The 115,343-nt window shown below is 69.4% G+C and carries 95 protein-coding genes, 3 tRNA genes and 2 pseudogenes (1 of these 100 cut by a window edge); 47 read left to right on the top strand and 53 right to left on the bottom strand.

The window, feature by feature from the left end; translation table 11 throughout:
• The 4 genes from H490_RS28620 to H490_RS28605 form a co-directional block, all read left to right on the top strand.
• Positions 1–504, top strand: partial view of a gluconokinase gene (locus tag H490_RS28620; RefSeq protein WP_017884952.1) — the 3' portion only. 54 nt of this gene lie to the left of the window's left edge; 504 of the gene's 558 nt are visible here — the last part of the coding sequence; the start codon falls outside the window, past its left edge; it ends in the stop codon at positions 502–504.
• A gap of 72 nt (positions 505–576) precedes the next feature.
• Positions 577–1,611 (top strand): phosphogluconate dehydrogenase (NAD(+)-dependent, decarboxylating), encoded by a 1,035-nt coding sequence (gnd, locus tag H490_RS28615; RefSeq protein ID WP_017884951.1) that lies wholly within the window; start codon positions 577–579, stop codon positions 1,609–1,611.
• A gap of 97 nt (positions 1,612–1,708) precedes the next feature.
• A tRNA-Arg gene (locus H490_RS28610) sits at positions 1,709–1,781 on the top strand.
• 119 nt (positions 1,782–1,900) lie between these two features.
• The gene (locus H490_RS28605) at positions 1,901–2,755 is read left to right on the top strand and encodes an SDR family NAD(P)-dependent oxidoreductase (protein ID WP_031290221.1); all 855 of its coding nucleotides are present in this window, start codon (positions 1,901–1,903) and stop codon (positions 2,753–2,755) included.
• Positions 2,756–2,989: 234 nt separating this feature from the next.
• Here the strand turns inward: H490_RS28605 and H490_RS28600 are convergent, their stop codons facing one another.
• From H490_RS28600 to H490_RS28585, 4 genes are read right to left on the bottom strand one after another with little or no spacing between them, the layout of a single operon-like run.
• Entirely contained in the window at positions 2,990–3,751 is a 762-nt protein-coding gene (locus H490_RS28600; protein WP_017884948.1) for an ABC transporter permease, read from the bottom strand.
• Entirely contained in the window at positions 3,748–4,548 is an 801-nt protein-coding gene (locus H490_RS28595) for an ABC transporter ATP-binding protein (protein WP_017884947.1), read from the bottom strand. The genes H490_RS28600 and H490_RS28595 overlap by 4 nt, the downstream gene beginning before the upstream one ends.
• Positions 4,545–4,928 carry a DUF1048 domain-containing protein gene (locus tag H490_RS28590; RefSeq protein ID WP_017884946.1) on the bottom strand — a complete coding sequence of 128 codons (384 nt, stop codon included), beginning with the start codon at positions 4,926–4,928 and terminating at the stop codon, positions 4,545–4,547. The genes H490_RS28595 and H490_RS28590 overlap by 4 nt, the downstream gene beginning before the upstream one ends.
• Positions 4,925–5,257: a PadR family transcriptional regulator gene (locus H490_RS28585; protein ID WP_017884945.1), complete on the bottom strand. Its 333-nt coding sequence runs from the start codon at positions 5,255–5,257 to the stop codon at positions 4,925–4,927. Before H490_RS28585 ends, H490_RS28590 begins: the two co-directional genes overlap by 4 nt.
• A 235-nt stretch (positions 5,258–5,492) precedes the next feature.
• Between H490_RS28585 and H490_RS28580 the strand changes: the two genes are divergently transcribed.
• The gene (locus tag H490_RS28580) at positions 5,493–6,713 is read left to right on the top strand and encodes an MFS transporter (protein WP_017884944.1); all 1,221 of its coding nucleotides are present in this window, start codon (positions 5,493–5,495) and stop codon (positions 6,711–6,713) included.
• 161 nt (positions 6,714–6,874) lie between these two features.
• Here H490_RS28580 and def read toward each other — a convergent pair whose 3' ends face one another.
• Entirely contained in the window at positions 6,875–7,438 is a 564-nt protein-coding gene (def, locus tag H490_RS28575) for a peptide deformylase (protein ID WP_031290220.1), read from the bottom strand.
• A 126-nt stretch (positions 7,439–7,564) separates the two neighbouring features.
• On the opposite strand from def, the gene orn reads away from it, so the two are divergent.
• Both orn and H490_RS28565 read left to right on the top strand, forming a co-directional pair.
• Positions 7,565–8,203 (top strand): oligoribonuclease, encoded by a 639-nt coding sequence (orn, locus tag H490_RS28570; protein WP_017884942.1) that lies wholly within the window; start codon positions 7,565–7,567, stop codon positions 8,201–8,203.
• Positions 8,204–8,620: 417 nt separating this feature from the next.
• Entirely contained in the window at positions 8,621–10,954 is a 2,334-nt protein-coding gene (locus H490_RS28565; RefSeq protein ID WP_152424314.1) for a putative bifunctional diguanylate cyclase/phosphodiesterase, read from the top strand.
• A gap of 68 nt (positions 10,955–11,022) precedes the next feature.
• On the opposite strand, the gene H490_RS28560 is transcribed toward H490_RS28565, so the two are convergent.
• Complete coding sequence (locus H490_RS28560; RefSeq protein WP_017884941.1) at positions 11,023–11,877, bottom strand: hypothetical protein; 855 nt, start codon at positions 11,875–11,877, stop codon at positions 11,023–11,025.
• A 229-nt stretch (positions 11,878–12,106) separates the two neighbouring features.
• On the opposite strand from H490_RS28560, the gene H490_RS28555 reads away from it, so the two are divergent.
• Positions 12,107–12,853: a GNAT family N-acyltransferase gene (locus H490_RS28555; RefSeq protein WP_017884940.1), complete on the top strand. Its 747-nt coding sequence runs from the start codon at positions 12,107–12,109 to the stop codon at positions 12,851–12,853.
• The gene (locus H490_RS28550) at positions 12,853–13,785 is read left to right on the top strand and encodes a ThiF family adenylyltransferase (protein ID WP_017884939.1); all 933 of its coding nucleotides are present in this window, start codon (positions 12,853–12,855) and stop codon (positions 13,783–13,785) included. The genes H490_RS28555 and H490_RS28550 overlap by 1 nt, the downstream gene beginning before the upstream one ends.
• 653 nt (positions 13,786–14,438) lie before the next feature.
• On the opposite strand, the gene H490_RS31805 is transcribed toward H490_RS28550, so the two are convergent.
• Positions 14,439–17,060 carry a sigma-70 family RNA polymerase sigma factor gene (locus H490_RS31805; RefSeq protein WP_193743416.1) on the bottom strand — a complete coding sequence of 874 codons (2,622 nt, stop codon included), beginning with the start codon at positions 17,058–17,060 and terminating at the stop codon, positions 14,439–14,441.
• Between the two features lie 234 nt (positions 17,061–17,294).
• Between H490_RS31805 and H490_RS28535 the strand changes: the two genes are divergently transcribed.
• Positions 17,295–17,660: a hypothetical protein gene (locus tag H490_RS28535; protein WP_031290217.1), complete on the top strand. Its 366-nt coding sequence runs from the start codon at positions 17,295–17,297 to the stop codon at positions 17,658–17,660.
• A 33-nt stretch (positions 17,661–17,693) separates the two neighbouring features.
• Here the strand turns inward: H490_RS28535 and H490_RS28530 are convergent, their stop codons facing one another.
• The 5 genes from H490_RS28530 to H490_RS28510 form a co-directional block, all read right to left on the bottom strand.
• Positions 17,694–18,746: a DUF4113 domain-containing protein gene (locus tag H490_RS28530; RefSeq protein ID WP_256378817.1), complete on the bottom strand. Its 1,053-nt coding sequence runs from the start codon at positions 18,744–18,746 to the stop codon at positions 17,694–17,696.
• An 84-nt stretch (positions 18,747–18,830) separates the two neighbouring features.
• Positions 18,831–19,013 (bottom strand): hypothetical protein, encoded by a 183-nt coding sequence (locus H490_RS28525; protein WP_017884933.1) that lies wholly within the window; start codon positions 19,011–19,013, stop codon positions 18,831–18,833.
• Between the two features lie 293 nt (positions 19,014–19,306).
• The gene (locus H490_RS28520) at positions 19,307–20,146 is read right to left on the bottom strand and encodes a F510_1955 family glycosylhydrolase (RefSeq protein ID WP_017884932.1); all 840 of its coding nucleotides are present in this window, start codon (positions 20,144–20,146) and stop codon (positions 19,307–19,309) included.
• A gap of 153 nt (positions 20,147–20,299) precedes the next feature.
• The gene (locus tag H490_RS28515) at positions 20,300–20,905 is read right to left on the bottom strand and encodes a DUF305 domain-containing protein (protein WP_017884931.1); all 606 of its coding nucleotides are present in this window, start codon (positions 20,903–20,905) and stop codon (positions 20,300–20,302) included.
• Between the two features lie 97 nt (positions 20,906–21,002).
• Positions 21,003–21,491 carry a DUF6153 family protein gene (locus H490_RS28510; RefSeq protein WP_152424311.1) on the bottom strand — a complete coding sequence of 163 codons (489 nt, stop codon included), beginning with the start codon at positions 21,489–21,491 and terminating at the stop codon, positions 21,003–21,005.
• A 188-nt stretch (positions 21,492–21,679) separates the two neighbouring features.
• Between H490_RS28510 and H490_RS28505 the strand changes: the two genes are divergently transcribed.
• From H490_RS28505 to H490_RS28480, 6 genes are all read left to right on the top strand, one after another.
• Positions 21,680–21,940 (top strand): YHS domain-containing protein, encoded by a 261-nt coding sequence (locus H490_RS28505; protein WP_031290215.1) that lies wholly within the window; start codon positions 21,680–21,682, stop codon positions 21,938–21,940.
• A 73-nt stretch (positions 21,941–22,013) separates the two neighbouring features.
• Positions 22,014–24,236, top strand: a complete 2,223-nt coding sequence (locus tag H490_RS28500; protein ID WP_017884928.1) for a heavy metal translocating P-type ATPase — start codon at positions 22,014–22,016, stop codon at positions 24,234–24,236.
• 2 nt (positions 24,237–24,238) lie between these two features.
• Complete coding sequence (locus H490_RS28495; protein ID WP_370567039.1) at positions 24,239–24,580, top strand: metal-sensitive transcriptional regulator; 342 nt, start codon at positions 24,239–24,241, stop codon at positions 24,578–24,580.
• 430 nt (positions 24,581–25,010) lie between these two features.
• Positions 25,011–25,370, top strand: coding sequence for a Cd(II)/Pb(II)-sensing metalloregulatory transcriptional regulator CmtR (gene cmtR, locus H490_RS28490; RefSeq protein WP_017884926.1), 360 nt, complete (start codon positions 25,011–25,013; stop codon positions 25,368–25,370).
• Positions 25,328–27,325: a heavy metal translocating P-type ATPase gene (locus H490_RS28485; RefSeq protein WP_238560352.1), complete on the top strand. Its 1,998-nt coding sequence runs from the start codon at positions 25,328–25,330 to the stop codon at positions 27,323–27,325. Before cmtR ends, H490_RS28485 begins: the two co-directional genes overlap by 43 nt.
• 12 nt (positions 27,326–27,337) lie before the next feature.
• Entirely contained in the window at positions 27,338–27,655 is a 318-nt protein-coding gene (locus tag H490_RS28480; RefSeq protein WP_017884924.1) for a hypothetical protein, read from the top strand.
• Here the strand turns inward: H490_RS28480 and H490_RS28475 are convergent, their stop codons facing one another.
• Positions 27,656–28,945, bottom strand: a complete 1,290-nt coding sequence (locus tag H490_RS28475; RefSeq protein WP_017884923.1) for a hypothetical protein — start codon at positions 28,943–28,945, stop codon at positions 27,656–27,658. It abuts the gene before it with no gap.
• On the opposite strand from H490_RS28475, the gene H490_RS33080 reads away from it, so the two are divergent.
• From H490_RS33080 to H490_RS31800, 5 genes are all read left to right on the top strand, one after another.
• Positions 28,835–29,614 carry a primase alpha helix C-terminal domain-containing protein gene (locus H490_RS33080; RefSeq protein ID WP_416371715.1) on the top strand — a complete coding sequence of 260 codons (780 nt, stop codon included), beginning with the start codon at positions 28,835–28,837 and terminating at the stop codon, positions 29,612–29,614. The two genes, H490_RS28475 and H490_RS33080, sit on opposite strands and share 111 nt — an antisense overlap.
• Positions 29,611–30,264 carry a DUF2637 domain-containing protein gene (locus H490_RS28470; protein ID WP_031290211.1) on the top strand — a complete coding sequence of 218 codons (654 nt, stop codon included), beginning with the start codon at positions 29,611–29,613 and terminating at the stop codon, positions 30,262–30,264. Before H490_RS33080 ends, H490_RS28470 begins: the two co-directional genes overlap by 4 nt.
• A 1,099-nt stretch (positions 30,265–31,363) precedes the next feature.
• Positions 31,364–31,570, top strand: a complete 207-nt coding sequence (locus H490_RS32905; protein ID WP_306408814.1) for a hypothetical protein — start codon at positions 31,364–31,366, stop codon at positions 31,568–31,570.
• Positions 31,567–32,565 carry a ParB N-terminal domain-containing protein gene (locus H490_RS28460; RefSeq protein ID WP_031290210.1) on the top strand — a complete coding sequence of 333 codons (999 nt, stop codon included), beginning with the start codon at positions 31,567–31,569 and terminating at the stop codon, positions 32,563–32,565. The genes H490_RS32905 and H490_RS28460 overlap by 4 nt, the downstream gene beginning before the upstream one ends.
• Positions 32,566–32,595: 30 nt before the next feature.
• Positions 32,596–33,780 (top strand): PD-(D/E)XK nuclease family protein, encoded by a 1,185-nt coding sequence (locus tag H490_RS31800; protein ID WP_081611680.1) that lies wholly within the window; start codon positions 32,596–32,598, stop codon positions 33,778–33,780.
• Here the strand turns inward: H490_RS31800 and H490_RS31795 are convergent.
• Positions 33,771–34,700 carry a class I SAM-dependent methyltransferase gene (locus tag H490_RS31795; protein WP_152424309.1) on the bottom strand — a complete coding sequence of 310 codons (930 nt, stop codon included), beginning with the start codon at positions 34,698–34,700 and terminating at the stop codon, positions 33,771–33,773. The genes H490_RS31800 and H490_RS31795 overlap by 10 nt on opposite strands.
• Before the next feature lie 449 nt (positions 34,701–35,149).
• Between H490_RS31795 and H490_RS32900 the strand changes: the two genes are divergently transcribed.
• The 4 genes and pseudogenes from H490_RS32900 to H490_RS32740 form a co-directional block, all read left to right on the top strand.
• Positions 35,150–35,542 carry a hypothetical protein gene (locus H490_RS32900; protein ID WP_306408813.1) on the top strand — a complete coding sequence of 131 codons (393 nt, stop codon included), beginning with the start codon at positions 35,150–35,152 and terminating at the stop codon, positions 35,540–35,542.
• Positions 35,543–35,551: 9 nt separating this feature from the next.
• Positions 35,552–36,730: pseudogene (locus tag H490_RS31790) on the top strand (M23 family metallopeptidase); the annotation flags it as partial.
• 130 nt (positions 36,731–36,860) lie between these two features.
• Positions 36,861–38,083 (top strand): IS3 family transposase gene (locus H490_RS28440; protein ID WP_152424308.1). Its coding sequence is split into 2 segments (ribosomal slippage): positions 36,861–37,146 and positions 37,146–38,083, totalling 1,224 coding nucleotides; the frame shifts between segments, so codons are not numbered across the junction.
• Positions 38,084–38,122: 39 nt separating this feature from the next.
• Positions 38,123–39,403: pseudogene (locus tag H490_RS32740) on the top strand (recombinase family protein); the annotation flags it as partial.
• Between the two features lie 30 nt (positions 39,404–39,433).
• Here H490_RS32740 and H490_RS32735 read toward each other — a convergent pair.
• Both H490_RS32735 and H490_RS28425 read right to left on the bottom strand, forming a co-directional pair.
• The gene (locus H490_RS32735; RefSeq protein WP_031290207.1) at positions 39,434–39,673 is read right to left on the bottom strand and encodes a hypothetical protein; all 240 of its coding nucleotides are present in this window, start codon (positions 39,671–39,673) and stop codon (positions 39,434–39,436) included.
• Positions 39,674–39,980: 307 nt separating this feature from the next.
• A tRNA-His gene (locus H490_RS28425) sits at positions 39,981–40,053 on the bottom strand.
• A gap of 350 nt (positions 40,054–40,403) precedes the next feature.
• On the opposite strand from H490_RS28425, the gene H490_RS28420 reads away from it, so the two are divergent.
• From H490_RS28420 to H490_RS28410, 3 genes are read left to right on the top strand one after another with little or no spacing between them, the layout of a single operon-like run.
• Positions 40,404–40,751 carry a metallopeptidase family protein gene (locus H490_RS28420; protein WP_017884915.1) on the top strand — a complete coding sequence of 116 codons (348 nt, stop codon included), beginning with the start codon at positions 40,404–40,406 and terminating at the stop codon, positions 40,749–40,751.
• A 14-nt stretch (positions 40,752–40,765) separates the two neighbouring features.
• Entirely contained in the window at positions 40,766–41,059 is a 294-nt protein-coding gene (clpS, locus tag H490_RS28415) for an ATP-dependent Clp protease adapter ClpS (protein ID WP_031290206.1), read from the top strand.
• The gene (locus tag H490_RS28410; protein ID WP_017884913.1) at positions 41,056–41,655 is read left to right on the top strand and encodes a DUF2017 family protein; all 600 of its coding nucleotides are present in this window, start codon (positions 41,056–41,058) and stop codon (positions 41,653–41,655) included. Before clpS ends, H490_RS28410 begins: the two co-directional genes overlap by 4 nt.
• Positions 41,656–41,692: 37 nt before the next feature.
• Here H490_RS28410 and dinB read toward each other — a convergent pair whose 3' ends face one another.
• Complete coding sequence (gene dinB / locus H490_RS28405; protein WP_017884912.1) at positions 41,693–42,943, bottom strand: DNA polymerase IV; 1,251 nt, start codon at positions 42,941–42,943, stop codon at positions 41,693–41,695.
• Positions 42,944–42,956: 13 nt separating this feature from the next.
• Positions 42,957–43,934 carry a sugar-binding transcriptional regulator gene (locus H490_RS28400; protein WP_017884911.1) on the bottom strand — a complete coding sequence of 326 codons (978 nt, stop codon included), beginning with the start codon at positions 43,932–43,934 and terminating at the stop codon, positions 42,957–42,959.
• A 108-nt stretch (positions 43,935–44,042) separates the two neighbouring features.
• Here H490_RS28400 and H490_RS28395 point away from each other — a divergent pair, with 108 nt between their 5' ends.
• The 3 genes from H490_RS28395 to glpK all read left to right on the top strand — a co-directional run bounded on the left by H490_RS28395 (position 44,043) and on the right by glpK (position 48,287).
• A complete protein-coding gene (locus H490_RS28395; RefSeq protein ID WP_017884910.1) occupies positions 44,043–45,764 on the top strand; it encodes a glycerol-3-phosphate dehydrogenase/oxidase in 1,722 nt (573 codons plus the stop codon).
• Positions 45,765–45,887: 123 nt separating this feature from the next.
• Positions 45,888–46,634, top strand: coding sequence for an MIP/aquaporin family protein (locus H490_RS28390; protein ID WP_017884909.1), 747 nt, complete (start codon positions 45,888–45,890; stop codon positions 46,632–46,634).
• 138 nt (positions 46,635–46,772) lie between these two features.
• Positions 46,773–48,287 (top strand): glycerol kinase GlpK, encoded by a 1,515-nt coding sequence (glpK, locus tag H490_RS28385; RefSeq protein WP_017884908.1) that lies wholly within the window; start codon positions 46,773–46,775, stop codon positions 48,285–48,287.
• Positions 48,288–48,482: 195 nt separating this feature from the next.
• Here the strand turns inward: glpK and H490_RS28380 are convergent, their stop codons facing one another.
• From H490_RS28380 to H490_RS28330, 11 genes are all read right to left on the bottom strand, one after another.
• Positions 48,483–49,631 carry a glutathione S-transferase family protein gene (locus H490_RS28380; protein ID WP_017884907.1) on the bottom strand — a complete coding sequence of 383 codons (1,149 nt, stop codon included), beginning with the start codon at positions 49,629–49,631 and terminating at the stop codon, positions 48,483–48,485.
• A 182-nt stretch (positions 49,632–49,813) separates the two neighbouring features.
• Complete coding sequence (locus tag H490_RS28375; RefSeq protein ID WP_017884906.1) at positions 49,814–50,146, bottom strand: putative quinol monooxygenase; 333 nt, start codon at positions 50,144–50,146, stop codon at positions 49,814–49,816.
• 138 nt (positions 50,147–50,284) lie between these two features.
• Positions 50,285–51,796 (bottom strand): Asp-tRNA(Asn)/Glu-tRNA(Gln) amidotransferase subunit GatB, encoded by a 1,512-nt coding sequence (gene gatB, locus H490_RS28370; protein ID WP_017884905.1) that lies wholly within the window; start codon positions 51,794–51,796, stop codon positions 50,285–50,287.
• Positions 51,796–53,331 carry an Asp-tRNA(Asn)/Glu-tRNA(Gln) amidotransferase subunit GatA gene (gatA, locus tag H490_RS28365; protein ID WP_017884904.1) on the bottom strand — a complete coding sequence of 512 codons (1,536 nt, stop codon included), beginning with the start codon at positions 53,329–53,331 and terminating at the stop codon, positions 51,796–51,798. The genes gatB and gatA overlap by 1 nt, the downstream gene beginning before the upstream one ends.
• 14 nt (positions 53,332–53,345) lie before the next feature.
• Entirely contained in the window at positions 53,346–53,681 is a 336-nt protein-coding gene (gatC, locus tag H490_RS28360) for an Asp-tRNA(Asn)/Glu-tRNA(Gln) amidotransferase subunit GatC (protein WP_017884903.1), read from the bottom strand.
• Between the two features lie 48 nt (positions 53,682–53,729).
• The gene (locus H490_RS28355; protein WP_017884902.1) at positions 53,730–54,356 is read right to left on the bottom strand and encodes a DNA-3-methyladenine glycosylase I; all 627 of its coding nucleotides are present in this window, start codon (positions 54,354–54,356) and stop codon (positions 53,730–53,732) included.
• A gap of 226 nt (positions 54,357–54,582) precedes the next feature.
• Positions 54,583–57,018: an NAD-dependent DNA ligase LigA gene (gene ligA, locus H490_RS28350; RefSeq protein WP_017884901.1), complete on the bottom strand. Its 2,436-nt coding sequence runs from the start codon at positions 57,016–57,018 to the stop codon at positions 54,583–54,585.
• A 112-nt stretch (positions 57,019–57,130) separates the two neighbouring features.
• A complete protein-coding gene (gene mnmA, locus H490_RS28345; RefSeq protein ID WP_017884900.1) occupies positions 57,131–58,300 on the bottom strand; it encodes a tRNA 2-thiouridine(34) synthase MnmA in 1,170 nt (389 codons plus the stop codon).
• Positions 58,301–58,395: 95 nt separating this feature from the next.
• Positions 58,396–59,643 (bottom strand): cysteine desulfurase family protein, encoded by a 1,248-nt coding sequence (locus H490_RS28340; RefSeq protein ID WP_041205805.1) that lies wholly within the window; start codon positions 59,641–59,643, stop codon positions 58,396–58,398.
• A gap of 26 nt (positions 59,644–59,669) precedes the next feature.
• Complete coding sequence (locus tag H490_RS28335; protein WP_017884898.1) at positions 59,670–60,653, bottom strand: tetratricopeptide repeat protein; 984 nt, start codon at positions 60,651–60,653, stop codon at positions 59,670–59,672.
• Positions 60,654–60,655: 2 nt separating this feature from the next.
• Positions 60,656–62,596: a hypothetical protein gene (locus H490_RS28330; protein WP_017884897.1), complete on the bottom strand. Its 1,941-nt coding sequence runs from the start codon at positions 62,594–62,596 to the stop codon at positions 60,656–60,658.
• A gap of 498 nt (positions 62,597–63,094) precedes the next feature.
• On the opposite strand from H490_RS28330, the gene H490_RS28325 reads away from it, so the two are divergent.
• Together H490_RS28325 and H490_RS28320 are read left to right on the top strand one after the other, a co-directional pair.
• Positions 63,095–66,043, top strand: coding sequence for a hypothetical protein (locus H490_RS28325; RefSeq protein ID WP_152424306.1), 2,949 nt, complete (start codon positions 63,095–63,097; stop codon positions 66,041–66,043).
• Positions 66,040–66,567 (top strand): ribonuclease H family protein, encoded by a 528-nt coding sequence (locus tag H490_RS28320; RefSeq protein WP_017884895.1) that lies wholly within the window; start codon positions 66,040–66,042, stop codon positions 66,565–66,567. The genes H490_RS28325 and H490_RS28320 overlap by 4 nt, the downstream gene beginning before the upstream one ends.
• 132 nt (positions 66,568–66,699) lie before the next feature.
• Here H490_RS28320 and H490_RS28315 read toward each other — a convergent pair whose 3' ends face one another.
• From H490_RS28315 to rpsB, 8 genes are all read right to left on the bottom strand, one after another.
• Positions 66,700–66,996 (bottom strand): hypothetical protein, encoded by a 297-nt coding sequence (locus H490_RS28315; RefSeq protein ID WP_031290204.1) that lies wholly within the window; start codon positions 66,994–66,996, stop codon positions 66,700–66,702.
• A gap of 38 nt (positions 66,997–67,034) precedes the next feature.
• Complete coding sequence (locus H490_RS28310; protein ID WP_017884893.1) at positions 67,035–67,637, bottom strand: transglycosylase SLT domain-containing protein; 603 nt, start codon at positions 67,635–67,637, stop codon at positions 67,035–67,037.
• Between the two features lie 87 nt (positions 67,638–67,724).
• A complete protein-coding gene (locus H490_RS28305; RefSeq protein ID WP_017884892.1) occupies positions 67,725–68,324 on the bottom strand; it encodes a DivIVA domain-containing protein in 600 nt (199 codons plus the stop codon).
• On the bottom strand, positions 68,324–69,241 hold the full coding sequence (locus H490_RS28300) for a phosphatidate cytidylyltransferase (protein WP_017884891.1): 918 nt from the start codon (positions 69,239–69,241) through the stop codon (positions 68,324–68,326). The genes H490_RS28305 and H490_RS28300 overlap by 1 nt, the downstream gene beginning before the upstream one ends.
• Positions 69,242–69,246: 5 nt before the next feature.
• Positions 69,247–69,801 carry a ribosome recycling factor gene (gene frr / locus H490_RS28295; protein ID WP_017884890.1) on the bottom strand — a complete coding sequence of 185 codons (555 nt, stop codon included), beginning with the start codon at positions 69,799–69,801 and terminating at the stop codon, positions 69,247–69,249.
• 44 nt (positions 69,802–69,845) lie between these two features.
• A complete protein-coding gene (gene pyrH / locus H490_RS28290; RefSeq protein WP_017884889.1) occupies positions 69,846–70,562 on the bottom strand; it encodes a UMP kinase in 717 nt (238 codons plus the stop codon).
• Positions 70,563–70,669: 107 nt separating this feature from the next.
• Positions 70,670–71,500 (bottom strand): translation elongation factor Ts, encoded by an 831-nt coding sequence (tsf, locus tag H490_RS28285; protein WP_017884888.1) that lies wholly within the window; start codon positions 71,498–71,500, stop codon positions 70,670–70,672.
• A 75-nt stretch (positions 71,501–71,575) separates the two neighbouring features.
• Positions 71,576–72,451, bottom strand: a complete 876-nt coding sequence (gene rpsB / locus H490_RS28280) for a 30S ribosomal protein S2 (protein WP_017884887.1) — start codon at positions 72,449–72,451, stop codon at positions 71,576–71,578.
• A gap of 422 nt (positions 72,452–72,873) precedes the next feature.
• Here rpsB and H490_RS28275 point away from each other — a divergent pair, with 422 nt between their 5' ends.
• The 4 genes from H490_RS28275 to H490_RS28260 are packed head-to-tail and all read left to right on the top strand — an operon-like array spanning position 72,874 to position 77,213.
• The gene (locus H490_RS28275; protein WP_017884886.1) at positions 72,874–73,239 is read left to right on the top strand and encodes a YraN family protein; all 366 of its coding nucleotides are present in this window, start codon (positions 72,874–72,876) and stop codon (positions 73,237–73,239) included.
• Positions 73,236–74,873 (top strand): YifB family Mg chelatase-like AAA ATPase, encoded by a 1,638-nt coding sequence (locus tag H490_RS28270; protein WP_017884885.1) that lies wholly within the window; start codon positions 73,236–73,238, stop codon positions 74,871–74,873. The genes H490_RS28275 and H490_RS28270 overlap by 4 nt, the downstream gene beginning before the upstream one ends.
• The gene (dprA, locus tag H490_RS28265) at positions 74,870–76,294 is read left to right on the top strand and encodes a DNA-processing protein DprA (protein ID WP_238560351.1); all 1,425 of its coding nucleotides are present in this window, start codon (positions 74,870–74,872) and stop codon (positions 76,292–76,294) included. Before H490_RS28270 ends, dprA begins: the two co-directional genes overlap by 4 nt.
• A 4-nt stretch (positions 76,295–76,298) precedes the next feature.
• Positions 76,299–77,213 carry a tyrosine recombinase gene (locus H490_RS28260; protein WP_017884883.1) on the top strand — a complete coding sequence of 305 codons (915 nt, stop codon included), beginning with the start codon at positions 76,299–76,301 and terminating at the stop codon, positions 77,211–77,213.
• 216 nt (positions 77,214–77,429) lie between these two features.
• Here the strand turns inward: H490_RS28260 and H490_RS0116345 are convergent, their stop codons facing one another.
• The 3 genes from H490_RS0116345 to H490_RS28250 all read right to left on the bottom strand — a co-directional run bounded on the left by H490_RS0116345 (position 77,430) and on the right by H490_RS28250 (position 79,127).
• A complete protein-coding gene (locus H490_RS0116345; RefSeq protein ID WP_017884882.1) occupies positions 77,430–78,134 on the bottom strand; it encodes a murein hydrolase activator EnvC family protein in 705 nt (234 codons plus the stop codon).
• Positions 78,135–78,282: 148 nt separating this feature from the next.
• Positions 78,283–78,606: a DUF2469 domain-containing protein gene (locus H490_RS28255; protein WP_017884881.1), complete on the bottom strand. Its 324-nt coding sequence runs from the start codon at positions 78,604–78,606 to the stop codon at positions 78,283–78,285.
• 290 nt (positions 78,607–78,896) lie between these two features.
• Positions 78,897–79,127 (bottom strand): hypothetical protein, encoded by a 231-nt coding sequence (locus H490_RS28250; protein WP_017884880.1) that lies wholly within the window; start codon positions 79,125–79,127, stop codon positions 78,897–78,899.
• Positions 79,128–79,368: 241 nt separating this feature from the next.
• Here H490_RS28250 and H490_RS28245 point away from each other — a divergent pair, with 241 nt between their 5' ends.
• From H490_RS28245 to H490_RS28235, 3 genes are read left to right on the top strand one after another with little or no spacing between them, the layout of a single operon-like run.
• Entirely contained in the window at positions 79,369–81,015 is a 1,647-nt protein-coding gene (locus tag H490_RS28245; RefSeq protein ID WP_017884879.1) for a DNA polymerase Y family protein, read from the top strand.
• Positions 81,015–84,500, top strand: a complete 3,486-nt coding sequence (locus H490_RS28240; protein WP_017884878.1) for an error-prone DNA polymerase — start codon at positions 81,015–81,017, stop codon at positions 84,498–84,500. Before H490_RS28245 ends, H490_RS28240 begins: the two co-directional genes overlap by 1 nt.
• A 32-nt stretch (positions 84,501–84,532) precedes the next feature.
• Positions 84,533–85,855 (top strand): nicotinate phosphoribosyltransferase, encoded by a 1,323-nt coding sequence (locus tag H490_RS28235; RefSeq protein ID WP_017884877.1) that lies wholly within the window; start codon positions 84,533–84,535, stop codon positions 85,853–85,855.
• Between the two features lie 139 nt (positions 85,856–85,994).
• Here the strand turns inward: H490_RS28235 and H490_RS28230 are convergent, their stop codons facing one another.
• Genes H490_RS28230 through H490_RS28220 form a run of 3 tightly spaced genes read right to left on the bottom strand, consistent with a single transcriptional unit; the run spans position 85,995 to position 88,854 of the window.
• Entirely contained in the window at positions 85,995–86,270 is a 276-nt protein-coding gene (locus H490_RS28230; RefSeq protein ID WP_017884876.1) for a DUF3039 domain-containing protein, read from the bottom strand.
• 32 nt (positions 86,271–86,302) lie between these two features.
• Positions 86,303–87,874 carry a hypothetical protein gene (locus H490_RS28225; protein WP_017884875.1) on the bottom strand — a complete coding sequence of 524 codons (1,572 nt, stop codon included), beginning with the start codon at positions 87,872–87,874 and terminating at the stop codon, positions 86,303–86,305.
• Complete coding sequence (locus tag H490_RS28220) at positions 87,844–88,854, bottom strand: ABC transporter ATP-binding protein (protein ID WP_017884874.1); 1,011 nt, start codon at positions 88,852–88,854, stop codon at positions 87,844–87,846. Before H490_RS28220 ends, H490_RS28225 begins: the two co-directional genes overlap by 31 nt.
• Before the next feature lie 297 nt (positions 88,855–89,151).
• Here H490_RS28220 and H490_RS28215 point away from each other — a divergent pair, with 297 nt between their 5' ends.
• Together H490_RS28215 and H490_RS28210 are read left to right on the top strand one after the other, a co-directional pair.
• The gene (locus H490_RS28215; protein WP_017884873.1) at positions 89,152–89,958 is read left to right on the top strand and encodes an ABC transporter permease; all 807 of its coding nucleotides are present in this window, start codon (positions 89,152–89,154) and stop codon (positions 89,956–89,958) included.
• A gap of 4 nt (positions 89,959–89,962) precedes the next feature.
• Positions 89,963–90,748, top strand: a complete 786-nt coding sequence (locus H490_RS28210) for an ABC transporter ATP-binding protein (RefSeq protein WP_017884872.1) — start codon at positions 89,963–89,965, stop codon at positions 90,746–90,748.
• A gap of 27 nt (positions 90,749–90,775) precedes the next feature.
• Here the strand turns inward: H490_RS28210 and H490_RS28205 are convergent, their stop codons facing one another.
• Positions 90,776–92,008, bottom strand: coding sequence for a hypothetical protein (locus H490_RS28205; RefSeq protein ID WP_017884871.1), 1,233 nt, complete (start codon positions 92,006–92,008; stop codon positions 90,776–90,778).
• A gap of 63 nt (positions 92,009–92,071) precedes the next feature.
• Here H490_RS28205 and H490_RS28200 point away from each other — a divergent pair, with 63 nt between their 5' ends.
• On the top strand, positions 92,072–93,112 hold the full coding sequence (locus H490_RS28200; protein WP_017884870.1) for a glycosyltransferase family 2 protein: 1,041 nt from the start codon (positions 92,072–92,074) through the stop codon (positions 93,110–93,112).
• Between the two features lie 42 nt (positions 93,113–93,154).
• Here the strand turns inward: H490_RS28200 and H490_RS28195 are convergent, their stop codons facing one another.
• From H490_RS28195 to H490_RS28185, 3 genes are all read right to left on the bottom strand, one after another.
• Positions 93,155–95,524, bottom strand: a complete 2,370-nt coding sequence (locus tag H490_RS28195) for a CDP-glycerol glycerophosphotransferase family protein (protein WP_031290200.1) — start codon at positions 95,522–95,524, stop codon at positions 93,155–93,157.
• Positions 95,525–95,545: 21 nt separating this feature from the next.
• Positions 95,546–97,171 carry a S1C family serine protease gene (locus H490_RS28190; RefSeq protein WP_017884869.1) on the bottom strand — a complete coding sequence of 542 codons (1,626 nt, stop codon included), beginning with the start codon at positions 97,169–97,171 and terminating at the stop codon, positions 95,546–95,548.
• Between the two features lie 164 nt (positions 97,172–97,335).
• Positions 97,336–99,432 (bottom strand): hypothetical protein, encoded by a 2,097-nt coding sequence (locus H490_RS28185; RefSeq protein ID WP_238560350.1) that lies wholly within the window; start codon positions 99,430–99,432, stop codon positions 97,336–97,338.
• 376 nt (positions 99,433–99,808) lie between these two features.
• On the opposite strand from H490_RS28185, the gene H490_RS28180 reads away from it, so the two are divergent.
• A tRNA-Met gene (locus H490_RS28180) sits at positions 99,809–99,885 on the top strand.
• Between the two features lie 313 nt (positions 99,886–100,198).
• Here the strand turns inward: H490_RS28180 and H490_RS28175 are convergent.
• Complete coding sequence (locus H490_RS28175; RefSeq protein ID WP_017884867.1) at positions 100,199–103,252, bottom strand: UPF0182 family protein; 3,054 nt, start codon at positions 103,250–103,252, stop codon at positions 100,199–100,201.
• A 218-nt stretch (positions 103,253–103,470) separates the two neighbouring features.
• A complete protein-coding gene (locus tag H490_RS28170; RefSeq protein WP_017884866.1) occupies positions 103,471–104,559 on the bottom strand; it encodes a PDZ domain-containing protein in 1,089 nt (362 codons plus the stop codon).
• Between the two features lie 194 nt (positions 104,560–104,753).
• Between H490_RS28170 and H490_RS28165 the strand changes: the two genes are divergently transcribed.
• Both H490_RS28165 and H490_RS28160 read left to right on the top strand, forming a co-directional pair.
• Positions 104,754–106,154 (top strand): zinc-dependent metalloprotease, encoded by a 1,401-nt coding sequence (locus H490_RS28165; RefSeq protein ID WP_017884865.1) that lies wholly within the window; start codon positions 104,754–104,756, stop codon positions 106,152–106,154.
• A gap of 132 nt (positions 106,155–106,286) precedes the next feature.
• On the top strand, positions 106,287–107,252 hold the full coding sequence (locus tag H490_RS28160; protein WP_017884864.1) for a hypothetical protein: 966 nt from the start codon (positions 106,287–106,289) through the stop codon (positions 107,250–107,252).
• On the opposite strand, the gene H490_RS28155 is transcribed toward H490_RS28160, so the two are convergent.
• Both H490_RS28155 and nudC read right to left on the bottom strand, forming a co-directional pair.
• Positions 107,224–108,906: an ATP-dependent helicase gene (locus tag H490_RS28155; RefSeq protein WP_017884863.1), complete on the bottom strand. Its 1,683-nt coding sequence runs from the start codon at positions 108,904–108,906 to the stop codon at positions 107,224–107,226. The genes H490_RS28160 and H490_RS28155 overlap by 29 nt on opposite strands.
• Positions 108,896–110,050 carry an NAD(+) diphosphatase gene (nudC, locus tag H490_RS28150; protein WP_017884862.1) on the bottom strand — a complete coding sequence of 385 codons (1,155 nt, stop codon included), beginning with the start codon at positions 110,048–110,050 and terminating at the stop codon, positions 108,896–108,898. The genes H490_RS28155 and nudC overlap by 11 nt, the downstream gene beginning before the upstream one ends.
• 123 nt (positions 110,051–110,173) lie before the next feature.
• Here nudC and H490_RS28145 point away from each other — a divergent pair, with 123 nt between their 5' ends.
• Entirely contained in the window at positions 110,174–111,394 is a 1,221-nt protein-coding gene (locus H490_RS28145) for a phosphotransferase (protein ID WP_017884861.1), read from the top strand.
• 126 nt (positions 111,395–111,520) lie between these two features.
• On the opposite strand, the gene H490_RS28140 is transcribed toward H490_RS28145, so the two are convergent.
• A complete protein-coding gene (locus tag H490_RS28140; protein WP_017884860.1) occupies positions 111,521–115,087 on the bottom strand; it encodes an ATP-dependent DNA helicase in 3,567 nt (1,188 codons plus the stop codon).
• Positions 115,084–115,343 (bottom strand): PD-(D/E)XK nuclease family protein (locus H490_RS0116340; RefSeq protein ID WP_238560349.1); only part of this gene is annotated, 260 nt, incomplete at its 5' end. The genes H490_RS0116340 and H490_RS28140, both read right to left, overlap by 4 nt.

Genomic DNA, 115,343 nt, shown 5'->3' with positions numbered 1-115,343 from the left:
GGCAAGTCGACCCTGGCGGGTCTCCTCGCCGGCGCGCTCGGGTGGGATCTCGCCGAGGGCGACGACCTGCATCCCGAGGCAAACGTGGCGAAGATGGCCGCGGGCGAAGCGCTCACCGACGAGGATCGCTGGCCCTGGCTCGACAGGATCGCCGAGTGGATCCGGGATCGCCAGCAGGCGGGCATGCCCGGCATCGTCACCTGCTCGGCCCTGCGGCGCATCTACCGCGACCGCATCGGCGGCCACGGCGTGCTCTTCGTGCACCTCGAGGGATCGCGCGACGTGGTCTCCGAGCGGCTCAGCCGCCGCCTCGACCACTTCATGCCGCAGAGCCTGCTCGGTTCGCAGTACGCGACGCTCGAGCCCCTCGAGCCCGACGAGAACGGCATCGTCATGGGCGTCGACCGCAGCCCCCGCGAGCTCGCGTCCGACATCATCCGACGCCTCGGGCTGCGCCGGCTGCCCGGGGCCACCGAGGCCATCACCACGATCCCGAGCGACTGACCGGCCCCGCCCCAGCATCCGCACCACGCCGCACCACCCCGCACCACGCCCACGCACCAGGAGGACCCCCTCATGCACTTCGGCATCATCGGACTCGGCCGCATGGGCGCGAACATCGCCCGCCGCGCCATGCGCGTCGGGCACGCGTGCGTCGCGTACGACGTCGACCCGCGATCCGTGGAGGCTCTCGCCGCCGAGGGGGCGAAGGGCGTCGCCGGGATCGCCGAGCTGGTCGAGGCGCTGCCCGCGCCGCGCGTGATCTGGCTGATGATCCCGGCCGGCCTCACCGGCGAGGCCGTGGCCGAGACGGCGCGGCTGCTGAGCGCCGGCGACATCCTCATCGACGGCGGCAACTCCCACTACCGCGACGACGTGCGCCGCGGCCGGGAACTCGCCGAGCGCGGCATCCACTACGTCGACGTCGGCACGAGCGGCGGCGTCTTCGGGCTCGAACGCGGCTACTGCCTCATGGTCGGCGGCCCCGACGAGGCCGTCGCCGCCGTCGAGCCGCTGCTGCGATCCCTCGCCCCCGGCGCCGGCGACGTGGCCCGCACCCCGGGCCGCGAGGGCGAGCACAGCCCCGAGGAGCTCGGCTACCTGCACTGCGGTGCGACCGGCGCCGGCCACTTCGTGAAGATGGTGCACAACGGCATCGAGTACGGCATGATGGCGGCTTTCGCCGAGGGCCTCAACCTGCTCGAGCACGCCAACGCCGGCGCCGAGCGCGACGAGCTCTCCGCCGAGCACGCCGCCGAGGTCGCCCCGCTCGACGAGCCCGAGCTCTACCGATTCGACATCGACACCTCGAGAGTGACCGAGCTGTGGCGGCGCGGATCGGTGGTCTCGTCGTGGCTGCTCGACCTCACCGCCGCCGCGCTGCGCGAGAACCCCTCCCTCGACGGACTCGCGGGTCGGGTCGCCGACTCGGGCGAGGGCCGCTGGACCGTGAAGGCCGCCATCGACGTCGGCGTGCCCGTGCCCGTGCTGGCGGCGTCGCTGTTCGAGCGCTTCTCGTCGCGGGGCGAGGATCGCTACGCCAACCAGGTGCTCTCGGCGATGCGCCAGCAGTTCGGCGGCCACCGCGAGCTGCCCGACGCCCGAGCGTAGCGACTGCCAGGAGGGCGGCCGCGGCGGCCGCCGCCGCGATGGCCGATCGCGCGCGGCCGCGCCCCGCTGCGCCCCGCTGCGCTACGCTGGAACCCTTGCCTCCGTAGCTCAGTGGATAGAGCAACGGCCTTCTAATCCGTCGGTCGCAGGTTCGAATCCTGCCGGGGGCACTCACCGCTCCGCTTCGACGCGCACCGGCCGGGCGCCCCGAACCATGCCGGAGGCCCCTGGAACACGCACGGCTCGCTCGTTAGGCTGGGGAAAAGCAGCGCGAGGCGAGGAGCGGGCGATGAGCGAGAGTCGAGTAGCGGTGGTCACCGGGGCGGCGAGAGGGATCGGCCGCGCCTCCGCGGTCGCACTCGCCAGAGCCGGGTACCGCATCGCGGGCGCAGACATCGCGGCGCCCGTCAGTTCCGCGATGGACTACGAGCCCGCGACGCCCGACGATCTCGCCGAGACCGGTCGGCTCGTCGAGGAGGCCGGCGCCGAGTGGCTGCCGGTCGTCTTCGATCAGCGCGACAGGCGCGCCGTCCGCGAGGGCTTCGCACAGGTCGCGGATCGGTTCGGCGGCGTCGACGTGGTGTTCGCCAACGCCGGGATCCAGGGGTTCGCCCCACTGCTCGAGATGAGCGACGAGCTCTGGGATGACCATATCGACATCAACCTCACCGGCACAGCGAACGTGCTGCGCGCGGCCGCGCCCCTGCTCCTGGAGCGCGGCGGCGGGCGCATCATCATTACCTCATCGACTCAGGGCCAGCACGGCACCCTCGACGGCTCCGGATACTCGGCGTCGAAGTGGGGGCTGCTCGGCCTCATGAAGTCTGCCGCGCTGGAGCTCGGGCGGTACGGGATCACCGTGAACGCCGTGATCCCCGGCCTGATCGACACGAAGCTCACGCGGCACGAGGATCGCTACGCGCAGATCATCCGCAGCGGCGGCAACGAGCCGAGCGGCGACGTGGGGCAGGACGAACGGGCGGCAGCGGCGGCGCAGCGCAAGAAGCTGCCCCTGGGGGTGCCGTGGGTGGAAGCCGACGACGTTGCCCCGCTCGTCGTGTTCCTCGCGTCGGAGGAGGCCCGCACGGTCAGCGGCACGAGCTTCGCCGCGACGGGCGGCGACAGCGCCAACATCACCGCGTGACGGGGCGCGCCGAGGCGGCGCGAATCGAGGCGGGGCGTGCGAACAGGATCCCGGTGCGCAGCCCGGGTCCGGCGGAGCCGGGCTCGGGAGCCGAGTCGAGCCAGCTGCATCCCGACGAATGGTCGAAAAGGGCACCGCCGAGGCGCGAGCCGAGCGCTTTTCGACCACTCGCGCCGGTCGCCGCGGCGCGGGCCACGCGACGCGCGACGCGCGTGCCGCCCCGCGCTCGGGCGCCTAGCCTGCCCGACGCAGGTACAGCACGATCGAAGCGCCCGCCGCGGCGACGAGGATCCCCGCGCACCAGGCGAGCGCCACCCAGATCTCGCCGCTCACGGGCTGCTGCGCGAGCAGGCCGCGGATCGCGTCCACGATCGACGTCACCGGCTGGTGCTCGGCGAAGAACCGCACCGGCGCGGGCATGGTGCCGGTCGGCACGAAGGCGGAGCTGACGAAGGGCAGGAAGATCAGCGGATACGAGAAGGCGACCGCCCCGTCGAGGCTCTTCGCCGCGAGGCCGGGGATCACCGCGATCCAGGTGAGCGCGAGCGTGAACAGCACCAGGATCCCGAGCACCGCGAGCCACTCCCCGACTCCCGCGCCGCTCCTGAGCCCCACGAGCAGCGCGGCGGCCACGACGACCGCGAGCGAGACGAGGTTCGCGACGAGCGAGGTCAGCACGTGCGCCCAGAGCACCGACGAGCGTGCGATCGGCATCGACTGGAAGCGCTCGAAGATGCCGGTGTTGAGGTCTTGGAACAGGCGCATCGCGGTGTAGGAGACGCCCGACGCGACGGTGATGAGCAGGATGCCGGGCAGCATGTAGTCGACGTAGGGGGTGGTTCCGGTGTCGATCGCCCCGCCGAGCACGAAGACGAACATCAGCATGATCGCGATCGGCATCACGGCGGTGGTGATGAGGGTGTCGGGGCTGCGCAGCACGTGGCGCAGCAGCCTCGCGTGCAGCACACCGGTGTCGTGGATCAGGTAGCGGTTCACCGTTCCTCCTCTCGGCTGCCGGCCCCGATGACCGCCAGGAACACCTCTTCGAGCGAGGGCTGCTTCTCGACGTACTCGACGCGAGCCGGCGGCAGCAGCTCCTTCAGCTCTTGCAGGGTGCCGTTCGCGATGATCCGGCCCCGATGCAGGATCGCGATGCGATCCGCGAGCTGCTCGGCCTCCTCGAGGTACTGCGTGGTGAGCAGCACCGTCGTGCCTCCGCGGGCGAGCTCGCGCACGGCCTGCCAGACCTCGAGCCGGGCCTCGGGATCGAGCCCGGTCGTCGGCTCGTCGAGCAGGATCACCTCGGGGTCGCCGATCAGGCTCATCGCGAGGTCGAGGCGCCGCCGCATGCCGCCGGAGTACGCCGAGGCCCGCCGATCCCCCGCCTCGGTGAGCGAGAAGCGCTGCAGCAGCTCGCGCGCCGCGCGCTCGGGATCCGGCAGGTGCCGCAGCCGCGCCATCAGCACGAGGTTCTCGAGCCCGGTGAGCACGCCGTCGACCGCGGTGAACTGCCCGGTCAGGCTGATCGCGCGGCGCACCTCGGCGGGCCGGCTCGACACGTCGAAGCCGGCGACGGAGGCCTCGCCGGAGTCGGCGCGCAGCAGGGTGGTGAGGATCCGCACGAGCGTGGTCTTGCCCGCGCCGTTCGAGCCGAGGAGCGCGCAGATCGCGCCCCGTTCGACCGCGAGGTCGACGCCCCGCAGCACCTCGACCGCGCCGAACGACCGGGTGATCCCGCTCATGCGGATCGCGGGGGCCGGGAGCGCCTGGGAGGCCCGTGCGGCGGCGCTCATGGCCTCCGACCTCCGTCGACATCGTCGGCGCCGTCGAGCGCGTCGATCGCGGCCGCAAGCCGGCGCCGCTCCTTGTTGATCCACTGCCCCTCCGAGTAGTTCGCGAGGAAGGTCTCGGCGAACGCGACCGGATCGTCGCCGACGACGGCGCGCACCGGAGTGCCGTCTGCTGCGGCCTGCTCGAAGAGGTCTGCGAGGTCCTCGGTCATGCGCACCAGCACCTCCCCCTTCGATACGGCGCCGAAGTGCATGAGGTAGCGCTCGACCGCTTGGGTGGCCGTGCGGTAGTCGGCTGGCAGCGTCTTGATGCGCGCCTGGCACTCGCGCCAGCGGCGCTTCTCGCCGAGGTCGCCGAGGATGGTGTCGAGGAATGTGCTCATGAGGCTGCTCCCTGTCGAAGTTGGGTGATGCGGTCGGAGAGGAAGCCCCACAACTCCCAGAACTCGTCGAGGTAGGCACCGCCCCGCGCATTGAGGGAGTACACCTTGCGCGGCGGGCCCTTCTCGGACGGGGTCTTGGCGACGGCGACGAGACCTCGCTGCTCGATGCGCACGAGCAGGGCGTAGACGGTTCCCTCGGCGATGTCGGCGAAGCCGAGCTCTTGGAGCCGTGCGCGGATCTGGTAGCCGTAGCTCGGCTGTCCGGAGATGATGGCGAGCACGATGCCCTCCAGCACGCCCTTCAGCATCTCGGTCATCTGCCGCGCCACGGCCCCGCCTCTCACTACATAGCATTACTGGGTACCACTACACCGTAACGCTAAGTAGCGGTCCCCGCAACCAGCCCGGCGCCGCGCCGCTCGCGCGAGACCAGCCCGCACCCCGCGAGTGGTCGAAAGATGCCCCGCCTCCGCGAGCGACGAGCGCTGATCGACCACTCGCGCGGGCACAGCCCGCGGGCCGCGCAGGCCGGGCGCTCCGAGGGCGGGCGGGTAGGATCGTCGGATGCGCGACACCACCCGACCCCGACTCCCCTTCGAGGTCTGGGCCCTCGTCGCGGGCGGCTTCACGGTCGCGCTCGGCTACGGCGTCGTCGCGCCCGCGATCCCGCAGTTCGCGCTCGAGTTCGGCGTCTCGGCGTTCGCGGCGTCGGCCATCGTGAGCGCCTTCGCACTCATGCGCCTGCTCTCGGCACCGCTGGCGGGCTGGGTGGTCGGCCGCTTCGGCGAGCGGCGCACCTACACGGTCGGCATCCTCATCGTGGCGCTCTCGACGGGAGCCGCGGCATTCGCGGCCGACTACACGCAGTTCGTGGTGCTGCGCGGCCTCGGCGGGGTCGGCTCGACCATGTTCACGGTCGCGGCCACGGCACTGCTCGTCAAGGTGAGCCCGCCCGACGCGCGCGGCCGCGTCGCGAGCCTCAACGCGGCGGGCTTTCTGCTGGGTGGCCTGCTCGGGCCCGTGTTCGGCGGCATCGTGGCGAGCTTCGGGCTGCGCGCGCCGTTCGTGTTCTACTTCGCGACTCTGCTCGCCGCGGCGACGGTCGTGGCGGTTGCGCTGCGCCATTCCCGGGCAGCGGGCGCCCCGGTGCCGCTGAGCGGCGCGGAGGCGGAGGCCGGCTCGGCGCTGCGGCTCGGCGAGGCCCTGCGGGTGCCGCAGTACCGCGCGCTGCTGCTGTCGGTGTTCGCGTTCGGGTGGGCGTCGTACGGAGTGCGAGTCTCGGTGCTGCCGATCCTCGTCGCGGTCGCGTTCGGCGGCGACGCGACGGTCGCCGCCTGGGTGCTCGCCGCGTACGCCGCCGGCAACGCGATCCTCATCTTCCCCTCGGGCCGCTGGAACGACACCCTGGGCCGCAAACCCGTGCTCATCACGGGCATGGCGGTGCTCGCGGTCACCTACGCCGCGGTGCCCGCCTCCCCCGGGGTCTGGACGGCGGCGGCCGTGATGTTCGTCGCGGGTGCGGGATCGGCGCTCGTCAATCCGGGCCAGCAGGCGGTGCTCGCCGACGTGCTGGCGCAGCGCCGGGGCGGGCAGGTGGTCGCGGGCTACTCGATGATGAGCGATCTGGGCGGCGTGCTCGGGCCCGCCGTCGCAGGCGCGGTAGTCGACCTCGCGGGCTTCGGCTGGGCGTTCGGGATCACGGCGGCGCTGCTCGTCGCAGCGTCGATCGCGTGGTCGCTGATCCCGGACTCCCGCGGCCTCGCCCCCGCGGATTCGGCCCGCTGAAGCGGTCCGCCCAGCTCCACCCCCTGCAGAATCGCGGAGTCCCGTATCGGCGGGTTCACGCCGCGGGACGCGGCGATCCGGGCCTCCGCGTCTTCCGGGAGAGCGCGCAGCAGCGAACTCGCGGGGCTCGGCGCCGGACGTCGGGCCGCGAGGGCGGGCGCTCAGCCTTCGAGGTCGTCGAGGCCCGGCAGCCAGCTCAGGCCGGGGCGGCCCCAGCCGTTCCTGCGCTGCGCCTTCTGCGCGCCGCGGTTCTCGGGGTGCACCAGCCGGTCGACGTACAGCAGGCCGTCGAGATGGTCGAACTCGTGCTGCAGGATGCGCGCGAACCACCCGCTCGCCCGCACCTCGAACGGCTTGCCGTCGATGTCGTGCGCGCGCAGCAGCGCGCGCGGCGAACGACGCAGGGCGAAGCGCTCGCCGGGGAACGACAGGCAGCCCTCGACCTCGTCCTCGCCGGGCAGGCCGGGCTCGATCGGCGCGATCCACAGCTCGGGGTTCACGGCGACGCCCTCGGCGGGCGCCTCGTCCTGGTCGTCGTACATCCACACGAAGATCCGCTTGCCGACGCCCACCTGCGGGGCGGCGAGGCCGACGCCCGGCGCGGTCACGGTCGTCTCGAACATGTCGTCGACGAGCGTGCGGAGGCCGGCATCGAACTCGGTGACGGGGGCCGCGGGACGATGGAGCACGGGTTCGCCGGAGATCACGATGGGAAGAACTGCCATGTGCACCAGTGTAGGGGCGGGCTGCGCGGCGCCGGCGGTAGACTGGTGCGGTTCGGGATCGGCGATCCCGAACCGCACAGAGCAGCCAGCTACGAGCAATTACGCATCGGGGAACGAGGAACGACCGTGTCGAACGTGCCAGCGGATCAGATCGTCTGGATCGACTGCGAGATGACCGGTCTCGACGTGGATCAGGACGGTCTGTGCGAGATCGCGGTCATCGTGACCGACTTCGAACTGACGCCCCTCGACCCCGGTTTCGAGGTGATCATCAACCCGGGCGCCGAGGCGCTGGCGCGGATGAACGACTTCGTGCGCAAGATGCACACCGAGTCGGGCCTGCTGCCCCGCATCGAGAACGGCCTCTCGCTCGAGCAGGCCGAGCAGCAGGTGCTCGACTACCTGCGCGGGCTCGTCACGCCCGGCCGTCGCCCGCTCGTCGCGGGCAACACGATCGGCATGGACCGCCGCTTCATCTCGAAGTACCTGCCGGGGCTCGACGAGCGACTGCACTACCGCAGCATCGACGTCTCCACGATCAAGGAGTTGAGCCGCCGCTGGTATCCGGCCGCCTACTTCGGCGCTCCCGAGAAGCGCGGCGGCCACCGCGCGCTCGCCGACATCGCGGAGTCGATCCAGGAGCTGGCCTACTTCCGCAGCACCGTGATGGCCGCGGGGCCCGGCCCCGACAAGGCCGCGTCCGAGGCCCTCGCGCAGACCGCGAGCGCGCGGTATGCCCCCATCCTCGACGGCCTGCAGCAGTAGCCCGAGGGCGTCGTCGAGCCCTGAGCCCGGCTCGCCTCCGCCCCGTCGCCGCACGCTTCGAAGCGCCGGATCGGCGGGGGCGTCCCTCCGCGTGCGAACAGGGGTGAGCGTGGCGTCCTTCTCTCGCCAGGCGCAAGACGCCGTCTCAGTAACCGACACCTGCTGACGAAACGGCGGCGCGGCCGCATTCCCCTCGCCGACCCGCCCGCGTGACACTCCGTCGCAGCGGCGAACCCCAGATTCTCGAGGCCCCCGCAGAACACAGGCGATCACCGGCCTCGCGACGCGAAACGCCGTTCGCGGGCCTGCGGAAAGCACTCCCCTCGCGCGCTCCGCGTGCCATGATTGACCTTGCGAAACCGCAGCGGCCGCGTCTCGACAGCCGCGTGGAGTGTGCGGACATCAAGAGGAGGGCTAGTGTTCAGGCTCATGGATACGACGAGGCGGGGCAATCTCTTCGCCGCCCCCTTCGTCGTATTGGCTCTGGCCGTCATCGGCTACGGCGTCTACCGCCTGATCGGCTCGGTGCCCGAGTCCTGGACGCTCGTGCTCACCGTCATCGCGAGCGTGATCATCTGCGGTCCGCTCCAGCTGCACGTGGGCCGCTCCCCCGGCTTCCCTCTCGTCGGCGTCGCGATCGCGATGCTCGCGATGCCGCCGATGGAGGAGCTCACCCTGCTCAACGTGTCCATCTGGGCGACGGGTCTGCTGATCTCGCAGACGTTCATGCGTCGCAACCTGGTGCACGCGCTCTATCTGACCGGCCTGAGCTCGGTCGCGGCCCTCGCCTTCGTGCTGGTCCAGGCCGCGCTGATCGATCTCGGGGTGTGGCTGCCGCTCGACTTCCTCGCCGCGACCGCCGTCTACTACGCACTGTTCCTGCTCGGCGAGTTCGCCCGGCAGTGGAGTGGCGCCGAGCCGGATCGCAGCGTGCGCCTCTCCACGATCGACCCCCTGCGGCTCGGACTGGTCGTGCTCGTCGTCGCCGCGACGGCGACCGCCATGGCCTACTTCGACTCCGAGGTCATCCCCTGGCTCGAGCAGGATCCCACGGCCGACCTCACGCCGCTCATCGTGCTGCTCGCGGCCTCGCTCTTCTACATGTTCGCGCAGCGCACCCGGTTCGCGGGCATCGAACGCCGACTCAGCGCGCTCGTGGAAGCGGCCGTCGAGCTGCCCCGCGTCACCGCCGAGGGCGGGCTCGCCCCGGCCCTGCTGAGCCGGGTGCAGACCATCGTGCAGGCCAAGCAGGTGGAGCTGCGCGACGGCGGCCCCGAGCGCAATGAGATCGGCGCACCGGTGCAGCTCGAGTTCGGGCGGGAGCAGTATGTGATCGCGTCGCAGAAGGCCGGCGGCGCCCCGTTCGAACGCGAGGACGAGCGCGCCCTCGTCACCCTCGCCCACGTGGCGAGCGAGACGGCCCGCGCTCATCACGAGGTCGAGACCCTCGAGCGTCGGGCGAACAGCGACGCCCTGACGGGGCTGCCGAACTACGGGGCGTTCCAGAGGGCACTCACCGACGCCAACGAGAACCGCTCCTACCACGAGGGCATCGCGCTGCTCTTCATCGACCTCGACAACTTCAAGAAGCTCAACGACAGCCACGGCCACCGCACGGGCGACGAGCTGCTCAAGGCCGTCGCCGCGCGGCTGCGCGAGGAGGCGGGCGGCGGAGACTTCGTCTCGCGCGTCGGCGGAGACGAGTTCGTCATCATCTTCTCGGACCTCGACAATCTGGAGCAGGCGAAGGCGTCGGCCGACCGGATCATCGAGGCCGTCGCCCAGCCGCTCATCATCGAGGGGCATCACGTGCGCCCCGCCCTCAGCGCCGGGCTCGCGTTCTCGGGCCACCGCGAACTCGACGCACAGGCTCTCGTCGAGGACGCCGACCGTGCGATGCTGCACGTCAAGCGCTCGCGGCGCCGGGGCGGGCGGGCCTCGGGCAGCGGCGTGAGCGTCTCCTCCCACCGATCGACGCGCACCAACGAGATCGTCGCGCGGGCGATCCGCGAGGATCGGCTGCTCGTCGCCTTTCAGCCCATCGTGAGCCTCGATCGCGGCGAGATCTGGGCGTTCGAGGCGCTCGTGCGATACGTCGATCCCGAGATCGGCCCCATCTCGCCGCCCTCGCTCGTCGCACGCGCCAAGAGCCTCGGTCTCATGAACGAGCTCACGAGGCGGGTCATCACCAAGGCGCTCCACGCGGCCGACGAGTTCCACCGCGTCGAGCCGGGCATCAGGTGCATGACCATCAATCTCGAGCTCGGCCAGATCACGGAGGCCGAGCTCGGGCCGTTCGTGCGCAATGCGGCCCGCACGCACCCCGATATCTCGCTCTGCGTCGAGCTCAACGAGCGCTCGCTCCACGCGGTCACCGACGAGCTGCGGCGCGACGCCGAGGTGCTGCAGGCGGCCGGCGTGGTCATCGCGCTCGACGACTACGGCTCCGACGCCTCATCGGTGGGCGCACTCGTGCACTTCCCCATGAACATCCTCAAGATCGACAAGAGCCTCATCGACGGTCTCAACGATGCGCGGCAGCGCGAGGTCATCAAGGCGCTGCAGGGCTTCGGCGACAACCTCGGGTACACGGTGATCGTCGAGGGCGTGGAGACGCACGAGATGGCCGAGGTGCTCACGGGTCTCGGCGTGCGCAGCGCGCAGGGCTACCACTTCGGCCGTCCGCTCTCGTTCGAGCAGGCGATGAAGCGCCTGCGCCGCTCGGGGGCGGGTGCCATCGTCGACGCGTAGCGGATCGGGTTCGGGATCCGGATTCCGACCTCATCCGGCGCCACCCACCCTCGATGACAGGCCTCGGTTCAGTACCCCGAGTCGGGATCGGGGTCGGGAGTGACGTCGATGCCGCCGCTGAGCCGCGCGACGGCCTCCTGCACGTTGAAGTCGGGGTCGGGCTCGATGAAGGCGTCGACCACGCCCACGAAGGCGAGCGCGGCCACCGACCAGGTCTCGTCGCCGCGATCGGTGACGAAGTCGAAGTGGGACTCGACGAGGGCGGGCACCGTTGCACGCACGATCCCGAGCCCCTCGATGACCGAGGCCGCGGCGACGACGAACGGCTGGTAGTCACCGTGGAACTGGGGCTTCAGGCGGTACCCGACGGTGGGAAGCACGTTGCGGTAGAAGCTCTCCATGGTCTCGACGAAGGCGAGTTCGCTCGCCCTGAGCGCGTCGATCACCCGCGTGCGGGTCGCCGCGTGAGGCCACGACATGATCGTCGTGGAGAGCGCGGCGTAGGTGCGCCACTTGTTCGAGGCGGTCACCACGTCGAAGTTGTACTGCGCGGCGGTGCGAATGATGTCGATGAGCACCCTGCGGCGCCCCTCGCCCGACCGCAATTCGTCGACCCGCATGCTGAGGTGCTGCCAAGTGCTCAGCAGCGTCTGCGAGTCGGCGCGATCATCGCGGGCCTGATTCGCCAGTTCGCAGAACAGGTCGGCGAGGAACGCGTCGGGGGTCGGCCACACCCGCGAGAACTGCTTGGCGGTCACTCCCGCCTCCGACGAGAGCTGCTCGATGAGCGCGCCGCTCAGCCCCAGGGAGAGTCCCACGGACTCCACGTGACGGGTCGCGCTGACCAGCACCCTGGTGCGCACATCGTCGGCACCCGACACGGTCGACGGCCCGGTCGCCTCGCTCCGACTGTCCTCAGGCACGACGGCCCCCTCTCTCCGACTTCGCAGTCGCTTCATCGTACCAATTTGGGCGGCCTCATCACGGCTTTTCATGGCCGCGTCTTCCACGACGATGCGGTCGCATAGGGCAGAATAGAACCTCGACCGGGCCGTTCGAGTTCGGAGTCCGGGGGAAGCATGAGCGGGTCGTCGCGGTTGGGGCGGAGCAGCACACAGGAGGTCCTGACCATTGTCACGCATTGATCGCACGGTGACGAATCACGCAGTGATCCCCGTCGTCGCCTCGGCGCTGTTCGCCGAGAACACCGGCGCGCGGCTGGCCTGCGGCGTGATCGCCGCCGACGGAGCGCCCCTGCCCGGCCTGGAGGCGGAGTACGCGGCGCACTTCCAGCTGCGCAGACGGGTGTACGTCGACCAGACCGGCCAGCTCGACGCGAGCGAGCTGCAGCCGGACGGCACCGACCGCGACGCCGACGACGCCCGCTCGATCACCTTCGGCGTGTTCGAGAACCACCGCTCGGGCGTACGGGTGCTCGGGGTGTCGCGCCTCATCATCCGCGGCGAGCAGGAGCTGCCGGTCGAGGAGTTCTGCCCCGACTCGTTCGCGCCGGGCGAGCTGACCCCGAAGAGCGTCGAGGTCTCGCGCGTCATCGCGCGCCACGAGTCGGCCGCGGTGCAGGATCTCGTGCAGTGGCACCTGTTCGCGGTCATGCTCGCGTACGTCGCGAGCCATCGCCTCGAGCGCACCTTCGCGATCATCGAGCCCTGGCTGGAGCGCCACCTCAGGAGCATCATCGCGATCGCGGCGATCGGCGAGCCGCGCTACGTCGAGCACTACCTCGACTACAACGTGCCCATCGAGATCGACATCCCCGCCTCCGCCCGGCTGGCGAACGCCCGGGAGGGCGGTGTCGTCGACCGGTACCGCGCCGCGGAGCCGGCGATGAGCTTCTTCGGCCGCGTCGCAGGCGGCTCCTGCCGCGAGCAGGCCGCCTGATGAGGAGCATCTCCTCCCCCGAGTTCGCCCGGAACTACGGTTTCTGGAGCGAGCTGGAGCAGCGAGCGCTCATGGAGGCGCGGGTCGCGATCGCGGGAGTGGGCGGCGACGGGTTCCAGCTGGGCCTCAAGCTCGCCCGCATGGGGGTGTCGAAGTTCAGCATCGCGGATCCCGAGGTGTTCGAGCCCGAGAACGTCAACCGGGTGGAGGGCGCCACCACCTCGTCGTTCGGGCGTCGCAAGGCCGAGGTGTTCCGGGAGCGCGTGCTCGACATCAACCCCGACAGCGAGGTCGAGGTCTTCCTCGACGGTGTGACCGCCGAGAACATCGATCCGTTCATGCGGGGCGCCTCGCTGGTGCTCGACGAGTCGGAGCTCACGAAGCCCGAGATCGGCACGCTCATCGCGCGTCGCGCTCGGGCGCAGGGCATCCCGGATCTGCTCGTGATGAACGTGGGCTTCGCCGCGCAGGTGACCTCGTTCGCGCCGCGGTCGCCGTGGACGTTCGAGCGCTTCATGGGCTTCACCGCCGACACGCCGCTCGACGAGATCGCCGAGACGGGTGTCGATCTCTCGCGCTGCCTGCCGTACATCCCGGGATACACCGATCTGCGATCGCTGCAGGCCGTGACCGGAGAGGGCGGGGCGGCCCCCGCACCGCTCCCCTCCATCTCGATCGGCGTCGACGCCGCGTCGGCCATCGGCAGCGCTCAGGCGTTCCTGCACCTGACCGCGGGAGTCGCGAACCGTCGCCGCTCGCCGGTCTGGGCCCCGCGCATCGCATACACCGACGCCTACGCGCTGCGCACGCGCATCGTGCGCGCCGGACGGCCGTCCCACGTGCGGCACCTGCTGCTGGCCGCGGCACGGCAGCGGGTCGGCCTCAACCCGCGCGCCGACTACACGCTCGCGGACATCGCCCGCCGATCCTGACCCCGCCGACCGACCGGCGATGGCGGGGCGGGCGCGCCGCCCGTGCCGCCCGTTCCGGTCGACTGCGCCCGTGCCGCTCGACCGCGTCCCTGGCGGTCGGCTGCGGCAGCGACCGCGACCTCGTGAGACGGTGTCGCCCCGGGAATGGGCGATAGCCTCAGCACACGCGCCACAAACACAAAAACCCCTGACGAACAGGGGTTCTTGTGATCCGGGTCCCTGCGTAGACAGTTCTCAAACCCCACCCCGAAGCTGAAATCGTTGATTTCTCGCTGGAAACGAGGGGTATACCGGGTGTCTCAGCGGACCGATAACACTCCGATTCAGGACGTCCGAGGACCTTGCGTCAGGAGGATTGGGAAACCTCAAACCCTTCTCACCCCCGCTGAAGTAGATCGACTTGTCGACGATTACCTCGCTGGTCTCAGCGTCGGATACCTGGCTCAAAAGTATGGTGTGCACCGCGCAACCGTTTCGAAGCACCTCACCCGAAACAACGTCGTACGCCGTCAGCACGGCCTCACAATCGAGGAAGCCGCAGAGGCGGTGAAACTGCACCGCGGTGGCATCTCGATGCGCGCGATCGCCCGCACACTTGGCGTTGACCGGAAGCAGGTACGCGTTTCCCTCGTTACCACTGGTGCGTTGTGAACTTAAATCAGATCACGCAGCTGCCTCCCCTGATTGTTTGCGAGTTCGATGAGCTTTTCGCGAGCTTGCTTCTCGATCTGACGCACACGTTCTCGCGTCACACCCAGGTCTTCACCGATAGCGTCTAACGTCATAGGTTCCCGCGGCGCTTCTAACGTTAAGTAGAACGGGAGCCCATGTCGTTTTCGCAGGACTTCTTCTTCGCGGCTGGTCAGATTTCGCAGAACACCATCAACGCCAAGGCGTAGGTCTTCGACAAGTAGGGCATGGTCGACTTCTGCGGCATAATCGTCGATGATTGTGTCACCGAATGAGACTTCCTGGATGTGCCCCGGCTCAAGGAGCCAAACTTTTCGGTCGATATTCAATGGTGTCTCATCTAGTTTTAGGAGCGCATCAAGGTCCCGTTCAGTTATCTGCAGCTGAGTCGCTACCAGTGCGAGCGCAGTGTTCTCGTCGGCATGGCGCTCTGCATCCTTCTTGAGGCTTTGCGCTTTCTTCAGCTCTTCAACTTTGTGAACGGGGAGCCGGATTGTGCGAGAAGTATCTGCAGTTGCCCGCGTGATGGACTGCTGTATCCACCATATTCCGTAGGTGGAAAACTTGAGTCCCTTTCGGAAATCCCACTTCTGTATTGCCCGCTCCAACCCAAGGTTTCCTTCTTGGATGAGGTCCAATAGATCCAGTGTCCCCGCGCCAGCCGTGTATTTTTTTGCAATGCTGACCACCAGGCGAAGGTTGGCGCACAAGAACCTCGTATGTGCGTGTCGCCCCCGTTTGACTAGCCATTCCAGATCTCGGCGTTCTCGTCTTAGGCGATAATTTTGAGCATCGAGTTGTTCTTGCGCGAGCAAGCCCACTTCGATCTCTCTTCCAAGTAACACCTCCTCTTCGGCTGTGAGCAGCTTGAATTGGCTGATCTGTTTCAAATAGAGGTGCGTGGAATCCTTCCCGAGGGTAGCAACCCCTCGTAGTTGTTCCGGTATCTCACCGTCCCAAATTTCAATCTCTTCAACTTCATCCTCACCCGCAGAAGAGTCGCCCGGCTCGCTGGCATCTGGAGAAACGCGCCTGTCTCGGTTCTTCTTGCTCGGGCCTTCGTTGCTCTCATCGTCCCCGCGGTTCCCAGGTTTGGCACCTGACTTGACCTGCAAATCAATGAGTGGGCGAACGCGCAAAGCTGGTTGCCGCTTCTGATGTCTACCAGGCGTGGGTTCTGGCGCAAGTGCATCAGGGGCCGGGTTGTCCAGAAAAGCAAGCACCTCGGTAAGGTCACTTGGCAGGTCAAACCAGCCGAGGTCCCGAGCGTAGGGCAACACTTGATTGAGGTGTTCGTCACCAGAGATCTCGGGGTCCTCGATTGTCTCTTTCGCGTAGAAGTATGCAAGCTTTCCGGCACGCCCATCTTTCTTGCGACGGATCACGCGGCCGAGCCGTTGCACGAGTTGACGTTTACTTCTATTCGCCGCGAGCACTATTCCAAGTTCGGCCTCTGGCACATCAACACCTTCATCAAGCACCCTCGGTGCCGCAAGCACGGGCATGCTCCCTTGCCGAAATGCGTGCATGTGTTGCTTTCTCTGCGCACTACCCATCTCGCTGTACACCGCCGTGGCAGAAATACCACCGCGGGCTACCACTTTGGCGGCGTCTTCAGCGCCTTGCTGGGTGAGCGAAAAGATAAGCGAGCTGCGCGCGTTTGTGAGAGCAGGAGTCAAGAGTTCAAGATTTGTGAGCTTTGCATGTGTTTGTGACAGTAGCCGTTGCCGTGACGATACCGCTCGCATGTATTTTCGGGCGAGCATGGTCCGTGCGCTTAGGGCTTCTTCGGCTGCCCACCCTGCAACGGTGGCTAGAAACTGTGCCGCTGACATAGCCCCATTCGGCATATAGCCCTGTAGAGAGCGATGAGATTTGCTGATGCGGTCCGAAAGCTCTTGGTACTCGGAGTATTCTCGCGGTTCGAGACGCACGCCGATGAGTGCGATATCGAACGGAGCGATCAGGTTGTCTTCTCGTGCGCGTTCGTACCAAAGACGAAAGACGACACCACCGAAATAGGGGTCGAGATGCTCAAGATGTTTTTCATCTGGGCGTTCATACGTGGCCGAAAGCCCAAGCCGCCAAGGATATGTCTCGTCGAGCACCTTTGAAAACTGTTCCCCAGCGAGACGGTGAACCTCGTCAGCAACAAGCAGGCGACTACCGTGCCCGGTCAACGGGTTCAATGCGCCTCGCTGCATTGTTGCCACCGCGCTCTGCACGGTCGAAACGATCAGCTGATGATAAGTGAAGTCATCTCGGTGTTGATCTCCGAGCCGTCCGACTCGCACCCACGGCAGGAGAGTGCGTACTTCGTTAAACCACTGGTACAGCAACTCAATTGTTGGCACTAGTAGCAATACCTGTCGACCCTCACGGATCGCGGCAGAAATCGCGGCCAACCCGAGCCGAGTCTTGCCTGCACCTGTGACAGCTTCAACTATTCCTTGATGGTCAGATCGTACCCACGCTTCAAATGCTTCTTCCTGCCAAGCGTAGAGACCAAGGCGCCCGTCTTCGAGCGGATGCAAAGGAAGAGCTGCACTCAGCTCGGGCTGCACCATCATCGGCATCGTGTCCATATAACTGATATTGCCATTACCCTCCGACATTCTTGGATTGAGTGCGTGGGATTCTGTTTTCGGTTGAGCGACTATTTGGAATTTCGGGTTCCCAGCGCACAAGCCTTCGGCGTATGCTGAGGGCAGGCGGCCTCTACCTGCGACGTCATCGCCAGAATCGGTGACATAACTCAATGGCCTTGGCTGAACAGTTTTCTTCCTCCTGTCGCCCTCGACTTGGGGAGGTCTGTGACCATGTTTCGCCTGATCTGGATCATCAGCATCTACGTTCGCAGCTTTATGCGACGCTTCATGCTCAGCAATATTGCAATCACCGCACTCCGCACTCGCAGCGGCCTCAAGTGGGCCGCACCGGCGATGCTTCTGTCAGTGCCGTACTTGTTCGCAGCAAGCTACGTCTCGACACTTGTCGACGGTGGCGCATCGAAATGGCTCTACGTCGCCTTCCTCGTGTGCATCTGGAACGCGTTGAAGTTCTTAGCGAACGGCATCGTCTGCGCGGGACTCCTCGCGCGGGTACGCATTCACGAGCGGCGACTCCAGAGGTCCACTGCCAAAGGGGCCACTGTGCACGCGAACGAGCAACTCATCGACGCCTGAATCCGCAGCCAGCAACCACCCTCGCGCGCTGAACTACGCCGCAGCGACGAGTAGCTCATCCCAGTTGGTGAGGCATCGCCGAGATAGCAACTCGCGTTTCATCTCCCAACCGGGTGGGGCCTTCGTGCCGCCAAGCCCGACGCCAACCGCAGTAGTCGCGAACTTTCGATTGATCGCATCGAGGGCTTGCCCCACACCGCGCCCCTCGAACTCTGGCCTGAAAAGCTCGAGCGGTTGCACGCCGTCAGCCAGTCGCAGGTCAGTGAGCACGACACCGGCACGGGCGTACCTGATGCCCTCGGTTGGGAACAGCTTCGGTATGAGCGCTCGTGCAGCCCTGGTGAGTGTGATGGGGTCATCAGTTGGCGTAGGGAGCCCCACTGAAACTTGAGCGCTATGGGCCACGGTGCCCGTGTCTGCCCAGCCGGTCATTGCCCAGGCAGACAAGTGCCCGGAGAGTGAACACTGTGCACGTAGCCTCGCCGATACTCGCTGCGCGTACAGCGAGATCACCTGCTCCATCTCACGGTCGTCGGTGATCTTTTTCGAGAAGCTGCGCGAGAAGATGAGTTGGTCTTTGGTTGTCGGCGGGATCAGTTCGAGCGGAATGCACGGAATCCCGCGTAGTTCGAGCACGATGCGCTCCATATTCACGTTGAACTTCTTCCTGGCCCATTTTGGATCAAGGTCTCGTAGATCTTTCGCGCTGTGCACGTTCATCGCTGCTAGCTTTTTTCCTCTGCGCCCTGCGACTCCCCAAAGGTCAGTGACGGGGATGGATGCGAGGATCCTGCTCATTTGTTCTTCGCCATATCGCCCGACGTGCAGCACTCCGTTCATGGCGGGTGTCTTCTTGATACCTATGGCGGCGACCTTCGCAAGGGACTTGGTGGCCCCCATTGCAACGCGCACGGGCACCCCCGTGAGCTGTCGAACTGCCTGCCTGATTTCGGTGCCGACTCCCTCCAGCTCGGCTGGTGTGCCTCGCAGCCCAACGAATGATTCGTCGATCGAGTACACCTCTTGCCAGGCGGAGTAGCGCGAGATGATCTCTACTGGTAGTGACGATTGTTCAAGAGTGCACAATTCGGGAACTATCCGACCCCAGTCCAGATGACGACGACGACGATAACCGGGCGCAGAGGATCGCAGTGGCCAGTGCCTGCTCGATCATCTGCTGCGCATCTGCTCGGCGGGTGGGGTTCGCCAGGTGAGTGCTGCTCCAATGATCGTGACGACGACAGCGACGTCGTAGCTTGCCAGGGTGTAGGTCCACACCGCGGTCTCGCCAGCAAACTGTGTATCGCTGAGGATGTGGCTCATGATGAGCGCCGGTCCGAGCACCAACAGCACTCGTCCCAGGCGCACGAGCCGGCGGTGCGTCCGTTCGTTATGTGGAACCGTCGATGTCGTTACAGACGGGGACAGCGAGATGTCAGCAAGAGGCCGGAGGTGCCGCAATGAATCCGTGGGTCTCCCGTCTGGGTGTAGGTGGGGGGTCATTGGAACATCGCCCCGATAGCGAGGTAGCTCGCGATCGCCACGACTATGAGGGCGATCGTCGCGGCGGTGATGAAGATCACCGGGGTGCTAAGAGGATTCTTTCGCTGTTTCATGATGCCTCGATCCGAAGAGTAAAGCGTTGCCTACCGTGCGGGGCTGAGGACGGTGGTGTCATCTGCGATGATGTCGACGATGCCTCGATCGTCGACGAGAACGATTCGTTCATCGCCGATCGCGGCGAAGGCCTGAACAGCACCGTCGACGGCCTCGAGGCGTTGCCAGGTCTGGTCGGCGTCTTGTTCCCAAAGAGCGCCGTCCGTGCCGACGCCGACGAGGACGCCGTCCGGGCGGGCGTCGAGCATGTATAACAGTGGCGCGCCCTCGACGGGGACGAATGTCATACCGTGGTCGTCGCTGCGCAGGAGTCCTTCTTCGGCTGCGGCGTAGATGCCGTTGTCCGTGGCGACGAGATCTGCCGCTCCGATCGATGCTCCTGCTGTCCATTCGTGGCCGCCGTCGGTGCTGATGAGGAGCTCGATGTCGCTGGACGCGATTCCGTAGAGGGTGCCGTCGGGGCCGGCGGTGAGGACGTGGAAATCGGTGCTGCCGTTGAGCGCGACGGGTGACCAGGTCTGGCCGTAGTCGTCACTTTGGATGATGCCGAGGTTGGGGGCGCCGAGTTCTGCGGCGGTTTTGGGGCCGGGGTGCCCGGAAGCGAACAAGGTGTCTTCGGCGATGGTGAATCCCATCGCGTCGAAGTCGTGGCCGCCAATGGGGCCGGAGACCTCCCCGTCCGGGGTGACGGCGTAGATGCCGTTGTGGGTGGCGACGAGCAGGTCAGTGCCGCGGGGGTCTTCGGCGATGCCGTGGACATGTTCGATACGGGGTGTGGCAGCGTCGGGTTCGGTTGTTTGGGTGTTGGCGCATCCGGTAATAACGAGAGCGAGTGCGGTGAGCGTGGTCAGGGGCAGGAGGCGGTTCATTGGTGCTCCGAGAGAAGTAAGTAGAGGGCCCTACGAGACGGCAGATCACGGGTCGTAGGGTGCGCGGCAGAGGGGGTTCGCGTCGAGACCTGCTGTGTGAGGTTACGACGGGGCCGGGCGGGTCGTGTCGAGTGTCGGCCCGCCCGGGGTGCGTCAGAGCTCGTTGAGGAGGTCCTGCATGGTGGAGATCTCGGCGGTCTGGTCGTCGATCACCTGCTGGGCAAGGTCAAGGACGTCCTGGTTTTGACCGTCTTCGAGAGCAGTGCGCGCCATATCCACGGCGCCGTCGTGGTGCACGATCATCTGCTCGAGGAAGATGCGGCTCGCTTGCGTCGCGTCTGCCTCTTCCAGCGTTGCCATGTCTTCTTCGGACATCATCCCGTCGCCGGAGTCGTCCATTGAACCGTGGTCCATGCCACCCATGTCGTCGGGTTCGTACTCGACGCCCCAGTCGTCCAGCCACCCGAGCATCCGCTCCATTTCCGGGCCTTGGGCATCCTTGATCTGCTGAGCGAGCTCCGCGACGGCCGGGTCGAGTCCATCCTTCGCCAAAACGATGTCGGCCATCTCGATGGCCTGCTGGTGATGCGGGATCATCATCGTCACGAACATCTCATCGGCGTCGTTTGCCGTGACGGTCGATGAGGTGTCCGACGGTGCAGTGTTCTCGCCTGTCGGCGCGGATGCGTCAGAGCAGCCGGTGAGAACGAGAGCGAGGCTGAACACGCCAGCACCGAGGGCAAGGGGAAGCTTCTTCATGAGTAAATCCTTCGAATGAGTAGATATGAGGGGTCGTGGACACAGCGCCGCGCAGAGGGCGACGCCGGGGTGTCGGCAAGATGCCGACGATGACCGATCAGGTTCGACTAATCGAAAGGAATATGAGTGAGGGTGTGCGCGGCAGGATGCTCACAGCCCGCAACCGCAAAGACGACGCCAGCGCCCGCAGGGGCGGGCCGAGATGCTCCAGAAGCATCGGGCGAACCAGCAGAAGAAGAGCTGCAAGCAATGCGAGGACGCACGCGGTGACCATGTCCGAATGGCTTTGCCCGGTTCCCATCAGACAGGTGTCATCACACGCGATAGCGCCGCTGATGTCAGAGGTGGCCGCCATCGGGGTGGAGTGCTCGGGGGCTGTTGACGCTGTCGCGGAATGGTGGGCGTCGTGGCCTGCCACGTCGGCACTGAAGGTGTGCATGCCAAGCAGCCCCACCATGATCATGAGTGCGGCACCGGCGATCAGCAACAGGGCACGCAACGATAGCTGCTGACGCGCGATGCGTAGCGTGATCTGCATATGCTCGGCCCTCCGTTCCTTCTCCCACGCTAACACCACCAACTTCACGAACACCCTGGGGAGATGCCCACCGCCGACGGTTGAGTGATGGGTCTGACACAATGAGCGGATCTCACTCACCAAACCGTCACGCGATGATGGTGAAGCCTGTTCCGCTAACTCTACAGGAATACCCTCGGGGGGTATATGGTTGTACGTGTCAGAGTCGAGCCGCAAGCCTGAAAGAGGAAAACAATATGTCCGATTCCCCCGCTGGATCCTGCTGCAGCCACAACAGCCACGTGGCGGTCGCGGCCGATGGGCGCAAGGATCTGCTCGCCCCATCCGCGGACGAGCTCGCTGAATGCCCGGTGATGGTCGGCAGCACCGTCGTCAAAGCAGACGCAGAAGCCGCGGGCCTGTTCCGTGACTACGAGGGCGCCCGCTACTACTTCTGCTGCGCAGCATGCGGCCCCCGCTTCGACGCGGACCCCGCCAAGTACGTTGCCGCCGCCTGAACACGCACCACCCCCGCGGTACTCGCTACCAAACACCCCTGTTTAGCGTCACTATTTCGAGGAGGATCGATCCATGAGTAACTCGCACCACGACGGCGTTGAACACACCGACGGACATCACGAGTCCCACACACCCGCGGAGCACGAGTCCCATCATGAGATGGCGCATCATGCCCATACGGATGTGGCCGATGCCGCGACATCGGGCTCCTCGCACCATACACATCCCGACACGATGTCTCACGGTGCGCACGGCACCGATGGAGGGCACGACACTCACGGGGCCCACGAGGGGCACGGTGGTCATGCGGGGCACGGCGACCATGTCGGGCAGTTCCGCCGGTTGTTCTGGATCATGCTCGTCCTGGCGGTCCCGACCGTTGCGCTGTCGGGCATGTTCTCGATGATCCTCGGCTATTCTCTCCCGGACATCTCCGGGATCATGTGGGTGTCTCCGGTGCTGGGAACGGTGATGTATGTCTGGGGCGGGAAACCGTTCCTCGTCGGCGCCGTCAGCGAGATCCGCTCCCGAAAGCCCGGGATGATGCTCCTCATCGGCCTCGCAATCACGGTCGCATTCCTCGCATCGTGGGGTGCGACCCTAGGGATGTTGCATCACGAGCTCGACTTCTGGTGGGAGCTGGCGCTCCTCATCGTCATCATGCTGCTCGGTCACTGGATCGAGATGCGCTCCCTCGCCCAGACCACCTCCGCCCTCGACTCTCTGGCCGCTCTCCTCCCGGATGAGGCGGAACGGGTCGAGAATGGCGAGGTCGTTGTCGTCTCACCCGCCGACCTTGTCGTCGGCGATGTTGTCGTCGTTCGGCCCGGAGGCAGCGTCCCCGCGGATGGGCGCATTGTCGATGGACGCGCGTCGATGGACGAGTCCATGGTCACCGGTGAATCTCGCACGGTCACCCGCGGCAGCGGTGATCCGGTCACAGCGGGCACTGTCGCCACCGATTCGGGATTGCGTGTTGAGATCACTGCGATCGGTGATGACACCACCCTCGCCGGCATCCAACGCCTGGTGACCGAAGCGCAGAGCTCCTCGTCCCGCGCCCAGCGACTCGCCGACACCGCCGCCGGATGGCTGTTCTGGTTCGCACTCGGATCTGCGGCCATCACCGCGCTCGTATGGACCCTGGTGGGATTCCCGGATGCCGCCGTCATCCGCACGATCACCGTCTTGGTGATCGCTTGCCCCCACGCGCTCGGTCTGGCCATCCCGCTAGTCGTGTCGATCGCGACCGAGCGGGCCGCGCGCGGTGGCGTCCTCGTCAAGGACCGGCTGGCGTTGGAGAGCATGCGCACTGTCGACACTGTGTTGTTCGACAAGACCGGAACTCTCACGAAAGGCGAGCCTGTCGTCTCCGAAGTATCGATCACCGACGGGGGCGACGCGGATCAGGTGCTTGCGCTGGCGGCCGCCGCGGAAGTCGACAGTGAGCATCCCCTGGCGAAGGCGATTGTCCGTGCCGCTGCCGAGAAGAAGCTCACGGTGCCCGGAAGTCGCGACTTCACCTCATCTCCCGCGGTTGGCGTCACTGCAACCGTCGACGGGTCGACCATCCGCGTCGGTGGACCGCACCTTCTCACGGAGGAAGGCGCAGACGAACTCCCCATTGCCGACGCCTGGCGCACGGACGGCGCCATCATCCTCCACGTCATTCAAGACGGGCGTGTGATTGGTGCGTTGAAGCTCGCCGATGAGGTGCGTTCGGAGTCGCGCGAAGCGGTCGATGCGCTCCACGTCCTCGGCGTGCAAGTGGTCATGATCACCGGAGACGCAGAGGCCGTCGCACATGCCGTCGCTCAAGATCTCGGCATCGACCGGGTCTTCGCCGGGGTCCGTCCAGAAGACAAGGCCGCGAAGGTCCAGGAGCTTCAGCGAGAAGGTCGGAAAGTCGCGATGGTCGGCGACGGTGTTAATGACGCTCCCGCACTCGCCCAAGCCGACGTCGGGCTCGCAATCGGCGCGGGCACGGATGTCGCGATCGCCTCGGCCGGCGTCATCCTCGCCAGCGACGACCCCCGCTCCGTGCTCTCGGTAATCGAACTGTCCCGCGCCGCGTACCGAAAGATGAAACAGAACCTCTGGTGGGCTGCGGGCTATAACCTCATCTCCGTCCCCCTCGCAGCCGGTGCCCTCGCCCCTATCGGGTTCGTGCTGCCGATGTCGGTCGGCGCCGTCCTCATGTCGCTGTCCACGATCGTCGTCGCGCTCAACGCGCAGCTGTTGCGGCGCCTGGACCTTCGTCCTGAGACCACGACTCGCGCCATCCTCGACCGATGACCATGACGAATCAGGAGAAGACGATGACCGACGTCATTAAACCTGCAGCTTCGTGTGACCACGGCGAGCACGGCTACATCACCGACAAAGCCCGCTACCTCGCCCGACTCAAACGCATCGAAGGCCAAGCACGTGGCGTGCACCGCATGGTCGAAGACGAGCAATACTGCATCGATATCCTCACCCAGATCTCCGCACTCACCGGCGCCCTGCAAGGCGTCGCCATCGGACTCCTCGAAGACCACCTCCGCCACTGCGTCGCAGACGCCGTCCGCGCAGGCGGGGACACTGCCGAAGAGAAAATACGAGAGGCATCTCAAGCCATCGGCCGCCTCGTCCGGTGAGGTGAGAGCCGCGGAATCACGCGGAGGTTGTGATCGACGCTCTGACTGCCTGTTTCACGAAAGGTCACAACGTCTGCGGCGTTCATACATGCGCGCGTCCGCAGTGCCAAACGCCGCCTCGTTGAGCTGCGACCTATTCACAGCCGCCCCGAGTCGGGAAACATCGTGATTGGCGCAGGCTGACTGTCATGCATCTTCCTCTCCGGGCACAAGGCACGACGCTTACCGAAGAGCAGGCGAAAATGCTCGATGACGAGTTCTTCCGCTCGAACCCGCCGGGATGCCAGACGCTGACGCATCGAGGCGCAACTGTGGGTCGCGATCTCGCTGCCGAGCCGCATCGTTGAATCGCGTGTTCAGCAGATATCGGGTGCTGTGTCGCTTGGCGGTGGAGCACTGATTGATCAGTCAGTGCTGTATAGTTCAGCGTATGCTGACTATTGCTTCACGCCTCGACGTCATGAACCGGCTCGGCCGTGCCATGGCGGATCCGACGCGTTCCCGGATCCTGATGACGTTGCTCGATGGTCCGAGCTACCCGGCCGTGCTCTCGCGCGAGTTGGAGCTGACGCGCTCGAACGTGTCTAACCATCTCACCTGCCTGCGCGACTGCGGGGTCGTGGTCGCTGAGCCTGAGGGTCGCCAGACTCGCTACGAGATCGCAGATCCGCACCTTGCTGCTGCGCTCGTTTCCCTCGTGGACGTGACGCTGGCTGTCGATGAGCACGCACCTTGCGTGGACTCAGCATGCACGGTACCTTGCTGCTGCGGGACGGGGGCGGACGCGTGAGCGCGGCGTGTGGCTGCGAACACGAGCCTGCTACTGCGGCGGATGATGAGAATGAAGAGGTGGGGCGACCCTGGTGGAAGGACCGCGGCATCATGGTGCCGGTCTTTTCAGGTGTCGCATTCCTCACCGGTCTAATCCTTGAATGGTCCGGCCTCGAGATCCCGGCGCTCGTGCTGTTCTGGGCCGGCCTGTTGCTGGGCGCGTCGACGTTCACTCCTGGCGCGATCCGGAAGCTGTTAAAGGGCAAGCTCGGGATCGGGCTGCTGATGACGATCAGCGCGATCGGCGCGGTCATTCTCGGTTACGTCGAGGAGGCCGCAGCGTTGGCCTTCCTATACTCAATCGCAGAGGCCCTCGAGGACAAGGCGATGGACCGCGCCCGGGGAGGGCTGCGGGCGCTGCTGAAGCTGGTGCCGGAGACGGCGACAGTGCTGCGCGACGGGGTGTCCGTGCGGGTTCAGGCGAAGGAGCTGACGGTCGGCCAGGTCATGGTGGTCCGACCGGGCGAGCGGATCGCGACCGACGGGATCGTCCGTGCGGGGCGCTCCAGCTTGGACACCTCGGCGATCACCGGGGAATCGATCCCGGTCGAGGTCGAGCCCGGCGATGCGGTGTCGGCCGGCGCGATCAACAGCGCCGGCGCACTGGAGGTCGAAACGACCGCGGCGGGTACCGACAACTCGCTAACCACGATCGTCGAACTGGTGGAGCAGGCGCAGACGGAGAAGGGCGAGCGTGCTCGTCTCGCGGACCGGATCGCTCGCCCGCTGGTGCCCGGTGTGCTGATCCTCGCCGCCCTCGTCGCGATCCTCGGATCGCTGCTGGGCGACCCGGAGATGTGGATCACCCGCGCACTCGTCGTGCTAGTCGCAGCCTCACCCTGTGCGCTGGCGATCTCTGTTCCGCTGACGGTCGTCGCCGCGATCGGCGCGGCGAGCAAGTTCGGCGTGATCATCAAATCCGGAGCCGTCTTCGAGCGCTTCGGCACGGTCCGGCATGTAGCCGTCGACAAGACCGGCACCCTCACCTGCAACGAGCCCGCGGTCACCGCCGTCCTCACCGCGAACAGCGTGACCGAGACACAGGCGCTGGCCTGGGCGGCGGCGCTGGAACAGCACAGCACGCATCCCCTCGCCTCCGCTATCACCGCTGCGACTCCGGGCATTGCGGCAGCTGTAGACGTGACCGAGAAGGCCGGGCACGGCATCGAAGGCACCGTCGACGGGTCGAGAATCACCGTCGGCAGCCCCCGCTGGCTCGACGCCGGGGAGCTCGGAGACCGGGTCGCGGGTCTCGAGGAACAGGGCATGACCGTCGTGATCGTCCACCGGGACGGATTCCCGGTCGCGGCGATCGGTGTCCGCGACGAACTGCGCCCCGAAGTTCCCGAAGTCGTCCGCACGCTCGCGGATCAGGGCATCGACATGACCATGCTCACCGGCGACAACGCCCGCACCGCACGCGCCCTCGCCGCACAGGCTGGCATCAAGGATGTGCGTGCGGAGCTGCGTCCCGAGGACAAGGCAGCGGCAATCGGTGAGCTGTCGAAGGCGGGATCGGTCGCGATGATTGGCGACGGCATCAACGACGCCCCGGCCCTCGCCTCCGCGGACATCGGCATCGCGATGGGAGCGACCGGTTCCGACGCAGCGATCGAGTCCGCCGATGTCGCGTTCACGGGCCACGACCTGCGCCTCATTCCGCGGGCGTTCGACCACGCCCGCCGGTGTCGGCGGATCATCAACCAGAACATCTTCCTGTCGTTGCTGATCATCACCGCGTTGCTCCCACTCGCGCTGTTCGGAGTCCTGGGGCTGGCCGCCGTCGTCCTGGTCCACGAGATCGCTGAGGTCATCGTGATCCTTAACGGCCTGCGCGCCGCGCGCGCCAAGTCGCCCGCGCTGTCGTCGGTAACGCCTTCTTCACCTGTCGCGGTCCACGCGGGTCGGAACTGAGAGGAGTTGGTCATGGAGATTACGTTGCAATACTTCGACGGGTGCCCGAACTGGGAGATACTCGATCGTCGGCTTGCTGGGCTGCTCGACGGCCGATCAGATGTCCGCGTCACACGTCAGTTGGTCGAGACCCCGGAGGACGCTGTGCGACTCGGGTTCCACGGGTCACCGACCGTTCTCGTCGACGGGGTCGATCCCTTCGCAGACGAGCACGCGCCGGTCGGGCTCGCCTGCCGGGTGTTTAGTACCCCTGCCGGGCTGGGAGGGTCTCCGACCGTCGAGCAGTTGCGCGAGGCGATTTCCGGGCGAGCGCTGACGGGTGATGCTTGATCAGGCGCGGGTGGAACGAAGAGCCGGGTAATCGGACCACTCACCGCCGGCGAGACGTGACCATGAGGCAGCGGACGCCGTCGTGATGCCGAGGAGGTCCGAGACGATCCGGGGATGCAGTTGCCGTGTGAGTTCGATGAGCGCTGTTGTGCGGGCGCTCCCGGCAAGCAAGCCTTCGGCGCGAAGACGACGGCTCAGTGGGCCCGGGGTGAGGTGGCGGCCTGGGTTCCTGCCGGGGAACAGCCATCCTTCAGGATGGCCCTTTGTGGCATCGACGAGCTCGACGATGGCGTCGCCGAGGATCTCTGGGACCTTGATCGGCTCGGCTCCGACGGTGAGCGTCACGGGCTGCGAGCTCGTATCGACCTGTGCCCGGGTGATCGTGACGATGCGGGTCAGCTGGATGCCGTAGAGCAGTACGAGGAGACCCGCGGCCCGGGTCTTCGGGTCCATGTCGGCATCGGACAGGAACCTGCGGGCCATCTGCCATCGGTGGTCGGAGGCATAGTCTCGCCCTTCGAGGCGATGGGCTCGAAACTCGACGCGAAGGGTGCTCAACCGGTGCTTTCGCAGCCAGCGAGTGAACGGTGCCAGCGCGTCGCGTTGGCTGGGCGAATCGGTCAGATGCGCGTCGAGTAGGCGCTGCGGAAACGTCGCCAGCGTCTCCTGGTGCGACCGGATCTCTCCAAGGAACGCGGCGCAGTACTTCAGCGCAGTCCGTTGCCTCTGGAATCCGGAAGCAGGGCTGGACGCGATGCGCAGTGCCCGAGTGGATCGGAGGAGCTCCCAGGTGCAGTATCGGCGCAAGATCAACCGGTCCTCGGGATGGTCGATGCCATCGAGCCAGTCGTTGAGCCAGTGGGTGAAACGCGTGCCCTCGACGTCGAGCTCCGGCAGCACGCCGGAACGGACCAGCAGTGAGAGGAGGAACGCGACCGACTGTCCCGACCGGGCTCGGGTGATGATCGCCTCGGCGGTGAGCGGCAGGGTCCCGTCCGCGAGCTCGCGGAGCACCATCGCGCACTTGCTCTTGTGCAGCCAGCGTTCGAGCGACGCCGCTTTGCCATGGTGCGTGAGCAGATAGTCAGCAAGGGGGTGGAGGTCCGCGCGGATCTCTCCCGCATCGTCGGCGAGCAGTTGCTGGATCGCGACGGGCCGGCGGCACTCGACGCAGAGGTGATGTTTGCGGATCTCCTCGATCGAGCCGCATCCGGGGCAGGCCATCGTGCTCGGAGTGCCCGCGCAGTCGGCGCAGACCATCTGGCCATTCATGAAGCCGGTCAGGAACACCCTGCGCGCGCACTCGGGACAAGGTTGTGGTCTGCGCATCGCGTAGTAGCAGCGCGCGCATACTCGTCGTCCGTCGAGGTGGGAGGCGACGCGGCCAGGTTCTCCGCAGAGACCACAGGTCTTGATCGGTGCGGTGTAGCAGGTGGCGAGCAGCGGTCCTGGCAGTCCGCGGGCTCGGGCATCGACTTTCGCGGTGACGGGGGCTACATCATCGTGCCGCCTTCGGCTCGAATGGTGGGCAACCGACTGGAGCACTACTCGGTTGAAAACGTCAACCTCGGCGCGACTTGCAGCCTCGATGCGGGTCAGTTGCGGGGGTTCCTCGATCCGAAACAGGATCAGCCACGTCGCCCACTGACGGCCGATCGTCCTCTGGACGTTGAGCGGCTCGCAGCATGGGTGTCACGTCTGCAAGAAGGCGAAAGGAATCAAGGCCTATTTTGGGCAGCCTGCAAGATGGCCGAGAACGATATCTCGCCAAACACGGCGCTCGACGCACTCGCGGTGTCCGGTGGCAATGCGGGACTCACCGAACGCGAAGTCACGACGACGGTGCGCTCGGCATATCGCACAGTTCACGGAGCACCCGCGCGACAGCCATCGGATACAGCGCTGTCACCTTCAGATAGACCGCCGCCTGCCTCAACACGTTCGTGGGTGCTTTCATGACCACGTCACCAAGCGGTCACCGCTGGGCAGTCCGGACTGCGGTGTGTGGCACCGTCTTCATCGCAATAGGCGCTTTCTGGCTCTCGTTTACTTCGCTCGCAGATCTCGCACATCGGTCTGGGATCGGTGCCGGGCAGGCCTGGGCGTGGCCGCTCATCGTGGACGGCATCATCGTGGTCGCGACCGTCGCCGTCGTCGCACTCGCAGGTAGTCGGGCCGCCTGGTACCCATGGGCGCTCCTGATCGGCGGCGCGATCGTGTCTGTGACGGCGAACGCGATCCACGCCGTCATCGCCGCCGATGCCGACGTGCCCAGCATTCTCGCCGGAGCCGTAGCTGCGGTGCCACCTGTCGTTCTGCTCGCAATCACGCACCTGACGGTGATTCTGGCCCGGGCTAATAGCGCAACAACCACCAGCCAGTCTGCCGAGAAGTTCGATGAGGTCTCCGCCGATAAGCCACCGATTCCTGACCGCCGCTCCCTCGCTACGGCACTGCGTGGCATCGGCTGGACAAACAAGCAGATCGCGAACGAACTCGACGTGCACCCGTCAACCGTTGGTCGCTGGCTGTCCGCTGATGAACCAGAGGTCATTGAACCCGATGTGCACCTACTCACCAACACCAAATCTGCTGAGGAGCAATCATGAACGTGAAGAAGGACACCTCACCCGTTCTCGGCGATATTGCCGGGATTGAAGGTACCCCCGATGCGATTGAAGCCGCTGCGAACAGACGGCATCGAGGGCTGTCGATGGATCCGGCAGCAGCGCCCGCTCGCGGGGTTGAGTGGGTGCGGCCCACAGACCTCATCGCCCGTGGCGGTTCCCGAGTCGCAGGAGCTGGGATCGATTTCCAGCGAGAACTTGCCCGTCGTGCTCGCTCCGCAACATCGACACACATGCACCTACCTGGTCACCGAGCGCGGAAGCTCCCGCCGCTTTCGGCGTTTGGGCGAGGTGGCACGGATCGCGGCATGGATCGGGGTGCCGTCGGCATGCGCTGAGCGGCAGATGGCACGGAGGAAATGATGCGCACGGACACGAGTGATCGATTCGTGGGAACGAGTGTGCACCTGTCTGCCAGGAGGTTCGCCACAATGACTACGACAACCAAGAATTCGACTTCAGAGGACTACACGAGCAGCGAAGGTCTACGCAGAGTGCTCATGCGACTGCACCAGCGCGGACCCGGGGCGTGGCAGCGCGACCCCGTCGCCGCAGACTTGATGAGTTTTGCCGCCGAAAAGTACGCGGCCCTCGCGCGGAAACACGGGCTAGATCCCTGGGAAGCAGCAAGTGCCGCCTTTGATGTGATGCGACTACGTTCTACGCGACACGCAAACGATCCCTGGGCAGTCGTCACTCGAGGCGTTCAGGTGACCTGCATCGCTGAGGAACGCGGACAAGGGCTGCTGTGCTCAACCAACAAGGCCCGCCGCCCACACATTTCTGAACTGCACGACCCCGAGCGCATCTCCGACCGTGAGACGCCACTTTCGGACTACCACCCCTCGTTCCGCACAACTGACCGCTTCGAGTTTGAAGAGGAACCAGAGCAAGAAGAACAGCTGACCGAGACCTCCGCCGCACGCGCCTCCGCGCGAACAGCAGTTGCGGATGCGGTGCGGCTGTTCACCTTGCTCGATTGGCCCACCGATGTCGCCAAGCTCGCGATCGACCGAGTCTGCGAAGCCACCGAACGCGCCGGGTCACGAGCCAGCGCATACGAAGCGACAAGCACGCGCTCGTGCTGCTCGACCTGCCCGTACCTTCATGGTCAGCACTGCTTCGAGCAATCCTCGGCAATACGCACCCGGCATTGCAGGCAACCTCAGCAGGTCGGGGTGTGCTGCTGCGCCTGCTGCTCGGTGAAACGGTGCACTCGCTGTTGCACGACGAGGATCTCGTGTTCCAGATCGCACTCGCTGCTCCGAAGCGAGGCGAGCGATCATGAGTAACAGGGACGACAATTTCGTCGTCATCAGAACAGTCGACTCCATTCAGGTCGGCAACCGACACCGCAAAGACCTCGGTGATATCGATGCACTCGCCGCGTCGATCCAACGCGACGGCTTGCTGCAGCCAATCACCGTTACCCCCGAAGGTGTGCTTGTGTGCGGTGCGCGGCGACTCGCCGCAATCAAACAGCTCGCATGGGCTGAAGTGCGAGTGTGGGTGCGCTCTGGCATCTCCACCCAGCTCGGGTACATGCTCGCCGAACAGAACGACAACATGCTCCATAAGCCGCTCAGCCAGTTGGAAGCAGCGGAGCTGTATCGGGAGATGAAGGTGATTCTTGCCGAGGATGCTGCACAGCGAAAAGCTGCAACGCAGTTCGTGAGCGGTGAAAACCGCGGAATGTCCGGTCCCGCCGATTCGGCGGGACCGTCAACTGAGCCACGTGGGGATGCGCGGCGCCAGGCTGCCGAGATGGTCACCGGTACGTCCTCCTACACCCGCCTCGAAGAGATCAACTTCATCCAACGCATCGCCGAAGACTCGAACCGGCCCGAGGAAATTCGTGCCGCGGCACAAGGCTTTCTCGACGACATTCGCGACGAGGCTCCAGTGCACCCGTGCTGGCAACAGTTGAAGGAGCTGCTCGCGGTGGCGAAGGCAGATCGTGACGTCTTGCTGCACCGGATCGCCGAAGAAAAACTTGCCGAGCTGCGGGCGGAGAAAAAGCCCAAGAAGCGTGCACCGCGTTCCTCAGCACCGGCACGGATGGAACCGATGCCCGTGCGCGCATTCGTGATCACATGGGCCGAACTCGGAAACCTCTACCCAATCGCCGACCCGGTCGTAATCGCCGCAAAGCTGACTCAGGCAGAAGCCAACATGTTCTTCACCGTGATCGACAACTGGGTCGAGTTCGCAGACCGACTCCGAGAAGCACTCGAGCAGCTCGATGACGACGATGAGGCAAAGCCCAACCTGCGCGCGGTCTGAGGGCAGACGCGTCTTGAATAGGCTTGGGTCATGCCTCGCCAACAAGAAACCGAAAGCCGTCTGGTCACTTCGCTGGTGCCTTCGCTTTCTCGAAGCCTCGCCGAGCAGTTCAATGTCTTTCGGGTCATGCATCACGGCACTCACGAAAAACAACTCTCGAACGTCTTTGCCTGGCTCCTACGGGCCGATGGAACCCACGAGCTGGGTGACACCTTCCAACAGATCTTCATGGCCAGGATCAACAACACGCTTCCTGAAGGCGCCGAGTTTCCCACATCCGGGTATCGGGTCAGCCAAGAAGTAGACACCTCCGGCGATGCCGCGACAGGCAAGGACATTGCCGACATTGTGCTCATGACAGCTCAAGAGAGCGTCGTCGTTGAGAACTTCGGCACCTCCGACGGGCACGGCCATGATTATTTTGGCTATCTTGCCCACGGTGCTCAGGGCGGAAGACGTAGCGTCGTCGTGCTGCTGTGCATACGACGAGAGAGCGAACTTCAGACCGATGGATGGGAACAAGCGGTCGTTCTCACCTATGCGGATCTCCTCAGCGATCTGCACGCGCACGTCAAAGCAGACAAGAAGTGGCGTCGAGACCACCCGCAGCAGAACTTCTTCATCAACGAACTGGTCGAAAACTTCGTGGAAGGACCTAGCCCCGTGAATACTGCCGATCGGATAGCTTTCATCAAGACAATGTGTGAGACGGGAGAATCTGCTCGATACGGGCAACGTCCCCAGGATGCAGCCGCAGAACAGTTCGCCGAAATACTCGCTCAGCACGCGAAGCAACAGTTTGAAGACGGTCGAAGAACCCTTGGCGATGCCAAGAGATACCTCCGCCAATACGCCGAACGACGACTTATGCCCCAGGTCAACGGCGCACTTGGTGAAGAAGCTGTCACCTCAGTTCGAGCGAATTTTGTTGGCAAGTGGGAATGGTACGTGCGACTCCTCAGCGCCAACGGCGACATGGTTGCGGGGCTTCTGTTTGGCCCGACTGCAGCTACTTACAATGACGAGATTCCAGAGCCAGTCCAGAACCCAGACTTCGGCAAGGTCTTTATCCTGGTGCGGTCTTCTGACGTTGAGAGTCTTCACCAAACGGATATCAGCCTGGAAGATGTACTCACCGGATTTGAGCCAACGGATGATCGACTCGTTCAAACTGTGGTCCCGCTTGTGCAGATGAACCATGCAGCTCAGGAATGATTCCGTCTGATCGCCACAGTGTTGAACCGGCCGACACGCTCGATCCGACCTTCGTGTCGATCTGCAAATTCTCGTAGCCGCGAATTAGCGTCAGCAAGCTGTTGCGAGGTGAGATCAGCAGTGACCGGCGCTTCATCTTCTGCATACGCCGACAACACCAGTCGGCCACGGGCATGACGCATGATCGATTCCCAGTCATCGTGTGAAAGATATGACGCTGAGCCGCCGAGCGCGAGCACGAGATCAAACTGTGTCCCTGCCAGGTTGCGGCGCGCGAGCGTGTCCGCGAACGTTCTTGGCTCAACCCGCGCCACGAGCGGATGCTTCCGCACCAATTCATTGAGCATCGCCTGAGACGGGTCTATCGCTGTTAAGCGGGGTGCTTCTGTCAGCCCCAGGTCAAGAGTGAGCCCGGTGCCTGCACCGATGTCTAGCGTGCGGCACTTGCGGTAACCGTCGGTGACTACGTCTACGAGTCGCGTGAACCCTCGTTGTTCTTCGTCAGACGCGGTGAAGTCGCGATCCCAGTAGGTTGCGATTGCGTCGTAGCTAGTGCGGAATTCGCTCTTCGTGCGTGGCATGTTCTGCGGGCCGTAGATGTGGTCAGCTCTGCCTCTGTTGATCAGCGTCACGTCGTCGTGTTCTCGATCCATGGTCCAGTACTTCCAACCGTCGTGAACGAGGTAAATGCGTGTCGATTTGTAAAACTTCTGCGGCTCACCGAACGTGTGGATCACCCGAGCTGCCCTGACAAAGTCGGCCTTTGTTATTCCTTCAGTTCGCTCAGCGATGTATTCGTGTGGTGCGCCCTCCGCGTAGGTCACTGCGAAGACCCAGTCCAACTTCACAATCTTGTTTTGCCACCATTCAAGGTCTTTCTCGGTGATCGGCAACAGGCTTACGTTCTTCTCAATACTCACTTGCTCACTCAACTATCTTTGCGCGACCTGGATGACGTGCATCTTCTTGTGATTTCGAGTATCAGGCCAGCCACCGACATTCCTCGGTCAGTCGGATTCTGTGCTGGGTCACGTAAAGATGTCGACAAGACCTCATAGTCAGCGGCGTGCACCTAGTGGGCATGAAGACTTCACCCGACTCGCGCACACGCCGAAAGCTCATCGCTCTGACACTCAGCGGCGCAATCCTCATCGCCCTGGTCGCATTTGGTGGGTACGGGCTACTCACCGGATCTCGCGATGCACCGCCACCAGAGCCCCCAGCTTCGTCTCCGGTGGCCCCCGCTACGCCTTCTCAACCGGGTACCTCGCGGCCAGACGCACCTCGAATCGCTCCCACAAGTGATCCCGAGCTGTTCGCTCGTCGTGTTTCAGCTGCATTGTTCACTTGGGACACAGGGGCCGGGCTGGTGCCGCTCGACTACACATCGGCGATCCTCGACGTTGGCGACCCATCCGGCTACGAGCAAGCGGGGCTCGCCGCAGACATTGCAAGCTACTTGCCCACGCGTGACGCATGGGTGAAGCTGCGCGAGTACGCGACAACTCAGTCGATCGAGATCGACACCGTCGTTGTGCCCGACGCCTGGGCAGATGCGGCCGCGCAAGCGAGACCTGGGCAGCTCCCGCCCGGTGCGATCGCGTACACGGTCGAGGGCATTCGTCACCGCGACGGTGTCTGGAACGACACCGCTGAAACGCTCTCGGTGCCGGTCGCATTCACGCTGTTCATGGCCTGCCCTCTCGACGGCGATCCCTGCTACCTGCTGCGACTGTCGCAGCTTGATAACCCCCTTCGGTAGGAGCATTCAATGTTGAAGAAGCTCGTCATCGGAGCCCTTGCCTTAGCCTTTGTGGCGCCGACGCTCGGACTTGTGGGCATCGGGCTCATCATGAATCCCGCCACAACGTCGATTTGCACTGTTGATGGTCTCTCTGTACGTAATGTGCCCGACTCGCTAACTGTGACGACTGCGAGTGGGCACACGTTCGAATTGAACAAGCAGCAACTCACACACGCGGCCACGATCATCACTGTCGGTTCCGAGATCGATGGCGTCACCCGTGACGCCTTGAAGATCTCACTCATGGCGGCACTCACCGAGTCGACGCTGCGGATGCTCGCAAACACCGGCACCTATCCAGAATCAGGCGACTACCCGAACGACGGTAACGGCTCGGATCACGACTCGCTCGGTCTGTTCCAAATGCGCCCCCAATCTGGATGGGGCACGGTAGCTGAACTGATGAACCCGAAGTACCAAGCAGCAGCATTCGTTGGAGGGCCGACTGGACCGAACCACCCATCGCCGAGGGGCCTGCTCGATATCCCCGGATGGCAATCAATGGGACTCGGTGAAGTCGCCCAAGCCGTGGAAGTCTCAGCGTTCCCAGACCGATACGACAACTATGAGCCTGTCGCCGAGAAGATCCTCGTCACCCTCACCACCGGAAGTGCCACGGCCAGCGCTTCAGCAGCAAATTCTGCTGTGCGTATGGTGTCTGCCACGAAGCCGACGGTGCCTTCGAAAGTGGTGTTTCCGCTGCCCGAAGGCACCTGGGCAGTCACAGATGGCTTCGGACCCCGAATCGATCCAATCTCTGGAGAACAGAGCACCCACTACGGACTCGATCTCGGTGCTGCAGACGGCACCCCGATCCTGGCTGCTGCCGACGGAGTCGTCACCGTTGCCGAGTTCTCGGGTAACTATGGTGGGGTGATCATCATCGAGCATCAGCTCGGTGGTGAGACCGTCGCGACCGCGTACGCACACATGTGGCAACATGGCATCCACGTGATCGCAGGCGAACGCGTCATCGCAGGTCAACATATTGGCGATGTCGGCTCATCGGGCTATTCGACCGGAGCGCACTTACACTTCGAAGTGAGGCCGGGCGGCACGAACGGTGCTGCGATTGACCCTGCAGCGTGGCTCAACGTTCACAACGCTGCAGACCTCCCCGAAGCGACTACTGGGCCTTCTGGCTGCACGAGCTGGGGTGCATGATGGACGTCTTTCCTGACTTTGGCGGCCTGGGAGGTATCGGCGACCTCAAGATCGTCATTGGTGTGAATTGGCCTGGTTTGAGTTCCGATCTTTATACAAGGATGGAACTACGATGCCAAGCAAATATGACCCTGAACTTCGCCAGCGCGCACTTCGGATGCTCGCCGAAGCCCGCCCCGAGCACGAGTCGCTGACCGCGGCCTGCCGACACGTCGGTGGGCTCCTCGGAGTGAGCCCGGAGACGCTGCGCGTGTGGCAGCGCCGCTACGACATCGATACCGGCGCGAAGCCTGGCACCTCGATCGATATGGCCCAGGAGAACCGGCGGTTACGCCGCGAGGTGAGCGAGCTCCGTAAGGCCAACGAGGTACTCAAAGCCGCGAGCGTGTTCTTCGCGAAGGAACTCGACCGGCCACGAACGAAATGATCAGATTCATCGACGAGTACCGTGATCGTTTCGGGGTCGAGTTCCTCTGTCGTACGCTGCGTGCGGCAGTTCGTGGGTTCCTCACCTCCCGCGGATACCGGGCCGCGAAAGCCCGGTCGGCCTCAGCCAGGCAGCTGCGCGACGAGTTGCTCCTCCCCGAGATCCGGCGGCTCCACGCGAAGCACTATGGCGTGTACGGGCGCCGGAAGATGCATGCCCTGCTGAAGCGTGAGGGGTGGAAGATCGGCCGCGACCAGACCGAGCGTCTGATGCGGCTCGCCGGCGTGCGCGGGGTACGGACATCAAAGCGCGTGTTCACCACACGCCCCAACAAAACGGCGGCACTGCCTGCCGATCTCGTCAACCGGAGATTCGCCGCTGACGGGCCGCGCAAGCTCTGGGTGTGCGACGTGACCTACGTCGCCACCTGGTCTGGGTTCGCCTATGTCGCGTTCGTGACTGACGTGTACTCGCGCAGAATCGTGGGCTGGAATGTCGCTGCGACGCTGAAATCTGAGGTTCTGCCGATGCAGGCACTCGATATGGCTGCGTGGCAATCGGGCGGCAGGCTCGATGGGCTGATCCATCACGCCGATCACGGGTCGAATTACACCGCCATGGTCTATACGGATCGCATTGCGGAACTCGGAGCAGTGCCCTCGACCGGGACGGTCGGCGACAGTTTTGACAATGCCATGGCGGAGGCGGTCAACAACCTCTACAAGACCGAACTGATCCGACAGCAGGGCCCCTGGCGGACGGTTGAGCAGGTCGAACTCGCGACCCTCGAATACGTGTGGTGGTGGAACCATGAGCGCCTTCACGGGGAGCTCGATATGCGTACCCCGATCGAGGTCGAGCAGGCCTACTATGCTGAGGCCGAGGAACTTCTGTCACCGACAGGTTGACAGGAAAACCGGTCGGAACTCAAACCAGGCCAATTCAGAATGAAGTTATCCGCCGCGGTGGTGGATGTTGTGGTTCTTAAACCCTCGCGCTTCGGCGCTTGGCAAAAATACGTGGCTTTTCAGCCTAGTCCTACAGCCTTTCGGCTCTTCTCACGATCAACATTCACAGTTGAATCTCCCGCGGTGGGCGCTCAGAACCACAAATTGCGGAGAATCGTCATGAAGAGCCCAACCCCGAACCGAACCGCGGTCGATGACTTGGCGCGACCCTCAGTGCCGTCTGGTGGCGCAATTGCGGTCACCTATCTGCGTGTGTCGACGAAGGAACAGGCAGAGAAGGGCGGCACGGACGAGGGATATTCCATCCCGGCCCAGCGCGAAGCGAACCGTCGCAAAGCTGAACAGATCGGTGCAACGGTCATCGAAGAGTTCGTTGATGCTGGCGAGTCTGCACGCAAGGCAGACCGGCCCGAGCTGATGCGAATGATCAAGTATGTGGCCGAACACCAGGTCAACTACTGTATCGTGCACAAAGTGGATCGGCTTGCACGTAACCGGGCTGACGATGTCGCCATCCATCTCGCACTGCGTGACGCGGGGGTCATGCTCGTCTCCGCCAGCGAGAACATTGACGAGACCCCGTCGGGCATGCTGCTGCACGGCATCATGTCATCGATCGCCGAGTTCTACTCGCGAAACCTCGCTACCGAAACGGTGAAGGGGCTCACACAGAAAGCCGCGCAGGGCGGCACCACGAATCGAGCACCGATCGGCTATGTGAATGTGGGTGTGCGCGACGAGCGCGGCCGCGAGAACCGCACCGTACAAGTCGACGAAGAGCGTGCACCGCACATCACTTGGGCATTTCAGGTCTACGCATCTGGTCGATGGACGTTGTCTCAGATCCATCGCGAACTGACTGCCCGTGGGCTCACCACCCTGCCGACCCCTAAGCGTCCCTCGAAGCCTATAGCGATCTCAACCCTGCACCGGTTGCTGTCGAACCCGTATTACAAGGGCGATGTGAGGTTCAAAGGCGCAACCTACAAGGGCAGCCACGAAGCGATCGTGCCGAAAGAGGTCTGGTATCAAGTGCAAGCGGTGCTCGACGCACACAAGTCTGCTGCTGACGCGACCCAGGTGCATGACCACTACCTCAAGGGAACCGTCTACTGCGGTCAGTGCGGCGAACGGCTGATCATCACGAACGCGAAGAACCGGCACGGCAACGTCTACCCGTACTTCGTGTGCTCGGGCAGACACTCTCGCAAGAACGAGTGCACAAGGCAAGCCATGCTCACCGAAGACGTCGAGCGGCTCATCGAGAAGTACTACGAGATGATCGAAGTGTCACCTGGCCTGCGGCAAGATCTCGCCGGGAAGATCCACGCCGACTTCGACCTGCTCATGGCGAACGAGACGAAAGAACTCTCGCGACTCACAAGCGAGCGGGACCGGCTCGACGACGAACGGATGAAGCTGTTGCAAGCCCACTACGCGGGCGCGGTTCCGATCGACCTGTTGAAGCAGGAGCAGGATCGCATCGCGAACCAGATCGGAGACATTCAGCACCGAATCGAAGCGCACCACGACGAGTACGCATCAGCCCGGGCAAACCTCGATGACTCGCTCGGGCTGCTTGCCAACATCGTCAGCGTGTACGAGCGTGCTGATGACGCAAACCGGCGACTGTGCAATCAGGCGTTCTTCCACAGGATCTTTATCGAGGAAGACGGGGATGTCCGCGTCGAGTACGAGCGACCCTTCGGTTCACTCTGCGATACCGAGGAGCAGATGAACGCCCTGAACTGGGCCGCTGAAGCGAAAAAGAAGGGAGAGGCTCAAACCGGACAAAGAGTGGTTACTCTTGTCGAGGGTTTGAACCTCTCCCATTTCGGGTGGCTAACGGGACTTGAACCCGCGACCACCGGCACCACAAGCCGGTGCTCTACCAACTGAGCTATAGCCACCATACTGACCGCGCTCACCGGGGCGAACGAGGCAACCCCACGATCATAGCCCATAGCGCCCCCTCTTCGCCAAACCGACGCACCGATCGACGCTCGGGCACCCCGAACCCCGCACAGCGGGTGCTCGAACGTCGATCGGTGCGGCACGGCGCGGTAGGGAGCGGTGCGGATCGGTGCGGAGCGGTGCGGTGCGGGAGGCGGTGCGGAGCGGCACGGAGGCGGCGCCGGGTTCCGCCCACGAGGCTCCGGGATCCGCGACGCGGGACACCGGGATCCCCACATCGGGCGCCGAGACCCGCCGCGCACGAATCTCCCACGCGCGGGTCAGCGCTTCTGTGTAGGGTGAAAACATGCTCGAGATGTCGCATGAGGAGTTCGAATCGATGGTCGCCGACGGCCTCGATTCGCTGCACGACGACATGCTCGAGCAGCTCGACAACGTGATCTTCCTGGTCGAGGATCGGCCGATCGACGGCAGCGACATCCTCGGCGTGTACGAGGGGTTCTCGCTCGCCGAGCGAGGCGTGTACGGCTACGGCGAGGAACCCGACCGCATCATCCTGTTCCGTGAGAACCTGCTGCAGCACTGCGGCGACCGAGACGAACTCGTGCAGGAGATCCGCGTCACCCTCGTGCACGAGATCGCGCACTTCTACGGCATCACCGAGCAGCGCATCCACGAACTCGGGTGGGGTTGACCCCGGTGGTCACAATGGGCGCGACGAGCACCGGAGCCGAGCGGCGGGAGGCCCAGCAGGTCGCCGCCGAGCCTGTGTGGCAGACGGTGGTGTGGGACGACCCGGTGAACCTGATGTCGTACGTGGCGTACGTCTTCCAGACGCACTTCGGCTTCGATCGGGATCATGCCGAGGAGTTGATGCTGCGAGTGCACCATCGAGGCAGCGCCGTCGTCGCCGAGGGCGGCCGCGAGGCGATGGAGATGCACGTGGAGGCGATGCACGGGTACGGGCTGTGGGCCACGGTGAGACAGGCGGGCGACGCATGAGACTGCTGCCGCTGCAGGAGGGCGGGCTGCGGCTGCTGCTGGAGCACGACGAGGCCGCGATGCTGGATCAGCTGGTGACGCAGCTGATCCACCTGCTGCAGAGCCACAGCAGCACCGCGCTCGACCCGGATCCGCTGTTCGCGAGCCTCGAGGTGGGCGGGTCCGACGAGGCTCCCGACGATCCGGCTCTCGCGCGGCTCTTCCCCGACGCGTACGAGGGCGACGACGACGCCGGCGCGTTCCGCCGGGTCACCGAGCAAGGCCTGCTCAACCGCAAGCTGCAGGACGCGATGCAGCTGACCTCGGCGCTCGGCCTCGGCGGCATGCCCCACGAGGAGCGCACGGTGGAGGTCGACATCCCCGCCGCAGAGCTTCCGGCCTGGGCGCGCACGCTGACCGCGCTGCGGCTCGCGATCGCCGCGCGCATCGGCCTCGACACCGCGGGCGATCACGCCTCGCTGCTCGACGAGGACGAGACGCGGGGCACCGTCATGGTGTTCGACTGGCTCGCCGCGATCCTCGAGTCGGTGCTGGCGATCATGGCGGCCGATCCCGGCGACGCCGAGCACGACGACACCGACGACGACCCGTTCTGACGACTCGAGTCGATGCGCACCGGCGCGTCCCCGCCCCCTAGTCGGGCGCCTGCAGCGAACGCGGGTCGACGACCTCGCCCCGCTCCTCGAGCAGGCTCGCGGGCCGCACGCCGGCGGCGCCGAAACGGCCCCGCACCTCGTCGACGGCCTGGTCCACCGCACGCCAGTCGTCGTCCTCGCTCCACAGCGCCGCGATGTCGCTGCCCGCGGCGAGCAGCTGCTCAGCCCGCACCCCGATGAGCCGCACGGGGCGGCCCGCCGCCCCGAGGCCCTCGAAGAGTTCGACGGCGGTGCGGTAGATGCGCTGCGACGAGTTCGTGGCCTCGGGCAGCGTGCGGGAGCGGGTGACGGTGTCGAAGTTCTCCCACCGCACCTTGATGGAGACGGTGCGGGCCTCGGCTCCGGCGGCGCGCAGCCGCTCGCCCGTCCGCGTCGCGAGCCTCAGCAGCTCGCGACGCAGGGTGCCGGTGTCGCGCACGTCGGTGGCGAACGTCTCCTCGTGCCCGATGCTCTTCTCCGCACGGGAGGTCTCGATGCGTCTCGCGTCGCGGCCGTTCGCGAGTTCGTGCAGGCGACGGGCGTTCGCCGCGCCGACGACCCGTTCGAGGGAGTGCAGCGGCTCGCGGGCGAGGTCGCCGACCGTGTGGATGGCGCGGGCCTGCAGGGCTCTCGACGTGGCGCGCCCCACGCCCCACATCGCCTCGATCGGCAGCGGGTGCAGGAACTCGAGGGTGCGCGCGGGCGGGATCTCGAGCACGCCGTCGGGTTTGGCGCGCTGCGATGCGAGCTTCGCCACGAACTTGGTGCCGGCGAGACCGACGGAGGCCGGAAGGCCGGTGCGTTCCCGCACCCGCTGACGCAGCTGACGGGCGATCTCGGCCGGCTCGCCGAACAGGCGCACGGACCCTGCGACGTCGAGAAAGGCCTCGTCGATGCTGAGGGGTTCGACGAGCGGCGTGAACTCCTCGAAGACCGCCATGACCTGCCGGGAGGCGCGGCGGTACTTCTCGAATGTCGGGGCGACGAGGATCAGCTGGGGGCAGAGCTGCTTGGCCCGGGCGACGGGCATCGCGGATCGCACGCCGAACCGCCGGGCCTCGTAGCTCGCGCTCGACACCACGGATCGGGCGGTGTCGTGCGCCGCGGCGACGGGGAGTCCACGCAGTTCGGGCCGGTCGAGCAGTTCGACCGACACGAAGAACGAGTCCATGTCGACGTGCAGGATCGACGCGGTGCTCCGAGCGCCGCCGGGCCGCCCCGAGCCCGTGTCGCCCGCTCCCCCGCTCATGCCCGTCATCCTCTCACGAGCCCGCGCTGTCGGCGGCGAGCACCTGCCGGGCGAGCCGTTCGTCGACGACGAGGTCGGTGATGATGCCCGCGGCGAGGGCGCCGCGCAGACTGTCGCGCTTCGCCGCCCCCGATACGACGCAGAGCCGCTGCGGGATGCGCCGCACCACGTCGAAGCGGGGCCCGCTGGAGCGCTCATTCATCGCGATCCCGTCGGTGCCGCCGTCGGCCCGGTAGAAGACCGTCGCGCAATCGCCCACGACGCTCTGATCGACGAGTGAGCGCAGATCGTCGTTGCCGAGGTATCCGCCGGAGTAGATGTGCGATCTGGGGTCGCCGATGCGGGAGCCGAGGCCGAACACGAAGAGGTTGACCGCGGCCTGCAGGTCGATCACGCGGCTCACGGCGCGCTCGCGCCAGAGCGCGGTGCGGGTGGTCGGGTCGTCGAAGATGGCGGGCACCGGGAACTCGTAGACCTCTGCCGAGAAGGCGCCCGCGAAGCCGCCGAGCAGCCCCGTCGCGTAGGAGACCCCCGTGGTGCGGCCGTTCGCCGCGCCGTTCATCTGCACGACGCGGGTCTCGGCGGTGGGCTTGCGGGGCAGGCTGCGCGCGACCGCGCTGGTGGTGGATCCCCACGCCACTCCGATGGTGGTGCGCGGCGCGACCGCGGCCGCGATGAGCTGCGCAGCGGCCTGGGCCGTGCGCTCCAGGCGCTCGTTCTCCGACTGCCGCTCCGACCCCGGCACGACGTGCGCCGTGATCCCGAACCGCTCCGAGAAGCGCTGCTCGATGCGGGAGCGAGCCTCCTGCGGGGAATGGATGCGGATCTCGACGAGGCCCGTCGCGCGGGCGTGCGTGAGCAGGCGGGAGACGGAGGATCGCGAGACGCTCAGGTCTTCGGCGATCGCCTCCATCGTGAGGTTCTGCTGGTAGTAGAGCTGCGCCGCTCGCAGCGCGTCGCGCGTTTTCGCAGGACTCTGCCGTTCGGCCATGTCGTCACGCCTCCGATCCGTCACCATTCTGCACATATGTGCAAGTACTTTGCAATTCAGTTCAGAAGTGGAGCATTCTGGCCGAAACAGTCTCGAAAGGTTCTGGAAATGAACGAGCGCTCAGCTTCAACCCGCCCCTCGGTCGAGCAGCTTCGGGCCCGCCCCCACGCCGACGTGCTCATCATCGGCGGCGGCATCAACGGCATCGCCACCTTCCGCGATCTCGCTCTGCAGGGCATCGACGTCGCCCTCGTCGAACGGGGCGACTTCGTTTCGGGCGCTTCGTCGGCTTCGAGCCACATGGTGCACGGCGGCATCCGCTACCTCGAGAACGGCGAGTTCCGCCTTGTGAAGGAGTCGGTCGCCGAGCGCAACCGGCTCGTGCGCAACGCCCCCCACTACGTGCGCCCCCTCAAGACCACGATCCCGATCTACTCCACCTTCTCGGGCATCCTCTCGGCGCCCTTCCGCCTCCTCGTCACGCACGGACGCGGCAAGCCGAACGAGCGCGGCGCGGCGCTCATCAAGATCGGCCTGATGATCTACGACACCTTCTCGCGCGGGGGCGGCCGGGTGCCCCGCCACCGCTTCCTCGGCAAGACCCAGTCGCTCAAGGAGCTACCGCAGCTCAACCCCGACCTCAAGTACACCGCCACCTACTACGACGCCTCGATGCACGACCCCGAGCGCCTCGCGCTCGACGTGCTGAACGACGGCCTGCTCGCGGGCGGCGACCGCGCCCGCGCGGCGAACTACCTGCCGGCCGTCGGCAGCGCCGAGAACGGCGTGCGGCTGCGCGACGAGACCACCGGCGAGGAGTTCGACTTCTCGGCCCGCCTCATCCTCAACACGAGCGGCCCCTGGACCGACATCACCAACGAGACCCTCGGCGACACCACCCGCTACATGGGCGGCACGAAGGGCTCCCACATCGTGCTCGACCACCCCGAACTGCTCGCCGCCACCGGCGGCCGCGAGATCTTCTTCGAGCACTCCGACGGGCGCATCGTGCTCATCTACCCGCTCAAGAACCGCGTGCTCGTCGGCACCACCGACATCGACGCGGATCCCGCGAAGCCGGTCGTCTGCACCGAGGAGGAGGTCGACTACTTCTTCGACCTCGTGCACCACGTCTTCCCGAAGATCGCGGTCGACCGCTCCCACATCGTCTACTCCTTCTCGGGCATCCGTCCGCTGCCCCGCCACGACGACACCGCCCCCGGCTTCGTCTCGCGCGACTACCGCATCGTCGCCACCGAGCACCGCTCCACGCCCGTGCTCAGCCTCGTCGGCGGCAAATGGACCACGTTCCGCGCCCTCGCCGAGCACCTCACCAACGAGGCGATGGCGCAGCTCGGCAAGCAGCGCCGCGTGAGCACCGAGAAGCTCGCCGTCGGCGGCGGCGACGGCTATCCCGTCGACGCGGCCTCCCGCCTGCGCTGGCTCGCCGCGCACTCGGACGGACGCGATCGCGGCCGCGTCGCCGTGCTGCTCGACCGCTACGGCACCCGCGCCACCGAGGTGCTCGCCGCAACGCCCGAGCAAGATCCCGAACTGCCCGAGCTGCCCGGCTACACCGCCGCGGAGCTCGAGCATCTCGCCACCACCGAGCAGGTCGTGCACCTCGACGATCTGCTGCTGCGCCGAACCTCGATCGCCTTCGTCGGCGGGCTCACCGAGGAGCGCGTGCGCGCCGCGGCCGAGGCGATCGCTCCCGCTCTGGGCTGGAATGAGGGTACGATCGCGGCAGAGGTGGATCGCACGATCGAACTGCTGCGTGAAGCACATCGCATCGATGCTTCGAAGGGAGGCTCATTCATCGCCGGGTGAGCGATCCGCTCCCCCATCGGGCCGGAAGCCCCGGCTCTCGCAATTCACTTCTTTCTCTCACAACCTCCGCGACGCCGCAGTGGCGACGGGAGATGCACATCTGAAAGGTCAATGGAGACAACTATGGACGTTAATCTCGGACTGTACTTCCTCTCCGAAATGGTCGGCACGGGCCTGCTCGTGCTGCTCGGCTGCGGCGTCGTCGCGAACGTCGCCCTCGCGAAGACGAAGGGCAACGCCGGCGGGTTCCTGATGGTGAACTGGGGCTGGGGCCTCGCGGTCTTCGCCGGTGTGCTGGCCTCGGCCTACTCCGGCGCGATCCTGAACCCCGCCGTCGGCATCGGCCTGCTCATCGCCGGCACCATCGACGCACCGATGTTCTTCGTGGCGTTCGCCGCCGAGATGGTCGGCGCGATCATCGGCGCGATCCTCTGCTGGGCCGCCTACAAGCAGCACTTCGACGACGAGCCCGAGGCGGCGAACAAGCTCGGGGTGTTCTCGACCGGCCCCGCGATCCGCTCATACGGCGCCAACTTCGTCACCGAGGTCATCGCGACCTTCGTGCTGGTGTTCATCATCCTCGCGTTCGCCGACTACGGCGATGTCAACGTCGGCGTGCCCGGCGGCCTCGGCCCGCTGACCGCCCTTCCCGTCGCCCTGCTCGTCGTCGGCATCGGCGCCTCCCTCGGTGGTCCCACCGGATACGCCATCAACCCCGCCCGTGATCTCGGCCCCCGCATCGCGCACGCGATCCTGCCGATCAAGGGCAAGGGCAGCAGCGACTGGGGCTACGCCTGGGTGCCGGTCGCGGGCCCGCTCGTCGGCGGCGCGATCGCGGCCTTCGCAGCGCCCGCCCTGCTCTCGCTGTAAGCACCACCCGGGCCGGGGCGGCTGCCCCGGCCCGCACAGCACCGATCTCAACGGAGGGGCCGGCCGCGGAGGCCCGCGGCCGGCCCCTCCTCACACCACGGCGACGCATCGCCGCATCGCCGCTTCGAAAGGAACTCCATGTCCAAGTACGTCATCGCCATCGATCAGGGCACGACCTCGAGCCGCGCCATCATCTTCGATCGGTCGGGATCCATCATCTCGGTCGGGCAGAAGGAGCACGAGCAGATCATGCCGCAGGCCGGCTGGGTCGAGCACGACGCGACCGAGATCTGGCAGAACGTGCAGGAGGTGATCGGCATCGCCCTCGGACGCGCCGACCTCACCCGGCACGACATCGCCGCGATCGGCATCACCAACCAGCGCGAGACGGCGGTCGTCTGGAACAAGAAGACCGGCAAGCCCGTCTACAACGCCATCGTGTGGCAGGACACGCGCACGCAGGACATCGTGGACCGTCTCGCGGCCGACGGCGGCACCGACCGCTTCAAGGAGATCGTCGGGCTGCCGCTCGCCACCTACTTCTCCGGCACCAAGATCGTCTGGATCCTCGAGAACGTCGAGGGCGCGCGCGAGGCGGCCGAGGCCGGCGACCTGCTCTTCGGCACGACCGACTGCTGGGTGCTGTGGAACCTGACTGGCGGCGTCGACGGCGGCGTGCACACCACCGACGTCACCAACGCCTCGCGCACCCTGTTCATGGATCTCGAGACCCTCGAGTGGCGCGGCGACATCCTCGAGGTGTTCGGCGTGCCGCGCTCGATGCTGCCCGAGATCAAGTCGTCGTCCGAGGTCTACGGCCACGCCGAGGACTCGTCGCTGCTGCGCGAAACCCCCATCGCGGGCATCCTCGGCGACCAGCAGGCCGCCACCTTCGGCCAGGCCGCCTTCCAGGCGGGCGAGTCGAAGAACACCTACGGCACCGGCTGCTTCCTCATCTTCAACACCGGCGAGGAGATCGTCCGCTCGAAGAACGGGCTGCTCACCACCGTCGGCTACAAGCTGGGCGACGGCCCCACCCACTACGCGCTCGAGGGTTCCATCGCGGTGACGGGCTCGCTCATCCAGTGGCTGCGAGACCAGCTCGGCATCATCGAGTCGGCGCCGCAGGTCGAGGAGCTGGCGGCGAGCGTGCCCGACAACGGCGGCGTCTACATCGTGCCCGCCTTCTCGGGCCTGTTCGCCCCCTACTGGCGCCCCGACGCCCGCGGCGCCATCGTCGGGCTCACCCGCTACGCGAACAAGGGCCACATCGCCCGCGCCGCGCTCGAGGCCGTCGCCTTCCAGACCCGCGACGTGCTCGACGCGGTGAACGCCGACGCGGGCGTCGACCTCACCGAGCTCAAGGTCGACGGCGGCATGGTCGCGAACAACGCGCTCATGCAGTTCCAGGCCGACGTGCTCGGCGTGCCCGTGGTGCGCCCGGTCGTCGCCGAGACCACCGCGCTCGGCGCCGCCTACGCGGCCGGCCTCGCAGTGGGCTTCTGGAACGGCCTCGACGACCTGTCGGCCAACTGGCAGGAGGATCGCCGCTGGGAGCCCGAGATGGAGGACGCCGACCGCGACCGCCAGCTGCGCAACTGGCGCAAGGCCGTCACCAAGTCGATGGACTGGGTCGACGACGACGTCAAGTAAGCGTCGCAGGCACGACTCACCTCGGTGCCCCGGGGCGGCGGGAGAGATCCCGCCGCCCCGGTTTCGTCTGCGCGGGAGGTGCGGCCGCGGGGCGGATGCCGCCCCGCGCCGGCGCGGTGATGCCGGCCGGCCGGCGGGTCGACCGGGGGCCGACCGGCGAGTCGACCCGCCGCCGGGCCGACTGGCTCCGCTCGGCTACAGCTGGTAGAGCGGGTTGTGGCCGGCGGCGATCCGCTCCCCCTCGCGCACCGGGCCGGGCGGGGTGCCGTCGCCGAACGGCTCGCCGCCGAGACGCTCTCGCCCGTGCGGGTCGAGCCAGTTGCCGAGGTCGGGGCCGGCCGGCACGATCCTCGTGGGGTTCACGTCCTCGTGCGTGATGTAGTAGTGCTGCTTGATCTGCACGAAGTCGATCGTGTCGCCGAAGCCGGGCGTCTGGAAGAGGTCGCGCGCGTACCCCCACAGGTGCTCCATCTCGGCGAGCTTGCTGCGGTTCGTCTTGAAGTGGCCGTGATACACGGGGTCGAAGCGCGCGAGCGTGGTGAAGAGCCGCACGTCGGCCTCGGTGATCGTACCGCCCATGAGGTAGCGGCGGGTCGAGAGACGCTGCTCGAGCCAGTCGAGCGCGTCCCAGAGCCGGGCGTAGGCGGCGTCGTAGGCCTCCTGGCTGCCCGCGAAGCCGCAGCGGTAGACGCCGTTGTTCACCTCGGTGAAGACGCGCTCGATCACGGGCCACATCTCGTCGAGCAGATCCCGGGGCAGCAGGTTCGGCGCGCCCTCGCGGTGGAACTCGCGCCACTGCGTCGAGAAATCGAGGGTGATCTGCGGGTAGTCGTTCGTGACGACCCCTCCGGTGGGGATGTCCACGATGGCGGGCACCGTGATCCCCCGCGGGTAGCCGGGGAACCGCGCGAAGTAGTTCTGCTGCAGACGCTCCGTGCCGAGCACCGGGTCGCGGCCGTCGGGATCGAGGTCGAAGGTCCAGGATCGCGCGTCGTGGGTGGGTCCGGGCCGTCCGAGCGAGATCGCGTCCTCGAGGCCCAGCAGCCGGCGCACGATGACGGTGCGGTTCGCCCAGGGGCAGGCGTTGGCGGCGACGAGCCGGTAACGCCCGGGCTCGACGGGCCACGCTTCGGCTCCCTCGCCGAGGCCGTATCCCAGCGAACCGATCTTCGAGGGCGGCGGGGCGGGCAGCCGTCGGACTGCTGCGGGGTCGGCGACGATGCGGTCCTCGATGTAGTTCGTGTCGCGGCTGAACTCGGCGCCGCTCGTCACGTACGAGCCCCTGGTCGAGTGCTCGCTCTCGTGCGAACCGGTGGCGTCTGATGGTGCGGCGGTGTCTGACATGCGGTGCCTCCTCGGGGACGGTGCGGGTTCCGATGGCGCGGCTCGCGCCGCTGCGCCGAGTCTATGCGGGGATGCTTCGGAGTCGCTCAGACGGGCGCCGGGCGCTTCGCGCGGAGAGCGGTTCGCCCCGGGGCGCGAGTGCGCTCCCGGGGCGACCGGTCAGGGCTGGGGTCTCGACGGGATCAGGCCCCGCCGTCGATCCTGAGTTCGCCCATCTCGTCCCAACCGGCGCCCTCGACCTTGCGTGACACGATCTTCGGGGTGCTGACGAGCAGCGGTCGCATCGCTTCGAGCCCCTTCGGGAAGTGCTCGGAGCCCACATGGGCGCTCGCGGCCTCGTCGTCGGCGAAGGCCTCGACGAGCACGAACTCGTCGGGGTTCTCGACGCTGCGCGACCACTCGAACCAGAGGTTGCCCGGCTCGGCGCGGGTGGCCTCGGTGAACTCGGCAGTGTGCTCGATGAAGACGTCGGCGAACTCGGGCTTGACCTGGTATTTCACCACGATGAAGTACATGTGCGGTGCCTCTCTGCCCGGTGAGGGCCTCTCGTTTCTTCGGTGTCGGCGGCGCGGGTGCTGCGTCCCCGCCGCCGCTCGATCCACCCCGCGGGACGCCGCCACGTGCGGCGCGCACGAGGCGAACGCCCCGAGCGCCTACTTCGCGCGTTCCAGTACCAGCTCGCGCACTCGGGCCGCGTCGGCCTGGCCGCGCATCGCTTTCATGACGGCGCCGATGATGGCTCCCGCGGCCTGCACCTTGCCGTCGCGGATCTTCGCGAGCACGTCGGGCTGCTCGGCGAGAGCCGCGTCGACGGCCTCGATGAGCGCGCCGTCGTCGGAGACGATCCCGAGCCCGCGAGCTTCGACGATCTCGGCCGCCGTGCCCTCGCCGTCGATGATGCCCGCGATGACCTGTCGGGCCAGCTTGTCGTTGAGCGTGCCGGCGTCGACGAGCTCGACGACCGAGGCGATCTGCTGGGGCGTGATGAGGTCGGCGGGCACCGCCGAGCGCTCGTTCGCGATGCGTGCGATCTCGCCCGTCCACCACTTGCGGGCGGTCTGCGGCGGCACGCCGGCGCTCACGGTGGCCTCGATGCTGGAGAGCAGGCCCGCGTTCACCACGTCCTGGAACTCGAGTGCGCTGAACTGCCACTCCTGCTTCAGGCGTCGGGTGCGCAGCGTCGGGTGCTCGGGCAGCGCGGCCCGCAGCTCCTCGACGAGCTCGCGCGACGGGGTGAGCGGCGCGAGGTCGGGCTCGGGGAAGTAGCGGTAGTCGTCGGCGTCGCTCTTGGGCCGACCCGGCGAGGTCTCGCCCGTGTCCTCGTGCCAGTGGCGCGTTTCCTGCGTGATGGAGCCGCCGTCGGCGAGGATCTGCGCCTGGCGCTGGATCTCGTAGCGCACCGCCCGCTCGATCGAGCGCAGCGAGTTCACGTTCTTCGTCTCGGTGCGGGTGCCGAGCACCGACATCCCGGCGCCCTCGTTGCCGCGGGGGCGCAGCGAGACATTCGCGTCGCACCGCAGGTTGCCCCGCTCCATGCGGGCGTCGGAGATGCCGAGCGCGATGACGATCTCGCGGATGGTCGCCACGTAGGCCGCTGCGATCTCGGGAGTGTCGGCTTCGCCGCCGAAGACGGGACGGGTGACGATCTCGACGAGGGGCACGCCTGCGCGGTTGTAGTCGACGAGCGAGTACTCGGCGCCCTGGATGCGGCCGGTCGAGCCGCCCACGTGGTTGAGCTTGCCCGCGTCCTCCTCCATGTGGGCGCGCTCGATGGGCACGTGCACGACGCGGCCCGAGGCGAGCTCGATCTCCACCGATCCGTCGTACGCGATGGGGTCGTCGTACTGCGAGATCTGATAGTTCTTCGCCATGTCGGGGTAGAAGTAGTTCTTGCGGGCGAAGCCCGAGACCTCGGCGATCTCGCACCCGAGCGCGAGCCCGAGGCTGATCGAGCTGCGCACCGCCTGCTCGTTGATCACGGGCAGCGCTCCGGGCAGGCCGAGGCACACGGGGGTGAGGTTGGTGTTGGGGTCGGACCCGAACGCGTTCGGCGCCGACGAGAACATCTTCGTGCGGGTGTTGAGCTCGACGTGCACCTCGAGGCCGATCACCGGCTCGAAGAGCTCGAGGGCCTTCTCGAAGTCCATCAGCTTGGTCTTGGCCATCAGTTCGCCGCCTCTCCGGTCGAAGCACCTGCAAGGGAGGGGGCCTGCGCCCAGAAGGGCGAGCCGTCGCGCTCGGCGATGAGGCTCTCGATCGCGGAGCCGGCGCGGTACAGCCGCGCGTCCTCGAAGGCGGGCGCCATGAGCTGCAGGCCGACCGGCAGGCCGTCCTCGCTCGCGGTGCCGATGGGCAGGCTGAGCCCCGGGATGCCCGCGAGGTTCGCGGGGATCGTCGTGGCGTCGTTGAGGTAGTCCTGCAGCGGGTCGCCGCCGTGGGCGCCGAGCTGCCACGCGGTGGTGGGCGCGGTGGGCGACGCGATCACGTCGACCTGCTCGAAGGCGCTCGCGAAGTCTCGCTGGATCAGGGTGCGCACCTTCTGCGCGCTGCCGTAGTAGGCGTCGTAGTACCCGGCGGAGAGCGCGTAGGTGCCGAGGATGATGCGGCGCTTCACCTCGGCGCCGAAGCCCGCGGCGCGGGTTTCGCTCATGACGCTCTCGACCGTGCCGCCGCCCTCGGGCGCGACCCGCAGGCCGAAGCGCACGGAGTCGTACTTGGCGAGGTTGCTGGAGGCCTCGGCGGGCAGGATCAGGTAGTACGCGGCGACGGCGTACTCGAAGTGGGGAGCGTCGATCTCGACGATCTCGGCTCCCTGCGCGGCGAGCAGAGCGAGGGCCTCGTCGAAGCGCGCCTTCACCCCGGCCTGCAGGCCGTCGAGCATGAGCTGCTTCACGACGCCCACGCGCAGGCCCGCGAGGCTCGAGGGATCGGCCCCTCGGCGAGCGGCTTCGGCCATCGAGGGCCAAGCGAAGTCGAGCGACGTCGAATCGTGGCGATCGTGACCGGCGATGACGTCGTGCAGCAGCGCGGTGTCGAGCACGGTGCGGGCGCACGGGCCGATCTGGTCGAGCGACGAGGCGAGCGCGATCGCGCCGTAGCGGCTGACGCCGCCGTAGGTGGGCTTGACGCCGACGGTGCCGGTGAGGGCGGCGGGCTGGCGGATCGAGCCGCCGGTGTCGGAGCCGAGCGCGAGCGGGGCCTCGAAGGCGCCGACGGCCACGGCCGAACCGCCGCCCGAGCCGCCGGGCACCCGGTCGGCCGCCCACTGGTTGCGGGTGGGGCCGTAGGCCGAGTTCTCGGTCGACGAGCCCATCGCGAACTCGTCCATGTTCGTCTTGCCGATGTTGACGAGCCCGGCCGCGCGGGCCTTGGCGACCGCGGTCGCGTCGTAGGGCGAGCGGTACCCCTCGAGAATCTTGGAGCCGGAGGTGGAGGGCATGTCGGTGGTCACGAGCACGTCCTTGACGGCGAGCGGCATACCGGCGAGCTCACCGAGGACCTCTCCCGAGGCTCGGCGAGCGTCGATCTCGCGCGCCGCTGCGAGCGAGGCGTCGGCGTCGGTCGCGAGGAAGGCGTTCAGCGCGCCGTCGACGGCGGAGATGCGGTCGAGGTGGGCCCGCGTCGCCTCTTCGGAGGAGACCTCGCCCGCGGCGAGCTTCGCGGCGAGCTCCGCCGCGGTCAGCTTGATCAGTTCACTCACTGCTGCCGCCCCCTTCACTGCTCTTCGCCCAGGATCGACGAGACCCTGAACATGCCGTCGGTCGTCTCGGGCGCGTTCGCCAGCGCCTGCTCGCGGGTGAGCACGTCGGCGATCTCGTCGGGCCGCGTCACGTTGTTCAGCGGGATCGGATGGCTCGTGGCCGGCACGTCGTCGCGCGCGACCTCGCTGACCTTGGCGATATTGGCGAGGATCGAGTCGAGCTCAGTCGTGAGCGAGTCGATCTCCGCGTCGGTGAGGGCGATCCGGGCGAGGCCGGCGAGATGCTGCACGGTCTGCGCCGTGATCTCGCCGCTCGCCTCGGCACGTTCTGCCGCAGGGGTCTCAGGCATGCTGCTCCATCGTGACGTGGTGAATGGGGTTCGGTGAACCACACCATCCTACCGAGGGCCGGGCTCGGGCTCCCTGCGGGTGCCGTCAGGGTTCCAGAGGCCCGAGCACCCTCGCCGGTGGCTGCTCATGAGGTGGACGTCGACGATGCCGATGGCGCACATGAGCGCGTACACCGTCGTCGGGCCGACGAAGCTGAACCCTCGGCGCTTCAGCTCCTTCGCGAGCGCGTGCGACTCGGGCGACGTCGAGGGCACATCGGCGTCGGTCTCGGGCGTCGGAGAGCGCTCGGGCATGTACGACCAGACCAGCTCGGACAAGCCCTCCCCCGTCTCCTCTCGCAGGCGCAGCGACGTGCGCGCGTTCTCGACCGTGGCCATGATCTTGCGCCGGTTGCGGATGATGCCTTCGTGCTGGAGCAGGCGTTCGACGTCGCCCTCGTCGAACACGGCCACGCGCCGCGGCTCGAATCCCGCGAATGCCTCGCGGAAGGCCTCGCGCTTGCGCAGCACGGTGATCCAGGAGAGACCGGATTGGAAGCCCTCCAGGCTCAGCCGTTCGAACACCCCCGCCTCGTCGGTGACCGGCATCCCCCACTCGGTGTCGTAGTAATGGGTCAGCAGGGGATCCTGCCCTGCCCAGCTCGCACGAACGATCTGGCGCGGTTCCTGAGGCATGGTCGCTCCTTTCCGGGGTCTTGGTGCGGCGTCCGGTACCACCGGATGCCGCGCTGCCCTCAACGCTAATAAACGGCACCCAACCCGAGAGCCGAAACCGGCGAACTGTGGATAACTCGACCGTTTGTCGCTCGGTGGGAGCCTGTGAGCGAGGGCTGCTGGACGCCGCGGTGACTCGCTCCGCCCCGACGCGGGAGGCTTTAGACCGGATCCCGCGCCGCCCGGATCACTCCCCTGCGCCGCTCGCCTCCGAGCCGTTCGTCTCGGTGCCGCCCGCGCCCGCGGTGCCCTCCTCCGCGTCAGTCACGGCCTCGTCGTCGTCCTGAGCGAGCGCCGCCGGGCCCTCGGTGACGAGCACGGCGAACTGCGCGGCGTCGAGCACGGGGATGCCGAGATCCCTGGCCTTCGTCTCCTTCGAGCCCGCCCCCGGGCCCGCCGCCACGTAGTCGGTCTTCTTCGAGACGCTCGAGGCCGCCTTGCCGCCGGCCTGGATGATCGCCTCCTTGGCCTCATCGCGCGTGAACCCCTCGAGCGTGCCGGTCGCGACGACGGTGAGCCCTGCGAGCACCCCGCCCTTCGCGACCGCGGCGCCGGGGCCGGGGTGTCCGGGAGTCGACCACTGCACCCCGGCCGCGGCCCAGCGATCCACGATCTCGCGGTGCCAGTCGACCTCGAACCACTCCTTGAGCGATTCGGCGATGATGCCCCCCACGCCGTCGACCTCGGAGAGCTCTTCGACCGACGCCTCCCGGACCGCGTCGAGCGAGCCGAACCACTCGGCGAGAGCCCGTGCCGCCACGGGGCCCACGTGCCTGATGTTGAGGGCGACGAGCAGCCGCCACAGCGGCTTGGTCTTGGCCTTCTCGAGTTCGGCGAGGAACGTCTCGGCGTCCTTCGAGGGCAGGATCACACGATGGTCTTTGCGGTAGCCGGCCTTGCGCCGCGCCGCGGGATCGAGTCCCTCGGCCTCGGGCGGGTACTCGAGCAGCACGCGCTGGAATGGCGAGCGCCGCCTCGGCTCGCCCGTCTCCTCGTCGATCACCGGCTCGCCGGTCTCGCTGTCGCGCACCACGACGGTGATGGGCACGAGCTCTTCGAGGCTCAGGTCGAAGAGCCCGGCCTCGGTCTCGAGCGGCGGATCGGCGGGCACCTCGGGCTGCGTGAGCGCAGCCGCCGTGATCTCGCCGAGCACCTCGATGTCGAGCGCGCCCCGCGACCCGATGTGCTCGACACGGCCGCGCACCTGAGCGGGGCAGGCGCGCGCGTTGGGGCAGCGCAGATCGATGTCGCCCTCTTTCATGGGGCGCAGAGGGGTGCCGCACTCGGGGCAGTGCTCGGGCATCTGCCACTCGACCTCGCTGCCGTCGCGCAGTTCGAGCACGGCTCCGAGCACCTCGGGGATCACGTCGCCCGCCTTGCGCAGCACGACCGTGTCGCCGATGAGCACCCCCTTGGCCTTGACGACCTGCTGATTGTGCAGGGTGGCCTGGCGCACCGTCGATCCGGCGACCTTCACGGGCTCCATGACGGCGTAAGGCGTCGCCCGACCGGTGCGGCCGACCCCCACGCGGATGTCGATGAGGCGGGTGTGCACCTCCTCGGGCGGGTACTTGTAGGCGATCGCCCAGCGCGGAGCCCGACTCGTCTCGCCGAGCTCGGCGTGCAGGTCGAGCTCGTCGACCTTCACCACGATGCCGTCGATCTCGTGCTCGACGTCGTGCCGGTGCTCGCCGCGGTCGGCGATGAACGCGACGACCTCGTCGATGGTGTCGAAGACGCGCGAGTGGGGCGAGACGGGCAGCCCCCACTCGCCGAGCAGGCCGTACACCTCGGACTGGTTCTCGATCCCGGGGTGTTGCCAGGCGCCGATGCCGTGCACGTACAGGGAGAGCCGCCCGAGCCGGTCGCGCATGAGCGCCAGGTCGGTCTCGCTCTTCTTCTCGGCGCGCTGGCGCAGGGTGCCCGCGGCGGTGTTCCGCGCGTTCGCGAACTCGGGATAGCGGATCGAGATGCGCTCCTCGGGCACGCCCTTGGCGCGCTGCTCGGCGGCGTATTCGGCCTGCAACTCGTGCTGACGCTCGTTGAGCGCCTCGAAGTTCTCGCTGCTGAGGAACACCTCGCCGCGGGCCTCGAAGAAGTCGGGGATGCCCTCGCCGTGCAGTTCGCGCGGGATCACCGGGATCAGCTCGACGTTCTCGGTGATGTCCTCGCCCACCCGGCCGTCGCCTCGGGTGGTCGCGGTCTCGAGCACGCCGCGCCGGTAGGCGAGGCTGATCGCGAGCCCGTCGATCTTCAATTCGGAGAGCCAGCGCACGTCGCGGCCGGCGGCGGCGCGGGTCTTCTCGGCCCACTCGCGGAACTCGTCGAGCGAGAAGACGTTGTCGAGGCTGAGCATGCGCTCGGCGTGCTCGTGCTCGGGGAACCCGGCCGACACGACGGCGGCGCCGACCTCGCGCGTGGGACTGTCCTGCCCCGCGAGTTCGGGGAAGGCCCGTTCGAGCGCTTCGAGCCGGTGGAACATCTCGTCGTACTCGGCGTCGGAGACGAGGCTCGTCGCCTCTGAGTAGTAGGCGCGGCGCAGGCGCTCGATCTCGACGGCCAGGCGCTCGGCCTCGGCGCGCGCCTCATCGAAGTCTGTGGGGATCTGCGCGTTCTCGTTCACGCCTCAAGTCTAGGAGCAGCGCGGCCTCGGTGAGAGATCCGGCGTCGGTGAAACGCATTCGGCTGCGACGCTCTCGCCGGGCCCGGATCCCGCCCCGAACGGGCGATGCGCCTCAGCCGCCGACGGCCGCGGAGTTCGACGCCGGCACCGCACGGTCGATCGTGAACTGGCCGAGCACGCGGGTGCCGATGTAGACGACGGCGGTCTGGCCCGGCGCGACCCCCAGCAGCGGCTCCGCGCGCTCGAGGTCGATGTCGACCACCACCTCGTGCGTGGCGCCCTCGCGGTGCTGCTCGGTGCGCTCCGTTTCGAGGATCGGCTCGAGCCTCGCCCGCGCGGGAACCGGATCGGCGTGGGCGCGGATCTGCACCTCGCAGTCGAAGGGATCGCTCACGTCGAAGCCCGGCTCTCCGGCCCAGCTGAACCGGCCGCCGGCGATGCGGCCGATCGCGAGGCTCTGCTTGGGGCCGACGACCACCTGGTTCGAGACGGGGCGGATCGACAGCACGTAGCGCGGCTGCCCGTCGGGTGCGGGCCTGCCGAGTTGCAGACCGCGCCGCTGTCCCACGGTGTAGCCGTGCGCGCCGTCGTGGCGGCCGACCACCTCGCCCGATTCGTCGAGGATCTCGCCTGGTTCGCGCTCGAGGTGGTCGGAGAGCCAGCCGCGCGTGTCGCCGTCGGGGATGAAGCAGATGTCGTGGCTGTCGGGCTTCTGCGCGACCTGCAGGCCGCGATCCTCGGCCTCCGCCCGGATCAGCTCCTTCGAGGGTGTGTCGCCGAGCGGGAAGTAGCAGTGCGCGAGCTGCCGCTCGGTGAGCACGCCGAGCACGTACGACTGGTCCTTGGCCCAGGCACTCGCCCGATGCAGTTCGCGGCCGTGGGGGCCGTCCTCGAGGCTCGCGTAGTGCCCGGTGGCCACGGCGTCGAAGCCGAGGGCGATGGCCTTGTCGAGCAGCGCGGCGAACTTGATCTTCTCGTTGCAGCGCATGCACGGGTTGGGGGTGCGGCCCGCGGCGTACTCTGCGATGAAGTCGTCGACGACGTCCTCCTTGAAGCGTTCGCTGAGATCCCAGACGTAGAAGGGGATGCCGAGCAGGTTGGCTGCGCGGCGGGCGTCCATCGCGTCCTCGATCGTGCAGCAGCCGCGGGATCCGGTGCGCAGCGTGCCGGGCATACGACTGAGGGCGAGGTGCACGCCGACCACGTCGTGCCCCGCTTCAACGGCGCGCGCCGCCGCCACGGCGGAGTCGACGCCCCCGCTCATCGCCGCCAGAATCTTCATCCGATCCATTGTACGCGCCCGGCGCGGCGCGCAACCCGATCCCTCGCGCCCGGCCCCTCAACCGCTGCGCCCTCGTCGCCGCAGCCCTTCGGATCTCAGGCGAGTCCCGCGGCGCGGGCGCGCTCGAGCGCGGCGGGCAGGGCGGCGAGCAGCGCGTCGACCTCGTCGTCGCGGGTGTCGGGGCCGAGCGTGAAGCGCAGGGCGCCGGCCGCCTCGGCCTCGGATATCCCCATCGCGAGCAGCACGTGCGAGATCTCGGCGACGCCGGCCCGGCACGCCGAACCGACCGAGACCGAGACCCCCGCCGCGTCGAGCAGGAACACGAGCGAGTCGCCCTGACAGCCCGGGAAGGTGAAGTGCGCGTTCCCCGGCACCCGCACCGGTTGGTCGACGGGTTCGAGCGCCGCGTCCCTGCCCGGGCCCGTCGCGGCCGCCCCCTCGGCAGCCCACGGCTCCGGGCCGCGCAGCACGGCGCTCGGGTCGGCCGCGCGCACGCCCGCCACGAGGCGGTCGCGCAGCGCGCGGAGCCGAGCGGCGCGAACCGGCTCGGGGCGCCCGTCGGGATCGACGGCGAGGTCGAGGGCGGCGGCGAAACCGACGGCGCCCGCGACGTCCTGGGTGCCGGATCGCGCACGCTGCTGGGTGCCGCCGTGCAGCAGCGGCTCGGCCGCGATCCTCCGTCCCAGCACGAGGGCGCCGACGCCGACGGGCCCGCCGATCTTGTGCGCGGAGACCGACACCGCGGCCGCCCCGGCCGCCGCGAAATCGATGGGCAGCTGCCCCAGGGCCGACACGGCGTCGACGTGCGCGGGAAGCCCCGCGCTCGCGGCGATCCGGCACAGCTCGGCGACCGGCTGCACGGCCCCGACCTCGTTGTTCGCCCACAGGAACGAGACGAGTGCGACGTTCTCGGCGCCCTCCTGCGCGATCGCGGCCTCGAGCACGGCGGGGCGCAGCACCCCGTCGGCATCGATGGGCAGCCATCGCAGGCGTGCGCCCTGGAAGTCGCGCAGCCACTCGGCGGCCTCGATCGTCGCGTGGTGCTCCCCCTCGGCGACGAGGATCACGGCGTCGGGCCCGAGCGAGGCGCGGCGCGCCCAGTAGATGCCCTTGAGGGCGAGGTTGATCGACTCGGTGCCGCCGCCGGTGAGGATCAGCTCTGCGGTGTCGCACCCGAGCGCGCGGGCGATGCGCTCGCGCGCCTGCTCGAGCAGCTCGCTCGCCCGTTGCCCGTGCCCGTGGGTGGAAGCCGGGTTGCCGACGACGCGCAGCGCGTCGGTGTAAGCGGCGAGCACCTCGCGCGGCATCGGCGAGGTCGCCGCGTGGTCCAGGTAGGCTCGCACGTCGCTCACGTCAGGGGCGCACCCGCTCAGTAGAGCAGGTTCGCCAGACGGCCGCGCGCGGCGAGCACCCGCGGATCCGCGATGCCGACCACCTCGAAGAGCTCGAGCAGGCGCTCACGGATCGCGGCGCGGTCGTCGGCGTCGGTGCTCGCGGCGAAAAGATCGAGCAGCCGCAGGAAGGCGTCTTCGACGTGCCCGCCCGAGATGTCGAGGTCGGCGACGCGCATCTGCGCTGCGACGTCGCTCACGTCGGCCGCGGCGGCGCTGCGGATCTCGTCGGCGGTGACGCCCTGCAGGCGCTGCAGCAGCTTCATCTGCACGAGCGCGGCGCGGGCCTCCGCGTCGGCCGGTGCCTTCACGAGCACCGCCTCCCACTCCGAGACCGCGGCGGCGTAGTCGCCGCGTTCGGCGGCCTCGACGGCGGCGCGGTGCGCCTCTGGGATCTCGGGCTCGGCGGGGGCGGCGGGCGCGCCCTGCGCGTCGGCGTCGCCCTGATCCGGAGCGCTCACGCGACCCGTCACGCCGTGCTGCTCGGCGAGCTGCACGAGCTGGGTGAAGAACTCCCGCACCTGCGCCTCGGGTACGGCCCCCTGGAAGAGGGGCACCGGCCGGCCGCCGACGAGCGCGACGACGGTGGGGATCGACTGCGCCTGGAACGCCTGCGCGAGGCCGGGATTCGAGTCGACGTCGACCTTCGCGAGCAGCACGCGGCCGTCGAACTCGCGCGTGATCTTCTCGATGACGGGGCTGAGGGTCTTGCAGGGCTGGCACCACTCCGCCCACAGGTCGAAGACCACGGGCACCACCGACGAGAGCTGCGCGATCTGCTCGAAGGTCTCGTCGGTGACGTCGAGCACGAGCGAGGGCACGTCGACCGTCTGCCCGGTTCCCTGGGCCTGGTCTGCGGTCGGCGCGCCGGGCTGGCCGCCGGGGCCGGCCTGGCCGCGAGCCGCGAGGTGGCTCAGATCGACTCCTCCGCCGGGAAGGCGCGCGGGCATCTGCTGCGTCATGTCTAGTTCCTCACTCCCACGAGTTCGCTCGTCACACCGAGCAACTGGATCTTGCTTCCGTCGGTCTTGCTGGGCACGTAGAAGAGCAGCTGGTGCGCGACCTCCTGCACGAGTCGCTCCTGCTCCCCCGTGAGCCCGGAGAGCGCCGTCACGGCGCCGTTCGCCTGCGGCTTGTAGCGGCCGCCGGCCGCGTCGACGATCTGCTCCTCGATCACGGTCGTGGCCACGAGGGCCCCGCCCACGCCGGTCGACAGCGCCACGGGGTCCTCGTCGCCCTGCCGCGCGGCGACCGAGTAGACCATGGTCTGCCCCTTGCCGTCCGACTGCACCTGGGCCTGCTCCGCGAGGGTCTTGCCGTAGTTCTGCAGCAGCGTGTCCTCTGCGATGTCGAAGGCCTCGGCCTCGGGCACGTCGGGACCGCCCTGCAGCACGGCAGCGAACTGCGCGCCGACCTCCCCGGGAGGCACCACGAGCGACTCGATGTCGTTGGCGAGCAGCGCCGTGCCCTCCTCGGCGGGGGCCGCCTGCGGCATCGAGATGCCGCCGCGCAGCGCGATGACCCGCGACACGTGGTAGTTGTCCTGCGGCGTCTCCTGCGTGAGCACGAGGGCGAGCGAGGGCGACGCGGCGGGCGTCTCGGTCGGCTCGCTCTCGGATCCCTCGCCGTCGGCATCCTCGACCACGGGGTCCTCGGGGTCGTCGACGCCGCGCGTCGAAGCGACGGTGACGAACAGGGTGCGGGGCCACGACTCGGTGCTCTGCACGAGTTCGTAGTCGAGCTCGTCGTCGGTGATGCGGGGAGGAATCACGCTGTAGTCGGGCATGGTGGCCCGGATCGTGTAGTTGGCGGTGCGCTGCGCGAGGGCGTCTCCGACGAAGCGGTCGCCGAGCAGGTCGACGCTCAGGGCGTCGTCGGCCTCGTTCGCGACGTTCGAGATGCGCTGCACGATGCGACTGAGCTGCCCGTCGGTGACGGGCACCGGTGCTGCGGAGGAGGGCGTGGGCGCGGGCGTCTCATCCTGCGTCGTCTCGGGGCCGAACTGGGGCCAGTAGCTGGGCGAGCAGCCGGTGAGCCCGATCACCGCGACCGCGCCGAGGGCCGGGATCGCGAGACGCCGCCGCAGTCGGGTGCGACGATCGGCGCGCATCGAGGCGCTGCCGCCCCCCGAGGCCGCGGATCCGCCGTCCGCCCCGTCGACGGGCGCGGCGGTGCCGCGCGCGGCACCGCGCTTGGAGAACACGTTGCGGATGCCCTGCAGCGGCCCGCGACGGCCGCGCCGCGGGCCGAGGCCGCGCCGGTTGTGGTCGATGGCGAGCAGATACATCACCGCGCCCGCGAGCGCGAACAGACCGCCGGCCGCGAGCAGCGGGCCGGCCCAGGGGGTGTTGGGGTCCTGCGCCCACACGAGCGAGACATCGGTGGGCACGGGGTCCTCTCCGTTCGACGCGATGAGCACGGACTGGTCGGCGCCCAGCGAGACGGGCACGCGCAGGGTGCTGGCGTCGGCACCGGCGCCCTCGTCGTCGATCGAGCGCTCCTCGAGCCACAGGTCGCTGCCGCGGGGGTCGCGCGGCTGCGGGGTCTCGGCTTCGGCGCCCGCCTCGGGCGCGTCGACCACGGCCGGGGCGATGAGGGCGCTCAGCAGTCGCTGCTGCTGCTTGTCGACCGTGAGCTCGGCGTGCAGGTAGGGCTCGAGCCAGCCCTCCACGTCGCGGGTCTGACCGGTCGCCACGAACGCCTGCTCGCTTCTCACGACGACGTTGGCCTGGCCCGGCACCTTGGCGAGCTCGGTGCCGTCGATGAGCGCGTAGCCGGCCTCGGAGTTGGTCTCGACCGGAAAGCTGATCTCGGAGGGGCCTGCGAGGAAGGTGCGCTGGCCGATGCCCAGCAGCAGCAGAACACCGGAGATCACCAGCGCTGCGATCGCGAGCACATATCGCACGGGGGCTCCTATCCACGGTTGACGGCGCCCGATCACCCCTCGCGGCCGGTGGCCGGGGGCGCGTCGAGCACGACTCTTCATGACAACGCTACCGGAGCTTCCTCGACGCGGCATGGACGCGGCATGGATGCGGACCGCCGGACCGCGGTCTCGGCGACGCCGGGCGAGATGCGCCCCCGCCCGTAGCCGCGACCGCCCGAGCGGTCGAGAACCGCTGCGCGCGTCGAGCCTCACGGCGCTTTTCGACCATTCGCATCGTGGCGGGTCTCGCTCGCGGCGCTATCGCGGGCGTCGGCGCGACGACCGCAGCGCGAGCGCGGCCGGACGACGTCGCGCCGGGCCTCGCCCGATCGCCCGCGCCCCCGCGCCGGGCCGGGTGATTTTTCCGAGGATCCCCGCCTCACCCTCTGACGAGTGCGATAATCTGGACCTCATTCTCCGTGCTCGCCCATCCGCTCCGCGGGGCGCGCACGAAATCGTTCGATTCCCGGAGGCCCAGTGTCCGAATCAGCTCAGCAGTTCTCCCCTGCCTTCCGCGGGTACAACCGCGAAGAAGTGGACGAGCGCATCGGATCCCTCACCGGGCACATCGCCACCCTGCAGTCGCACCTCGAGTCGCTGCAGTTCGCCCATCAGCAGGCCACGCAGACCGGCCAGGAGCAGCGCCAGCTCATCGCCGAGCTGCAGGACCAGGTCGCCGAGCTCGGCGCCAGCGGCTATTCGGGGCTCGGCCTGCGGGTCGAGAAGAGCCTCAAGATCGCCGAGGATCACGCCCAGCGCCTCATGGCGCAGGCCGACCTCGACGCCGAGAAGCTGCGCCGCTCCTCCGAGGAGGAGGCGAAGCGCGTACTCACCCAGGCGCAGACACGCGCCGACGAACTGCTCTCCTCGGCCTCCGAGCAGGCCGAGATCATCATCACCGGCGCCCGCACCGATCTCGCCGAGCAGACCGCGGCTGCGAACGCCGAGCGCGAGCGTCTCGTCGACGAGGCCCGCCGCGACGCCGAGCTCACCGTCAGCTCCGCCTCCCGCGAGGCCGCCACCGAGCGCGAGACCGCGCACCGCGACGCCCAGGCAGAACTCGCCGCCGCCCGAGCCGAGGCCGAGCAGCTCGCGGCCGAAGCACGCGCCGCCGCGAACGAGCTGCGCGCCGAGACCGAGCGCCACGCCGAGGCCTTCGCCAGGCAGAAGGCCGAGAGCGAGCGCGAGGCCGAACTCGAACGCGCCCGACTCGTGCAGGAGGCCGAGCGCTCCCGGGCCGAGTTCGAGGCCAAGCGCCAGCGCGAAGAGGCCGAGCTCGAAGAGCGCTACACCGAGCGCCAGCGCGAGCTCGAGGGGCGGCTCGAGGCCGAGCGCCGCGCCCTCACCACCGAGATGGACACGCTGCGCGGCCGCATCGCGCAGGAGCGCCAGGAGCACGACGAGGCCCTCGCCGCCGAGCGGGAGCAGCACGAGCGCCGCATCGCGTCCGAGCAGCAGGTGCACGCCGACCGCATCGCACAGGAGCGCGAGGCGCATGAGGCCGCGATCGCGCGCGGCCTGGAAGCCCAGCAGGCCGAGCTCTCGACGCTCGCCGAGCAGGGCGCCCGCGAGCGGGCGCGCGCAGACGAGCTCGCAGCCCGCGACCGCGCCGAGGCGCAGCAGCGGCTCGAGGCAGAGCTGGCCGCCGCGAGCGAGCGGCAGGAGCAGCAGCTGCGGCAGGATCTCGAGGCGCACGAGGCGCGCATCGCTGCCGAGCGCGAGGCCCACGAGCAGACCATCGCCGAAGAGCGCGACGCGCACGACGAATCGATGCGCGCCGAGATCGTCTCGCACGAGGCGCGCCTCAAGAACGAGCGCGACGCTCAGGAGGAGCACCTCTCGGCCGAGCTCTCCGCCCACGTCTCCCGCCTGGCGCGCGAGCGCGAGACGCACGAGCAGAGCATCGCCGAGGAGCGCGAGGCCCACGATCGCGCGCTCGCCGACGAGCGCGAGGAGCACGAGGCGCGCATCGACCGCGAGCGCGAAGAGCACGAGGCCCGCATCGCGCAGGAGCGCGAGGAGCACGAAGCCCGCATCGACCGCGAGCGGGGCGAGCACGACATCGCCATCGCCCGCGAGCGCGAAGAGCACGAGGCCCGCATCGACCGCGAGTCCGAGGCGCACGACGGCCGCATCGCCGAGGAGCGCGAGCTGCAGGAGCGCGAGCTCGCCGCCCAGCGCACCGCGCAGCAGAACCTGCTCGCGACTGAGACCGAGGCCCACGAGACGCGTCTCGCCCGCGAGCGCGAGGCCCACGAGAACCGCATCGGCAGCGAGCTCGCGAGCCACCAGGATCGCCTCATCGCCGAGTGGGAAGACCACCGCGGCCGCATCGACGCCGAACGCGAGGCCCACGAGCGCGAACTCGCCGACGAGCGCGCTCGGCAGCAACAGCAGCTCGCTCGCCAGCGCGAAGAGCACGAGGCTCGGCTCACCGACGAGGCCACCGTGCACGCCGAGCGGCTCGCGTCGCAGCTGCGCGAGCACGAGCAGCGCATCGCGGACGAGACCGCGGCGGCCGAGGAGCGCCTGCGCATCCAGCGCGAGGAGGCCGCCGAGAGCCTCGGTCTGCAGCGCGAGGAGCTCGAGCTGCAGGTGGATCGCGAGCGGGCGAGACTCGCCGCCGACATCACCCGTGAGCGCGAGGAGCACGATCGCGCCATGGCCGCCGCCCGCGCCCAGCATGAAGACGACCTGCGCCGCGAGCGCGAAGCGCAGGCCGCCGCGATCGAACGCGAGGTCGCCGCCAAGCGGGCCGAGGTCACCGAGGAGACCGACCTGCTGCGCACCGACACCGTCGCCGAGCTCGCCGAGCACCGGGCCGCCGAGGAGGCGCGCCTCGCGCAGCTGCGCGCCGAGACCGAAGACGCGGTGCGCTCGATGCACGAGCAGATCGAGGCCGACACCCTCGAGTTCAACACCTCGTCGGCTCAGCAGCGCGAGGCGCTCGAGCAGGAGCTGGCCGCGCGCCAGCAGCAGGCCGCGGAGGCGTCGCGCCGCGAGATCGAGGCCACCCGCACCGAACTCGCCGAGCTGCGCTCGCAGCTCGAGGAGGCGCGCGCCGAGTACGAGCGCATCACCGCCGAGGCGGCTCAGCACGCCCGCAGCACCCGCGGCGAAGCCGAACGTCGCGCCGCCGAGATCGTGCTCGAGGCCGAGCAGCGCGCCCAGACCACCTTCGCGGCCGCCGAGGATCGCGCCACGAAGGTGCTCGCCGCAGCCGAGGATCGCATGACCCAGCTGAAGGTCGAGCGCGGCGCCGTGGCCCGCTACTTCGAGAGCCTCGGAGAGGTGCTCACCAATGCCCAGAAGATGAGCACGGTCGCCGGCCGCATCGTCGAGCAGCCCGTGATCGAGGGATCGGCTCCCGAGCCAGCCGCGAGCGACTCGGCCGCGACGCCCGCCGTCGAGAGCGAGCAGGCGTGACTCTCACCGCAGCAGCCGACGGATCGGCCCTCGGCAACCCCGGCCCCGCCGGCTGGGCATGGGTGGTCGACGGCGAGCAGTGGCGCGCCGGCGGATGGCCGCGCGCCACCAACAACCAGGGCGAGCTCATGGCCGTGCTCGACCTGCTGCACGCCACCGCCGAGCGGGCGCACGAGCCCCTGCACGTGCTGTGCGACAGCCAGTACGTCATCAACTCCGTGACGCAGTGGATGCCCGGCTGGAAGCGCCGGGGCTGGCGCAAGGCCGACGGCAAGCCCGTGCTCAATCGCGAGCTGCTCGAACAGCTCGACACGGCCCTCGCGGGTCGCGACGTACGGTTCGAGTGGGTGAAGGGCCACGCCGGGCATCCGCTCAACGAGGCGGCGGATCAGCGCGCCCGCGCGGTGGCCCTGGCCTTCCAGGCCGGCATCGAGCCCGATCACGGGCCGGGTCTCGCCGGAGCCACGACGCCGAGCCCCGAGGTCGACGTCACCGCGCCGACCGCTCCCCCGACGCTCTTCTAGGCGGTTCGCCGGCGGCTCTCGCGCGTCCGTCGACGGGCGCGAGGGAACGGCACGTCTTCGCGTCGGCATCGGCCGGTTCCGCCCCTCATCGTGGCGAGGGCGACGGGCGAGGCTCGGGCGGCGCGGGGGCGCTCAGGCTGATTGCCAGCAGTACGAGTGGTAGTGGCGGCGGTCGCGCACGGCGGCCTCATCGCCGAAGAAGTGCTCGGCGCTCCAGACCACCACGTGCGCCTGCCCGGGCGGCACCTCGTTCGCGCAGGCCGGGCACCGGTAGCTCTTCTCGGCGCGGTGGGCGGGAATCTCGCGCACGAACCATTCGACGCCGCGCCGCGTCTCCTTGCGAGCGCCCCCGTATGCGAGACGGGTGACGTCGCGGGGCGGCACGGCAGCCGCTCGCTGATACTTGTTGACGCGTCGACTACGCGCCACGGCTGGCGCCCTCTCGGCTGCGCCGGCTCACCGGCCGCTCACCACCAGTGGTTCGAGGTCCAGAACCCGTAGGCGGCCGCCCAGCTTCCGTAGCGACTCACGGCGTAGCCGTTCGCCCAGCGCAGGTTGTCGACCGGGTCGTAGCCGCTGCCGGGCACCTTGCTGCAGGGGTTCGCCTGGATCAGACCGCACGCACCCGAACTGGCGTTGGTCGCGTTCGGGTTCCAGCCGCTCTCCTTCGAGGCGATGTAGTCGACGTAGCCCCAGTCGCTCTCGGCGATACCGGCGGCGGCCATCCACTCGGCGGGCGATCCCCCGCCCGTGTACTTGGGCGGGGCGCCCGCGGCCTGCGGGGCCGCCGACTCCTCAGCGGCCTTCTTCGCCGCAGCGGCGGCCTCTTCCTCGGCCTTGACGCGTCGCTGCTCGTCCTGAGAGATCTCGACCGGCACCTCGGTGTAGACCAGGTCGGCCTCGGCGGAGACGTTGGGGGTGAACTCCTGATGGATCCGCTCCTGGAACGCCATCGACTCGGCATCGGCGGGCGCGCTCGGCATGGCGAGCGGGGCGACCACCGCTCCACCGAAGATTCCGGCGACCGCGAGCACCGCGACCGGAACTTTGAAACGGGACCAGCGCGACATGGGGGCGGAGTTCACAACAGACACAATGTAACGATTCTATCTCAGAGGCTCGAGTCGTTCAATGGGAACGGGAAAGATGCCGAGCGATCACCGCGTCGCGAGGATCAGCTCGACCACCGCGTCGAGCAGCGCGTCCACCTGATCCTCGTCGTATCCCCGCCACTGCGAGTGGAACACGACGTCGCGCACCTCGGCCGGCGAGAGGCCGAGCTCACGCCGCTCGAACATCTCGAAGATCCGATCCAGGAAGGCGTCCACCTGCGAACGCCGGTACCCGGTGGCGAAGACGCCGCGCCTCCGAAAGCGCTTCCCGCGGGGCCGCTGCATGCGGCCGCGCACCTCGGAGAGCAGCTGGCGGGTCTCCTCCCACCACGCCTCCTCGCCCTCGGCGCGCACGCGAGCTCGCCGCTCGCGCTCGAAGAAGACCTCCTCGAGGCGATCCATCGCTGCGTCGACGTACCGCGAGGCGTACCCGCCGCGCTTCAGCCCGAACGCCGTGCGGCGCACCTCCTCCGCGGTCATCGAACCCTCGCCCGCCCCTTCGTATGTGGCTCGGGCGCGATCGAGGAAGGCGTCGACCTGTTCGGGTTGGTAGCCGAGCTGGGAACCTGAGGCGACGGGGAAGGAGGAGTGCACCGGACCATTCTTGCGGACCGAGCGCTTCTGCTGCTGAGAGGGCTCTGTCATCACACCACCCCCAGCGCCAGCGCCACGCCGTAGACTCCGACCGCCGACGGCAGCAGCGAGTCGAGGCGGTCGAGGAAGCCGCCGTGACCGGGAATCCACGAACTCATGTCTTTCACTCCCAGATTGCGTTTGATGAGCGACTCCGTGAGATCGCCCATCGTCGCCGTCAGCAGCACCACCAGACCGAGCAGGATCCCCACCCACCACGGCTGCTGCAGCGCGAGCACCGAGACGCCGACGCCGGCCGCGGCCGCGACGACCGCCGCGCCCGCAAAGCCCTCCCAAGTCTTGTTGGGGCTGATCCTCGGCGTCATCTTGTGCTTGCCCAGGGTGACGCCCGCCGCATACGCGCCGACGTCGACCGAGACCACCACGAGCACGAGCGCGAACACCCACCACTCGCCGCCGTCGACGTCGACGAGCAGCACCGCGAACGATGCGAGGAAGGCGACGTAGACCAGCGTGAAGAGCCCCGAGAACACGTCGCGCACCAGGGTGCGCGGCGGGGTCTCCCAGGCGGGCACCAGGCCCTCGACGAGCCGCCACACGGTGAGCAGCGCCGAACCCGCGAACAGGCCGAGCAGCATTCCCTCGGCGCCCCAGAAGTAGGCGCCGCTCACCACGACCAGCCCGCCGAGCACCACGCCGACGCGCGGCACCCGCCGCCCCGCGACGCGGAATGCGGCGGCCAGCTCAATGAGGGCCACCGCCACGATCACCGCGACGAGCAGCACGAAGACCTGCTTCACGAGCAGCAGGCTCGCGAGGAAGACCCCCGCGAACACGAGGCCCGAGAGCACCGCGAAGAACAGATTGCGCCCGGCCCGGGCCTCGATCCTGGCATTCGTCGCCTCGAGCTGCGCGCGCTTGCTCTCGAGTGCGCTGCGCAGTTCGTCGCGCCTGTCAGAACCGGTCATGGAGGTTAGACCTCCAGCAGTTCGGCTTCTTTGCGCTTGAGCGCGTCATCGACCTGGTCGATGAACTGCTTGGTCACCGACTCGAGCTCCTTCTCGGCGCGCGCCACCTCGTCCTCGCCGACCTCGCTCTTGAGCACGTCGAGATCGTCCTTGCCGCTGCGGCGCACGTTGCGGATCGCCACGCGGGCGTCCTCGGCGCGAGCCTTCACGATCTTCACGAACTCCCTGCGGCGCTCCTCGGTGAGCTCGGGCAGCGAGACGCGGATCACGTTGCCGTCGTTCGAGGGGTTGGCCCCGAGGTTCGGCATGTCGCGGATCGCCTGCTCGATGGCTTTCATCGCGCCCTTGTCATAGGGGGTGATGATCAGGCTGCGAGCATCCTGGTTCTGCACCGACGCCAGCTGCGCCAGTGGAGTCGGGGTGCCGTAGTAGTCGACCTGCAGGTTCTGCAGCAGGGCGGGGTTGGCGCGACCGGTGCGCACCGTGGCGAAGCCCTCCTTCGCAGCCTCGACCGCCTTGGCCATGCGGTCCTTGACATCGACGAAGACCTCTTCGATCACGGTGCTCTCCTTCTGAAACCTTCTGAAAACGCTCTGATACCAGCTTAGCGGTGCACCAGGGTGCCGAGCTGCTCGCCGCGGATCGCCTCGGTGACGTTGCCGGCCGGCTCCATACCGAAGACGCGCATCGGCATGCCGTTGTCCATGCACAGGCTGAACGCCGTCGAGTCGACCACCTTCAGGCCCCGCACGAGCGCGTCGTTGTACGTGATCTCGTCGATGAGGGTCGCGTTCGGATCCTGGTTCGGGTCGGCGGTGTAGACGCCGTCGACGCCGTTCTTCGCGACCAGCACCTCGTCGGCGTGGATCTCGAGCGCGCGCTGCGCGGCCACGGTGTCGGTCGAGAAGTACGGCAGGCCCGCCCCGGCGCCGAAGATCACGACGCGGCCCTTCTCGAGGTGCCGGATCGCGCGCAGCGGGATGTAGGTCTCAGCGACCTGGGTCATGGTGATGGCCGACTGCACGCGGCTCGAGACACCGGCCTGCTCGAGGAAGTCCTGCAGAGCGAGGGCGTTCATCACGGTGCCGAGCATGCCCATGTAGTCGGCGCGAGCACGGTCCATGCCGCGCTGCGAGAGCTCGGCGCCGCGGAAGAAGTTGCCGCCTCCGACCACGACCGCGACCTCGGCGTCGTCCATGGCCGCCGCGATCTCGCGGGCGATCTGGCTGACCACGTCGGGGTTCACGCCCAGCGTGCCTCCGCCGAAGGCCTCCCCCGAAAGCTTCAACAGCACTCGACGCTTGCGTGCGGTCTCGGTCATAGGGGGTACTCCTTCGCTCGGATGATCTGGTAGGTAGCTTATGGGGTGGCCGCTGTACGCAGCATAAGGGCCCGGGTCGCGTGTGCGACCCGGGCCCTGGACGACGCTTAGGCGCCGACCTTGCTGCGGGCGAACCCGGTGACGGTGATGCCGGCGGCCTCGGCCACCTTCTTGACCTCCCGCTTGTCGGCGTCGAGGGCGTGCACCTGCTCGTTCAGCGCGACCTGCTTGAAGAAGGCGGTGAGACGGCCCTCGACGATCTTCGGCAGAGCGGCCTCGGGCTTGCCCTCGTTCTTCGAGATCTCGGTGACGATCTCGCACTCCTTCTCCACGTCGGCCTCGGGGACGTCCTCGCGGCTGAGGTAGAGCGGATCGGCGAACGAGATGTGGCGCGCGATGCTGAGCGCGGTCTCGGCGTCATCGCCCTCGTAGCCCACGACCACGCCGATCTGCGGGGGCAGATCCTTCGAGGTCTGGTGAAGGTAGATGGAGGTCGCGGGGGCCTCGACGCGCGAGACCTTGCGCAGCTCGATGCGCTCGCCGATGACGGCGGCCTCATCGGTGATCAGCTCGGCGACGGTCTGGTCGCCCGCGGGGGCCGCGAGGGCCTCTTCGGCGTTCTTCGCGCCGGCGGCGACGACCGCGTCGAGCACACGATCCGCCAGGGCGAGGAACTTCTCGTTCTTCGCGACGAAGTCGGTCTCGCAGACGAGCTCGATCATCGTGGCGGCGCCGTCGCTCTGCTTGGCCGCGACGAGACCCTCGCTCGCCTCGCGGTCGCCGCGCTTGGCGACGCCCTTCAGACCCTTGAGACGCAGGATCTCGATCGCCTTCTCGATGTCGCCATCGGCCTCGACGAGCGCGTTCTTGCTGTCGACCATGCCGGCGCCGAGGCGGTCGCGCAGTTCCTTCACAGCGGCCATGCTCACTGCAGCCATGTGTGACTCCTTCTTGTGTCGCCCTGCGCCCCTCGAGCGATCGAGGGGCGCAGGATCATACGTTGTGGTGTGGACTTACTCGGCGGCCGGGGCCTCGGCAGCCGCCTCGGCTGCGGGGGCCTCATCGGCGGCGGCTTCCTCGGCGGGAGCCTCGGCAGCGGGAGCCTCCTCGGCGGGGGCCTCGGTCTTCTCGGCGTTCAGCAGCTCGACCTCCCACTCGGCGAGGGGCTCGGCGGCGGCTTCGGCGCCCTCGGCGGGCTTCTGGTGGCGCTCCATGAGGCCCTCGGCGACGGCGTCCGCGATCACGCGGGTGAGCAGCGCGACCGAGCGGATCGCGTCGTCGTTGCCCGGGATCGGGTAGGTGACCTCGTCGGGGTCGCAGTTGGTGTCGAGGATCGCGATGACCGGGATGCCGAGCTTCTGCGCCTCGTCGATGGCGAGGTGCTCCTTCTTGGTGTCGACCACCCAGAGAGCCGACGGGGTCTTCGCCATGTTGCGGATGCCGCCGAGCGACTTCTGCAGCTTCTCGAGCTCGCGCTTCTTGAGCAGCAGCTCCTTCTTGGTGAAGCCGCTGGTGGTGCCCTCGAAGTCGAGCTGCTCGAGCTCCTTCATGCGCTCGAGGCGACCGGTGACGGTCTGGAAGTTGGTGAGGAGGCCGCCGAGCCAGCGCTGGTTCACGTAGGGCTGGTTCACGCGGGTCGCCTGCTCGGCGATGGCCTCCTGGGCCTGCTTCTTGGTGCCCACGAAGAGGATGTTGCCGCCGCGCGCGACGGTGTTCTTCACGAAGTCGTAGGCGGCATCGATGTAGCCGAGCGACTGCTGCAGGTCGATGATGTAGATGCCCGAGCGCTCGGTGAAGATGAAGCGCTTCATCTTCGGGTTCCAGCGGCGGGTCTGGTGCCCGAAGTGGACACCGCTGTCGAGCAGCTGACGCATGGTGACGACGGCCATTGCCGTTCTCCTGTTCTGCGCGCCCCTGCGGGCGCGCGCTTGCGGTTGTCATCGATCGCGGAGTGCGACCAGATCCTGGTGCCCCGGGCTCAGCCGCCCCGCGACGTGTGGAACACACGAACGGGGACCGTCGGCTTCGCTCCGCTGTGCGGGCACGCGAAGTCATCTCTTTCGAGATGCATCGACCAGTGTAGCATCCGGCTCCGCATCTCGGCGGTCGCGCGGAGGCGTCGCGGCCGCTCCTCGGACGGCGTCTCGCCGGGGGCCGTCCGCGGATGCTCGGCGGGCGCCCGCGGGAGGCCGGCGCGGACTCCGCTCACATGCCACCCGTTTCGCCCCTCACGCGACTATCCACTCACAATCGCCCGATTCCGGCGAAACCGCGCCGCCCCATCCCCCAGTCTGAAGACCAGGAGGTGCCCATGACCAGCTCGGCCCACAACCAGACACTCGGCGCGCGCGGCGAATCGCTCGCCGCGGCGTTCCTCGAGGAGCGCGGCTTCGTGATCCTCGACCGCAACTGGCGCAACCGCTACGGCGAGCTCGACCTGATCGCGCTCGATCGGGGCGCGCTCGTGGCCGTCGAGGTGAAGACGCGCAGCGGCCGCGGCTACGGCAGCCCGCTCTCGGCCATCACCGCGCGCAAGGCCGGGCGCCTCAGACGGCTGCTGCTCGACTGGGCGCGGGAGCACCGCACCCGCGCCTCCGAACTGCGCGTCGACGCGATCGGCATCACGCTCGGCCCGAGCGGCGCACCCGGCATCGATCATCTGCGGGGCATCCTGTGACCCGCGCGGTCTGCCGCGCGGCGGCCATCACGCTCACGGGCCTCGAGGGCACAGCCGTGATGGTCGAGGCCGCGGTCTCGCAGCAGCTCCCCGGTATGGCGATCATCGGGCTGCCGGACACCGCGCTCGCCGAGGCGAAGCTGCGGGTGCGCTCGGCCACGGCCCAGCTCGGCATGCCCGTCTCGGAGCGATTCGTCACGGTCAACCTCAGCCCGGCGTCCCTGCCCAAGCAGGGATCCGGCTTCGACCTCGCGATCGCGCTCTCCGCCCTCGCCGCTCTGGGCCACCTGCCGGCCGGCGAGCTCGCGCAGACCGCGCACCTCGGCGAGCTCGGGCTCGACGGCGAGCTGCGCAGGCCCGCGGGGCTCCTCCCCGCGGCCGTCGCGGCCCGGGCCCTGGGCTTCCGCCGTGTCATGGTGCCCGAGGCGTGCAGCGCCGAGGCCGCCCTCGTGCCGGATCTCGAAGTGATCGCGGTACCCGGTCTCGCGGGTGCGGTGGCCTGGTACCGGGGTGAGGGCGGTCGCATCGCGGTGGGGGCCGGCGGCGAGCGCACCGGCGGTGCGGAGGCTGCAGGGCAGCGCGAGGATCGGGAGCAGCGCGAGGCCGAGCGTTCAGCGGATCCGGATCGAACCGTACAGTACAGTGCCGACGCGCAGCACCGCACCGAGGGTCTCGACATGGCCGACGTGATCGGGCAGCCCGAGGCCGTGGAGGCGCTCGCGGTCGCAGCCGCGGGGCGGCATCATCTCTCACTGCTCGGACCGCCCGGTGCGGGGAAAACGCTGCTCGTCTGCCGGCTTCCCACCATCCTGCCCGACCTCACCGACGACGAGTCGCTCACCGCCAGCAGCATCGCAGCGCTGGGCGGCGTATCGCTCACCTCGCTCGTGCGGCGGCCCCCGATGGAGTCCCCGCATCACACGGCCTCCAAGGTGGCGGTCATCGGGGGCGGCGACAGCGGCGGGGTGAGACCGGGTGCGATCACGCGGGCCTGTCACGGCGTGCTGTTCCTCGACGAGGCGCCCGAGTTCCCCAGTTCGGTGCTCGACGCGCTGCGTCAGCCGCTCGAATCGGGCTGCATCGAGATCCACCGCGCGAGGGTGCACACGGTGCTCCCCGCTCGCACCCAGCTGGTGCTCGCCTCGAACCCTTGCCCTTGCGGCAACGCGGGCTCGCGGGACACCGTGTCGGAGTGCCGCTGCTCCCCCGGCAAGCGGGTGAAGTACCTGCAGCGCATCTCGGGGCCGCTCAACGATCGCATCGATCTGCGGCTCACGGTGCAGCGCGTGCCGAGTGTGCTGCTCGGCGACGCCGAAGCCGAGCGCCCCTCGAGCGCCGATCTGCGGCGGTGGGTGACGCTGGCCCGCGGAGCGGCGGCCGAGCGGCTCAGCCGCACCCCGTGGAGCACGAACGCCGAGGTGCCGGGCAGCTGGCTGCGGGGGCCGGCGGTGCGCCTGCCGCGAGCCGACACCGCGGTGCTGGATCGGGCGTACGCCAGGGGTGCTCTGACGCTGCGGGGCTACGACCGGGTGCTGCGCGTGGCCTGGAGCGTCGCCGACCTCGCCGGGCGGCAGCGCCCGGGTCGCGAGGAGATCGCGCAGGCCCTCGCCATGCGGGGCGGTGATCCCCGGTGAGCCGCGATGACGCGCGAGCCGCCCGAATGCTCGGCGTCGACGATGGAGTGCGCGAGCGGTTGGCGCTGCTGGCGCCGGAGACCGCGGGCCGCGGGGCATCCGGGATCGACGGAAGCGGGATCGACGCGCTCGATGCGAGCGGTGGCGCCTCTCAGGGCGCCGAGCCGGCCGAAGTGCTGTTCGCCCGCGTCGTGTGGGCGAGACTCGTGGAACCCGGAGACGCCGTCGCGGGATACCTCGTGGCGGCGCTCGGCGCCGTCGCCGCCCTCGGGCTGCTGCTCACGGGAGCGACGGCAGAATCCGCCCGCGACGCGGTGCGCGCGGAGGGCGGGGTCGAGCCGGATTCGGCAGAGCTCACCCGGGCGTTCGGGCGCTGGCGGCTGCGGCTCGACCGCGCCGCGAGCCTCGGCGATCTCGACCGCGGCATCGAGTCGGGGATGCGGCTCGTATCACCGGGATCCGCGCACTGGCCGAGCGCGCTCGACGATCTCGGCGGGCACGTCCCGCTGCTGATCTGGGCCCGGGGCGAACTCTCGGCGCTCACGGCCTTCTCGGTCGCCGTGGTGGGCGCTCGGGCGTGCACCGGCTACGGGGCCGGCGTCACGGCCGAGCTCACAGAGGCCCTCTGCACGGCTGGTGCCGCGATCGTCTCGGGAGCGGCCTACGGCGTCGACGCCGTCGCCCACCGCACCGCACTCGCCGTCGGATCCCCCACCATCGCGGTGCTCGCCGGCGGAGCGGATCGCGTCTACCCCAGTTCGCACGGGCCGCTGCTCGCCCGCATCGCCGAGTCGGGTGTCGTCTGCTCCGAGATGGTGCCGGGAACGGCGCCGACCCGGTGGAGGTTCCTGCAGCGCAACAGAACCATCGCAGCGCTCTCCCGGGCCACGCTCGTCACCGAGGCCGGCGTGCGATCGGGGTCGCTCAACACCGCGGGGCACGCCGCCGAGCTCGGCCGCCCGCTCGGCGCGGTTCCGGGCCCCGTCACGAGTGCGGCCTCGGCGGGGTGCCACCGGCTGATCCGCGACTACGACGCCGCGCTCGTGACCAGCGGCGCCGAGGCTCGGGAGTTCGCCGGCCTGGGCGGGGAGCCGATGCTGTTCGAGCTCGCCGAGGCATCGGATGCGGCGACCGGCGACCGTGCGGCGGGGCCGGTCGGGCTCGGCGCTTCCGGCGTTCCCGGCGCTCCCGGCGTGCTGGGCGCACCGGGAACACCCCGGCAGCCCGCCCTGCACCTGCGGGTGCTCGACGCGCTGCCGCTGCGCGGGGCGCGAGGAATCGTCGAGATCGCACGGCTCGCGGGCATCGACGAGCGGGAGGCGCGGGGCGCGCTCGCCGAGCTGGAACTGCTCGGCGCGGCGACGCGTCGCGAAACGCCGGGAGCAGCCGGAGCCCAGTGGGCGCTGCAGCGGCGAGAATGATGGCATGGAGTTGGCGGCGGCGATCAAGGCGTTCATCGCGGCCGTGCGCCTCGAATACGGGTATTCCGAGCACACGGTGCGCGCCTACGAGCGCGACCTGCGCGACTTCTCGGAGTTCGCCGAGCAGGCCGGCGCCACCGCTCTCGCCCAGTGCGACCTCGAGCTCATGCGCGGGTGGCTCTGGCAGCGGCAGCAGCGGGGCCTCGCGGCGAGCACCCTCGCCCGCAACGTCGCCACCCTCAAGTCGTTCGGCTCGTGGCTCGAGCAGCGCCGGCTCGTACCCGGCAGCCCGGCCTCCCGGCTCCGCGCGCCGAAGACCCAGCGCGAACTCCCTCGTGTACTCGCCGACGAGCAGATCACCCGCATCCTCGAGCGGGCCGCCCTGCGCGCCGAGAGCGGCGACCCCGAGCAATTGCGCGACCGCGCCGTGCTCGAACTGCTCTATGCCTCCGCACTGCGCGTCTCCGAGCTGTGCTCGCTCGACCTCGGGGGCGTCGACCGCCGCGAACGCACCGTGCGGGTGCTCGGCAAAGGCGGCAAAGAACGGGTGGTGCCCCTCGGGGCGCCGGCCGCCGAGGCCATCGACGCCTACCTCGAAACCGGGCGCCCGTCCCTCGCGATCCGCTCGGAGCAGCCCGACCTCGCCGCGTTCTTCCTGGGCAGGCGAGGTGCGCGGCTCGGCACCAACACCGTCTACCGGCTCGTGGCGCGCGAGCTCGAGCACGAACCGGGCGGCGGCCCCCGCGGCCCCCACACCCTGCGGCACACCGCCGCCACGCACCTGCTGAACGGCGGAGCCGACCTGCGCGTCGTGCAAGAACTGCTCGGGCACGCCAGTCTCGCGAGCACCCAGGTCTACACCCACGTCTCCACCGAACGGCTCGCGCAGAGCTACCGGCAGGCCCACCCTCGCGCCTGACCCGGGCGGCACAGCACCGACTCGGCACGACCCGTCTCGGCACGGCGCGATTCAGCACCGCGCGGTTCAGCACCGCGCGGTTCGCGACGTCGAATAACGCCGCACGATCCTCACTTCCGCGATGCGCGGTACCGAACGATGCGCGCTGCCGAGCGATACGCGGTGCCGACGCGCAGTGCCGAACGATCCCGCGTGCACGATCCCGCTCGCTCCGGTTCACCAGGGCAGCAGCACCGGCCGACCGCGGAGGTACCGCAGCGGATTGACGTACTCGCCGCCCACCCGCACCCCCAGGTGCACGCACTCCTGCAGGCAGTGGCCGCCGCCCGCCACCTCACCGAGCACGGCGCCGGCCGCCACCGGGTCTCCCGCCGCAAGGCCGCTGCTCACCGGTTCCAGGGAGTAGACGGTGCGCTCGTCCACCCGCACCGAGACCACCGGCCGGTCCACCACCGCACCCGCGAACGAGACCGTGCCTGAGGCCGGGGCCACGACAGCCATATCCGCGGTGGCGGCGAGGTCGATCCCCCGGTGGCCCGAGCCGTAGCGATGCGGCGGGGCGCTGTAGGGACCCGTCACCTCCAGAGACCCGAGGGGCGGGATCCAGAGCCCCGTCGGCGTCCCATCGGCGGCGAGCGCGGCAGCGGGAGCCCCCTCCAACCACGAGACCCGCGCGAGCGGCGCCCGCGCATCCGATGCCGACACGGGCGACGGCACCGCCCGCGAGAACGCCGACGGCACCGAGGGTACCGAGGGCACCGCGAGCGCCGAGGAGGCGGTCACCGTTGTCGGCGGCTCCCGGGCGGTGGCCGGTGCGCCGCCCGGGACGCCCGCACTCACGAGCACCGCGATCATCACCAGGGCGATGAGAGCGAGCGCAACGGCTGAGGCGCGAGCGTGAGGGGAGACGGGAGCGGTCATGCTCCGACCCTCTCATCGTGGAGCAGCCGGCGGGGCACGATCCCGAGATCTGTGGAGAACCGGCCCGTCGACCGCGCAGCGGCGCGGATGTGAGCGGGGTGCTCAATGCGGGCGCCGTGCGGCCCGGGGTCTCACGCGGGGCGACCGGCTACTCGTCGAGCGACAGCTCCTGCGGCAGCTTGAATTCGCGGGCCGAGAGCTCTTCGACGTTGACGTCTTTGAAGGTGAGCACCCGCACCGACTTCACGAAGCGGTCGGAGCGATACACGTCCCATACCCAGACATCGCTCATCGACAGTTCGAAGTAGAAGTCGCTGCCGGCGTCCTGCCGCTTGAGGTCGACCTCGTTGGCCAGGTAGAAGCGGCGCTCGGTCTCGACGACATAGCGGAACTGGCTGGCGATGTCGCGGTACTCGCGAAACAGCGACAGCTCGGCCTCGCGCTCGTAATCGTCTAGCTCGTCTTCGTTCATCCCCACCATCCTACGCCGTCTTCGACGCCTCCCCGAGCCCCGCCGGGGACGGGCGCGTCCGGATTGACTTATTCGAACATATGTTCGAATATTGCTGCATGAATTCCGTCGCGACCGTCCGCTCGCTGCAGCAGCGCATCACCGAGATGCAGCCGCTGCGGCTCGACGATCGCGCGCTTCCCACAGCGTCGGGCCTGCGCCCGCTGCTGCCCGGCGGGTCCCTGCGCAAGGGGGCGAGCTACGCCGTGCACGGCTCCACGCAGCTCGCACTCGCGCTGCTGGCCGAGGTGTCATCGGCGGGCTCCTGGTGCGGCGTGATCGGCTGCCCGGCCTTCGGCGCCGAGGCCGCCGCCGCACTCGGCGTCGCACTCGACCGCTGCGTGCTCGTCCCGTGCCCCGGCCCCGACGCCCTGGGCATCGCGGGCGCGCTGAGCGAGGTGCTCACCGTCGTGCTGCTGCGCCCGCCCCAGCGGGTGGGCCCCGGTGAGGTCGAACGCATCTCGGCCCGTCTCCGCGAGCACGGCTCCGCGCTCGTCGCGGTGGGCGACTGGCCCAGGCCCGAGAGCACGATGCGGGTCACGGGGTCGCGGTGGCGAGGGCTCGGCGAGGGGCACGGCCTGCTCGAGGAGCGGGAGCTCACGGTGCTTTTCGAACGATTTTTCTCGCGAGCNAGCAGGGGAGCAAAAAGGGTTCGAAAATGCGCTTCGCGGGCGGCGCAGTCGCCGACCCGGCCGTTCCCGGGGTTCGCAGGCTGGTGCCGCGATGAGCGCCCCCGTCACGGTCTCCGCGGCGGCGAGCGCGGCGGAGCGGATCCTCGTCTTCTGGGTGCCCGACTGGCCGGTGCGCGCCTATCTTCGCGAGTTGGAGAGCGCGGAGGAGGACCCGCCGGCCACCCCCGCCATCGCGCTGATCGCGAATCGGCAGGTGATCGCCTGCTCCGACGCGGCGCGGGCGGAGGGCGTGCGGGTGGGGCTGCGCGAGACCGAGGCCCAGTCCCGCTGCCCATCGCTCGCGGTGCCCCCGCACGATCCCGAGGTCGACGAGCGCAGATTCGCCCCCGTGATCGCCTCGCTCGAGCACCTCATCCCCGGGGTCGAGCCGCTGCGGCCGGGGCTCTGCGCCATGCGCGCCCGCGGCCCGGCGCGCTACTACGGGGGCGAGGATCGCGCAGCCGATGCGATCCTGAGCCTTGCCGAGCAGTTGGGCCTTCCCGGGGCGCGGGTCGGCATCGCCGATGGCCGCTTCGCCGCCGAGCAGGCCGCCCGCGCCTCCTCGACCGATCCGGCTGTCACGGCTCCGTCCGAGGGAGTGCGCATCGTGCCGGCCGGAGCCGCAGCCGCTTTTCTCAGCTCGCTTCCCGTCGGCCGCGCTGCGCAGCCGGCCTTCGCCGAGGTGCTGCACGGCCTCGGAATCCGCACGCTGGGGGCACTGGCGGCACTCCCCGAAGACGCGGTGCGGCAGCGCTTCGGGCCGGAAGGGGTCGCGGTGCACCGGCGAGCCTGCGCCTCCGGCCCGCAGCACGGCTCCGAGGTGCGCCCGCGCACCCCGGTGCGGGAGCTCGCCGTCGAACTCTCGCTCGAACCACCGGTCGAGAGCGCCGAGCAGCTCGCCTTCGCGTGCATGGCCCTGGCCGAGCGATTCGTCTCGGGGCTCGCCGAGGATCGTCTCGTCTGCACCGCCCTCCGCATCGAGCTCACCGACGACATCGGCGTGCGGCACGAGCGCGTGTGGTCGCACCCGCACCGCTTCACCGCGGCCGATGCGGTCAACCGTGTCCGCTGGCAGGTCGCCGCGATGCCGACGACCCCCGCAGGTGCAGAGAGCGGCAGAGAGGGGGCGGGCATCGCCTGCGTTCGACTGTCCCCCGCCCACACCGACCGCGCCGCCGCGCACGAGCCGGGCCTCTGGAGCACGGAGCCCGACACGCGCGTGCATCACCATCTGAGCAGAGTGCAGAGCCGGCTCGGACACACCGGAGTCGGCACGATGGGGCTCGTCGGCGGCCGCCTGCTCGCCGAGCGGCAGAGCTTCGTCCCCTGGAGCACGGGGCGGGCGGGCCGGCGCGAATCGCGGAGCTCCGCGGCAGGCCCCTGGCCCGGGGCGATCCCGGGGCCGACGCCCAGCCTCGTGTTCCCCGAGCCGATTCCGGTCGAGCTCTGCGACAGTTCCGGCGCCCCCGTCGCCATCGACGACGAGGATCTGCTCACCGCCCGACCGGCCCGTCTGCGGGTGAGCGGCACCGGGTTCGACGCCCCGGTGAGCGACTGGTCGCTCCCCTGGCCCCTGCGCGAGCAGTGGTGGCGGGGCGCCCCCGAGCGTTTCAGGCTGCAGTTGCAGCTCGCCGACGGAGACGCCTGGCTGCTGCTGCACGAGCAGGGGCGGTGGCACGCCGAGGGGCGGTACGACTGATGAAGTGGCACAACTCACCGCTGCCCTGGCAGGAGTTCGAACGGCGCCTCTCGGGCCGCGCCCCGCAAGCGGGCCCGCCCGCCGCAGCTCGGGATCGCCGAGACGATCCCGAGACGGGCGACGCGCGCAGAGCCGACACGGGATCCGGACCCGCCACCGCCTCCGGGCTCCACACGGCTGCCGAACCGCAGTCCCCCGCCGTGCCCTACGCCGAACTCCACGCCCACTCCCACTACAGCTTCCTCGACGGATCGTCGTCGCCCGAGCAGCTCATCGAGGAGGCCTCACGACTCGGCCTCAGCGGCATCGCGCTCACCGACCACGACGGTTTCTACGGAGCGGCGCGCTTCGCGGAGGCCGCCGAGGCCCAGAACAAGAGGAGCGCAGCAGACGAGCAGGGCGAGCGCTCCCCGCTGCTCACCGTCTACGGCGCCGAGCTCTCCCTCGGACTCGACGCCCCGCAACTCGGGGCGGCCGACCCGGTGGGCACGCACCTGCTGGTGCTCGCGCGGGGAACCGAGGGGTACCACCGGCTCGCGGGGGCGATCACGGAAGCGCAGCTGGCCGGGGGTGAGAAGGGTCGGCCGGTCTACGACCTCGAGGCGCTCGCCGAGGCCGGTCGGGGCGAGTGGGTGATCCTCACCGGCTGCCGCAAGGGCGCTGTACGTCGTGCCCTCGGCGGGGCCTCGACCCGCGAGATGGGCGAGACGCTGGCGCTGGCCGAGCTCGACCGCCTCACCGCGCTCTTCGGCGCCGACAGCGTGCACGTCGAGCTGACGCACCACGGGCACCCCGGCGACGACCCCCTGAACGCCCGCCTCGCGGGTCTCGCCGCCGCGCGCGGCGTCCCCACGATCGCCACGGGCAACGTGCACTACGCCGCCCGCGCGCATGCCCCCCTCGCCGAGGCCATGGCGGCGGTGCGGGCCCGTCGCAGCCTCGACGAGCTCGATCCGCACCTCCCCGCCACCGGCGCCTCCCATCTGCGCAGCGGAGCCGCGATGCTGCGCCGCTTCGCCCGCTACCCCGACGCGGTCGCGCGCACCGTGCCGCTCGCGAGGGAGCTGGCCTTCCCGTTGAAGGCCGCGCGGCCGAGGCTGCCGAAGCTGGACGTGCCCGAGGGGCACACGCAGATGAGCTGGCTGCGCAGCCTCGTGTGGGAGGGGGCCGAGCGCCGCTACGGCGCGGCGCTCCCCGACGGGCACCGCACCCGCATCGAGCAGGAGCTCGACGTCATCGAGCAGAAGGACTTCCCCGGCTACTTCCTGATCGTGCACGACCTGGTGAGCAAGGCCCGCGCGGAAGGAATCCTGTGCCAGGGCCGCGGATCGGCCGCGAACTCCGCAGTCTGCTACGTGCTGCACATCACCGCGGTCGACGCCATCTTCTATAATCTGCCCTTCGAGCGCTTCCTGTCGAGCCTGCGCGACGAGGAGCCCGACATCGACGTCGACTTCGACTCCGAGAAGCGCGAAGAGATCATCCAGTACGTCTACGGCAAGTACGGCAGGCGCAACGCGGCGCAGGTCGCGAACGTCATCAGCTACCGCCCGAAGGCCGCGGTGCGCGACGCGGCCAAGGCCCTCGGCTACAGCGCAGGTCAGCAGCGGGCCTGGACGAAGGGCCTCGAACGGTGGGGCGGCATCGAGGACGATCCCGACAGCCCCCTCCCCGAAGCCGTGCAGCGGCTGGCCAGGCAGTTCATGCAGGCGCCCCGGCACCTCGGCATCCACTCGGGAGGCATGGTGCTGACGGAGCGGCCCGTTGGCGAGGTCTGCCCCATCGAGCACGCCCGCATGACGGGCCGCACCGTGCTGCAGTGGGACAAGGACAGCTGCGAGACGATGGGCCTCGTCAAGTTCGACCTGCTCGGCCTCGGCATGCTGAGCGCCCTGCAGAAGACCATGGACATCGTCGAGACGAGCACGGGCGAGCACTGGGAACTCGACACGATCCCCAAGGAGGAGGCCGGCGTCTACGACATGCTGTGCCGCGCCGACGCCGTGGGCGTGTTCCAGGTCGAGAGCCGCGCGCAGCTGAACACCCTGCCACGACTGCTCCCCCGCCAGTTCTACGACCTCGTCGTCGAGATCGCGCTCATCCGCCCGGGCCCCATCCAGGGCGGTGCGGTGCACCCGTATCTGCGCAGAAGGAATGGTCGGGATCCCATCGAGTACCCGCACCCCAAACTGGTCCCGGTGCTCGAGCGCACCATGGGCGTGCCGATCTTCCAGGAGCAGCTCATGCAGATGGCCATCGCCATCGGCAACTGCTCGGGAGAGGACGCCGACCTGCTGCGGCGCTCCATGGGTTCGAAGCGCGGCCAGGAGCGCATGGACAGTCTCAAGGCAAAGCTCTTCGCTGGGATGCGCGAGAACGGCATCGGGGACGACGACGCGCAGCGCCTCTACGAGCAGATCGAGGCCTTCGCCAGTTTCGGATTCGCCGAGAGCCACTCGCTCAGCTTCGCGCTGCTCGTCTACGTCAGCTCCTGGTTCAAGCTGCACTACCCGGCGGCCTTCCTCGCGGGCCTGCTGCGCTCGCAACCCATGGGCTTCTACTCCTCACGGGAGCTCGTGCAGGACGCCCGCCGACACGGGGTGACGGTGCTGCCGCCCGATGTGCAGCGGTCGGGCGCGCAGGCCGACCTCGAGGCGCTGCCGAACGCGGATCGCGGCCGGGTCACCGGTTCGGATGCCTGCCTCGCGGATCCGCAACCCCCGGTCGGAGCCTTTGATGCGCAGGCGCCGGACACGAGCGGCGTGCACCGCCGCGACGGCGCCTTCGCGGTGCGACTCGGCCTCACCTCGATCCGGGGCATCGAGGCGGAGGCGGCCGAGCGCATCGCCCGAGCCCGCGCGCACGCGCCCTTCGAGGATCTCGCCGACCTCGCGCGGCGGGCGGACCTGGACCGGAGCCGGATCGAGGCGCTGGCCTCGGCGGGCGCCTGCGAGAGTCTCGGCATCGGTCGCCGCGAGGTGCTCTGGGCCGCCGCGCCGGCGGCGGACAACCGGGAGCGCTTCCTGCCCGGCATCGCCGTGCACGTGCAACCGCCCCTGCTGCCCGTGCTGAACCCGGCCGAGCAGACCGCCCTCGACATGTGGACCACTGGGGTGCCGCTCGCGGCGCATCCGCTCGAGCTGCTGCGCGACTCGCTCGACGCGCGGGGCGTGGTGCGCTCGGACGGCGTGCGGCTCACCCGCCCCGGGACGATGGTCGAGGTCGCGGGGCTCGTCACGCACCGCCAGCGCCCCGGCACCGCTGGCGGCATTGTCTTCGTGACGCTGGAAGACGAGGCCGGCAGCGTGAACGTCGTGACCTGGCGGGATGTCTGGCTGCGCAACCGGCTCGTGGCCCGATCCTCGCCCGCGCTCGTCGTGCGGGGTGTGGTCGAGCGCTCACCGGAGGGGGTGATCAACATCATCGCCGAAACCTTCGAGCCGCTCGCGGCACCGGCGGGCACCACCTCACGAGATTTCCGCTGATCCGGCCGCACCCCACCGACTATGCTGGCGGCGTGCACACGTCAACGGCCCTCCTCACCGACCACTACGAGCTCACCATGGTCGACGCCGCGCTGCAGGCCGGCACCGCTCAGCGGGGCAGCGTCTTCGAGCTCTTCGCCAGGCGGCTCTCGGGTGCGCGCCGATACGGCGTCGTCGCCGGCACCGGCCGCCTGCTCGACGCCATCGAGCGCTTCCGCTTCACCGACGCCGAGCTCGAGTTCCTGCGCGAGCACCGCATCGTGAGCGGGGCCGCCCTCGACTGGCTGGCCGACTTCCGGTTCTCGGGCGACATCTGGGGCTATCCCGAGGGCGAGGTGTTCTTCCCCGGTTCCCCCCTCATCATCGTCGAGTCGAGCTTCGCCGAGGGTGTGCTGCTCGAGACGCTCGCGCTCAGCATCCTCAACGCCGACTCCGCCGTCGCCACCGCGGCCTCCCGCATGAGCCACGCCGCGGCAGGCAAGCCGCTCGCCGAGATGGGCTCCCGCCGCACCGGCGAGTACAGCGCCGTCGCCGCGGCCCGCTCCGCCTACCTGGCCGGCTTCAGCGCCACGTCCAACCTCGAGGCGGGCCGCCGCTACGGCATCCCGACCATGGGCACGGCCGCCCACAGCTTCACCCTGCTGCACGACAGCGAACGGCAGGCGTTCGAGGCGCAGGTCGCAGCCCTCGGCACCGATACCACACTGCTCGTCGACACCTACGACATCGAGCAGGGCGTGCGCACCGCCGTCGAGGTCGCCGGCACCGGGCTCGGCGCCGTGCGCATCGACTCCGGCGACCTGCCGGTCGTCGTCGCGCAGGTGCGCCGACTGCTCGACGAGCTGGGGGCCACGCGCACCCGCATCACCGTGACGAACGACCTCGACGAGCACACCGTCGCCGCCCTCGCGGCCTCGCCCGTCGACAGCTTCGGCGTCGGCACCTCGGTCGTGATCGGATCGGGCACCCCCACGATGGGCATGGTCTACAAGCTCGTCGCGCACGAGAACGAGTCGGGCGAGTGGATCTCGGTCGCGAAGAAGTCGGCTGAGAAGGCCTCCGTGGGCGGGCGCAAGAGCGTGCGCCGCAGCTACAACGCGCGGGGGACCGCGACCGCCGAGCTGATCCTGCTCGGCGACGGCCCGAGCGGCGAGCCCGAGGGCGAGGATCTGCCGGGTGTCAGCCGCGAGGTGCTCGCACCGCTCGTGCAGGCGGGCGAGATCCTGCCCGAGCACACGGGCGCCGCAGGCCTCGCGGCCGCCCGCGAACGGCACCGCACCCGCGTCGCCGAGCTGCCGCCGGTCGCGCTCAGCCTCACGCGGGGCGATCCCGCGATCCCCACCGAGTACCGCTGACCCGCTCCGAACCGCTCGAACAGCCGATCAGCGACAGGGCCCGGCGAGACGGCTGCGCCCCCGCCGAGAAACCTCGGCGGGGGCGCAGTCGTTCACGCACCGCATGCGGTCGCTCGGCCGCGGCGGAGCGAGCTGCGCGTCACTTCTTCATGCGCTCGTAGACCCTCTTGCAGTCGGGGCAGACCGGGAACTTCTCGGGGTCGCGCGAGGGCGTCCATTTCTTGCCGCAGAGCGCGCGTACCGGCTTGCCCGTCACGGCCGATTCGAGGATCTTGTCTTTGGGCACGTAGTGCGAGAAGCGCTCGTGGTCGCCGTCCTCGATCTGCGAATCCTCGAGCAGTTTCTCGAGTTCGCGGTCGAGCACATCGGTGCCCCCGCCTGCGGTGTCCGGATCACGACGCGAGAAAATACCCATGAGCCGATTGTACCTCGGGGGCTCCCGGAGCGTCAGTCGAAGACCTGGGTGACGGCGATGAGTTCGGGGCCGCTGCGGTCGAAGAGCCAGCCGCCAATGAACACGCCGAGCAGCAGCACCACGGCGCCGTAGCCCAGGCCGAAGCCGAGCGCCCACATGTTGCTCGCGAACTCGACGTCGAGGATCGCGCTGATCGCGTACCAGAGGGGCGGCACCGCGAGCAGCAGCGCCAGCACCATCGAGAGGGTCTGCGCGAGGCCCGAACCCGAACCCGACCACTGGGGCTGCGAGAAGGGGCTGTCCCCGGGTCGCGTCGCCGGGTAGGGCATGAGCACGGAGAACACGCTCGACACCGCGCACGCCACCAGCAGCACCGAGACGTTCATGCCGATCACCGCGGGCAGCACCCGCCACTCGCCGAGGATCGTCACGGTGATGCTCGAGCCGATGAGGGCGAGGGGCAGGCCGATCATGAGCACGGGAGCCAGGCGGCCGGCGCGGTCGGCGCGGCCGCGGATGCCGCTAGCCACGTGCTCCCAGATGGCGGTCGAGTCCATCGAGACGTCGTTGTGCTGGGACCAGCCGAGCAGCAGCAGGATGACCGGCAGCGGCACGAGCGCGAGCGGCCGCAGATCGGCGCCCGCCACGGCGAACGCGATGAGCATCACGACGGGGGCGATCGGGATCGCGAAGAGCGCGACGCGGTAGCGGGGGTCGCGCGCCCAGTAGGTGAGCTCGCGGGCGGCGATCACCTGCGCGGGTCGCGCGGCGAAGCGCTCGAACCAGCCGAGGCCGGCGCGGGCCGCGTCGGGGGCGACGGGGCGGTCGACGTGCTGGTTGGCGAAGCGCACGAGCGGGAACCAGACGGCCAGCAGCACGAGGATCGCGGCGGCCGCGACCGCGAGATGCAGCAGGGCGCCGTCGACGTCGCCCGCGGCCGCGAGCGCCAGGGCCGCGAAGGGCGCCCCGAACGGGGTCCACCCCGCGGCTTCCGCGGCGCTGGTCGCGGCGACCGATCCCTCTGCCCCGAACGCTGTTGCGGCCGCGAACACGGCCACCGGCAGGAAGGCGATGAGCAGCACCACGCCCACCGTGCGGATGGAACCCGCGTTGCGGGCTCCTGCGAGCAGCTTCGACACGGCCGACACGACGCGCGCGCTGCAGAGCGCGAGGATCGCCGCGAGAGCCAGGGCGACGGGCGCGATCCAGCCCGGCTCGCCCCACTCGGGCCGCAGCACGGCCAGCGCCGTCAGCCAGATCAGCATCAGCAGGAAGGGCCACGTCATGATCGACGTGATGAGCAGCGACGAGGCGATCGCCGCGGGCGCGACCGGGAACTGGCCGAACTGGCGAGGTTCGAGGTTGCGGCGGTTCTCGAAAAACGGCACCACGAACGCGCCCGCCAGCACGATGGTGCCGATGATCACGTCGACGATCGCGCGCTCGTGCCCGGCGGGCAGCAGGCGCGCGGGCACCACGGCGAGCAGCACCGCGGCCGCGCCGAGCAGCACGTAGAGCAGTGAGGTGCGCAGGCCCTTCGCGAACGATCCTCGGAACGCACCGCCCAGCAGCGCTACTCGGAGTCGGAAGAGCCGTGCAACCACTCGAGCCCCTTCCTCGCGTCGCTCATGCCGGTCAGTCTGGTGAAGCGCTCCTCGAGGCTGATGCCATCGCGCACGGCGTCGACGGTGCCCTGCGCGATGACGCTGCCGTCGACGATGATCGAGACGTGATCGCAGACGCGCTGGATCAGATCGAGGCTGTGGCTCGACATGACCACGCTGCCGCCGCCCGACACGAACTTCTCGAGGATCTCGGTGACGTTCGACGCCGAGACGGGGTCGATCGCCTCGAACGGCTCGTCGAGCACGAGCACCTCGGGCGCGTGGATCATGGAGCAGGCCAGCGCGATCTTCTTCTGCATGCCGGCCGAGTAGTCGGAGACGAGGCGCCCGAGCGCCGACTCGAGGCCGAACGCCTCGGCCAGCTCCGCGGAGCGCTGCGCGACCGCGCCCTCCTCGACGCCGTGCAGCACGCCGCAGTAGTAGAGCAGCTGCGCGCCCGTCAGGCGGTCGAACAGGCGCAGCCGATCCGGCAGCGTGCCGATGAGGCGCTTCGCGGCCGGCCCGTCGCTCCACACGTCGACGTCGCGCACGCTCACCCGCCCGGAGGTGGGGCGCAGCAGCCCGCTGATCATCGAGAGCGTGGTGGTCTTGCCCGCGCCGTTGGGGCCGACGACGCCGGTGAAGGATCCGGCGTGCACCTCGATCGACACCTCGTTGGCGGCGACGAGCGAACCGTAGGTCTTCGTGAGCATCTCGGTGCGCAGCACGACGGGGTTCTGCTCAGCCAGACGGCCGCGCTCCCGCGCTCGCACCACCGACGGAACCGGCACCTGGATACGGCCCGTGCGCGTTGACGGCTTCGGCTGGGCAGCCTCGAGATCGGCGGCCCGGGGCTCGGAGGGGGCGTCACCGCTCGCACCCGCGGCGCGGCTCGGCCGGATGCGGGGGGAACCGCCCGCGGATGCCGCCTCCGCACCGGTCTCCTCGCCCTGACGGCTCTCGACCTCGCGCTCCTCCAAAACCGGTTCGCTCGACCTCGAGCTCTCTTCTGGCTCGAAAACAGGCTCGGTCGAAGGCGATACGGGCGGCACGTGTCTAATTTATCAAATCATCGGCGGCGAAGCGTGTGCGCGCGCCGGGAGCCGCGGCTTCGGTGCGCGGGCCGACGGGCCGCCCCTCCGCGGGTTCGAGCGGCGGGTTGAGCCGGCGAGTCGTGCCCGCGTTCGGTCGGCGGCGCGTCCACGGGTTCGCCCGGCGGGCGCGCCGCCGTGGACGCGCCTGCCGACGGAACCCCGAAAAACCGGCAGAATGGCTGTGTGACGTTTTCCTCCGAGCCCCGGTCGACGCGGTCGACGCGGTCGACGCGCAAGCGAGCCTGGTCGTCGCTGTGGCTGCTGACCCGGCGCGATCTCAAGGTTCGCTACTCCACCTCGCTGCTCGGCTACCTCTGGTCGATCCTCGATCCGCTGCTGATGAGCCTCATCTACTGGTTCATCTTCACCCAGGTGTTCAGCCGGTCCGTCGGCGAGACGCCCTACATCGTCTTCCTGCTGACCGCCCTGCTGCCGTGGGTCTGGTTCAACGGGGCGGTCTCCGACTCGACGCGCGCATTCCTGCGCGACGTGAAGCTGGTGCGCTCCGTAGCCCTGCCCCGCTGGATCTGGGTGGGTCGCATCGTCTGCTCGAAGGGCGTCGAGTTCGTGCTGAGCCTGCCCGTGCTCATCGCGTTCGCGATCGCGACCGGGGCCACCGTCGGGTGGGAGCTCGTGCTCTTCCCGCTGGCGGTGCTGATGCTCGCGACGCTCACACTCGGGGTCGGCCTGCTGGTCTCGCCGCTCGTCGTGTTCTTCCGCGACTTCGAACGCGCGACGAAGCTGATCCTGCGCGTGCTCTTCTACGCCTCCCCCATCATCTACGGCGCCGCCGACCTGCCCGAGTTCGCCCGGCCGCTCGCGTGGCTCAACCCGCTCTCGGGCATCTTCGCACTGTTCCGCGCCGGGTTCTTCCCCGACCAGCTCGACTGGGCGCTCGTGGGCGCCTCCGCCCTGGGCACGCTCCTCTTCCTCGTGATCGGCGTGCTCGTGTTCCGACGCTCCACCGGCGGCGTCCTGAAGGAGCTGTGACACGATGTACGAACTCGACGAGAACATCGGCCGCTCAGACTCCCCCGATGCGCCGCCCATCATTTCCGTGCAGAAGCTCGGGGTGCGCTTCCGACGCAACAAGGGCTCACGCCGCAGCTTCAAGGATCTCTTCTCGGGGCGGTCGCGCCGCAATCGCCCGGGCGAGTTCTGGGCGCTGCGCGACGTCTCCTTCGAGGTGCGGCCCGGCGAGGCGATCGGCGTGGTGGGCCGCAACGGGCAGGGCAAGTCGACGCTGCTGAAGCTCGTCGCCGGCGTGCTGCTGCCCGACGAGGGCACGGTGACCGTGCACGGCGGCGTGGCTCCGCTCATCGAGATCACCGGCGGCTTCGTCGGCGACCTGACCGTGCGCGACAACGTCAACCTCGCCGCGGGCCTGCACGGGCTCAGCCGTCAGGAGATCGCCGCGCGCTTCGCCGACATCATCGATTTCGCGGGCGCCGAAGACGTGATCGACACCCCGTTCAAGCACCTCTCGAGCGGCATGAAGGTGCGGGTCGCCTTCTCGGTCATCTCGCAGCTCGACGAGCCCGTGCTGCTCGTCGACGAGGTGCTCGCCGTGGGCGACCGGGCGTTTCGGGCGAAGTGCTATCGGCGCATCGAAGATCTGCTCGCGCAGGGGAAGACCCTGTTCCTCGTCTCGCACAAGGAGGGCGATCTGCGACGGTTCTGCTCGCGGGGACTGTACCTCGACAAGGGGCGGCTCGCGCTCGACGCGCCGATCGACGAGGTGCTGGATCGCTACAACGCCGATCACCCCGTCGGCGGTTAGGGGCCGCGGCTCGCGTGCGGGGCTCCGCTACTCCGCCGTCTGCCTCCGCCGCCACTCGTCGGCTTTCGCCAGCAGGCCCTCGATCGCGCCGTGGAAGCGGCGGGTCGGCGCCCCGGGCGAGGTGTCGCCGAAGTAGTGCTGCGACCACGTGCCCAGCCGCTCGCGGGCCGCATCGTCGCCGATCACCCGGTCCAGCACCGCCGCGATATCGCCGGCCTGATCCGCGTCGAGCCACTCGCACACGCTCAGGTAGCCGCCCTCGTCGACCTCGGCCTCGGGCGCGACCGGGCGGGTCACCATGAGCGGCTTGCCCGTGGCGAGGCGGTCGTAGACCATCGCGGAGATGTCGCAGATGGCGACGTCGGGCAGGCTCAGCTGCCAGCCGAGGGCGGGCGAGGTGTCGTACACGTGCTGCGCCGCCGGATCCTGCTGGTTGGCCTCCTGCAGCATCGCGATGATGCGGGTGTTCGCGGCCCCGAACTCGGAGTCGACCACGCCGCTGCGCGGGTGGGGCCGATACACCACGCGGTGCCGGCCGGTGGCGATGAGCTCGCGCACGAGGGCCTCGCCGTGGGTCGCCACGGATCCGTAGCACGCCGCCGGCCGATCGCCCTCCCAGGTCGGGGCGTAGAACACGACGGTGCGCTCGTCTGGCTCGAACGGCGGGGTGCCGCCCAGGTGATCGGCCTGCGGGCGGCCGATCGGGATCGTGCGCCGATCCACGTCGTAGTCCCAGAGCGCCTTCGACAGGCGGGCCTGCGCGGCGTCGCCCGCGACCAGTGCGAAATCGTACGTCTTGTACTGATTGCTGGTCATGTACATCTTGTCGCTCTCGCCGTGGTTGATGAACACGTGCCAGCGTCGGCCGTAGCGCATCATCTGGAAGTTGCGCGTGTTCTGGTTCACGTAGAGGATCACGTCGAGGGGCTGCTGCTCGATCACCCGCTCGAGGTCGGTGACCTTCTGCACGAAGGCGACGTCGAGGCCGCTCTCCTGCATCAGCTGCCGAGCTCCGGCCGCGTTGCGGGCGAGCACGAGCACCGGCCAGTGCTTCGAGAGCTCCTGCAGCGGCGCGTACCACTGGCGCATCTGGTAGATGTTGACGTCGCTGTCGGCGAAGTAGACGCCCACGCGGAAGCGCTGTTCGGGCAGGGGGCCCTGCTCGAGGATCAGGTTGCGCAGTTCGAAGTAGGCCCGTCGTCCCTTCAGCACGCGCTTCGCCAGTCGCACCGCGCGCTTCGCATCTTTCGCCAGTTGCATCCCTCCAGAATATCGCCAGTCCCCGTGAGACCCGTGACACGGAGGCTGTGGGAGGATCGTGGGGTGATCCTGCCGCCCCTCCCTGAGCTGCCCGCCGTGAGCTACGTCATGCCGGTGCTCAACGAGGAGGGGTATCTGGAGACGGCGGTGCGCACGATCCTCGACCAGGATTACGCGGGCGAGAAGGAGATCGTGCTCGCTCTCGGCCCGTCCCGCGACCGCACCGACGAGATCGCCGCGGCCCTCGCGGCGGCGGATGCGCGCGTGCGTCTCGTTGAGAACCCGCAGACGCACATCCCGGCGGGCCTCAACCTCGCGATCGCGGCGAGTCGCCACCCCGTCGTGGTGCGGGTCGACGCGCACTCGGAGCTCACCCCCGACTACACGCGGCGCGGCATCGAGGCGCTGGGGCGCGAGGGCGCGGCGAACGTCGGCGGCGTGATGCGGGCCGCGGGGCGCGGGGCGGTGCAGCGCGCGATCGCCCGGGGCTACAACAGCCCGTTCGGGCTCGGGGGCGGGGCGTACCACGGCGACGGCTCGGCGGCGCCCGCCGAGTCGGCGTACCTCGGCATCTTCCGTCGCGAGGCGCTCGACGCCGTCGGCGGCTACGATCCCGCGATCCTGCGCGGCGAGGACTGGGAGCTCAACCTGCGGATCCGCCGCGCCGGCGGCCTCGTCTGGTTCGAGCCCGCGCTCGGCGTCACCTATTGGCCGCGCGCCTCGCTCGGCGACCTCGCTCGGCAGTTCTTCGCGACCGGCACCTGGCGGGCCGTGCTCGTGCGGAGGTACGGGCGGGCGAACCCCTGGCGCTTCTTCGCCCCTGGGGCCCTGGTGCTCGGGCTCGCCGCAAGTCTCGTCGGCCTCGTGCTGCTCGTCTGCGGGGTGCTGCCCTGGGGCTCCGCCTGGTCGCTGCTGCTCGCACCCGCCGCGCTGTACCTGCTCGGGATCGCGTACGCCACGATCAGGATCCCGGATCAGCGCGGGCTGCGCGACCACCTGCTCACCGCCGCGACGCTCGTGACCATGCACCTGAGCTGGGGCTCCGGTTTTCTGCGGGGCATCACTCTCGGCGGCGGCCGAGTAGTCGACCGCTCGCGGGTGTAGCGGCCCCGACGAACGCGAGCGGCCGCCGGCACCGCCCGCCGCTCAGCCGAGCGCGCCCCGCTCGACGAGCGCCCTCACCACGCGCTCCGAGGCGCGACCGTCGTCGTGCGGGTTGAAGCGCTCCCGCCAGGCCGCCGCAGCAGGGGCAGACCGTCGCACCCAGTCCGCGGCCACGCCGAGCTCCGCGAGCTGCCGCGCGCACTCGACCACCTCGGATCGCTGCGACAGCAGCGGCCCGGGAGCCTCGCGCTCGAAATCGAAGGTGAAGCCTCGCTCACGGTCTCGGTAAGCCGCGAGATCGGGCACGAAGAAGACCGTCGGCAGCTGCGCGATCGAGGCGTCGAACATGATCGACGAGTAATCGGTGACGAGCAGATCGGCCGCGAGGATGACGTCGTTCACGTCGGGGTGCTGCGACGCGTCGACCACCCGGGCGGTCGCGCCTCCGTAGCGTCCGAAGGCGTGCGTGCGCGTGTGCCCGCGCGCCACGACGGTCCACTCCTCGCCGAGCTGCTCGGCGAGCGCGCGCACGTCGAGCTCGTCGACGAGCGTGAGACCGCCGTCGCGCCAGGTCGGCGCGTAGGCGAGCACTCGGGCGTCGGGGTCGATGCCGAGCGCCGCCCGCGCGGTGCGCACGGCGATCGGGTTGCGCTCGCTTCCGAGCATCGCCTGGGCGAGCCGGTCGTCTCGCGGGTAGCCGGTCTCGAGGATCTCGCCCCGGAACGCGTAGCTCGAGCGGAACTGCTCGGTCGAGTGGGGGTTCTGCGAGAGCAGGAGACTCCAGCGGCGGCTCTCGCGGCGGATCGCCAGGCGGGTGCGCAGACCCACGTTCGGGCGGCCGAGGGCGAGGTGCTTGAGCATCGTGCCGTGCCAGGTCTGCATCACGGTCTGGCCGCGGCGTCTGCGGAACCGGTAGCGCAGCCAGTCGTTGACGACGAGCAGCCTGGCGGTGCGCCGCGCCGCGAACCATTCGCGGCCGCCGACGAGCAGTGGCACGGCGCCCTCGGGCACTCGCTGCCGCTCGCCGGTGACGCTCCAGTAGCGGGTCAGCTGCGGGAAGCGGCGGGAGATCTCGCGGTCGAGGGCGAGCGGATTGCAGCTCACCTGGCGCCCGTAGAAGCTCTCGAAGAACACCGATGCGGGGGTGACGAGTTCGCGCAGCGGAGTGCGCAGCCGGATGATCTCGGAGAGCGCCCTCGCCGCCGCTCCCCCCTCCGGATGGGCGTGGAAGCGGGTGGCGAGCGAGCGCGCGTCCGCCTGCGCCGCCCGCGCCGCGAGCACGCTTCCGCTCAGCTCCGCGAGGCGGCGCGCCACCGAAGTCCAGTCGCGCTCGACGCGACCCGCGGCCGTCACCGCGAGAGGCTCGTAGAGGCCGCGGGTGGCGGTGTAGTGCTCGAGGTCGGGCGCGAACCACACGATCGGGCGCCCGAGCAACGAGAAGTCGATGGCGATCGACGAGTAGTCGGTGACCACCGTGTCGACTCCGCCGAGCAGCGGAGTGATGTCGCGCACGCGGTCCGCGCCGAGCAGGTGCACCCGCTCGCCGACCATCGGCTCGTATGCGCCGCTGCCGAGGGGGTGCGAGCGGATGAGCAGGTGGGCGCCGCTCTCGGCGAGGGTGCGCCGGATCAGCGCGACCTCTGCGGCGTCGGGCGCCGCGGGGTCGGGATCCCCGTCTCGCCAGGTGGGCGCGTAGAGCACGATCACGTCGGTGTCGGCGACGGCGGATCCGGCCTCGCCGAGGGCCTCGAGCAGCCGCGCTCGCGCTGCGGCCGCGGCCTCGGGGTCGCGCGCCTGCTGTGCGAGTGCGTCGTCGCGAGGGTCTCCGAGCACGCGCACCTTGCCCGGATCGACCCGGAACGCCGAGCGCAGCCGCTCGGCGGCGGTGACGGAGCCCGCGACGAAGAGGTCGATCTCGCGCGAGCCCGCGAGGTACATGCGGCGCAGCAGCGCCCGCACCGGGGCCGGCCCGCGCACCGCCGTGGTGACGGGCGAGTCGAGATGCAGTCGTTTGAGGGGCGCCCCGTGCCACAGCTGCACGACGGTGGCGCCGTAGACGCCGAAGCGGTTCGCGTCGCCGAGACCGTGGGTCACCACGACGCGGCTCGCCCTGAGGGTCTCCCAGTAGCCTGCCCGGCCGCGGCGGGGCACCGCTTCGAAGCCCTCCGCTCGGGCGAGTTCGGCCTCGGCATCGTCTGCCACGAGCCAGACGATGCGGGCATCGGGGTCGGAGGCGCGCAGGGCTCGAGCGAGGGGCAGCGCTCCCTCGCCCACTCCGATGCCGCTGCCGAAGACCCAGCGCTGCTCGCCCCGCGGAACGAACCACGAGACGAGCAGCGACAGCAGGTATTTGGGAAGCGCGAGCAGTTTGGCGAGGTTGCCGCTCGCGAAGCTGAATCCGGCGGTACTCATCGGATTCAGCTTAGCGTCGAGCTACCACTCCAGCGTGCCGAGGGTGGCCTCGGTCTGCTGTTCTTCACCCCCGCGGGTGTAGTCGATGGAGACGGTGCTGCCACCGGGGTGCATTCGCACGAGGGCCGAGACCGAGGTGCCGTCGACCGCGGGCACGCCGTCCACCGCCGTGATGACGTCTCCGGCGCGCAGACCGGCGCTGTCGGCGGCGCCGCCGCGGGTCACGTCGACGAGCAGACCGCCCGCGTGGTTCGCGTCCTCGTCGGTGTCCTGGCTGGAATCGGCGACCGAGGCGCCGAGCAGGCCGTGCGAGGGCTGCTCGCCCGCGATGATCTCATCGGCGACGCGGGTCGCGAGGTTGACCGGGATCGCGAAGCCGAGGCCGTCGCTGCCCGCAACGCCCTGCGAGCTCGTGGGCGAGGCGATCGCGACGTTGATGCCGATGAGCTCGCCGTTGCCGTTGAGCAGCGCACCGCCCGAGTTGCCGGGGTTGATCGACGCGTCGGTCTGGATCACAGGGAGCGTCACTGTGCCGCCCGTGGTCTGCTGCTGTTGCTGCTGCTCGCCCTGGTCCGGAAGACCGAAGCGGAAGTCCCACGGGCTGGTTCCACCGCTGCCCTCGTCGTCCTGGGGCGTCGGATCCTGCGGTACGAGCGCGCTGCCGACCGAGATGCCGCGGTTGACGGCGCTGACGACACCGCTGGTGACCGTGTTCGCGAGGTTGAGCGGCGCGCCGATGACGACGGCGAGATCGCCCACGTTGAGCTCGTCGGAGTCGGCGACCTCGATCGCGGGCAGCCCGTCGGCGTCGACCTTCACCACCGCGAGGTCGGAGTACGGCGCGGTGCCGACCACTTCGCCGTCGAGGATGCGTCCGTCGCTCAGCTTGACGCGCACCTGCGGATCGAAGGTGGCTCCGTCGAGCGTGACGACGTGCGCGTTGGTGATGATGTAGCCGTCTTCGCGGTAGATCACGCCGGAGCCCGACCCCGAGGCGCCGTCGCTCGTGACCTGCAGCGTGACGACGCTCGGGGTGGCGACCGCGGCGACGCCCGAGATCTGCGTCGCGTTGTCGGCGTTGTTGAGCGTCAGCGTGCCGGTGCCGCCGCTCTCGGCCACCGTCTGCGGCGCCGCGTTGGAGGCGACGATGGCCGCCACGCCGCCGCCGACCACGCCGCCGAGCAGCGCACCGATGGCGAGTCCCGCGAGCAGCGCACCGCTGCGGCTCTTCGGCTGCGCGTGCGCGGTGGTCGATGTCTGCGGAGCGAACTGCGGCTCCGCGTGCGACTCGTGCGACGGGTGCTGCGGCTGGCCGGGCTGCGAGTAGGCGCCCTGCTGGTCGTGCTGAGGGTAGCCCTGCTGGTTCGGAGAGGACTGCTGCTGGTATGCCTGCTGCGCGTGCTGATCGTGTCCGTGGAGCGGCGTCGGATGCTGCGGCTGAGCGCCCTGCGGCTGCCCGTGCCACGAGGCCTGCTGATCCGCGAGGCTCTCGGGCAGCGGGGTGGTCGGCTGCGTGGCGTGCGGCGCCGGCTGCTCCGGCGCGGCGGAGGCGGGCTGCTGCGGCGATGCGGCGCCCTCACCCGCCCCCGCAGGAGTGCCGGTGGTGTGCTGAGCGCCCGGGTGGTCGTGCTCGGGGTTGGTCGTCATGGGGGCTCCCTTCTCGTAACCCCTACCCTGGCCTGCGAACTTATGAATTGCATTTACGAGCACTGCGTGTCAGCTGCGGATCGCGGCGCGGATCCCGTTTCTGCTCGCCGCCTCGAGTCGCCGGTCAGCGGGGAAGGCTGCCTCGCGCGCTTGTACGGGCGGCCCTACCCCAGCCCGGACCCCTTCCCTCTCGCTCGGCGCCTCCTGTCGCGCACGACGGCGGCACCCGCGATGGCGGTGCCGCCTACGAGCAGCAGGCCTCCGGCCGCTGAGAGCAGCAGCAGGCCCTGCTCGCCGCCGGTCACCGCGAGCATCGACGACCGTTTCGCGGGGACCGGCCCCTCGGACACGGGGTTCGGCGCCGTCGGCCGCGGCTCGGCCGCTCCGGGCTCGGGACTCGCCGCCGGCGCGATCCGCGGCTTCTCGAGCACCGTCGTCACCTCGTCGCAGCGGTCGCGGTCGGTCTCGAGCGTCTCGTTCGCCTCGCAGGGATCGGCGTCCGTCCGGGGCGGCAGCACGTTCGCCTCGACCGTCGCACGGTTGACGTGCTCACCGTGGCCGTCGGGCCCCGCCGCCAGCGGCAGCTCGGCCGTGAACTCGACTGCGGCTACCGCACCGCCGTTGAGCGAGAAGCCGTCCCACAGGCCGGTGGCCGGATCGAAGACGCCGGCGGGCGCCCCGGCCGGCACGGCCGCCTCCCCCGTCTCCGGCAATCCGGCCTCAATCACGACGGGCGGGTCTACCACTTCGATCCCGATCGCGTCCGCCGGGAAGATGTCGCGCACCACCAGGCTCTCGGCCCACGCGTCGATGCCACCGGCGTTGCGCACCGCGATCCGGTACCGCACGGTGGCCGACGCGCCGTCGTCGGCGAGCACCGCCTCCCCCACCTGGGACTTGTCGATCTGCAGCGCCGGAGGCGGGCCCAGCGGCGCATCGAGCTCCACCTGCGAGCACTCGGTACCCTCGGCGAGCAGCACCGCCCCCGCGACGCACTCGCCCATGCCCGGCAGTCCGAACGCGTTGACCGATGAGGCGATCCGCGGCAAGCCCGCCTCCAACCAGGCGGCGTAGTCGAACGGCACCGACGCGGTGATGCTCTCGCCGGGCTGCAGCGACGGGTAGGCCCAGGTGCTCCCCTCGACCGTGCCGCTCGAAGGCTCCACGATGGTCAGCTGCTCGGCCGCCTCCTGCCCGTTCACGAAGAAGCGGTCGATCGCGGTGCCGGCGCGCACCACGTAGCCGGATGCGCCGGAAGACGGGTTGCTGATGCGCAGCAGGTACCCTCGGTCGCCGTCCAGGGTCTTCTCGAACAGGGGCGGTCCGACCGTGCGCGCCCCACCGCTCACGGAGCCGTAGCCGGTGTCGGAGGTCACGAGCACCGGTGCCCCGTCGTCGACTCGGAATGCTCCGGCGATCTGTCGATTGGCCGGGTCGAGACTCTGCCCCGTCATCGCGGAGCCGCCGGTGACGTGCACGACGAATCGCTGCTGCTGACGTATCTTCGGGGCGACGAAGCCCACGCGCACGTCGCCGTTCGGCAGCTCCTCCACGGTCATGCCGTTGTGGGAGTCGAAATGCTGCTCCGTGCCGACGATCGGGCGCGTGCGGTCCTCGCTCACCGCGTAGGCAGCGGCACGGAGCGTCTGCGGGTCGAGCCGGTACTCGTGCGGGTTCGACAGCACCACCTCGATGCGACGACCGCCCTCGGACGCGGCGGGCTCGTCAGCGCGGTGCGCCAGCTGCCACATCAGCGCGGCGCCCGGCGTCGCCGCATAGGCGGAGGTGACTCCCATGGGGGCGAGCTCCTCCAGCACGACGCCGAGCTCGCCGTTCTGAACGGGGATGCAGGTCGAGACGCGGCCCGCGAGGTTCTCGCCCAGCACCGGAGGAGCGCCGAGCCCGTAGAACTCGTAGAACGCCGAGATCGACACGCTCCGATCGACAAGGCCGTCGACCGCGGGCAAGAACTCGTAGTCCACCCACGTCGAGGCCCGATCGTCGGCTCCGTAGGCCGTTGCGCCGCCGACGCTCCGCGCGACCCGCGTGCCGTCGATCTCGAGGAACGGCGGGCGCGCCGCGTACACGTTCTCGAAGTCGATGCGGATGCGGTCTCCTGCGGCGACCGATGGTGCGAGCTCGAGCTCGAGGGTGTAGTCCCCGATACCCGCGTGCCAGCGGAAGTGCCGCAGCTTGTAGTCGTAGAGCACGGAACCCGCGGAGCTCTCGACCGTCTTCTTCGAGATCGCTGCTCCGGTCACCGCGCACTCGTTAGCTGCCTGCGCCCCGCTCTGCGGGACGGCGGGGGTGAGGAAGCCGACGCCCGAGAGGATAGCTCCGACGGCGGCGAGCCCGGCGAGGCGGAGCAGCCTGCGAGGCGCGCAGAATCGTGGTGCGATGAGATCGCGGATGCCGCTTGATGGCGGGAGCTGCGGCCTTCGGGTCGGCGGCGGGTCGAGGCGGTTCATGAGGTTCCCTTCGGTGAGACGGTGTGGGTTTCGATCCGCCCCGCCGCACCGGCACGCATCTCCCCCGATCCTGCCCGCCGCCCGCGCACCGGAATCCGCACTGTCCACAGGCGGTGTTCCGGGCCGATTTGCATTCACTCGGGGCGCCGTGTAAAGTAAATTCTTGTGCCGCGGGGTGGAGCAGTTCGGTAGCTCGCCGGGCTCATAACCCGGAGGTCGTAGGTTCAAATCCTGCCCCCGCAACCAGTTGAGAAGAGGCTCCCGAAAGGGAGCCTCTTCGCTTTTCCGCTGCGTTTCCCGCGCCGGAGCCCTCGCTCACCGCGTCGAACGGCCGTCTGCGTGGCGACGCCCGCGAAACGATTCGCGCCTCTGCGCGGCTCGGAACGGCGCGCGCGGGTGAGTCCGCATAGACCCGCACCGGCGTGCGGGAGAATCTTCGCCCAGTGCGTTCAGGCTCTCATGTGAGCGGAGTCCCGTGCGCCACCGCGCAGCTCCCACACGCGAAGGCGGCCGGGCCGAGGGTTCCCCCTCGACCCGGCCGCCTCATCGGTGCGGAGCCCTACTCCGCCGCCAGCGCCTCCTCCAGAGCGGTGCGCAGGCGCGCATCGGCTTCGCCGAACGCGGTCCAGTCGCCGTCCTGCATCGCCTGGTCGCGGTCGCGGATCGCCTGCTGCATGTCGCGCAGCGCGTCGTCGAGCGAGACCGCACCCCTGGTCGAACCGCCGGTGCCGCCCGTCGCGTCCCCGGTGTCCTCCGATCCGGTGTCGTCGCCGGTCTCGCCGTCGACCGGATCCTCGGTGGTGGGGGTGGTGCCGCCGTCGCCGGCGCTCGCACCCGAGTTGCCGCCGAAGAGCGCGTCGAGGGCGGCGTCGAGGGTGTCCTCGAAGGCGATCTGGTCGCCGAAGGCGACGAGCACCTTCTGCAGGATCGGGAAGCTCGTGCCCGACGACGCCTTCACGTAGACCGGCTGCACGTACAGCAGGCCGCCGCCGACGGGCAGCGTCAGCAGGTTGCCGCTGATCACCTGGCTCTCGCCCTGACGCAGGATGTTGAGCAGGCGCGAGACCTCGGAGTCGGTCGTGAAGCTGTTCTGCACCTGGCCGGGGCCGGGGATCGGGTCGCCCTTCGGGAGCGTCAGCAGCTTCAGCGTGCCGTACTCCTCGGAGACCTCGCCCGCCTGCGATCCGGCGTTCGAGTTGGCGGCGAGATACCCGGTGAGGATGTCGCGCGAGCCCTCGCCCTGCTGGTCGGGGATGTAGGTCGAGTAGATCGAGAAGTTCGGCTCGGCGTCGGCGCCCGCCGCGAGCGTCAGGTAGTACGGCGGCTGGGCGAGCGCCTGCGCCCCCGCTCCCGCGCTCGAGACGGGATCGTTCGGCGTTCGCCAGCGATCCTCGGCCGAGTAGAAGGCGTCGGCGTCGGTGACGTGGTACTCGCCGAGCATCGCGCGCTGCACCTTGAAGAGGTCGCTCGGGTAGCGCACGTGCGCGAGCAGATCGCCGCTCATCTCGGAGACGCTCTCGAGCGTGCCCGGGAAGATGTTGCCCCACGCCTTGAGCAGCGGATCCTCGGCGTCCCACGCGTAGAGCTTCACGGAGCCGTCGTAGGCGTCGACCGTGGCCTTCACCGAGTTGCGGATGTAGTTGACCGGCTTGGACAGCGGGTCGGTGCGCTCGTTGTCGGCGTCGACCGTCAACGCGTTCATGTCGGTCACCTCGGAGTAGGGATAGTCTGCCGAGGTGGTGTAGCCGTCGATGATCCAGACGATGCGGCCGTCGACCACCGAGGCGTAGGGCGCCCCGTCGACGGTGAGGTACGGTGCGACCTTCTGCACGCGGTCGACCGGGTGGCGGTCGTACAGGATCTGCGATCCGTCGACCACGGCGCCCGAGAGCAGCACTTCCATGTCCTGGAACTTCAGCGCGTAGATGAGCTTGGTGAAGAGGTTGCCGAGTTCCGGCCCGCCCTCACCCGAGAAGGTCGTCATGTTCTGGCGGCCGCCGCCTCCGGCGCTCTCCTCCTCCTCGGCCTCGACGACCTCGGTCTCCTGAGCCGTCTCGCCTTCGGCGGGCGCCTCGGCCTCGGCCGGAGCGGCGCCCTCCTCGTCCTCTGCGGAGGCCTCGGCCGCGCTCTCGGCGTCTGCGGGGAAGTCGAGCTCGATGGCCCGATCCCGCTCGCCGCCCACGATCGAGTACTCGGGCGAGTTCATGCCGAAGTATACGCGGGGCTCGAACTTGCCGAGCTTGCCGCTGGTCGGGATGCCGTTCTCGAGGAAGACGGGCTCGCCGCCCGGCGAGCGCTGGTTGCCGAACGCCGCCACGAGGCCGTAGCCGTGGGTGTAGACGAGAGTGCGGTTGTACCAGCCGTCCTGGTCGCTGATGTCGATGTCGCGGATCGCCGAGACCGTGTCCTCGACCTGGCCCTCGATCTCGTAGCGGTCGACGCTGAGGGTGGTCGGGAACTTGTAGTACTGGCGGATCTGCTCGAGCTGAGCGAACGTCGGCGACACGATCTCGGGGTCGATGATGCGGATGTTCGCCGTGGTGACCGCGTCGTTGCGCAGTGCGCCCGGCTCGGCGTCGGTGACGGCGTCGTAGCGCTCGACCTCGACGTTCTCGATGCCGTAGGCGGCCCTCGTCGCCTCGATGTTGCGCTCGATGTACTCGGCCTCGAGGCTCTTCTCGTCGGGGCCGACCTGGAACTGCTGCACGGCCCACGGGTACCCCATGCCGAGCACGATGCTCGAGACGAGGAACAGCGCGGTGCCAATGACCGGCAGCCGCCACTTGCCGGTGAACGCGGTGATGAGGAACAGCACCGCCACGATGAGGGCGATGCCCGCGAGGATCTGCTTGCCCGGGATCACCGCGTGCACGTCTTGGAACAGGGCGCCCGTCCACCGGCCGCCGTTGTCGGCGAGCGACGCGTACTGGTCGAGCCACAGGCTGCCGGCCTGCAGCACCAGGTAGAGGGTGGCGATGACGGCCGCCTGGATGCGGGTGGCCTTCGACACGCGCACGTCGCGACCCGAGAACGAGATGCCGCCGTAGAGGTAGCTCGTGGCGACGCCTGCGATGAGCGCGATGAGGGTGACCGCCGAGGCGAAGCCCACGATGCCCTGCAGCATCGGAAGGTCGAAAAGGTAGAAGGAGACGTCGAAGCCGAACTGCGGATCGGTCTCGCCCGTGGGGGCGCTGTTGAGCCAGAGCAGCGCGCGCTGCCACTGCGTGGCCGTGCTGATGCCCGCGAACAGGCCGAACACGGCGGGCAGCGCCCACTTCACGAGCCGGCGCAGCGGCTCGAACAGCTCTTGATAGCGGTCGAGCTGCGCGGTGAGGCGCGCGTAGACGGGGCGCTTGCGGTAGGCGACGTCGATCGCGAAGAACAGCGGCACCGCCATGCCCGCGAAACCGATGAGGAACATCACCCCCGCCGCGATCCACTGCGTGGTGAGCACGGGCAGATACCCGATCTGTCGGTACCACAGCACCTCGGCGAACACCGAGGCGACCGCGAGGAAGCCGAGGATCAGCAGCACCACCAGCACGACGGTGATGGCGAGCGGGGAGATTCTGCGTCGAGTGGCGGCCGGAGCGCCTGCGTTCTGGTCGGTCACGTCTTCGAGTTACTTCCTGTCCTGAGTGCGCGCGTGAGGCGCGCCGGGCGGGTGCTGCGGACCACCCTATCGGTCGCCGCTGACAAAGCGCCGGGCCGAACCGCACTTCGCCGCCGCGCCCGCGGGGACGCCGGCCTCCGCGCGACGCCCGCTCGGCGACGCGGTTCGAGGCCCCGTTCTCGCGCGGGACCCCGGGTCCGGGAGGCTCCGGAGAGCGCTCAGGCGCCCGCCCCGCACCGCTCGAGCCCCGCGGGCTCCTCCCCCGCCGCCACGGCCTCCACGGCCGAGATCGCCTCGTCGAGCGTGGCGACCGGCGCGATCCTGAGCCCCTCCGGTCGCCGCTCGGGCAGGTCGCCGCAGTTGCCGATCGGCATCAGGAAGAGGTCGCTCTCGGCCCGATCCGCCGCCCACATCTTCTGGGCCAGGCCGCCGATCGCGCCGACCTCCCCCGTGCCGGAGATGGTGCCGGTCGCGCTGATGATCGACCCGTCGACCATCGTGCCCGGAGTGAGCCGCTCGACGAGACCGAGCGCGAAGACGAGGCCCGCGCTCGGACCGCCGATCTGGGAGAGGCTGATGTCGACCTCGTTCGGCAGCTCGTAGCTGGAGGCGATCGTGGCGCCGATCAGCGGCTCGTCACCGCCCTGCGGGATCCGGGGCTCGATCGCCGCCTCCTGCGGAACGCCCTCGCGCTCGATGCCGAGCACGATCCGGCCTCCCGCGCCGGTCTCGGTCACGAGCGCCCGCAGCTCGGCGAAGTCGGCGATGGGGGCGCCGTCGGCGGTGAGCAGCACGTCGCCCTCCCGCAGCACACCGTCCGACGGACCGTCCTCTATCACCGCCGCGACGCTCAGCTCGACGGGCACGGCTTCCCCGAGCCAGCGGAACGCCGCGGCGGCCGCCTGCATCTGCGACGAGTCCATGTACGCGGCGTTCTGCGTCTGCCGCTGCTCGAGCGTCACCCCCTCGGGGTAGAACTCGGCGACGGGCGCGACGCGCTGCGCCGGATCGAAGAGCGAGGGGACGAGCGACAGCCAGCTCCTCGGGTGCGCGGGATCGCCGAGGATCGAGACCGTGAGCAGGTTCAACTCGCCGTCGGCCTCGTACAGCTCGGCGTCGTCGACCGAGATGACGGGCTCCACCTCGCCGTCCTCGAGCTCCACCTCGCCCAGCGTGTTGACCACCGGCCCCGGCCGCTCGACCACGAAGGGCGATGGGATCAGCGCGGCCAGCAGCACCGCGCACGCGACCAGCGCGAGGGCGAGCATGATGCGCAGGCGACGGCGTTCGATCCGGTCGTCGTTCACTGGTCTCCTCCACGGGGCCCGTCGCTGCACCGGGCCCGGAACTTCACTGCGCGCGGCTTCGCCAGGGCCGATGCGCCGCCCCGCCTGTTCGCAGTCGGCGCAATGGGATTCGCCGAGCGACGGCCAATCTAGCAGGCGGATCTGATGGACGTGCCGTAGCGTGGTCGGCGACGCACGAAGCGGAGGAGCGGGCAATGAGCGAGAGCGATCACGACAACTCTGGCGGCCGGGGTCCGGAGGACTTCGAGGAGCTGCAGCGCATCCTCCGGGAGATGCTCCAGGGCGGCCGCGCGGGGGCGAACGGCATGGACGCGGAGCAGTTCGCGAAAGCCGCCGGCATCCCGGTCGACCCGAAGACGCTGCAGGGGCTGTTCAGCACGCTGCAGGGCGCCATGCAGCACCCCACCGACGAGATCGACTGGTCGACGGCGCGCCGCACCGCGATCGAGGTCGCGAGCGACGGCGCCCCCGCGGGCGATCCGGCACCGGCGATGCGCGCGTTCCCCGTGGCCGCACTGTGGCTCGACGAGGCCACCGAGCTGGGGCCCACCCCCGACGCGCCGCGCACGCTCACCCGCATCGAGTGGGTGCAGCAGTCCGTCGACACCTGGATCAGCCTGGCCGAGCCGGTCGCCGAGTCGATCACCGGCGCGCTCATGAACGCGCTGCAGAGCCAGATGCCCGAGGAACTGAGCGACGCGCTGCAGGGGGCGACCCCCGTGCTGCGCAGCGTGGGCGGCGCGCTGTTCGCGGTGCAGCTCGGCACGATCGTGGGCCGGCTCTCCGGCGAGGTCGTGTCGGCGGGAGACATCGGGATCCCGCTGCTCTCGGGGCCGGGCCGCGAGGGCGGCGCGCTGCTGCCGAGCGGGGTCGCGGCGTTCGCGGACGGGCTGGATCAGGACGCCGAGGCGGTCACCCTCTACCTCGCCGTGCGCGAGCTCGCGCACGCGCGGCTGTTCCGGCACTCCAAGTGGCTGCGGCTGCACCTGCTCACGGCCATCACCGATTACGCGCGCGGCATCAGGATCGACACCGATCGCATCGAGGAGATGGCGCGCGACATCGATCCGCAGCACCCCGAGCAGATCCAGGAGCTCATCTCGAACGGCGCGCTGATCCCGCCGAAGACCGAGGCGCAGGAGGCCGCGCACGCGCGGCTCGAGACGATGCTCGCGCTGATCGAGGGCTGGGTCGATGTCGTGACCGCGGAGGCGGCGAAGCGGATCCCCGGCGCGGACGCGATCGCGGAGATGGTGCGGCGGCGGCGCGCGACCGGCGGCCCTGCCGAGCACGCGTTCTCGGCGCTCGCGGGGCTCGAGTTGCGGCCCCGGCGTCTGCGCGACGCCGCGGCGGTGTGGCGGCTCGTCGCCGAGCGCAGCGACGCTGCGACGCGCGACGGGCTGTGGGCGCACCCCGATCTGCTGCCGACCGCCGAGGAGCTCGATCACCCGGCCCGCCTGCTCGAACGGCTCGGGCTGGCCGGCGCGGCGCCCGACGCCGAGGCCGACGAGTTCGATGCGGCGCTGGCCCAGCTGCTCGACGGCGAGCTGCCGCCGCACGAGGGCGGCGAGGACGGACAGGGTCGCTCGGCCTGACCCGCAGCGGGACCGCCCCGGTGACGCGAGCACTTCGCTCACAGTCGGGCGGATCCGGCGCACTCCCGGCGATCCCGCCCGGCACCTGTGAGTAACAGCCTCGGCGGCGATGCGGTGACGCAGACTCGTGCCATGAACGACACGATCACCCGCATCCGGCCCGATCTCCCGCTCTGCTGGGAAGACCCCGACACGCTGCGCGTCGGGTTCGAGCGGGCGCAGGCGCGCGTGCGGCACCCGAGCCCCGGCGCGCAGCGCCTCATCGGAGCACTCGTCTCCGGCATCGCGCCGCGCCGCCTCTCGCGGGAGGCCCAGCGGTTGGGGGCGACCCCGCAGGAGGCCAGGGAGCTGCTCACGGCGCTCTCTCCCGCGCTCGAGTCGGTGCCCGCGGCCGGCGCTCCGGATCGAGAGGGGCCGGATCGAGAGGCGCCGGTGCGGACGGCGCGGGATCGGGACGGCTCGACTCGACGGGCGCCGGTGCACGGCGGCTCGCTCGGAGACGCGCGGCGTCGAACGGTGGCGCCCGCAGCCGCGCAGCGCTCGCTGCGGGCGCTGGTCTGCGACGACGGCCGCGAGGTGCCCGGCCTGCGCGCCGCGCTGAGCGCCACCGGCCTGTGCGCGCTCGACGAGCAACCGTCGCTCGAGCAGGGGTACGAGCTCGTGGTGCACGTCGAGCGCTTCCTCGAACCGCTCGAACGGGCGCAGCGCTGGCTCAGCCTCGCCGTGCCCCACCTGCTCATCCGCTTCACCGACCGCACCGTGACCGTGGGCCCGCTGGTCTCGGAGCGGGGCGCGCCCTGTCACACGTGCTGCGCGCTGACCATGCTCGACGAGGATCCGGCCTACCCGGTTCTCGCCGCGCAGCTCTACGGCTCGAGCCCCCGCACCGAGACGTCCGCCGGCGCGCACATGGCGGCCGCGTTCGCCGCCATGCTCATCGGCCGCTGGCGCGCGGGCGACCCGTCGGCCCGCACCACGCGCGCGATCATCCCGATGCGTCGCGGCCAGGTGAGCGACGCCCCTCGCCTCGCCTCCGTCGCACCGCACCCCGAGTGCGCGTGCGGGGCGTTCACGCCAGCAGACCGGCCTCCGCGATGAACCGGGACGGCCGACGCGGGGCGCGGGCGCCTCCGCCCACACCCGAGAGGCGCAGCACATCGCGCGCGCGGGTGAAGGCGACGTAGGCGAGCCGCCGCTCCTCCTCGATGGCCGCCTCGTCGGCGGCGTGGGCGATCGGCAGCACGCCCTCGCTCATGCCGACCACGTGCACCATCGACCACTCGAGGCCCTTCGCCGCGTGGATCGCGCTCAGCGTCACCGCCTCGAGCGTCGGCTCGTGCTGCGTGCGCTGCCGGGCGAGCAGCTCCTCGCTGAACTCGCGGATGCCCGCACCCGGCGGCATCTCGTCCACGAGCGCGAGCAGCGCGCCGAGCGCCTCCCAGCGCTCCCGTGCGGCGGCGCCCTCCGGCGGCTTCTCGGTCCACCCTCCGGCCCGCAGCACATCGCTCACGATCTGGAACAGCGGCCGGGGGTCGGCGACCTTCGCCTCGCCTCTCACGAGCATCACCGCCTGCCGCACGTCGGCGCGCTCGAAGAAGCGCTGCGCGCCGTGCACGCGCGTGCTGATCCCGCGCTGCCGCAGCGCCTCCTCGAAGCGGGCCGACTGCGCGTTCGTGCGGTAGAGGATCGCGATCTCGGAGGCGCGGGTGCCCGCGCTCAGCGCATCGGCGATCGAGCCCGCCACCGCGGCCGCCTCGTCGTGCTCGCTGCCGAACCACTCGAAGGTGGGCGCATCCGCCTCGGTGCGCTCGCGAGTCGCCCGCAGCGTGAGCGCCCCCGGCCGGTCGCGCATCAGACGGTTGGCGAGCCGCACCACCGGTTCGGTCGAGCGGTAGTTCCGTTCGAGCCTGATCTCGCGCGCGTGCGGGTACTCGACGCCGAACCGCAGCAGGTACGAGCTCGTCGCCCCGGCGAAGGAGTAGATGGTCTGGCTCGCGTCGCCGACCACGCAGAGATCATCGCGATCTCCGAGCCACACCCGCAGCAGCGCGTGCTGCAGCGGCGACACGTCCTGGAACTCGTCGACGGTGAAGAAGCGGTAGCGCTCCCGCACCTGCAGCGCCGCGAGGGGCTCGGCCTCGAGCATTCCCGTGAGCAGCACGAGCACATCCTCGAAGTCGATCTGCCGCCGCTCCTCGAGCAGTGTCGTGTAGGCCCGGTGCACGTCGACCAGCTGCTCGGCCGTGAGCCCCTGCGGCAGCGGTCGATCCTGCACCCGCTCCGCGTAGTCGTCGATGCTCAGCATCGAGGTCTTGCGCCACTCGATCTCCGAGGCGGCGTCGCGCAGCGCCTCGCCGCCGAGCCGCAGCCCCATACCCTCGACGGCCTGCGACAGGGCGGCGACCTTGCCGGGCAGCACCTTCGGCGCGGCCCCGCCCACCAGCTGCGGCCAGAAGTGCCCGAGCTGCGCGAGCGCCGCCCCGTGGAAGGTCTGCGCGCGCACCCCCTCCGCGCCGAGCCCGCGCAGACGCCCCTGCAGCTCCCCCGCCGCCTTGCGGGTGAACGTCACCGCGAGCACGCGCTCGGGGGCGTACACGCCGCTGCGCACGCCGTAGGCGATGCGGTGCGTGATCGCCCGCGTCTTGCCCGTGCCCGCGCCTGCGAGCACCGCGACCGGCCCGCGGAGGCACTCCGCGATCTCCCGCTGCTCGGGATCGAGCTCCGCGAGGATCTCCTCCGCGTCACTCGCCATGCGCACCCTCAGCGAGCGCGACGGCGGTCTCGTCGGGATCGGCAACCGCGCGATCGCGATCGCTCGGACCGCTCGCGGCGCCCGATCCGGCCGAGCCGCCCGCATCACCCGCGCCCCCGTCCGAGGCGGGATCCCGGTCGCCCTCGGCGACCCAGCGGTCGATCATCCAGCGAGCGATCGAGAGCGGCATCGGCAGCGTGATGCCGGCGGCGGGGCTGCGCAGCTCGTCGCGCGTGAACCACCGCAGCTCGGAGATCTCCTCGGGATCCGGGCTGAGATCGAGCGGATCCGCCCCCTCCGCGAGCCGAGCTCGGAAGCCGAGCATGAGCGAGCGTGGGAACGGCCACGGCTGCGAGGCGACGTACTCGACCTCGCCCAGGCGCACGCCCGATTCCTCGAACACCTCGCGCGCGACGGTCTGCTCCAGCGACTCGCCCGATTCCACGAAACCCGCGAGCAGTGAGAAGCGTCCGCTCTCCCAGAGCGCGTTCGACCCGAGCAGCACCCGATCCTCGTGCTCGATGAGCACGATCACAGCCGGGTCGGTGCGCGGGAAGTGCTCGCCGCCGTGCGCGTCGCGCCGCATCCAGCCGCCGAGCCGCGGCTCGGTGAGGCTGCCGTCCCGCGGCGAGAACCGCGCCGACTCGTGCCAGCGCACGAGTCCCGAGGCGACGGCGATCATCTCGCGTTCGGCCTCGGGCAGACGATCGGCGAGTTCGAAGGGGTGCCGCCACTCCTCGCCGGGCAGGCCTGCGGCGGGCGGGCTCGCGGGATCGCTCGGCGCCGCCTCCCCCACGCCTGCTCCGGCCGCGCGGGGCGCCGCGTCGCGATCGACGCCATCGGCGCCGCGCTGCGAGACGGCGACGGCGAAGACGGGATCCCCGTCCACCCGACCGAGGTAGAGATGGCGCGCGCGCTGATCCGGCCCCGCGGCCTCGAACTCCCCCGTGGTGGGGATCAGCGCGAGGCGAGGCCCGCCCGCACCGTGCGACGCGCCTCCGACGACCGGCACCTCCACACCGCGCAGACGCAGCAGCTTCGCGGCCGAGTCGTTCCAGGCGGCGCTCAGACGCCCGGCATCGGCGCGGGTCTCGGCGTCGCGGTCGAGCGCCCGGCCGGCGAGCGGCGGGTGGTCGGCAATCATCGCGTCTCCTCTCGGGCGGGGGCGCCGAAGCATCGCATCTCGATCCCCCGAAGTTGCGTGCGGTGTGCCGTGCGGTGCGCGTGGCGCGGCCCAGGAGTCCGCGAGCGTGCATACCCTGAATACATGGCCACCATTCCCTTCACTCTAGCCGCGCTCGCGACTTCGGCCGTACCGGGTCTCGTCGTCTTCGGGGTTCGCGCGCACGAGGGCGACGAGAGCTTCGCCTCCGCAGTCGTCGCCGGCGAAGACGCCGAGCTGCTGGTGCGGGTGCCCCGCACGCAGGCCGCCGAGGTGCAGCAGTCGGCCGAGCTGCTGGGGATCGCGGCGCTCACGGAGGGCCCCCGCAGTCGCCTGCCGTTCGAGGTGCCCGAGACGCTCGGGATGACGCGGGCCGGCGACACGCGGGCCGTGGTGACGACCATGCTCGGCGGCGCCCGCTTCGAGGCCGAGGATCTCTCGCACGACGCCCGGCTGCTGCAGCCGATCGCGGAGGCGATCGGGGCGATCCACGATCTGCCGACGAGCGTCGCGCAGCAGGGCGGGCTGCCCGTGCGCAGCGCGCAGGACCTGAGACTGCTCACGACGCGCCTCATCGACCGGGCCGAGGCGACGCGCCTGCTGCCCGAGACGGTGCTGCGGCGCTGGCAGCAGACGGTGGAGACCGCCGACATCTGGGATTTCACGCCGACCGTGGTGCACGGCTCGCTCGATGCCGAGCAGCTGTTCGTCGATGACGACCGGATCACGGGCGTGACCGGTTGGTCCGAGCTCTCGGTCGGAGACCCGGCCTCCGACCTGGCATGGCTGCTGGCCGCCGGCTCGGACGTGCTCGACTCGGCGCTCGCCAGGTATGCCCAGAACCGTAACACGGGCTCGCTCTCCCACCTGCGAGTGCGGGCCGCGCTCTACCACGAGTTGGAGGTGGCGCGCTGGCTGCTGCACGGGGTGGAATCGCACGATCAGGCGGTGATCGACGACGCCGTGAGCATGCTCGACCGCATGGTCGGCTCGTCCGGCGCGCTCGGCGCGGCGTTCTCCGCGGCGAAGCACCGCTCTCCGCTCGACGAGTCGGAGGTGACGGCGCTGCTCGACGAGACTCCCGAGGTGGCCGACCACCTCTCGGACACGGCCGCCTACGAGGCACTGGACGAGGATCGCATGTTCGGGGTCGACACCGACTTCATCGAGCCGCTCCGCGAGGGGGGCGACGAGGAGGCCGAGGCGTCGCCGAGCGGGGGCGGTGAGCCCGCTGAGGACGGTGCGGAGCACATGACCGAGCCGCTCTCGGATCAGCTGACGCAGCCGATCGACGACGAGGACCTGCCGGAGACCCCCGCCCGCTGAAGCGGGTTCGGTGGCGGCCCGCCCCGGCGCTGCCGGGCGACTCCAGCTCATTCGCGGTCGCGGCTCGCCCCAGCGCTGCCGGGCCGCGCTGCTCGGCCGCTGCGGCGCTGCTCATTCCCGGCGGCGCTACGGCGCGGGGCGCAGGCGCGCTGCGGCGGAGTTCCAGATCTCTTCGAGTTCTTCGAGGCTGCGCGGTCGGCTGCCGGTGAGTTCGACGCCCTCGGCGACGTAGAACAGCGAGACGTCGATTCGTCCGGGGTCGACGTCGGCCCACTGCGCGTAGGCGTGCCGGTAGAGATCGAGCTGGAAGAAGCGGCTCTCGCGCTCGGCGTCGGTGCGCGGCGACCGGCCCGCCTTCCAGTCGACGATCTCGAAGCGGTCGACCGCGCCGCCCTGTCCGGGGAACCGGTAGACGGCGTCGAGCTTGCAGACGAGTGTGCGGCCGGCGAAGGGCAGCGTGACCTCCTGCTCGACGGCGATGGGCTGCAGCTCCGCCCATCGCGACTGCTCGAACTGCTCGATCAGGGGCCTCAGTTCGGCTTCGCCGTCGAACTCGGCGAGTTCGGGCTCCCACCCCTCGAGGTCGAGCCCGGTGAGCGGCAGCGCGGTGCCCCGCGCGGTCGTGGCGCGCCGCTCGACCCACTCGTGAAAGCGGTTGCCGATGCGGGTGCGCCGGTAGGGCCGCTGAGGAACGGGGCGCAGCCTGCGCCGTTCCGCGAGGGCTGGATCGTCGATGAACTCGTGGAAGGTCGAGGCCGTGATGCGCTCGGGCAGGCCGGGCTCCGGCGGAGCGTGGGCTCCGACTCCGACTCCGGCTCCGGCTCCAGCGTTCGCTCCGGCTCCGACTCCAGCATCCGCTCCAGCCCCAGCGTGGGCTCCGGTGCCTGAGCGGGGGTCGGCGACCGCGCCCGGGACGCCCGCCTGCGCCGGTGAGCCGCCGACCGGCGAGCCGGCCCGGACGGCGGCTCGGCGCTCGGCGAGCAGCAGTCGCACGGTCTCGTCGAGGTCGGGGTCGTCGAGCGAATCCCGGCCTTCGTCTGCCCCGTCGATGGCGGCCCGCACCGCTGCGGCTGCGCGCATCACGGCGGGTTCGCGGGCGCCGAGGGGATCGAGCGGCCACTGCAGGGCGAGCTCGGCGAGCTCGCTGGGGTCGGATTCGTGGGCGCTCTGCTCGGGCAGCCCCGCGATGACACCGGCCTGCTGGAGTTCGAGCAGGTAGGGCGACGGGGTGCGAGGGCGGGTCTGCCCGCCCCAGAAGGCACCGCTGAGCAGCAGCCGGCTCGCCGAACGGGTCACCGCGACGTAGGCGAGGCGGCGCTCCTCGTCGTGATGCCGGTCTTTCAGCTGTTCGCGGTAGGAGGCGATGCGGTCGCGCAGCTCCTGCTGCGTGTCGGCGATGCGCCAGTTCAGTTCGGGGCGCGCGGCGGCGTCGCCGCGCAGCTCGTCGGGCAGTTCTCCGGTGCGCAGCCAGCCGGCGCCGCTGCGGGGGCTGGACGGAAACTCGCCCGCGACCAGGCGAGGCACGGCGACGATATCCCACTCGAGGCCCTTCGCGCCGTGGGCGGTGATGAGCTGCACGGTGCCGGGGGCGGGTGCCGCCACGTGCTCGGCCGCTTCATCGGCCTCGACCGCCCGCTCGATCCACTCGAGCAGCGACGCGAGCGTGCCTCGGTTGTCGACCGAGAGGTAGCCCTCGACGAGCTCCGTGAAGATGTCGAGGTTGGCGTGCGCCGCCGAGCCCCCGGCGTGCTCGCGCGCCTCGTTGGCGTCGAGCTCGATGTCGAGCCGCAGCGCCTGCACGGTCGCTCCGATGAGTTCGGGGATGCTGCCTCCGACCCCCCGGCGCAGCGCTGCGAGCATGCGGCCGGCGTCGCGCAGCCGCTCGCGCCCGGCCTCGCTGACGCCGCGCAGCGCCGCGTGGTCGAGGCTGCGCATGGTGGCGATCTGGTCGAGCGCGTCGATGAGGGTGAACTGCCGGTCGGGGTCGGGCAGCACGCTGTCCTCGGCGCGATCCTCGTCGCTGAGAGGCTGCTGCGAGACGTCGCGCCCCGCGAACCAGCGGGCCGCGTCGCGCAGTCCGGCGACATCGGCGACGCCGACGCGGAAGCGGGGGCCGGTCAGCAGCCGGATGAGGTCGCTGCCGGCGTCGGCGTACCAGATGCAGCGCAGGGTGCTCACGACGTCGGTGACCTCGGGGGTGGTGAGGAGGCCGCCGAGGCCGATGATGCGATTGGGCACGCCCGCCTCGGTGAGCGCGGCCGAGAAGGCGGCCATCGGGCTGCGCGTTCGGAAGATGACCGCGGCCGTGGGCGGCTCTCCGTGCTCGGCGAGGTGGGCGTCGCGCGTCTCGCGCATCCACTGCGCCACCGCGGCGCGCTCCTCGTGGGCCGTCTCGGGGTACCGCCACTCGATGGAGCCCTCGGCTGCGCCGGGTCGCGGTGCGAGCCCCGGTACGTCGATCGCGGCGTCGGCGGCGAGCGGCGCGGCGATGACGTTCGCCGCGTCGAGCACGCGGTCGGGGTTGCGCCAGCTCGTGGAGAGCGTGAGGGTGGCGGGGGCCGTGCCGCCGTCGGAGGGCCCGCGACCCCGGAAGTCGGAGTGGAACGACTGCAGCCCCTCGGCCGAGGCGCCTCGCCAGCCGTAGATCGACTGGTGCGGGTCGCCCACCGCCATGACGGAACCACCGGCGAAGATGCGCGAGAGGAACCGGGTCTGCCCCACCGAGGTGTCCTGCACCTCGTCGAGCAGCACCGCGCGGTGCCTGCGGCGCAGCACGGCGACCGCATCGGCGGAGCGCTCGAGCGCCAGCGTGGCGAGGGCGAGCTGGTCGGAGAACTCGATGACGCCCCTGCGCTGCTTCTCGGCCGCGTACTCGCGGGCGAGACGGGTGATGAGCGGGGTCTCTGCGAGACTCGCGACCGCGTCGCGCACCGGCGCGTAGATCTTGCCGCTCGGCTCGCCGCCGAGTTCCTTCTCGTTGTAGGGCAGGTGGATCACGCGCCCGAACTCCTCGACGACGCGGTCGACGCGGTCGAGCGAGGTGAGGTGGTCCGAGACCGCGTGGTCGAGGTTCAGCAGGTGGCGGATGAGCTGGGGCAGGCTGAGCTCGCTCGTGGCGAGTTCGGGATCGCGGCTCGCGATCACGGTGTCGCGGGCGATGCGCCAGGCCGTCGCCTCGTCGATGACCGCGGCTCCCGGTGCGATGCCCGCGGCCGCCCCGAACTCCTGGAGCACACCTGCCGCGAAGGAGTTGTAGGTGCTCACGTCGGGAAGATCGAGGCCGTCGGCGAGCTGCTCGGCGAGCACTGAGGCGCGTTCGGCCTCGCCCGGGGAGAGCGCCCCCCGCTGCGCCGCATCGCGCACCCGCTCGACGAATGCGTCGATCCTGCCCGAGATGCGCTCGCGGAGTTCGCCCGCGGCCTTGCGGGTGAAGGTGAGACCGAGCACCTGATCGGGCTCGACGAGTCCGTTCGCGACGAGCCAGACCACCCGATTGGCCATCGTCTCGGTCTTGCCGCTGCCGGCTCCGGCCACCACGAGGGTGCTGCCGCCGAGCGGGTGCTCGATGACGGCGCGCTGCTCGTCGGTCGGTACGAGAGCCGGTTTGGGCGGCACGGCCAGTATCTCGGCGATGCGCGAGGCGGAGAAGACGGGGGCTTCGTGGAGCGCGCGCGCCATCGGGTCGCGGGTCATGCGCGGCTCACCGCCGGAATGATGTGCAGCCGGCAGTCGCCGGGCTGATGGGGGTCGGAGCAGTGGTGTTCGACACGGGCGGTGAACTCGCCGGCCGCCATGACGCCGGCGATCTCGACGACGCGCTGCTGCAGCAGGTGCATTGCCTGCTCGGTGATGGGCTGCTGCACGCGTTCGACGTAGTCGGCCCGCTTCGTCGCGTCGGGGTGCACGTAGAGCAGGCGGGCCCTTTTCGAAATGCTTTTCTCTTTGGACA

This window comes from Leucobacter sp. UCD-THU (genome assembly GCF_000349545.1).
In the GTDB taxonomy this organism is placed as follows: domain Bacteria; phylum Actinomycetota; class Actinomycetes; order Actinomycetales; family Microbacteriaceae; genus Leucobacter; species Leucobacter muris.
Note: the sequence above shows the minus strand (reverse complement) of the source record. Positions and strands in the feature narration are given on the sequence as shown.

Bases quoted from the DNA above. Each gene is read 5' to 3' on its own strand.
- gnd (WP_017884951.1), top strand. From the start codon at position 577: ATGCACTTCGGCATCATCGGACTCGGCCGCATGGGCGCGAACATCGCC.
- H490_RS28605 (WP_031290221.1), top strand. From the start codon at position 1,901: ATGAGCGAGAGTCGAGTAGCGGTGGTCACCGGGGCGGCGAGAGGGATC.
- H490_RS28595 (WP_017884947.1), bottom strand. From the start codon at position 4,548: ATGAGCGCCGCCGCACGGGCCTCCCAGGCGCTCCCGGCCCCCGCGATC.
- H490_RS28590 (WP_017884946.1), bottom strand. From the start codon at position 4,928: ATGAGCACATTCCTCGACACCATCCTCGGCGACCTCGGCGAGAAGCGC.
- H490_RS28580 (WP_017884944.1), top strand. From the start codon at position 5,493: ATGCGCGACACCACCCGACCCCGACTCCCCTTCGAGGTCTGGGCCCTC.
- def (WP_031290220.1), bottom strand. From the start codon at position 7,438: ATGGCAGTTCTTCCCATCGTGATCTCCGGCGAACCCGTGCTCCATCGT.
- H490_RS28550 (WP_017884939.1), top strand. From the start codon at position 12,853: ATGAGGAGCATCTCCTCCCCCGAGTTCGCCCGGAACTACGGTTTCTGG.
- H490_RS31805 (WP_193743416.1), bottom strand. From the start codon at position 17,060: ATGGACACGATGCCGATGATGGTGCAGCCCGAGCTGAGTGCAGCTCTT.
- H490_RS28535 (WP_031290217.1), top strand. From the start codon at position 17,295: ATGTTTCGCCTGATCTGGATCATCAGCATCTACGTTCGCAGCTTTATG.
- H490_RS28520 (WP_017884932.1), bottom strand. From the start codon at position 20,146: ATGAACCGCCTCCTGCCCCTGACCACGCTCACCGCACTCGCTCTCGTT.
- H490_RS28515 (WP_017884931.1), bottom strand. From the start codon at position 20,905: ATGAAGAAGCTTCCCCTTGCCCTCGGTGCTGGCGTGTTCAGCCTCGCT.
- H490_RS28505 (WP_031290215.1), top strand. From the start codon at position 21,680: ATGTCCGATTCCCCCGCTGGATCCTGCTGCAGCCACAACAGCCACGTG.
- H490_RS28500 (WP_017884928.1), top strand. From the start codon at position 22,014: ATGAGTAACTCGCACCACGACGGCGTTGAACACACCGACGGACATCAC.
- H490_RS28495 (WP_370567039.1), top strand. From the start codon at position 24,239: ATGACGAATCAGGAGAAGACGATGACCGACGTCATTAAACCTGCAGCT.
- cmtR (WP_017884926.1), top strand. From the start codon at position 25,011: ATGCTGACTATTGCTTCACGCCTCGACGTCATGAACCGGCTCGGCCGT.
- H490_RS28485 (WP_238560352.1), top strand. From the start codon at position 25,328: ATGCACGGTACCTTGCTGCTGCGGGACGGGGGCGGACGCGTGAGCGCG.
- H490_RS28480 (WP_017884924.1), top strand. From the start codon at position 27,338: ATGGAGATTACGTTGCAATACTTCGACGGGTGCCCGAACTGGGAGATA.
- H490_RS33080 (WP_416371715.1), top strand. From the start codon at position 28,835: ATGTTTGCGGATCTCCTCGATCGAGCCGCATCCGGGGCAGGCCATCGT.
- H490_RS28470 (WP_031290211.1), top strand. From the start codon at position 29,611: ATGACCACGTCACCAAGCGGTCACCGCTGGGCAGTCCGGACTGCGGTG.
- H490_RS28460 (WP_031290210.1), top strand. From the start codon at position 31,567: ATGAGTAACAGGGACGACAATTTCGTCGTCATCAGAACAGTCGACTCC.
- H490_RS31800 (WP_081611680.1), top strand. From the start codon at position 32,596: ATGCCTCGCCAACAAGAAACCGAAAGCCGTCTGGTCACTTCGCTGGTG.
- H490_RS28420 (WP_017884915.1), top strand. From the start codon at position 40,404: ATGCTCGAGATGTCGCATGAGGAGTTCGAATCGATGGTCGCCGACGGC.
- clpS (WP_031290206.1), top strand. From the start codon at position 40,766: ATGGGCGCGACGAGCACCGGAGCCGAGCGGCGGGAGGCCCAGCAGGTC.
- H490_RS28410 (WP_017884913.1), top strand. From the start codon at position 41,056: ATGAGACTGCTGCCGCTGCAGGAGGGCGGGCTGCGGCTGCTGCTGGAG.
- dinB (WP_017884912.1), bottom strand. From the start codon at position 42,943: ATGAGCGGGGGAGCGGGCGACACGGGCTCGGGGCGGCCCGGCGGCGCT.
- H490_RS28400 (WP_017884911.1), bottom strand. From the start codon at position 43,934: ATGGCCGAACGGCAGAGTCCTGCGAAAACGCGCGACGCGCTGCGAGCG.
- H490_RS28395 (WP_017884910.1), top strand. From the start codon at position 44,043: ATGAACGAGCGCTCAGCTTCAACCCGCCCCTCGGTCGAGCAGCTTCGG.
- H490_RS28390 (WP_017884909.1), top strand. From the start codon at position 45,888: ATGGACGTTAATCTCGGACTGTACTTCCTCTCCGAAATGGTCGGCACG.
- glpK (WP_017884908.1), top strand. From the start codon at position 46,773: ATGTCCAAGTACGTCATCGCCATCGATCAGGGCACGACCTCGAGCCGC.
- H490_RS28380 (WP_017884907.1), bottom strand. From the start codon at position 49,631: ATGTCAGACACCGCCGCACCATCAGACGCCACCGGTTCGCACGAGAGC.
- H490_RS28375 (WP_017884906.1), bottom strand. From the start codon at position 50,146: ATGTACTTCATCGTGGTGAAATACCAGGTCAAGCCCGAGTTCGCCGAC.
- gatB (WP_017884905.1), bottom strand. From the start codon at position 51,796: ATGGCCAAGACCAAGCTGATGGACTTCGAGAAGGCCCTCGAGCTCTTC.
- gatC (WP_017884903.1), bottom strand. From the start codon at position 53,681: ATGCCTGAGACCCCTGCGGCAGAACGTGCCGAGGCGAGCGGCGAGATC.
- H490_RS28355 (WP_017884902.1), bottom strand. From the start codon at position 54,356: ATGCCTCAGGAACCGCGCCAGATCGTTCGTGCGAGCTGGGCAGGGCAG.
- mnmA (WP_017884900.1), bottom strand. From the start codon at position 58,300: ATGAAGATTCTGGCGGCGATGAGCGGGGGCGTCGACTCCGCCGTGGCG.
- H490_RS28335 (WP_017884898.1), bottom strand. From the start codon at position 60,653: ATGACGCAGCAGATGCCCGCGCGCCTTCCCGGCGGAGGAGTCGATCTG.
- H490_RS28310 (WP_017884893.1), bottom strand. From the start codon at position 67,637: ATGTCGCGCTGGTCCCGTTTCAAAGTTCCGGTCGCGGTGCTCGCGGTC.
- H490_RS28305 (WP_017884892.1), bottom strand. From the start codon at position 68,324: ATGACAGAGCCCTCTCAGCAGCAGAAGCGCTCGGTCCGCAAGAATGGT.
- H490_RS28300 (WP_017884891.1), bottom strand. From the start codon at position 69,241: ATGACCGGTTCTGACAGGCGCGACGAACTGCGCAGCGCACTCGAGAGC.
- pyrH (WP_017884889.1), bottom strand. From the start codon at position 70,562: ATGACCGAGACCGCACGCAAGCGTCGAGTGCTGTTGAAGCTTTCGGGG.
- tsf (WP_017884888.1), bottom strand. From the start codon at position 71,500: ATGGCTGCAGTGAGCATGGCCGCTGTGAAGGAACTGCGCGACCGCCTC.
- rpsB (WP_017884887.1), bottom strand. From the start codon at position 72,451: ATGGCCGTCGTCACCATGCGTCAGCTGCTCGACAGCGGTGTCCACTTC.
- H490_RS28275 (WP_017884886.1), top strand. From the start codon at position 72,874: ATGACCAGCTCGGCCCACAACCAGACACTCGGCGCGCGCGGCGAATCG.
- H490_RS28260 (WP_017884883.1), top strand. From the start codon at position 76,299: ATGGAGTTGGCGGCGGCGATCAAGGCGTTCATCGCGGCCGTGCGCCTC.
- H490_RS0116345 (WP_017884882.1), bottom strand. From the start codon at position 78,134: ATGACCGCTCCCGTCTCCCCTCACGCTCGCGCCTCAGCCGTTGCGCTC.
- H490_RS28255 (WP_017884881.1), bottom strand. From the start codon at position 78,606: ATGAACGAAGACGAGCTAGACGATTACGAGCGCGAGGCCGAGCTGTCG.
- H490_RS28245 (WP_017884879.1), top strand. From the start codon at position 79,369: ATGAGCGCCCCCGTCACGGTCTCCGCGGCGGCGAGCGCGGCGGAGCGG.
- H490_RS28240 (WP_017884878.1), top strand. From the start codon at position 81,015: ATGAAGTGGCACAACTCACCGCTGCCCTGGCAGGAGTTCGAACGGCGC.
- H490_RS28230 (WP_017884876.1), bottom strand. From the start codon at position 86,270: ATGGGTATTTTCTCGCGTCGTGATCCGGACACCGCAGGCGGGGGCACC.
- H490_RS28210 (WP_017884872.1), top strand. From the start codon at position 89,963: ATGTACGAACTCGACGAGAACATCGGCCGCTCAGACTCCCCCGATGCG.
- H490_RS28205 (WP_017884871.1), bottom strand. From the start codon at position 92,008: ATGCAACTGGCGAAAGATGCGAAGCGCGCGGTGCGACTGGCGAAGCGC.
- H490_RS28195 (WP_031290200.1), bottom strand. From the start codon at position 95,524: ATGAGTACCGCCGGATTCAGCTTCGCGAGCGGCAACCTCGCCAAACTG.
- H490_RS28190 (WP_017884869.1), bottom strand. From the start codon at position 97,171: ATGACGACCAACCCCGAGCACGACCACCCGGGCGCTCAGCACACCACC.
- H490_RS28165 (WP_017884865.1), top strand. From the start codon at position 104,754: ATGAGCGAGAGCGATCACGACAACTCTGGCGGCCGGGGTCCGGAGGAC.
- H490_RS28160 (WP_017884864.1), top strand. From the start codon at position 106,287: ATGAACGACACGATCACCCGCATCCGGCCCGATCTCCCGCTCTGCTGG.
- H490_RS28155 (WP_017884863.1), bottom strand. From the start codon at position 108,906: ATGGCGAGTGACGCGGAGGAGATCCTCGCGGAGCTCGATCCCGAGCAG.
- nudC (WP_017884862.1), bottom strand. From the start codon at position 110,050: ATGATTGCCGACCACCCGCCGCTCGCCGGCCGGGCGCTCGACCGCGAC.
- H490_RS28145 (WP_017884861.1), top strand. From the start codon at position 110,174: ATGGCCACCATTCCCTTCACTCTAGCCGCGCTCGCGACTTCGGCCGTA.
- H490_RS28140 (WP_017884860.1), bottom strand. From the start codon at position 115,087: ATGACCCGCGACCCGATGGCGCGCGCGCTCCACGAAGCCCCCGTCTTC.